The organism is Rhizobium sp. CC1099 (assembly GCF_029714385.1).
Classification (GTDB): domain Bacteria; phylum Pseudomonadota; class Alphaproteobacteria; order Rhizobiales; family Rhizobiaceae; genus Rhizobium.
In genome coordinates, this window is the sequence record NZ_CP121641.1 from 1,576,256 (window position 1) to 1,690,100 (window position 113,845).

109 protein-coding genes and 3 pseudogenes (1 of these 112 only partly in view) are annotated in these 113,845 nt (G+C 59.0%); 67 read left to right on the top strand and 45 right to left on the bottom strand.

Features of this window, described 5'->3' with window-relative positions; translation table 11 throughout:
• A protein-coding gene (locus tag QA644_RS08125; RefSeq protein ID WP_283071870.1) for a tail fiber domain-containing protein crosses the window boundary here: on the top strand, window positions 1-390 show its end. It extends 1,737 nt beyond the left edge of the window; the window shows 390 of its 2,127 coding nt (coding positions 1,738-2,127); the start codon falls outside the window, past its left edge; it ends in the stop codon at window positions 388-390.
• A 50-nt stretch (window positions 391-440) separates the two neighbouring features.
• Here QA644_RS08125 and QA644_RS08130 read toward each other — a convergent pair whose 3' ends face one another.
• On the bottom strand, window positions 441-1,322 hold the full coding sequence (locus QA644_RS08130) for a hypothetical protein (protein WP_283071871.1): 882 nt from the start codon (window positions 1,320-1,322) through the stop codon (window positions 441-443).
• 136 nt (window positions 1,323-1,458) lie between these two features.
• On the opposite strand from QA644_RS08130, the gene QA644_RS08135 reads away from it, so the two are divergent.
• From QA644_RS08135 to QA644_RS08170, 8 genes are all read left to right on the top strand, one after another.
• Window positions 1,459-2,361, top strand: a complete 903-nt coding sequence (locus tag QA644_RS08135) for a hypothetical protein (RefSeq protein ID WP_283071873.1) — start codon at window positions 1,459-1,461, stop codon at window positions 2,359-2,361.
• Window positions 2,362-2,590: 229 nt separating this feature from the next.
• A complete protein-coding gene (locus QA644_RS08140) occupies window positions 2,591-3,121 on the top strand; it encodes a peptidoglycan recognition family protein (RefSeq protein WP_283071874.1) in 531 nt (176 codons plus the stop codon).
• A complete protein-coding gene (locus QA644_RS08145) occupies window positions 3,118-3,414 on the top strand; it encodes a hypothetical protein (protein WP_283071876.1) in 297 nt (98 codons plus the stop codon). Before QA644_RS08140 ends, QA644_RS08145 begins: the two co-directional genes overlap by 4 nt.
• Entirely contained in the window at window positions 3,411-3,794 is a 384-nt protein-coding gene (locus tag QA644_RS08150) for a hypothetical protein (protein ID WP_283071877.1), read from the top strand. The genes QA644_RS08145 and QA644_RS08150 overlap by 4 nt, the downstream gene beginning before the upstream one ends.
• Window positions 3,795-3,840: 46 nt before the next feature.
• Window positions 3,841-4,029, top strand: a complete 189-nt coding sequence (locus QA644_RS08155) for an anaerobic dehydrogenase (RefSeq protein WP_283071879.1) — start codon at window positions 3,841-3,843, stop codon at window positions 4,027-4,029.
• A complete protein-coding gene (locus QA644_RS08160; RefSeq protein WP_283071881.1) occupies window positions 4,026-4,334 on the top strand; it encodes a hypothetical protein in 309 nt (102 codons plus the stop codon). Before QA644_RS08155 ends, QA644_RS08160 begins: the two co-directional genes overlap by 4 nt.
• A gap of 418 nt (window positions 4,335-4,752) precedes the next feature.
• The gene (locus tag QA644_RS08165; RefSeq protein ID WP_283071882.1) at window positions 4,753-5,256 is read left to right on the top strand and encodes a hypothetical protein; all 504 of its coding nucleotides are present in this window, start codon (window positions 4,753-4,755) and stop codon (window positions 5,254-5,256) included.
• 393 nt (window positions 5,257-5,649) lie between these two features.
• A complete protein-coding gene (locus QA644_RS08170) occupies window positions 5,650-7,620 on the top strand; it encodes a hypothetical protein (protein ID WP_283071884.1) in 1,971 nt (656 codons plus the stop codon).
• Between the two features lie 180 nt (window positions 7,621-7,800).
• Here the strand turns inward: QA644_RS08170 and QA644_RS08175 are convergent, their stop codons facing one another.
• Window positions 7,801-8,568: a metalloprotease gene (locus QA644_RS08175; protein ID WP_283071886.1), complete on the bottom strand. Its 768-nt coding sequence runs from the start codon at window positions 8,566-8,568 to the stop codon at window positions 7,801-7,803.
• Between the two features lie 10 nt (window positions 8,569-8,578).
• A complete protein-coding gene (locus QA644_RS08180) occupies window positions 8,579-9,079 on the bottom strand; it encodes a hypothetical protein (protein ID WP_283071887.1) in 501 nt (166 codons plus the stop codon).
• A 321-nt stretch (window positions 9,080-9,400) separates the two neighbouring features.
• Between QA644_RS08180 and QA644_RS08185 the strand changes: the two are divergent.
• The 3 genes and pseudogenes from QA644_RS08185 to QA644_RS08195 all read left to right on the top strand — a co-directional run.
• A pseudogene (locus QA644_RS08185) lies at window positions 9,401-9,598 on the top strand (ATP-dependent DNA ligase); the annotation flags it as partial.
• A 176-nt stretch (window positions 9,599-9,774) separates the two neighbouring features.
• Window positions 9,775-10,044 carry a hypothetical protein gene (locus QA644_RS08190; RefSeq protein ID WP_283071888.1) on the top strand — a complete coding sequence of 90 codons (270 nt, stop codon included), beginning with the start codon at window positions 9,775-9,777 and terminating at the stop codon, window positions 10,042-10,044.
• Between the two features lie 135 nt (window positions 10,045-10,179).
• Complete coding sequence (locus QA644_RS08195) at window positions 10,180-10,992, top strand: toll/interleukin-1 receptor domain-containing protein (RefSeq protein WP_283071890.1); 813 nt, start codon at window positions 10,180-10,182, stop codon at window positions 10,990-10,992.
• 214 nt (window positions 10,993-11,206) lie between these two features.
• On the opposite strand, the gene QA644_RS08200 is transcribed toward QA644_RS08195, so the two are convergent.
• The 5 genes from QA644_RS08200 to QA644_RS08220 all read right to left on the bottom strand — a co-directional run bounded on the left by QA644_RS08200 (window position 11,207) and on the right by QA644_RS08220 (window position 13,682).
• Window positions 11,207-11,557 carry an AlpA family phage regulatory protein gene (locus tag QA644_RS08200; protein WP_283071892.1) on the bottom strand — a complete coding sequence of 117 codons (351 nt, stop codon included), beginning with the start codon at window positions 11,555-11,557 and terminating at the stop codon, window positions 11,207-11,209.
• 62 nt (window positions 11,558-11,619) lie between these two features.
• Entirely contained in the window at window positions 11,620-11,838 is a 219-nt protein-coding gene (locus QA644_RS08205; protein WP_283071894.1) for an AlpA family phage regulatory protein, read from the bottom strand.
• Window positions 11,835-12,374, bottom strand: coding sequence for a helix-turn-helix domain-containing protein (locus QA644_RS08210; RefSeq protein ID WP_283071896.1), 540 nt, complete (start codon window positions 12,372-12,374; stop codon window positions 11,835-11,837). Before QA644_RS08210 ends, QA644_RS08205 begins: the two co-directional genes overlap by 4 nt.
• A 436-nt stretch (window positions 12,375-12,810) precedes the next feature.
• Complete coding sequence (locus QA644_RS08215; RefSeq protein ID WP_283071897.1) at window positions 12,811-13,203, bottom strand: hypothetical protein; 393 nt, start codon at window positions 13,201-13,203, stop codon at window positions 12,811-12,813.
• Window positions 13,204-13,451: 248 nt separating this feature from the next.
• A complete protein-coding gene (locus tag QA644_RS08220) occupies window positions 13,452-13,682 on the bottom strand; it encodes a helix-turn-helix transcriptional regulator (protein ID WP_283071899.1) in 231 nt (76 codons plus the stop codon).
• A gap of 130 nt (window positions 13,683-13,812) precedes the next feature.
• Here QA644_RS08220 and QA644_RS08225 point away from each other — a divergent pair, with 130 nt between their 5' ends.
• From QA644_RS08225 to QA644_RS08235, 3 genes are all read left to right on the top strand, one after another.
• The gene (locus QA644_RS08225) at window positions 13,813-14,115 is read left to right on the top strand and encodes a hypothetical protein (RefSeq protein ID WP_283071901.1); all 303 of its coding nucleotides are present in this window, start codon (window positions 13,813-13,815) and stop codon (window positions 14,113-14,115) included.
• Window positions 14,081-14,383, top strand: coding sequence for an HNH endonuclease (locus QA644_RS08230; protein WP_283071903.1), 303 nt, complete (start codon window positions 14,081-14,083; stop codon window positions 14,381-14,383). The genes QA644_RS08225 and QA644_RS08230 overlap by 35 nt, the downstream gene beginning before the upstream one ends.
• Window positions 14,384-14,617: 234 nt before the next feature.
• Window positions 14,618-14,956, top strand: coding sequence for a hypothetical protein (locus QA644_RS08235; protein WP_283071905.1), 339 nt, complete (start codon window positions 14,618-14,620; stop codon window positions 14,954-14,956).
• Window positions 14,957-16,086: 1,130 nt separating this feature from the next.
• Here QA644_RS08235 and QA644_RS08240 read toward each other — a convergent pair.
• From QA644_RS08240 to QA644_RS08255, 4 genes are all read right to left on the bottom strand, one after another.
• On the bottom strand, window positions 16,087-16,461 hold the full coding sequence (locus QA644_RS08240) for a hypothetical protein (protein ID WP_283071907.1): 375 nt from the start codon (window positions 16,459-16,461) through the stop codon (window positions 16,087-16,089).
• A complete protein-coding gene (locus QA644_RS08245) occupies window positions 16,439-17,734 on the bottom strand; it encodes a site-specific integrase (protein WP_283071909.1) in 1,296 nt (431 codons plus the stop codon). The genes QA644_RS08240 and QA644_RS08245 overlap by 23 nt, the downstream gene beginning before the upstream one ends.
• A gap of 1,400 nt (window positions 17,735-19,134) precedes the next feature.
• Entirely contained in the window at window positions 19,135-19,320 is a 186-nt protein-coding gene (locus QA644_RS08250; protein ID WP_074068045.1) for a hypothetical protein, read from the bottom strand.
• A gap of 192 nt (window positions 19,321-19,512) precedes the next feature.
• Complete coding sequence (locus tag QA644_RS08255; protein ID WP_074068047.1) at window positions 19,513-19,695, bottom strand: DUF3606 domain-containing protein; 183 nt, start codon at window positions 19,693-19,695, stop codon at window positions 19,513-19,515.
• A gap of 178 nt (window positions 19,696-19,873) precedes the next feature.
• Here QA644_RS08255 and QA644_RS08260 point away from each other — a divergent pair, with 178 nt between their 5' ends.
• Window positions 19,874-20,056, top strand: coding sequence for an HNH endonuclease signature motif containing protein (locus tag QA644_RS08260; protein ID WP_283071911.1), 183 nt, complete (start codon window positions 19,874-19,876; stop codon window positions 20,054-20,056).
• Between the two features lie 406 nt (window positions 20,057-20,462).
• On the opposite strand, the gene QA644_RS08265 is transcribed toward QA644_RS08260, so the two are convergent.
• The 4 genes and pseudogenes from QA644_RS08265 to tnpA all read right to left on the bottom strand — a co-directional run.
• Window positions 20,463-21,317 (bottom strand): AraC family transcriptional regulator, encoded by an 855-nt coding sequence (locus QA644_RS08265; protein WP_074068052.1) that lies wholly within the window; start codon window positions 21,315-21,317, stop codon window positions 20,463-20,465.
• A gap of 175 nt (window positions 21,318-21,492) precedes the next feature.
• The gene (locus tag QA644_RS08270) at window positions 21,493-22,206 is read right to left on the bottom strand and encodes a formylglycine-generating enzyme family protein (protein ID WP_283071913.1); all 714 of its coding nucleotides are present in this window, start codon (window positions 22,204-22,206) and stop codon (window positions 21,493-21,495) included.
• On the bottom strand, window positions 22,173-23,231 hold the full coding sequence (locus QA644_RS08275; RefSeq protein WP_283071914.1) for an aldo/keto reductase: 1,059 nt from the start codon (window positions 23,229-23,231) through the stop codon (window positions 22,173-22,175). Before QA644_RS08275 ends, QA644_RS08270 begins: the two co-directional genes overlap by 34 nt.
• A 276-nt stretch (window positions 23,232-23,507) precedes the next feature.
• Window positions 23,508-23,864: pseudogene (gene tnpA, locus QA644_RS08280) on the bottom strand (IS200/IS605 family transposase); the annotation flags it as partial.
• A 65-nt stretch (window positions 23,865-23,929) separates the two neighbouring features.
• On the opposite strand from tnpA, the gene QA644_RS08285 reads away from it, so the two are divergent.
• The gene (locus tag QA644_RS08285) at window positions 23,930-25,177 is read left to right on the top strand and encodes a transposase (RefSeq protein ID WP_283071916.1); all 1,248 of its coding nucleotides are present in this window, start codon (window positions 23,930-23,932) and stop codon (window positions 25,175-25,177) included.
• 488 nt (window positions 25,178-25,665) lie between these two features.
• Here QA644_RS08285 and QA644_RS08290 read toward each other — a convergent pair whose 3' ends face one another.
• Together QA644_RS08290 and QA644_RS08295 are read right to left on the bottom strand one after the other, a co-directional pair.
• Complete coding sequence (locus tag QA644_RS08290) at window positions 25,666-25,869, bottom strand: hypothetical protein (RefSeq protein WP_074068058.1); 204 nt, start codon at window positions 25,867-25,869, stop codon at window positions 25,666-25,668.
• A gap of 233 nt (window positions 25,870-26,102) precedes the next feature.
• Window positions 26,103-26,288 (bottom strand): hypothetical protein, encoded by a 186-nt coding sequence (locus QA644_RS08295; protein ID WP_039844841.1) that lies wholly within the window; start codon window positions 26,286-26,288, stop codon window positions 26,103-26,105.
• 383 nt (window positions 26,289-26,671) lie between these two features.
• Between QA644_RS08295 and QA644_RS08300 the strand changes: the two genes are divergently transcribed.
• The 7 genes from QA644_RS08300 (at window position 26,672) to QA644_RS08330 (ending at window position 33,411) form a co-directional block, all read left to right on the top strand.
• Complete coding sequence (locus QA644_RS08300; RefSeq protein WP_283071918.1) at window positions 26,672-27,040, top strand: hypothetical protein; 369 nt, start codon at window positions 26,672-26,674, stop codon at window positions 27,038-27,040.
• Window positions 27,041-28,069: 1,029 nt separating this feature from the next.
• Entirely contained in the window at window positions 28,070-29,269 is a 1,200-nt protein-coding gene (locus QA644_RS08305) for an IS256 family transposase (RefSeq protein ID WP_283070916.1), read from the top strand.
• 191 nt (window positions 29,270-29,460) lie between these two features.
• Window positions 29,461-29,670: a hypothetical protein gene (locus tag QA644_RS08310; protein WP_074068060.1), complete on the top strand. Its 210-nt coding sequence runs from the start codon at window positions 29,461-29,463 to the stop codon at window positions 29,668-29,670.
• Complete coding sequence (locus QA644_RS08315; RefSeq protein WP_283071919.1) at window positions 29,670-30,044, top strand: GFA family protein; 375 nt, start codon at window positions 29,670-29,672, stop codon at window positions 30,042-30,044. Before QA644_RS08310 ends, QA644_RS08315 begins: the two co-directional genes overlap by 1 nt.
• 145 nt (window positions 30,045-30,189) lie before the next feature.
• Window positions 30,190-31,485, top strand: coding sequence for an efflux RND transporter periplasmic adaptor subunit (locus QA644_RS08320; protein WP_283071920.1), 1,296 nt, complete (start codon window positions 30,190-30,192; stop codon window positions 31,483-31,485).
• An 11-nt stretch (window positions 31,486-31,496) separates the two neighbouring features.
• Window positions 31,497-32,213 (top strand): ABC transporter ATP-binding protein, encoded by a 717-nt coding sequence (locus QA644_RS08325; RefSeq protein ID WP_194729674.1) that lies wholly within the window; start codon window positions 31,497-31,499, stop codon window positions 32,211-32,213.
• Window positions 32,203-33,411, top strand: a complete 1,209-nt coding sequence (locus QA644_RS08330) for an ABC transporter permease (RefSeq protein ID WP_283071921.1) — start codon at window positions 32,203-32,205, stop codon at window positions 33,409-33,411. Before QA644_RS08325 ends, QA644_RS08330 begins: the two co-directional genes overlap by 11 nt.
• Window positions 33,412-33,459: 48 nt before the next feature.
• Here QA644_RS08330 and QA644_RS08335 read toward each other — a convergent pair whose 3' ends face one another.
• A complete protein-coding gene (locus tag QA644_RS08335) occupies window positions 33,460-34,353 on the bottom strand; it encodes a dihydrodipicolinate synthase family protein (RefSeq protein ID WP_194729676.1) in 894 nt (297 codons plus the stop codon).
• Between the two features lie 95 nt (window positions 34,354-34,448).
• Here QA644_RS08335 and QA644_RS08340 point away from each other — a divergent pair, with 95 nt between their 5' ends.
• Complete coding sequence (locus QA644_RS08340; protein ID WP_239598854.1) at window positions 34,449-35,063, top strand: GntR family transcriptional regulator; 615 nt, start codon at window positions 34,449-34,451, stop codon at window positions 35,061-35,063.
• A gap of 46 nt (window positions 35,064-35,109) precedes the next feature.
• Here the strand turns inward: QA644_RS08340 and QA644_RS08345 are convergent, their stop codons facing one another.
• Window positions 35,110-35,922 carry a ferredoxin--NADP reductase gene (locus QA644_RS08345; RefSeq protein ID WP_283071922.1) on the bottom strand — a complete coding sequence of 271 codons (813 nt, stop codon included), beginning with the start codon at window positions 35,920-35,922 and terminating at the stop codon, window positions 35,110-35,112.
• Between the two features lie 243 nt (window positions 35,923-36,165).
• Between QA644_RS08345 and pcsA the strand changes: the two genes are divergently transcribed.
• The 14 genes from pcsA to QA644_RS08415 all read left to right on the top strand — a co-directional run bounded on the left by pcsA (window position 36,166) and on the right by QA644_RS08415 (window position 52,326).
• Window positions 36,166-36,894 carry a phosphatidylcholine synthase gene (gene pcsA / locus QA644_RS08350; RefSeq protein ID WP_239598852.1) on the top strand — a complete coding sequence of 243 codons (729 nt, stop codon included), beginning with the start codon at window positions 36,166-36,168 and terminating at the stop codon, window positions 36,892-36,894.
• A 9-nt stretch (window positions 36,895-36,903) separates the two neighbouring features.
• On the top strand, window positions 36,904-37,884 hold the full coding sequence (locus QA644_RS08355) for a quinone oxidoreductase (RefSeq protein ID WP_239598851.1): 981 nt from the start codon (window positions 36,904-36,906) through the stop codon (window positions 37,882-37,884).
• Window positions 37,885-37,936: 52 nt separating this feature from the next.
• A complete protein-coding gene (locus tag QA644_RS08360) occupies window positions 37,937-39,502 on the top strand; it encodes an ABC transporter ATP-binding protein (RefSeq protein ID WP_283072348.1) in 1,566 nt (521 codons plus the stop codon).
• The gene (locus QA644_RS08365; RefSeq protein ID WP_239598849.1) at window positions 39,492-40,589 is read left to right on the top strand and encodes an ABC transporter permease; all 1,098 of its coding nucleotides are present in this window, start codon (window positions 39,492-39,494) and stop codon (window positions 40,587-40,589) included. Before QA644_RS08360 ends, QA644_RS08365 begins: the two co-directional genes overlap by 11 nt.
• A complete protein-coding gene (locus tag QA644_RS08370; protein WP_283071925.1) occupies window positions 40,586-41,503 on the top strand; it encodes an ABC transporter permease in 918 nt (305 codons plus the stop codon). The genes QA644_RS08365 and QA644_RS08370 overlap by 4 nt, the downstream gene beginning before the upstream one ends.
• Window positions 41,504-41,550: 47 nt before the next feature.
• Window positions 41,551-42,624 carry a BMP family ABC transporter substrate-binding protein gene (locus QA644_RS08375; protein ID WP_039844855.1) on the top strand — a complete coding sequence of 358 codons (1,074 nt, stop codon included), beginning with the start codon at window positions 41,551-41,553 and terminating at the stop codon, window positions 42,622-42,624.
• A 144-nt stretch (window positions 42,625-42,768) separates the two neighbouring features.
• Entirely contained in the window at window positions 42,769-43,731 is a 963-nt protein-coding gene (ytfQ, locus tag QA644_RS08380; protein ID WP_022715566.1) for a galactofuranose ABC transporter, galactofuranose-binding protein YtfQ, read from the top strand.
• A 117-nt stretch (window positions 43,732-43,848) separates the two neighbouring features.
• Complete coding sequence (gene ytfR / locus QA644_RS08385) at window positions 43,849-45,372, top strand: galactofuranose ABC transporter, ATP-binding protein YtfR (protein ID WP_239598844.1); 1,524 nt, start codon at window positions 43,849-43,851, stop codon at window positions 45,370-45,372.
• Window positions 45,369-46,385, top strand: coding sequence for an ABC transporter permease (locus QA644_RS08390; RefSeq protein ID WP_239598843.1), 1,017 nt, complete (start codon window positions 45,369-45,371; stop codon window positions 46,383-46,385). Before ytfR ends, QA644_RS08390 begins: the two co-directional genes overlap by 4 nt.
• On the top strand, window positions 46,382-47,350 hold the full coding sequence (gene yjfF / locus QA644_RS08395; RefSeq protein ID WP_283071929.1) for a galactofuranose ABC transporter, permease protein YjfF: 969 nt from the start codon (window positions 46,382-46,384) through the stop codon (window positions 47,348-47,350). The genes QA644_RS08390 and yjfF overlap by 4 nt, the downstream gene beginning before the upstream one ends.
• An 11-nt stretch (window positions 47,351-47,361) precedes the next feature.
• A complete protein-coding gene (locus tag QA644_RS08400; protein WP_074068082.1) occupies window positions 47,362-48,114 on the top strand; it encodes a FadR/GntR family transcriptional regulator in 753 nt (250 codons plus the stop codon).
• A 77-nt stretch (window positions 48,115-48,191) separates the two neighbouring features.
• A complete protein-coding gene (glmU, locus tag QA644_RS08405) occupies window positions 48,192-49,556 on the top strand; it encodes a bifunctional UDP-N-acetylglucosamine diphosphorylase/glucosamine-1-phosphate N-acetyltransferase GlmU (RefSeq protein WP_283071931.1) in 1,365 nt (454 codons plus the stop codon).
• A 95-nt stretch (window positions 49,557-49,651) separates the two neighbouring features.
• Window positions 49,652-51,478 carry a glutamine--fructose-6-phosphate transaminase (isomerizing) gene (gene glmS / locus QA644_RS08410; protein ID WP_074068085.1) on the top strand — a complete coding sequence of 609 codons (1,827 nt, stop codon included), beginning with the start codon at window positions 49,652-49,654 and terminating at the stop codon, window positions 51,476-51,478.
• Between the two features lie 116 nt (window positions 51,479-51,594).
• Window positions 51,595-52,326, top strand: coding sequence for a DUF502 domain-containing protein (locus QA644_RS08415; protein WP_283071933.1), 732 nt, complete (start codon window positions 51,595-51,597; stop codon window positions 52,324-52,326).
• Here QA644_RS08415 and recG read toward each other — a convergent pair.
• On the bottom strand, window positions 52,282-54,387 hold the full coding sequence (recG, locus tag QA644_RS08420; protein ID WP_283071935.1) for an ATP-dependent DNA helicase RecG: 2,106 nt from the start codon (window positions 54,385-54,387) through the stop codon (window positions 52,282-52,284). The genes QA644_RS08415 and recG overlap by 45 nt on opposite strands.
• Before the next feature lie 91 nt (window positions 54,388-54,478).
• Here recG and QA644_RS08425 point away from each other — a divergent pair, with 91 nt between their 5' ends.
• Both QA644_RS08425 and mfd read left to right on the top strand, forming a co-directional pair.
• Complete coding sequence (locus QA644_RS08425; RefSeq protein WP_283072349.1) at window positions 54,479-54,796, top strand: succinate dehydrogenase assembly factor 2; 318 nt, start codon at window positions 54,479-54,481, stop codon at window positions 54,794-54,796.
• Window positions 54,793-58,299 (top strand): transcription-repair coupling factor, encoded by a 3,507-nt coding sequence (gene mfd / locus QA644_RS08430; RefSeq protein ID WP_283071937.1) that lies wholly within the window; start codon window positions 54,793-54,795, stop codon window positions 58,297-58,299. The genes QA644_RS08425 and mfd overlap by 4 nt, the downstream gene beginning before the upstream one ends.
• Window positions 58,300-58,305: 6 nt before the next feature.
• Here the strand turns inward: mfd and QA644_RS08435 are convergent, their stop codons facing one another.
• Window positions 58,306-58,977, bottom strand: a complete 672-nt coding sequence (locus QA644_RS08435) for a DsbA family oxidoreductase (RefSeq protein ID WP_074070260.1) — start codon at window positions 58,975-58,977, stop codon at window positions 58,306-58,308.
• Window positions 58,978-59,074: 97 nt separating this feature from the next.
• Window positions 59,075-60,877, bottom strand: a complete 1,803-nt coding sequence (locus QA644_RS08440) for an extracellular solute-binding protein (RefSeq protein ID WP_283071939.1) — start codon at window positions 60,875-60,877, stop codon at window positions 59,075-59,077.
• Between the two features lie 271 nt (window positions 60,878-61,148).
• Here QA644_RS08440 and QA644_RS08445 point away from each other — a divergent pair, with 271 nt between their 5' ends.
• Complete coding sequence (locus QA644_RS08445) at window positions 61,149-61,790, top strand: invasion associated locus B family protein (RefSeq protein WP_239598837.1); 642 nt, start codon at window positions 61,149-61,151, stop codon at window positions 61,788-61,790.
• Window positions 61,791-61,906: 116 nt separating this feature from the next.
• Here the strand turns inward: QA644_RS08445 and hspQ are convergent, their stop codons facing one another.
• The 3 genes from hspQ to QA644_RS08460 all read right to left on the bottom strand — a co-directional run bounded on the left by hspQ (window position 61,907) and on the right by QA644_RS08460 (window position 64,194).
• Window positions 61,907-62,236 carry a heat shock protein HspQ gene (gene hspQ, locus QA644_RS08450; protein WP_022715579.1) on the bottom strand — a complete coding sequence of 110 codons (330 nt, stop codon included), beginning with the start codon at window positions 62,234-62,236 and terminating at the stop codon, window positions 61,907-61,909.
• Between the two features lie 150 nt (window positions 62,237-62,386).
• A complete protein-coding gene (glnA, locus tag QA644_RS08455) occupies window positions 62,387-63,796 on the bottom strand; it encodes a type I glutamate--ammonia ligase (protein ID WP_022715580.1) in 1,410 nt (469 codons plus the stop codon).
• Between the two features lie 59 nt (window positions 63,797-63,855).
• Window positions 63,856-64,194, bottom strand: coding sequence for a P-II family nitrogen regulator (locus tag QA644_RS08460; protein ID WP_015339877.1), 339 nt, complete (start codon window positions 64,192-64,194; stop codon window positions 63,856-63,858).
• Window positions 64,195-64,539: 345 nt separating this feature from the next.
• On the opposite strand from QA644_RS08460, the gene QA644_RS08465 reads away from it, so the two are divergent.
• Entirely contained in the window at window positions 64,540-66,015 is a 1,476-nt protein-coding gene (locus QA644_RS08465; protein WP_283071944.1) for an NAD(P)H-hydrate dehydratase, read from the top strand.
• An 8-nt stretch (window positions 66,016-66,023) separates the two neighbouring features.
• Here the strand turns inward: QA644_RS08465 and QA644_RS08470 are convergent, their stop codons facing one another.
• Both QA644_RS08470 and uvrA read right to left on the bottom strand, forming a co-directional pair.
• Window positions 66,024-66,830, bottom strand: coding sequence for a DUF72 domain-containing protein (locus QA644_RS08470; RefSeq protein WP_194729695.1), 807 nt, complete (start codon window positions 66,828-66,830; stop codon window positions 66,024-66,026).
• A gap of 47 nt (window positions 66,831-66,877) precedes the next feature.
• The gene (gene uvrA, locus QA644_RS08475) at window positions 66,878-69,802 is read right to left on the bottom strand and encodes an excinuclease ABC subunit UvrA (protein WP_283071946.1); all 2,925 of its coding nucleotides are present in this window, start codon (window positions 69,800-69,802) and stop codon (window positions 66,878-66,880) included.
• Window positions 69,803-70,052: 250 nt separating this feature from the next.
• Between uvrA and QA644_RS08480 the strand changes: the two genes are divergently transcribed.
• From QA644_RS08480 to QA644_RS08525, 10 genes are all read left to right on the top strand, one after another.
• Window positions 70,053-70,571, top strand: coding sequence for a single-stranded DNA-binding protein (locus QA644_RS08480; RefSeq protein ID WP_283071947.1), 519 nt, complete (start codon window positions 70,053-70,055; stop codon window positions 70,569-70,571).
• A gap of 434 nt (window positions 70,572-71,005) precedes the next feature.
• Window positions 71,006-72,163, top strand: coding sequence for a site-specific integrase (locus QA644_RS08485; protein ID WP_283071948.1), 1,158 nt, complete (start codon window positions 71,006-71,008; stop codon window positions 72,161-72,163).
• Window positions 72,150-73,670, top strand: coding sequence for a site-specific integrase (locus QA644_RS08490; RefSeq protein WP_283071949.1), 1,521 nt, complete (start codon window positions 72,150-72,152; stop codon window positions 73,668-73,670). The genes QA644_RS08485 and QA644_RS08490 overlap by 14 nt, the downstream gene beginning before the upstream one ends.
• Complete coding sequence (locus QA644_RS08495) at window positions 73,667-75,781, top strand: hypothetical protein (RefSeq protein ID WP_283071951.1); 2,115 nt, start codon at window positions 73,667-73,669, stop codon at window positions 75,779-75,781. Before QA644_RS08490 ends, QA644_RS08495 begins: the two co-directional genes overlap by 4 nt.
• Before the next feature lie 3 nt (window positions 75,782-75,784).
• Window positions 75,785-76,204 carry a hypothetical protein gene (locus QA644_RS08500; RefSeq protein WP_283071953.1) on the top strand — a complete coding sequence of 140 codons (420 nt, stop codon included), beginning with the start codon at window positions 75,785-75,787 and terminating at the stop codon, window positions 76,202-76,204.
• Entirely contained in the window at window positions 76,201-76,587 is a 387-nt protein-coding gene (locus QA644_RS08505; protein ID WP_283071955.1) for a hypothetical protein, read from the top strand. Before QA644_RS08500 ends, QA644_RS08505 begins: the two co-directional genes overlap by 4 nt.
• Window positions 76,584-78,470 (top strand): AAA family ATPase, encoded by a 1,887-nt coding sequence (locus tag QA644_RS08510; protein WP_283071957.1) that lies wholly within the window; start codon window positions 76,584-76,586, stop codon window positions 78,468-78,470. Before QA644_RS08505 ends, QA644_RS08510 begins: the two co-directional genes overlap by 4 nt.
• A 79-nt stretch (window positions 78,471-78,549) precedes the next feature.
• Entirely contained in the window at window positions 78,550-78,861 is a 312-nt protein-coding gene (locus QA644_RS08515) for a hypothetical protein (RefSeq protein WP_283071959.1), read from the top strand.
• Window positions 78,862-79,529: 668 nt separating this feature from the next.
• Window positions 79,530-79,829 (top strand): DUF6634 family protein, encoded by a 300-nt coding sequence (locus QA644_RS08520; protein ID WP_283071961.1) that lies wholly within the window; start codon window positions 79,530-79,532, stop codon window positions 79,827-79,829.
• A gap of 1 nt (window position 79,830) precedes the next feature.
• Window positions 79,831-81,693, top strand: a complete 1,863-nt coding sequence (locus QA644_RS08525; protein WP_283071963.1) for an AAA family ATPase — start codon at window positions 79,831-79,833, stop codon at window positions 81,691-81,693.
• Window positions 81,694-82,274: 581 nt separating this feature from the next.
• Here the strand turns inward: QA644_RS08525 and QA644_RS08530 are convergent.
• Window positions 82,275-84,998 (bottom strand): TrlF family AAA-like ATPase, encoded by a 2,724-nt coding sequence (locus QA644_RS08530; protein ID WP_283071965.1) that lies wholly within the window; start codon window positions 84,996-84,998, stop codon window positions 82,275-82,277.
• Window positions 84,999-85,129: 131 nt separating this feature from the next.
• Complete coding sequence (locus tag QA644_RS08535; protein WP_283071967.1) at window positions 85,130-85,465, bottom strand: hypothetical protein; 336 nt, start codon at window positions 85,463-85,465, stop codon at window positions 85,130-85,132.
• A 101-nt stretch (window positions 85,466-85,566) separates the two neighbouring features.
• On the opposite strand from QA644_RS08535, the gene QA644_RS08540 reads away from it, so the two are divergent.
• From QA644_RS08540 to QA644_RS08560, 5 genes are all read left to right on the top strand, one after another.
• Complete coding sequence (locus tag QA644_RS08540; protein ID WP_283071969.1) at window positions 85,567-86,124, top strand: hypothetical protein; 558 nt, start codon at window positions 85,567-85,569, stop codon at window positions 86,122-86,124.
• A 235-nt stretch (window positions 86,125-86,359) separates the two neighbouring features.
• Window positions 86,360-87,007 carry a DNA methyltransferase gene (locus QA644_RS08545; protein WP_283071970.1) on the top strand — a complete coding sequence of 216 codons (648 nt, stop codon included), beginning with the start codon at window positions 86,360-86,362 and terminating at the stop codon, window positions 87,005-87,007.
• Window positions 87,004-88,650: an Eco57I restriction-modification methylase domain-containing protein gene (locus QA644_RS08550; RefSeq protein ID WP_283071972.1), complete on the top strand. Its 1,647-nt coding sequence runs from the start codon at window positions 87,004-87,006 to the stop codon at window positions 88,648-88,650. The genes QA644_RS08545 and QA644_RS08550 overlap by 4 nt, the downstream gene beginning before the upstream one ends.
• A complete protein-coding gene (locus tag QA644_RS08555; RefSeq protein WP_283071973.1) occupies window positions 88,640-91,597 on the top strand; it encodes a GIY-YIG nuclease family protein in 2,958 nt (985 codons plus the stop codon). Before QA644_RS08550 ends, QA644_RS08555 begins: the two co-directional genes overlap by 11 nt.
• Complete coding sequence (locus QA644_RS08560; protein WP_283071974.1) at window positions 91,590-92,210, top strand: hypothetical protein; 621 nt, start codon at window positions 91,590-91,592, stop codon at window positions 92,208-92,210. The genes QA644_RS08555 and QA644_RS08560 overlap by 8 nt, the downstream gene beginning before the upstream one ends.
• A gap of 295 nt (window positions 92,211-92,505) precedes the next feature.
• Here the strand turns inward: QA644_RS08560 and chrA are convergent, their stop codons facing one another.
• The 3 genes from chrA to QA644_RS08575 all read right to left on the bottom strand — a co-directional run bounded on the left by chrA (window position 92,506) and on the right by QA644_RS08575 (window position 95,514).
• Complete coding sequence (gene chrA / locus QA644_RS08565) at window positions 92,506-93,903, bottom strand: chromate efflux transporter (protein WP_283071975.1); 1,398 nt, start codon at window positions 93,901-93,903, stop codon at window positions 92,506-92,508.
• Window positions 93,904-93,923: 20 nt separating this feature from the next.
• The gene (locus QA644_RS08570) at window positions 93,924-94,739 is read right to left on the bottom strand and encodes a sulfurtransferase/chromate resistance protein (RefSeq protein WP_074068102.1); all 816 of its coding nucleotides are present in this window, start codon (window positions 94,737-94,739) and stop codon (window positions 93,924-93,926) included.
• Between the two features lie 142 nt (window positions 94,740-94,881).
• Entirely contained in the window at window positions 94,882-95,514 is a 633-nt protein-coding gene (locus QA644_RS08575) for a MarC family protein (RefSeq protein ID WP_283071977.1), read from the bottom strand.
• A gap of 225 nt (window positions 95,515-95,739) precedes the next feature.
• Between QA644_RS08575 and gyrA the strand changes: the two genes are divergently transcribed.
• Window positions 95,740-98,523, top strand: a complete 2,784-nt coding sequence (gyrA, locus tag QA644_RS08580; protein ID WP_283071979.1) for a DNA gyrase subunit A — start codon at window positions 95,740-95,742, stop codon at window positions 98,521-98,523.
• A 365-nt stretch (window positions 98,524-98,888) separates the two neighbouring features.
• Entirely contained in the window at window positions 98,889-99,089 is a 201-nt protein-coding gene (locus tag QA644_RS08585) for a hypothetical protein (RefSeq protein WP_283071981.1), read from the top strand.
• 200 nt (window positions 99,090-99,289) lie between these two features.
• Here QA644_RS08585 and QA644_RS08590 read toward each other — a convergent pair whose 3' ends face one another.
• The 3 genes from QA644_RS08590 to QA644_RS35145 form a co-directional block, all read right to left on the bottom strand.
• Window positions 99,290-99,427 carry a hypothetical protein gene (locus QA644_RS08590; protein WP_239598829.1) on the bottom strand — a complete coding sequence of 46 codons (138 nt, stop codon included), beginning with the start codon at window positions 99,425-99,427 and terminating at the stop codon, window positions 99,290-99,292.
• 33 nt (window positions 99,428-99,460) lie between these two features.
• Window positions 99,461-99,616, bottom strand: a complete 156-nt coding sequence (locus QA644_RS08595) for a hypothetical protein (RefSeq protein WP_022715592.1) — start codon at window positions 99,614-99,616, stop codon at window positions 99,461-99,463.
• A gap of 161 nt (window positions 99,617-99,777) precedes the next feature.
• The gene (locus tag QA644_RS35145; RefSeq protein ID WP_246763310.1) at window positions 99,778-99,930 is read right to left on the bottom strand and encodes a hypothetical protein; all 153 of its coding nucleotides are present in this window, start codon (window positions 99,928-99,930) and stop codon (window positions 99,778-99,780) included.
• A 182-nt stretch (window positions 99,931-100,112) separates the two neighbouring features.
• On the opposite strand from QA644_RS35145, the gene coaD reads away from it, so the two are divergent.
• The 5 genes from coaD (at window position 100,113) to tgt (ending at window position 104,019) form a co-directional block, all read left to right on the top strand.
• Window positions 100,113-100,607 (top strand): pantetheine-phosphate adenylyltransferase, encoded by a 495-nt coding sequence (gene coaD / locus QA644_RS08605; protein ID WP_074068109.1) that lies wholly within the window; start codon window positions 100,113-100,115, stop codon window positions 100,605-100,607.
• A gap of 27 nt (window positions 100,608-100,634) precedes the next feature.
• Window positions 100,635-101,201 carry a peptidylprolyl isomerase gene (locus tag QA644_RS08610; RefSeq protein ID WP_074068111.1) on the top strand — a complete coding sequence of 189 codons (567 nt, stop codon included), beginning with the start codon at window positions 100,635-100,637 and terminating at the stop codon, window positions 101,199-101,201.
• 24 nt (window positions 101,202-101,225) lie between these two features.
• Window positions 101,226-101,735 (top strand): peptidylprolyl isomerase, encoded by a 510-nt coding sequence (locus QA644_RS08615; protein ID WP_039844879.1) that lies wholly within the window; start codon window positions 101,226-101,228, stop codon window positions 101,733-101,735.
• A gap of 71 nt (window positions 101,736-101,806) precedes the next feature.
• Window positions 101,807-102,892: a tRNA preQ1(34) S-adenosylmethionine ribosyltransferase-isomerase QueA gene (gene queA, locus QA644_RS08620; RefSeq protein ID WP_239598825.1), complete on the top strand. Its 1,086-nt coding sequence runs from the start codon at window positions 101,807-101,809 to the stop codon at window positions 102,890-102,892.
• Window positions 102,889-104,019 carry a tRNA guanosine(34) transglycosylase Tgt gene (tgt, locus tag QA644_RS08625; protein WP_283071985.1) on the top strand — a complete coding sequence of 377 codons (1,131 nt, stop codon included), beginning with the start codon at window positions 102,889-102,891 and terminating at the stop codon, window positions 104,017-104,019. Before queA ends, tgt begins: the two co-directional genes overlap by 4 nt.
• Window positions 104,020-104,267: 248 nt before the next feature.
• Here tgt and QA644_RS08630 read toward each other — a convergent pair whose 3' ends face one another.
• The 3 genes from QA644_RS08630 to QA644_RS08640 form a co-directional block, all read right to left on the bottom strand.
• Window positions 104,268-104,696, bottom strand: coding sequence for a DUF4864 domain-containing protein (locus QA644_RS08630; protein ID WP_283071988.1), 429 nt, complete (start codon window positions 104,694-104,696; stop codon window positions 104,268-104,270).
• Between the two features lie 333 nt (window positions 104,697-105,029).
• Window positions 105,030-106,238 (bottom strand): MFS transporter, encoded by a 1,209-nt coding sequence (locus QA644_RS08635; protein WP_283071990.1) that lies wholly within the window; start codon window positions 106,236-106,238, stop codon window positions 105,030-105,032.
• Window positions 106,239-106,251: 13 nt separating this feature from the next.
• On the bottom strand, window positions 106,252-106,467 hold the full coding sequence (locus QA644_RS08640; RefSeq protein ID WP_283071992.1) for a DUF1127 domain-containing protein: 216 nt from the start codon (window positions 106,465-106,467) through the stop codon (window positions 106,252-106,254).
• Window positions 106,468-106,602: 135 nt separating this feature from the next.
• On the opposite strand from QA644_RS08640, the gene QA644_RS08645 reads away from it, so the two are divergent.
• Window positions 106,603-108,111, top strand: a complete 1,509-nt coding sequence (locus QA644_RS08645) for a winged helix-turn-helix domain-containing tetratricopeptide repeat protein (RefSeq protein WP_239599551.1) — start codon at window positions 106,603-106,605, stop codon at window positions 108,109-108,111.
• A gap of 64 nt (window positions 108,112-108,175) precedes the next feature.
• Here QA644_RS08645 and QA644_RS08650 read toward each other — a convergent pair whose 3' ends face one another.
• The 5 genes and pseudogenes from QA644_RS08650 to QA644_RS08670 all read right to left on the bottom strand — a co-directional run.
• Window positions 108,176-108,568, bottom strand: a complete 393-nt coding sequence (locus tag QA644_RS08650) for a GFA family protein (RefSeq protein ID WP_283071994.1) — start codon at window positions 108,566-108,568, stop codon at window positions 108,176-108,178.
• 491 nt (window positions 108,569-109,059) lie between these two features.
• Window positions 109,060-109,476: a GFA family protein gene (locus QA644_RS08655; RefSeq protein WP_283071995.1), complete on the bottom strand. Its 417-nt coding sequence runs from the start codon at window positions 109,474-109,476 to the stop codon at window positions 109,060-109,062.
• Between the two features lie 45 nt (window positions 109,477-109,521).
• Window positions 109,522-109,986 (bottom strand): SRPBCC family protein, encoded by a 465-nt coding sequence (locus QA644_RS08660; RefSeq protein WP_239598815.1) that lies wholly within the window; start codon window positions 109,984-109,986, stop codon window positions 109,522-109,524.
• Window positions 109,983-110,303: a helix-turn-helix domain-containing protein gene (locus tag QA644_RS08665; protein ID WP_239598813.1), complete on the bottom strand. Its 321-nt coding sequence runs from the start codon at window positions 110,301-110,303 to the stop codon at window positions 109,983-109,985. The genes QA644_RS08660 and QA644_RS08665 overlap by 4 nt, the downstream gene beginning before the upstream one ends.
• 92 nt (window positions 110,304-110,395) lie before the next feature.
• Window positions 110,396-111,114: pseudogene (locus tag QA644_RS08670) on the bottom strand (IS30 family transposase); the annotation flags it as partial.
• 313 nt (window positions 111,115-111,427) lie between these two features.
• Here QA644_RS08670 and QA644_RS08675 point away from each other — a divergent pair.
• Window positions 111,428-112,165 (top strand): hypothetical protein, encoded by a 738-nt coding sequence (locus tag QA644_RS08675; protein WP_283072350.1) that lies wholly within the window; start codon window positions 111,428-111,430, stop codon window positions 112,163-112,165.
• Between the two features lie 15 nt (window positions 112,166-112,180).
• On the opposite strand, the gene QA644_RS08680 is transcribed toward QA644_RS08675, so the two are convergent.
• Window positions 112,181-113,554: an ISNCY family transposase gene (locus QA644_RS08680; RefSeq protein ID WP_283071997.1), complete on the bottom strand. Its 1,374-nt coding sequence runs from the start codon at window positions 113,552-113,554 to the stop codon at window positions 112,181-112,183.
• Window positions 113,555-113,845: the final 291 nt, after the last annotated feature.

The following is a 113,845-nucleotide window of genomic DNA, read 5'->3' on the forward strand; positions in this document are numbered from 1 at the left end:
AGCTACAACGGCACGAACATAATTTCGCTGCCAATCTATAGCGACACGACTGCCAATGCCGCCAACGTCAACATCGAGTCGGATGGTCGCGCTCGCCGCTCCACATCGGCCCTAAAATACAAGACGAACGTCCAGCCTATCCCAGACGAAATGCTGGACGCGCTCCTAAAGCTGCGCGGCGTTCTCTACACCAGTCTCTGCTCAGGTGATGATCAAGATCAGTTGCATATGGGCTCGATCGCGGATGAAGCAGCCGAGCTGGGTCTTGAGCCGCTGGTAGTGCGCGGCGAGGATGGAGAAGTCGAGGATTTCAAATACGGACGAGCTTTCTCGGCACTGCTCGAGGTCGTCAAGCGACAGGAGGCACGTCTCAAAGTGTTGGAGACCTGATCCGCCACGATAGACGGCTGGGCGCGAGATTCTCGCCTAGCCCAACTCTACTAAACGGGAGGATAGGGGTTTCTCCCGCGACGCGGGGTCGTACCGATCTCTTTCAAATGATAGGCTGGCCAGAATCTGCCGAGGTTTAGCCGGTCCAGATTTTCATCACCGTAGGACCCAGAATAGACCCCAGCGAACTCGAGCACGGGTAAACTGTCCGCCATTCGTTCCGATGGTATGCTGAGATAAGTTCCGATCATTCTGTCGAGATCACCTGAATGTAGGGCGGCTCCTTCTTCTGGGGTAACTCGAAAACCTGGCCCTACGAAGTATACAGGCGATCCAGACATTCCCGGTCGGCCAGGCATATCCAGAAATACACACCGACGCCCTTCAAGCGGCAATGACGGTTCTGAGCTGACCATCGCGCGTTTCCAAACGGGGAATGGATTTGATGGCGTCAAACCAAACGGGTAGCCTATCAGGCAGACTTCTACGCCCGGAGAAAGTGCCTTGTCGATGTAAGGCGCGAACCGTTCTACCCACGTGTAAACGTTCTGTTCTCGAACAGGGGCCATGGGGATCGCTATCAAATCGACTTGCTCGAACCCCTCCGGGCTTTCGCGCCAAATCGGTTCTCCCTCAATATAAAGTGGCACCAGCGGCAATTCTATGGGGGTCCGGTCCGACGCAACAAGCGCATACGACAAATGGGTGGGTGACATCGGGATGCCGGGCAATGTCTGACGAGGCCTTTCTGGATGCCGCCCGGTGACCACGTGCCAGTTTGTAATCAAAAAGATGGTGTCGTCGAGCCGTGAGAAAAAGCCACTAGCGGTCGCGATTTGCTTCTTGTCCCCGTCGCCGCCGCAAAAATAGGTTCGAATTAGCACTGAACAATGCGCCGCCTCGCTTGGCGGTCGGATTCTTTGATCGACCAAGTCTCGTCCTCCTTGCCTCTCAACCCATCGTTTCAGTAATATCCTCGCTAGAGGCTGTCGAGTCTGCTTTCAATCAGTACTTGTAACATAGGTTATGAAGCAAATTGCTGATGGGCATCGAATCAAAGAGGCCAAGATGGCGAAGGTAGTGACCATCACAGCATTCGACAGCAACAGCGGTTTCGCATCGCATTGGATAATTGACGGTGGTATTGCCAAGTACGTTTTCGACCCAACGATCACTGTTGCGGCGACGAACCTAAGAGAACTAGCGGTCATACTTTCAAAGGGTTTAGTTCCCAGCCTGGAATTTTATAAGGATAAGGATCCGTCGAAGTTCTGCTTTGAAGCCTCTGAAACGGATATCGGACATTATTTCCCGCGCCTGTACAGGCCGTTTGTGGGCACCGGGTCTGCAGACACCGATGAGCCTCCATCTGACCAAGCCCATAGGAAGGATGCGATCAGGCAGTTTCGAATCCTCTGGCGCGATCTGCAAATTTTATTCGAACATGTGCATCCAGATTCACGCAATCTCAGCGCTTTCGGCGATCGGATTCGAAACCTCATACTCCTCTGTGCAATGGAAGTGGAAAATCAGCTAAGAGGCATATTGCGCGCGAACGCCTATCCGGAGAAGACAGTAAAACGGCTCAACTTTGGTGACTATCAGAAAATAGAGCCATATGCCGGCTTGTCTCACTATTGCCTAGAATACTCTCAATACGAAAATCTCGGGTTCTTCAGGCCTTTTGATGTTTTTGAGAAGAGGGCTCCCGATTGGTGGGACGCCTATAATCAGATCAAGCATGATCGTTATAAGAACCAACATATCGCCAACTTGGGGAATGCTCTAGCAGCATTCACGGCATTCGGGATAACCATAATCGCCCAGCACGGTTACGGGGTGATGTACCAGGGGCACGACGGCACCATAATGGCGGATGTGCTGAAGATGACGCATCAGCCATCGCTTCGCCCGGTATTCCGCAACGGTAGTGAGGCATGGACCGCACAGCCTGTCTTTCAAAGGCGATAGCCGATTCCATCAATGATGATTGACGCATGGCCTCGTGGTTCGGCCACCCCGCACTGGGCAGCGAGAAATTCAAGTTTCGTGAATAGCAGTCGTAATCTCAGCGCCCAGTTTCAAAGGCTCGCTTCGGCGGGCCATTTTCTTTTTCAAAGGAAACGCACGGTGAACCGAAGCGAGTTGGCGACGAGGTTCGCCGTGCCTTCGGATAGTTAACAGACCAATAGGAAATCAAATGACCACCACAACTACGCTGCCCGCGGAGTGGCTTCCGCGCGTCAAGATGGATCGCGTGATTTGCCATTGGACGGCCGGCGGTCACAAGGCCACCGACTTCGACAAGGAGCATTACCACATTCTGATTGAAGCCGACGGCAATGTCGTCCGCGGTCGCCCATCAATTGCATTGAACGAATCCCCGGCGAAGAAGGGCTATGCTGCTCATGCACTCAACGCAAACAGCGGCAGCATCGGTGTTTCGCTGTGCTGCATGGCCCTGGCGACCGAAGCGCCGTTCAATCCCGGCAAGTCGCCGATGACGAAGGCGCAGTGGGACAAGTTGGCCGATGTGGTTGCTGATCTGTGCCGCGCTTATGGCATCCCGGTCAGCCCTAAGACGGTTTTGAGCCACGCCGAAGTGCAGACCAATCTCGGCATCAAGCAGCGCGGCAAGTGGGACTTCACGAGGCTAGCGTTCGCACCGGAGGTTAAGGGAGCCAAGGCATGCGGCGACTTGCTGCGGGCTGCCGTGGCGGGCCGGCTATGACTGGGCAGGTCGGAAAGACCAGCAGCCGCCGATTCTCCAAATGGCTTGTCGCCTTCAACGTCGCGCTGGCATGGGGCGCGATCTATCTGGCCATCATCTATCTGCAAGCCGCTTACGTGGCGGCTAGCGGATTTGCCTTCGTGCTCGGCGTTGCTGGTGCGTACATGGGGGTAGGGCACCTCGACCTACGCGCTTACGTCAAGTCGTTCACGGCGGCGAACAACGCGGGCGGCGCCTACTATCCCGTCGAGCCAGTCACAAAGCCATCCACTCCGGAGGATCAACTGACATGACTTGGATCACAAAGGCGCTCGGCCTCAACAGCCTGGCCGCCTATCTAATCGTTGCCGCTCTCGCGGCGGCGCTGGCGGGCGGTGCGTACTTGTATGTCGACCATCGCGGGTATGAACGCGCCGAGGCTTACTACAAGAGCCAGATCGCCGAACTCAAGGCCGCTGCGGCCGACGCGCGCAACAAGGAAGTCGAGCGCCAGGACGCGGCAAACAACGCCGCCAAGGCACGCGAGGCCGCTCGAATTTCCGAGATGCAGGCCGCTAACCAATCCCTACAAGAACGAATTGAGGAGCTCCAGCGTGAAGCTGATCAAGATCCTGATGCTGGCAAGCCTGTGCTTGGTGCTCCAAGCGTGCGCCGTATCAACAAGATACGATAAACTAGTCGTCGTCCCTCCGCCTCCCGTATTGCGCAAACCGGATAGCGTGCTGCTCGAGCGGTGCGTTGGTCCGGTCGACCTCGGCGACAAGCCGCTGGTGCAGGCGCAGCTTGAGAAGTTGTGGATCAAGGATCGCGAGCGACTGCTGTCCTGCGCTCGGGGCCACTTGGCACTCCGCGACTATTACGCCGATCGCGATGCTGTTTTGGCGGGCGGCAAGGCGGTGAAGAAATGACGCCTGAAGAAATAATGAAGGCTGTGCTCTTCTTCCTTACGGTCGCCGGCGCTGGATGGGGCATCTGGTGGAGAATCGATAACAAAGTCGCGGAAAGCCGCAAGGAGACTGAGCGTGTCGCCGAGGCGTTAGCCGGCCACAAGCTCTACGTGGCTGAGAATTATGTCTCCAAGCAGGGACTTCGCGAGACGACAGATCAAATCATGGAAGCGATCAGCGGCGTCAAGGCAGCGGTCGACAACATGACATTGCGCGTCGATCGCATTGTCGAAAATCAAGCGAAGCCGAGAACCTCGCGTGGGTAGAAAAAACCTTCAGAACCATTTTCCTCGAGAGATTTTTCCAGTTCCGCGTGCTAGATGATTCTCATCTAGTTGCATTCGTTGAACTGTGCCTTGGCAAAAAATTAACCATGCGGGGCCTATATGGAACAATATGGTGTTGACATTTGTTAACAGTGATATCATGTTGAGGCCATCGACTTGAGCGGCAGACCTCAGCACCCGAACAAGGAAATTGAGGCTGCATTGGCTTACCTTGAAGACCTGAAATGGACTTATAAGCAACCTGGCAAAAGTGCTCATTGCTGGGGTCGGATGCTATGCCCTCATAATGATAGAAATGGCTGCCAAGTATCGGTGTGGTCAACACCAAAAAATCCAGAGGAACACGCCAAAGCGCTGATTCGCTGTGGAAAAAGATGTTCCCACTGAGGAGCGAGTGATGGGAAATTTTAAATTCACGATCATAGCCTCTGGCTTGGATCCACAGGCGGAAGACTTCGAAGACCGCTTCTACGAGGCTGGTTGCGATGACGCAACGATCACGTTTGCGCGCGGCGCAATCCTATTGGAGTTCAGCCGGGAGGCGCGCAACTTCGCGCATGCCGTTACATCAGCGATACGGGACGTAAAGGTAGCTGGCGCCGATATTGAGCGCGTAGAGCCGGATTATCTCGTCAGCCTATCAGAGATCGCCGAACGGGCATGCCTCACACGCGCGGCCGTAAGTCAGTATGCCAAAGGGGAGCGCGGCCAGGGGTTCCCACTCCCTGTTGCGCGCGTTAGCTCTGAAAGCCCGCTATGGGACTGGGTCGATGTGGCTCGCTGGCTGCACAAAAAATCGCGCGTCAGTCTTGGCGATGTCGTGAGGGCGAAGTTTGTACGGCGCTGCAACGATTCTATCGATCGTGACCATCACAAGAGAAAATTTCGGCAAGTAGCCTGACGCCCTTGGGCGCACGACGCGCTAACAATCCAGCCGCCTCTCCTTAGCCGGGGAGGCGGCTTTTATTGTTTTGTGGTCACGCCCAGAGCGTGAGATGTTCGTAAATTGTCGTGATTTTTGATAGGATCATGTCAATGGGGGACGTGATCATGACTTGGGATATCGCATTGCTTATATGCCTCGCGGCCGCACCCGTTGCTGTTGGCTTTGCTCTCCGACTGGCGAAAAGGAGCGACAGGCTTCAGACCTTAGCTCTCGCCGCGCTTCCGTTCGCAGTCTTGCTGTTCGTGTTCCTACGCGGCCCGGTCTAGCATCTCACCGCCCCAGGCCAGGCGTGCCGTGATCTACTCTGTATGGAGGGCGAGCACTTAGGCTTCTTGCAGGAGAACCGAGATGGCCGCACCGTCAAAATCAATGCTGGGCGACGAACCAGCAGATTTCGCAGAGGCCCTTCGATATCAGATAAGGAACCACGACGAGACGACGTGGTCTCTCTTGCACGCGATGTCGGACGCCGGGCATAGAATTGCCTTTGTCACGCTTAGAAGGTGGGTGCTAGGCAAGGGACAGCCGGGAAAGGCCCACACTTTCAAGGCACTGGAATTCGTTGAAGACCGATACGAGCTGCCGAGAGGATATTTTCTTCGGAGAATAGGCAAGCCAACTGCCCCGTATGGCGCACGCCAAGGGCAGGCTTATCAGGGTAACCTGCACGAAATCGCGTGGCACCTTCCGTCCGATTTCTTCTTTCTTCCAGCAGAGAAACGCGAAGAGATTGTCGACTGGGTGCGTCGATCGATATTGCGGGGATCAACAGATTTTAACGCTTATCAAAGAACGCGCTCCAAGACCCCATACTCGATCAAATTTGAAAATCCGTTCGTGACCGAGCATGAAGGCCGTAGCCTTGTGCATTGGCGCTGGATGGGCAAGCGCCGCTTTGCTGCGACTCTCACTCGAACGCATGGTGTTATCGCCGCTCCGCCGCGTCTAGCAGAAGAGATCAAGGATCTGGCGCTTTTCAAGACATCAACTTTTACCAGAACGGGATTTCGGCGTTCGGGGGTATGGACGGAGTTTTCCATGCTCATGTCCATACAGCGGCTGGGGAGGATCTTTGGGGCGCTGGCCGCGTCACCGGGCGGTGAGCTGAATGGCCACGGGGTTCCGCTGCCCCAGTTGACGATGGGGATACTGGCGTTTTCGAGTGTGTGGGACTGGTATCTCTGGTGGTGCCAGGAACGCCGGGGAGGGCTCCTAACCTTAGGGGAGGTGACCCTTATGGGCACTGCTGTTTGTCTCCTGCAACCAAAAACTGGCTGGCTGACGCAGCGTCCGGATTTAGGTGCGTTTTTGACGCCGATACCCGGCTTGATTTCCGTCGAGGACGTCGAACGGGCCAAGGGCGATTGGCCAGCCACCTGCGAACGCTCTTTCACCGAGATCGTGAAAAGACGCGCTGACGTCAACCGCGTGGCTCGGCGGCATCGAAATCCGTTTGAAGCCGTGCTCCCCGTTCTAAATGCGGATAGTCCGCTGAAAGAATACTTGAAAATAGCAGACGAGATTGAGCGCAGAGTTCCCGATTTGAATGATCGGCCACGTTCAGCTGCGGTTGCGGTCCGCTCCCTGCTCATGATCCGTTTGGCGCTGGTTCTCGGTTTCCGATCGAAGAACCTTCGGGAGCTATTGGTCCGTATGCCTGGCCAAAATCCACGCGGCGAAACCGAGCTCGAAGAGGGGCAACGGGGAGAATTGCGATGGAATGAGAGCAAGAGGGCCTGGGAAGTTTTCGTCCCGACCGTTGCCTTTAAGAATTACAAATCAAAGTTCTTTGAGGGCAGTCCTTTTGAGATGACGCTTGCAGACAGAGGCAATCTTTATCTTTACATCAACGAGTACGTTCGCAAGCATAGACCATATCTCCTAGGCGGACAGAACGACCCCGGCACCTTTTTTGTGCGATGGCTGGACAGGCGTCCAGGCAACGCGGAATTCACCCAATCGACGTTCTATGATGCGTGGAGATTAATTGTCCAACGGTACGGCATCTACAATCCATACACTGATCGCGGGGCTATCAAAGGTCTGCTACCTCACGGACCGCACTGCGCGCGGCACGTGCTTGCCGTTCATATTCTCAAGACGACGGGCTCCGTTGAGTATGCGAGCTACGTGATCCACGACGTTCCGAGGACGATCCTGGCGTACTACGCGCGGTTCTTGCCCAAGGACAAAAGTGCCATCGCCTCAAAAATTTTGGATCAAGTCTGGGAAGACAAGCCGGAATTTGATTTTCGAGCTGCTTCCGAGGGTGTTGTAAAGGCAACGACTTTTGATGGACGGTATCACCGGAGACGATAGGTGAGGCGACCACTCAGGCTCCCAGGCTAACGCACTGAGGCCGCGCGGTTAAGCCAGACACAATACGCCTGCCGAACGTCAATCTTAGGGAGTTTCAGGAGATATTGCGGGCGCTGTCTCAGTGACGGCTAGCGTCCATGCATTCCTTTGATCTGTTCGTATAGGCGGTATCGACGACAGCTAGGCGCCGACATAAGCTAATCCAGCCGCGATCGCGCCGTTAAGGTCGAGTTTCTGCGTGAAAGCCGCTTCGAAACCTGCTTGAACCGCAGCTCCGCGTTCCTGACCAGTTCCGTGGTGGCCCTTACTGTTTACATTATTGTCTCCGAAAGATTGCTGAGTAGTCGCGAAAATCACAGCTGGGAAATTAGCATTTGCGAGCTTGCGCTTTCCTGCAAAATAACCGGCTAGGTAATCCGCATTTAATTCCGCGCGCCGGACCGTGGGTTGTCCGGCCATCAATCTATCTTGTAGACCATATTTGTATTGAGCGATGTGCCCATATTCATGGGCGCATACTGCCAAAACGGCTGCATCTGGAGCTTCGGTACGTGTGAGAAGATCCTGGAGCATGCTTTTACCAAATAGTACTGTTCCGTCGTCGTTATTCATCCGCTTCGCGCGTGTTGCATATGCGTTGTTTGAGCCGGTATCATCGTAGTAGCCAAATCCTGGAAGGACATTGAAAACGGCAGTAAGCCGGGCAAGAGAGTTTGCTAGCGCTCTATCAAAGCCGGGTATTCCGGATTGCGGAATTATGGGCTCGTTCCCTGTTGCGTAGGAAATGATGTCTTCGTCTTGCATGAGGGGCGCAGCTTCCCAATCTTCGAGCATACATCCGGCCGAGGAACTGTAAGTTGAGGCCGACTGAGCCTTTGCGTAGCGCCCGCAGAAAGAACAACCCGCAACGCTCATCGAACCTTTCATAAAATTGCGACGGGTCAGCATGGCTTTTTCCTCAGCTGCAGAGGGTTGGGTAAAGTCGGCAACCTTCAGATGGATCATTAGGAACCGGGTCGGTCGATGTTGGCCGGTTGATGGGGGGCGGTGTTGTTCCACCAGTGGGCCTAGTGGGGGTCGGCCCTGCCTGAACTGTGTTGAAGTTGATGCCCTGAATCTGATTAAAAGCCTCGGCAATCTGCCAGACCATTTGCGCACCAGACACAAATTGGACTTGGAAGCCACAGACCAGACCGTAGGGAAGCGGTTGTCGGCCAATTGGAACAACGTTCGCGATTGGCCCTAATTGTGCGAGCTGTGGGAAAAATCCAGAGCCATTACTTTGCGCCATGAGTGTCTGATATACAAATGGGCTTACAAACTGGTATTTAACAGTGCCGTTTTGCATATCGGTTATCAGATTCACCGCTGGCTGCGGGTTGCAGGGCATTTGAGCCAGAGTTGTACTTGTGAAACCTGCGAACATCGTCGTGAATGCGAAGCACAGTCTGAACAGCATTTTCCCCTCCTGCTGTATATCATTCTAGATTATCATCCAAAGTTCAATAATGCGACTCGTGGGAGAAGAAATTGTCAGTCGCAGGATGTTCTGCCCCTGCCAAGGGATGGTACCATCGCCCATCGCCACTGGCCGACGCGCGATCCGCTGGTTAGATCGAGGTAAATACGCCCGAACTGCAAATCGCCATCCCAGCAGGCATAGTCTTTGTGCCCTTCACCCGGCCACGTTTCCTGCCACTTATATTTCGGCTGATATTCTTCCGTCGTCATTGTCTCAAATTTCGTTTTCTTTTTAAGTATTCCCTGATGTAATCATCAGATGGCAAAGTCTCCACCTTCCAAGCCTCTCCTCGCCACCGACGCGCCAGTTCGATCCCGGCCGCGCAAGCCGCGAGATCCGGCGCAGCCGAACCTTCCCCTCGATCCGATGCCAGACCGCGTAGAGCCGTGCCTGGCACTGCTGAAACCCAGACCGCCCAAAGGGCCGGAATGGGCCTTCGAAATCAAATGGGACGGCGCGCCTGGACGCGTGACGGAAAGCTGCGGCAGTCGTCATATAAGGGGCTGCGGGATCCGGATGAGAATGCGGGGATCTATGAGATTGATTGAACGTCTTCCCGACATTCGCTGGTGATAGACAATTCAGGTGGCGAGTTGCTAATCTTTGACAGTTTTAGCGCGCAGGATTGCAGTATGTCGAATATCGAATCCAATGAAGTAATCGCTCTTGCCGATGAATTCGTCGAGCTCATGCGCGCAGATGACGAAAGACCATTCGGGCTCCGGGAATTTTCGGTCTTTGTCAGCGTCCGTCTGGGCCATGAGGCCACAATCTGGGATCCGGATGTTGAAGGTGCTCTCATCAAGAGATTCAACGACCACTACGACTTGGTCAGGCAGGACCTCGGCATGAGATGGGACTTTGTGAACGGATACGTCGAGGGGTATCTCTCAGAGGAGTAGGTCGGTGCCGTTCCAGCCTTACCACGAAGACGCGATCTGGACGCGGAGTGGGTAAACCAAAAAGTTGTGATCGGAGGTGGCGTACTCACGTCGACATCCGTTAAGATGCACCAAATGACTCGCCGGAGCAGAACGATGCCTCACCGAATTTTCCTCAGCCACAAACACGAGGATAAGCCCGTCGTCGAACCAGTAGCTCTCAAGCTTCGAGACATATTCGGAGAGGAGGCAATTTTCTATGACTCTTGGTCAATCAAACCAGGAGACGGCATCATCGAAAAAATGAACGAAGGCCTGAGTGCTCCTGAATTTGTCTTCTTCTTCGTTTCAAAGCTAGCGCTCGAAAGTGGCCTCGTCAAAATCGAGTGGCAGAATGCACTTCTGCGCGCGACCAAGGGCGAAACAAGGCTGATCCCCGTGCGGCTCGGAAACGTTGTTCTGCCTGAGGTTCTGAGGCAAAATCTTTACATTGACCTCTATTCTGTTGGTTTGGACGTCGCCATCCATCAGATTGTCAATGTCGTACAGGGCAATAGTTCCTTTACGCCCCAGCATCAGGACTTTTCTAATTTGACGTGGTCCATCAAGGACGGCGCCGAGAACGAAATAGCTCTACAGATTGAGGCATCTCATTATATGGAGCCCAATCCTAATTTTATTCTATTGGTCGCAAATGCACAGGATGAAGTACAAATCGAGGTCAACAACGGCCAGCCGATGTTGACCAAATTCTATGAAAAACCATTTCCAGGCGTAGACGCCAACGGCATTACATTTGCTCCCATGGGCGGAGCGATCACGCCAGAGCGTCCTCTGCAGCTGAAGGTGAAAAAGATAAAAACTGCAGACGTGGGAATAAAGGGGATTGTCCACGGCTGGAGTGAGCCATTCAGAGATGTGCCCCCGAGCCCCTCAATGCAACGGTTGATCTCAAACGCCAAGTTGTAGCTACCTATCTGCCCCCATCCTCATCCACCGCTCGCAGAGATCTTTCGGATCCGCAGGCGTGAGTCCTATTTATCGATCGCCTTACGATCCCACTTTCGCGTGCTGGGGATTGCCGGCGGCATCTTGTGGGTGGCAACCCACATCGAAAAACCTGAAGGCGTTAAACCGCAGTAAGCGGCGGCTTCTTTGCGGCCGATAAGGCGAGGCTGGTCAGTCACGTCCGCTCCTTCTTCGGCCTGGCACTCGGATGAGCGAACGGCAAAAATCGCGCGTTATAACCAGCGCACCGGAAATATTCGAGTGCTCGCTTGCCTTCGGGCATCGCTACGTCGAGCGACTTGCCTTCTCCCAGCAGCAAGATTGCGATGACTTCGTATGCCTGGGCGACCTTCGCGCGCAGTTGATCTGGGCCAACGGGCTTTGGCGGGGGCACTCGTGCCGCAATTTTGGCATTGATCCAATCGACCACCTCTGCTTTTACGAATCCTATGCGTCGGTCGCCGAGATCCACATGTTGTGGGAAGCGCCCCTGCTGGCGATACTTGTTCACCATCGTCCGTGACATGCTTGTCATCCTGGCGACTTCGTTGAGCGAGACGAGAATTGCGACTTCGTCAGGTATGCGTCTCATGCAAGCTTTCTGTGATTTGCAACTCGATCTTCGATCCAGGCGATGACTTCGGCTTTCACAAAGGCTATTCGCTTGCATCCAAGCACCACCGGAACAGGGAATCGCCCGTCCATCCGGTAGCGATCGATTTGGGTTCGGCTGAGACTTGTGAGGCGTGAGACTTCTTTGGGCGCGATGAGGATGACGCTTTCTTCTGGTGAAATTTTCTGTGTCATTTCTTCTTCGCCTTGGCCGCCGCGCGCCGAGCTTCGTATTGAGCCGTAAAGTCGCCGCTGCCAGCCAATGCTCGCTCGAGAGCAAGATCCGCCTTTGATTTGCGAGTGGTGACATGGAATGTCGGCGCCGGGTTATGGTACTCGCGCGTGGTATGCCGCTTTATGAAGCTCTCAATTTGATCAGGGGCAAACGTGAGGTGACGTCGCTCCGTGCCGCGGCCAGCGCTGACATACGCAAGCTCGCCGCGGTGAACCAAGTCTTTGATAGTTGAGACGGACACGGCGAGAAGTTCGGCAACTTCTTTGAGGCTCAGTAGCCGACGGATGGACCGCTCCTTCATACCGAAAGCGAACGCGAGTTGGACGTCCTCTCGTTGCCATCCTTTATCGGGGTCGAGAGGCTCGGCGAAGCGGGCGTAGTAGTGTGCTGAAGTTTGAATACGGGAATCGACCACAAGCCACCAAACAAGAGAGACATAAAAATGCCGCCGGCACGAATGCCAAGGCTTTGGTTGTCCGGTGGTGACGGATCGCATGCGGATTGGTGGGCCGCGGTCGGAAGCTAGGTGAGTCGGGTGAGGGCGGTCAAGTTTGGAGCGCTGCAGCCTCCCGGTTAAGTCGTGTGAGTTGCAAACTTTTTCCGTATCTCGCGGAGTGTGCGACTTCCTCTTCTGCCCGCAATCCAAGCGATAACGAAGCCGACAACCGAAGAAAGGGCGCAAATTGGAGCTATTCGCCACGTCAGCAAATATGCATTAGCCGTTAACTGCTCCTGAAAGGCGGCGTTCACAAAGACACCAGCTGCAAAAGACACGAGGCCGGCAGCGCCCGAATACCAGATAGACGAGGAAAAAGAGCTGCTAGCAAGCGTATCGAGTTCGTACTCGAACACAGGAGCAACTTTCACGCTTCTCGAGATGTAGATGTTCTCGATCGAAGAGCCGATCGAAGGCTGTTGAGGAGGTTGGCCGCTCACGCTAGCCTCGCTTCGGCGAGTGTGAATGTCACCAAGCGGGTAGGTCGGTTGGATTCGCCGATGTTCTGAACAACGAGATTGTAGCGCAATTGCCACGTACCACTACGGCCTATCGCACTTCCCGCGAATGCTGCGCTTATCTTGCCTGAAGCGGCCATTCCAAGTGGATCGCCGAAGTTGACGAGTACTACTAGGTATGAATTGCCATCATTCTCGGTCCGCACGCGCGGTACGGCATCAGGCCTAAAATCAAACCAAAACTCGATCTGGATACCTTCTTCGCCAGTGTATCTGAATTTCTCCTGATCAGGGCTGAGAACGATCTGCCCGGTAAACAGCACCTTCGCGTCGATAAGCTGATTTGGCAAACCGTTGCTAACTTCAAGCATTAGGATCTCCTATCGTCGCCCGAGCGAGCCTTCGGGGCGTCGTTGTAGACGTTCATGCCGTTGAACATCAGTGGAACGTCGCGCATGCTGGGCTGGCACGTGTCGGTCATGGCTGAGAGCTCTCCCTATTGCACTTAGCCTTCTTGAGACGATCTTTCCACACCGTCATTTGCTTCTCATTGGGGGGCGCAACCGAGATCCTGCGGACATCCCGACGCACGCTCTGATTATCGCGGTGGGCGGTCATGCTAACGATCCCGGAGGCGGACGCCTGGCCCGTTGCCGTTTGCATCGATAAAGATGATACCGGCTGCTTCAAGCGCGGACTTTACCGCCTGAAGTGTGCTGATACGAGAATCCGTGACTCCGCGCTCGATGTTCTTGACGCTCATTTCTGATAGCTTGGCCGCCGATGCAAGCTCGGTCTGCTTCCACCCCAACAAAGCGCGCGCCGCCCGAATTTGTCCGTTCGTAATCATAACTTTAGATACCTTATGGCGTCTCTAAAGGCAATTAAAATAGACGTAGCGGTCATTTTTGTGCTTGACGGTAATATAGATAACCGCTAGGGTTATTTTCGTTAACCCAAAGTCAACGAGGAGCCCCGCAATGTATGCAACGAAAGCTGAAGTCGATAGAATCGCGTTGCCGCGCAGTCTGGTCGGAAGAAGACGACGCACCTATCGCGTCAATTCGCCATACCGCTTCCAGATCGGCGATCGCGTCATGTTTCATGACAGTGAAGCAATCATTTTGTCTCGCTCGCGGTCAATGATGGGCCGAGAGCTATTCTACATTCAACTCATTTCGGGTGAGATTGCTGGTCGCCCGTTTCGCACGGTCTATGGCTTCGGTCTCATCCCATCCGGGAATCCAAATGAAGACAGGCGTCAAGCACACACTGATACGTGAGCTATTCGAGAAACAAGGCGGTCACTGCTGCTATTGCGATCAGCCAATGGTCATCATGTCTCGCGGCGCCGACCACAATCGACCTGACGCCGCCACGCTCGAACACTTGATGACTGGCCGCCGCAAGGGATGGACGAATCGCGACAACCTCGCCGTCGCATGCCGGGAGTGCAACGGGATGCGCGGATCAGCGATGGACTGGCTGATCTTCAAATCATACCGGCTCGGAGAGTTGTGGGAACTCATCACCCCACAAAAAAAGTTTTAGGCGCGGCATTCGCGCCGGCCCGCCGAAAGGCGCGGCTCCCAGTTACCAATGGCCGGCGCGGTCACCATCTGCGCCAACACAAGCAGCGCGCCGGCCGGTTGACTCTGCTACGCTGCCAATCGGCATGCCGGAAAACATGCAGAACTCCGCAAAAGCGCAAGTCGCGGCACACGCAACGTTCATTGGCGGTTCAGGCTCGATGGTTCTATGATGGTCGGCGAGGAGGAGTTCACGATGAAAAAGCTCTTATCCGCCCTCGCAGCCGTAGGCATGGCTGCATTCTTCGCCTTACCGGTAAACGCCGTGCCGGTTTTTGTGCCGAAAGCAGAACAAGTGCAAACCGGCGATGTGGTGCAGGTCAAACACCGGCGCCATGGTCATTGGCGTTCGGATCGCTATTGGAACCGGCGATACGCCTACCGTTCCTGCCGTTACTACGGCAATTGCTACTATCGCCCATACGCGTACCGCGGTTATCCGAGGTACTATGGCTACCCTCGGTACTATGGCGGCTATCCTGACTATTACGGCTATCATCGGCGGTCGGGAGTGACCCTCTATTTTGATTTTTAGCCGGTAGCACAGGTAGGTGGAAAAACGAGTCGGCGTCGGCGCGAATGCCGGCCGTTCATCTGCATCGCAGCGGTCAAGCAAGAGTGAGTCGTCGGAGGAGCACGCACTACCTAGGAATGGGGCAAACCCAGTCCTTTCCCCAGTATCCAACGACGCAATCGCAAACTTCATAGGCGATTTCCTGCGACGTCTTCGGCGTCAAGTCGTCGAGTACCTTAGTTGGAGACCAAACATAGCCGCGCTTGATCGCTGAGGAACCGAGACACTTCATTGCGTTATACTGAATATCTGCCTTGTCTCGATTCTTCCATAGGAAGTAAGCGAAGCTAGTGACCCTCTGAATGCAGCTCGGATCAATTTCGCATGCTTTGGTCATCGTGGTTTTTAATAAGTCAACGAATGACTCGTAAGATGGGTAGTCCATAGCTCGTGCCGATGGACTGAATAAAAAAGTAATCAACAATGCAATTGCTGTTGTCTTCAAGTTTCCACCCATAAGCGAGATAGAAACGTAGGTTTCATCCGAAATCAATCCATCCATCTACAGCAGCGGCCCACGGATGGATCTTTTTGGTACCACTAAGAGCAGGGCCAGTGGCTATGTATGGATGGTGAGCAGCGCAACAACAACATAAAGAGAGAGGCGACCGAAGCCGCCCCTCAAAAATGTGCATCGTCTACTTGCGCGGTCCTTTAGTTTCATCCTGGCGGAGAACCGATCCGGCCAGTGTTCTGATCTCGGCCTTGGTCGGTGTCTTCCCGCCAAGAACCTTGCCAGCGATCGACGATGCCTTATTTCCAGTCTGTGCCTTAGCCATAGCTAAGTTCCTTATCGGCCACTTGCTTGAAAAGCCTTCGGGAGCTATCACGAGATTGCTAGGTCTGCGTTGCGGCTCACGGCTTGCTTAACGGCGCGCCTCAAAACCGCAAAGCCAACACACGAAGGCACCTTGAGAGATCAAAGTGCCTTTAGATTCAGTACTTTGCTGGCAAGGTCAATTGCAATGGCGGGCTAAAAACGCTAGATACGCCGCAATTCCACAGGTTTCACAGCATGGCCGAAACTGTTTTTTCGGTTTTCCACAGCGAAGGATATCGGGGATAACCAGTGATGGGACTTGACGTAAGCCTCAGCTTTCGCCGTCGCGCTCCTCGTTCCGCACTGCATCCATGCTCGCCTCAAACTTCGCAACCGCTGTCTCAATCTGCGTCTTCGCCAGCATGTAGCGGCCGCCGAGCCTGTCCATCCGCTCGTCATAAGCGATGCCAGCCGCACGCATTTCATCGTTATCGATGCCAATCTCGTACCAAAGATAGGTCGCACCGAACGGCTGTCGGCCGCGTTTCGCATTGGCCAAATAGTCCGCCAGCGCAATTGTCTCAGGGCCGGCCTTTCCGCTGTCGATCGCAGCATTCAATCGCGCCAACGCCTCTGGCCGTTTTCCGCGATGTAGAAGGTTGCGAACCCAATATGCATGGACGTCAATCGGCGGCAGCTTTGCCATCGGTGGCTCCCATGGCTCGATTGATATGATCGCCGATGAATCCGGCCACGCGTCTCATTGGGTCGGTATCCAGATGCGCATAACGTTGGGTAGTCGTCATGTTCTTGTGGCCGAGAAGCTTTCCGATGATCGGCAAGCCTTGACCGCCGCCAGCGCCAATGCTCGCATACGTGTGCCGCAAATCATGCAGGCGAAGTTTTGCCAAGCCAGCGCGCTCAGTCACCGCCTTCCATGGCCGATCGAGATCGGAGCGAGGCTTTTCATCCTTGGTGCCTGCGTCCGCTCCTGCAATCACATATTTTCCGATCCTTGTGAGATTGGACAGGATGGCATGAGCCTGCGGTGACAATATCACGGGCTTCTTGCCCGTTTTCGAGTCCGGCAGAAAGAGGATTCCTCGCTCAAGATCGACGTCTTTCCACATCAGATTGAGGATCTCGCTTCGGCGGCAGCCAGTGAATAGATACAGTCTGACCGCCGCAACGGCATGCTCGCCATAGATCGTGCGTCTCTTCTCGGGCCTGGCTGCGTGTTTAGCCTTCGCCTTCTTCGCGTCGACCTCATACGGGATTCCGGTCGTTTCCGCCTCGATCAGCGCTGCAGCAAGGGAACCAATTTCTTCCGAGGTGAGGAACCGCTCGATCTGGTTTTCCTTGAAGCGCTCTATCCGTTTCACCGGATTGAAACCGTCGGCAACGAGCTCCTGGTCCTGAGCCCATCCATAGATCGACGAAAGTGTGGCTAGCGCACGGTTCGCCATGGTGCGCCCGCCATTTCCCTTGTCCGCTTTGCCGCGAACTATGTACGCCTGCATTCTGCTAACGTCCGAGGGGGTGACCAGTGCAAACTTCGTAGAGCCCAGGACGGGCTTGATGTACCGCTCAACGGCCAGCTTGTATTCGTCGTACGTCTTGGGCTTCCGCTTCACCAGCACGTGAACGGCGAGCCAGGCATCGGCCACCTCCGCAACGGTCTGACCCTTGCGCTCATCCGACCTTGATGCGGCAGGATCCGAACCGAGCGTGACGCGGGCGAGGGAAGCTTCCTCGCGGGCCGCTTCTGGCGAGTGCGACACGAGCGTTCCGATCTTGATGCGCTTCTTCGCAACACCGCGGCCGCCGGCGCCTGGGCGGTATTCAATGATCCACGACTTCGCGCCGGTGGGCATGACTTTCAGTCCGAAGCCCTTCAAAGTCGCATCATAATAGACGACTGGCTTGTCACCAGGGGTGATATCCGCCAGCGCCTTGCGGCTAATCTTGATTGTCGGCAAGTTGTCCCTCTCTTCTTCGCAGTCGCCACCGAGTCGCCACCGAACGCGGAAACAAGGTGAAACATCGTAAGGCTTCATTCCCTAATATAAGGGAAAAACGGCGTAAAAACAAGCTGTTGCGAAACTCAAGGAAACTCGGTGAAACACAGCAGGACTGACTTTTAATCAGTAGGTCATGGGTTCGAGCCCCATCGCTCTCACCAAAATTTTACCAGCGAAATCAGATATTTACCGACATCCCTAGATGGTTTGCTGGCGAAATCCAGAGCCGAAATTACCTATTTTCACGGCGTTTACGGCACATGTGGCAGGATTACCGGCACATGATCTGGCACGGCACACGTTTATGCGAGCTCCTCTGAGGTTCTGTCGAATGCATCTTTGTGATTCTCGCTGGGGAAGAGGTGCCCGTCGCGGTCCATCGTGATAGCGTAGGATGCGTGCCCCGCGAGGGCCTGTACTGCCTTAGGCCGTAAGCCGGCCTCAATCCAAGTGGAAACAGCGAAGTGTCGGAGCGCGTGCCAACCGAGGGCGTCGACTTCGGCCCTCTTGATAAGAGGCTTCCACTTGGCTTCATTAAATTAGTGTGGCGCGTAAAGTTGCCTCTGGCATCTGGAAAGACGAATCCATCGTTATCCGTCTGCCTATTACGATCGCGCCAAACTTTGAGGGCAGCGATGGTCGCCTTCCCGAGAGGAACTGTTTTGCGTCCAGCAGCGCTCTTTGTCGTGTCTATGCTGCCGTGTGCGTCAATTCTCCGTGAGACAGTTACGCTCCCCTCATCAAGATCGAGATCGCTCTACTTCAGTGCCCATTGCTCAGATGCTCGCAGTCCAGATGCTGCGGCAAAGCGGATGCGAACAGCAAAATTTTCGTCGGCTGCTTTCAGTAAGGCTGCCAATGTCGCTTTCGACGGCGGCGTGATCTTTTCTCGGTCCTCGTCGCGGGAGCCGATAACGCGGATGCCCTTCTGCCTGTCGGCGCAATGAAGTGTGAGGATGCGGTAGCTAAGGGCGCAGTTTTCCTGGGCGGCATGTCAAACCCCAAGGGAAACACGTCCAGCGGCGCTCCAGCTTGGGAGACGCCCGAGGTCAAACAAGGCGAAGCGGCAGCCGTGATCGAAGAAGTTGCCGGTCGAGGCACACTCAAATCAATCGGCATCCGGCTTGGATACGCCGAAGAATACGCTGACCGGGCTGGTAAGGCTGCGCTAGGTGAAGCTGCCAGAACTCTGACAGCGGCGAACAATAACGAGAAAGTTGCAGCCCATGTACCCAAACGTGGCGCATTGTGACGTATAGGAAATGAAAGAGGCCGCCATTGCGCGGCCTTCTCCATTTGGGGCGCTGCCGATCCGCGGACGTATTAACTCGCGTTGATCGCCGGGACTGTCCCGAACCCTACCGCCACCGCGGCTCTCGTGTTGCGTTGTGCAGCAATTCGCTGGCGGACGCGAATGGTCCAAACAATTGTAGCAGTCGAGCCTCTTCCTCCTCCTTAAGTCGGCGCCGTTTCGAAAAATCCTTGACCGACCAAACACGGGTCGTGGCTCCGGTGCCGATGTTATTCGGTTCCACTCGCTGCATACGTTACTCCTCCCATACAGTTGGGGAGACCTATACCAAAGTATAATTTAGAAAGAAATAAAATAAGTCGTGTTGGCGCCTTTTTTGCGTCGTTCAGCCACTACCTGGCGCGCCTCCTCCGCGAACGAAAGGTGATCGTGCGGCAGGCTGACGTCCGGAACTGATAAACCGGGCGCCTCCCTGCCGCTTTTGCTATTTGATCTTTTCTGCCGCCTTATTCGCGGCCTCACGATCAGATCCGTGCTTCTTGATAATTGCCTCAGCCTTATCCCGGCTGATGCCGTGCTTCTTGGCGAAGTAGCTAACCTCGTAAGGTTCGCCGCCAGCGACCTTGTTGCGGTCTGCGGCTCCACGCTTGCTCTTGTCGTCTGCCATAGCTGGCCTCCTTCCACTGCAGGTGCTGAACGTATGACGGAATCCAAGGTTCCGGATCGGCGCTCAGCGGAGGCCAAAGTCTGGCATCGTCTTTACGATACAGCAGAGTGGAAACGACTGCGCCAATACCAGTTGGCAATGGAACCTCTTTGTCGTTTCTGCCTGATCACGGGAAGAGGTGACCGAGGCGACGATCGTCGACCACATCAAAGCTCACAAGGGCAGCGGCGAATTTTTCTTCGATCCGTCGAACCTGCAGTCATTGTGCAAACATCATCACGATAGTGCGAAGAAGATGATTGATCACGGCAAGATGGTCGTGACCTATGGCCTCGATGGTTATCCAATTGAGATGGGGTAGCGGCTTCGCCTTCGTCCTCGGTATCGCAGGCGCGTACATGGGGGTACGGCGAGACGGGCGTTCGGGCACGGTGAGGCCGCAGAGGGCTGCCGACGCTTCAGTTGGATGATGCGGAGCGCAGGAGCGGAGTAGCTCTTGTGGAGTTACTGGTCCGTGCTGGATTGACCTCCTCGAAGGGGGAGGCGAAGGGCGATCTCGGGGCGCGGTGTGCGGGTCAACGAACGTCCGAGAAAGACCTTGCTTTATCAGACCCCAGCGGAGAGGTTTGCAGAGTGTGTTGCAGCGACCAGTTGAACTCACCGCTCAAAGCGGACACCATGATCGATATATCAAAGGAAATAAGACGATGGGCGGAGCCGCGCCACAGAGTTCGCCCGCGGTCGATATTGGAACGGGGTCAGTTAATTTATTTGTTTCGCCAGCGTGAGGGCGAATGGCCTTTGTGAGCGCGGAACAACCGCGCAAAATGGCTCGGACTCTCGATCCCGCAGAGCGCGGCGACCTCGATGATAGGCAGGTCCGTTTCCCTCAAAAGACGAGCTGCACGGTCCATGCGGCGGCGGGATATCACTTCCAAAGGCGTTTGGCCTGTTGCTCCGCGAAAAGTCCGGAAGAAGTGCCCCTCCGAGATGCCAAGTGGGAGTGACAGGTCAGAGATCGAAATCGGTTCTGCCAGCCTTGCATCAATTCTCTCGTAGGTGTCACGAAGTTGTCGTCTCGTTAGAGCGTTCTTTACCGACGTCCCGCGCTGACCGCGTCCTGCAACTCTGTTCGAGAGGTACTCGGAAAGAGCAAGAGCCATCGTCGAGCAGTAGGTCACATCCAGGTTGCCTTCACGATGATAGAGGCCGCACATCTGCGCCGTCATGCCATAAATGAAGTCGTCGCGATCAACGAGGAACGACTTGGCGTTACGGAGCTTTGGGCTTCCCACAACCGGATCGATGGCAATCGCACCCCATTCCCATGCGACGTCGCGGAGCACAAGCTCGCGATTGCAGCCTGCAGGCAGAAAGGAAACCATGCCCTTCACGTCGCGGCCCTCATAGCGAAATCCGTCGTCGGTTCGAAATGCATGATGCGCTGCGCCGCCATTCAGCGTCACCATGACCAGATGGAAGTCTGGTGCTATCTTGCCTTCGACTTCTCCTGTTTGCCCCCGCCGCGCGGTTTCGAAACGACCGCCGGGCCACTCTATTCGCAGATGATCCTGAGGCGGTTGGGTCAATTGCCAGCCTTCGATCCTGGTCTTCTGTTGCATCGACGCCCCGCTCCAGCCATACGCCTGCAAGGCACATCTTGCAGGTGAGATGCTGAACGATACGACTGGTTGCGGGCGTATGCATTTAGGAAATCGTAGGTCTTCAACCCTCGCTGTTCAAAAGTGCGTGAGGGTTGAGTGCTTGAAAGGTTTTCGTGGCTCGCGGCAGGTGAAGCTACGATTTCAGGTCGTAGGCGCACCGGAAGCCGATGTAGGCGACATAGAAGTCGGCAGACTTCCACTGCATGGCTTCTTCCCGCATCTTGTCTGGGCCGTACCACCACGAGCCGCCAGCTGTGATCGCGTTGTTACCGTTGCGGTCGGCGAGCCATTCCCACACGTTGCCACCCATGTCGTAAAGGCCGTTCACGCCCTGGCGAGTGGTTCCCGTCGAGGCATGCTGAAGCCAAGGATCGCTACCGTTCGTATTCGCCCCTTCAGGAGTATCTCCCGTCGGATAGGAATACGTTTTCCCGACTACGAAGCCCGCCGCCGATCCACTACCATATTCACGATAGGCGGCACGCTGCCACTCGGCGCGAGTCGGCAGTCGGCCGCCGACTGATGCGCAATAGTCACGTGCCTCATACCAACTCACATGTACGGCAGGTTCGGCCACTTCTTGCGGTGCTTTGCCGAACGGCCTGCGAAACGACCAGCCTGGACGACGTTCCCATCCGCTTCCCCATTCGTGACCGCCACCATTGCGTTCAGCAGCCGTCCTCAGCTTAGTCGCGTTAGCGAAGACGGCGAAATCGGCGATAGTGACTTCGCTCCTGTCGATAGCGAAACCTTCAATCGTGACACGGTCGCTCCCGGCCATTGCGGCGGCCGGAAGCGCAATAAGGATGAGTGTCAGGTACGTTGGGGCGGTTGCGGGAAAGGCCATGTGACGACGCCACCATATTTTTTTCCAGGATAAGGAGGCTGTTCAAGCGCGTCCGCGACGCCTGTCAGCCCGGCATAATAATCCACCATGCGTTCACGCATCGCCCGGTCGGGCAGGTCGCCGTAGAGCGCGCCCATGTTGTCGATGACGTGCTGTGGCTGGCTGGTCGCGGGGATAACATTTGTGACGGCCGGATGGGAGATGATCCATTTCAGGAAATACTGCGCCCAGGTCTCGATACCCATCTCCTGGGCAAAGTCTGGAACTGGTTGTCCCGCCACAGGCGTAAAGAGCCGCGCCTTTTCGAACGGGATGTTGACCTGGACGGCTACACCGTTGGCGGCGCAGGCATCGAGCAACCGTTGTTCGGCGGCACGCGTCAGGATCGTATAGGCGACCTGGACGAAATCCAACGTGCCCGTGTTCACCAGACGCTCCATGGTGTCATAGTATTCCGGGCTCCACTGCGTGATCCCGATATAGCGTACAGACCCCTCGGCCTTTTTCTGCGCCAGCCAGTGACGGACCTGGTCGTGATTTTCGAGACTGTGAACCTGCAGCACATCGATCCGATCCCGCCACAGCCTTTCCCGCGACTGCCTGAGCTGCCGTTCCGAATGGCTGTTGTCGGAAAGATAGTCGCCGGTGGTCCAGGTCTTATTGGTGATGAAGATGTCGTCGGCGATGTCAAGATCGATGATGAAATCGCCGACGCACACTTCAGACATTCCATAAAGTGGCGATGTATCGATGACCCTTCCACCATGTTCATGGAACAGCCGGATTACCTCGCCCACATGGTCGCGCGGTTCGCCTGGGCGGATGTCGAAGGTCTCGAATGTGCCGAGGCCGACCGCCGGGATCATCTCCCCCGTTTTCGGGATCGGCCGCATGATCGGCGCACGGCCCGATTGTTGAGCGACGGCCTGTCGCATAGAGATGGCCGAAGCGAACATCGATGTTGCGGCAACTGCCGCCACGCCGGTCAAAAACGTCCGGCGTTTCGTTGCGAGTCCTGAGGTCATTCCAAAAAAATCCCTGTTGTGACGACAGGGACGTTAACCGGCAGAATGCCGCCGCGCGCGCTCGATCCTCACCATTTGCTCGATTCTGATCATTTTCTGCGCTTCGTGGCGTTCAAATACCATGCACATCTGAATTTGCCTCAATGACCGCTGCTGGCGGGCGCGAAGCGGAAGCGGCTCCTTGGCAGCTTCCGGCCCGTTGCAGTCATCGTGAACCTCGCGGGATACCCCGGCGTTCAGGCCGGGGAGGAACGCGAGAGCGGCGTTGGCCGCTTCGCGCTGGGATTTGAGATATTCGGCGATCACCGAGAGCGGTGCGCCGCCACAGCTTGCCGCAAAGGAGGACGGCGACCACAAAGCGCCGTTGTGGTAGCGCCCGGTGATTTCCGGGCGGCTCTCGCGCAGACGTCGGCTGGATACGCCTTTGCGGCTGTTGACCAGCTTCGACAGGGCGATCTTCGGAGGGTAATGCACCCGCAGGTGAACATGATCGTCCTCGCCGTCGCATTCGATCAATTCGGCCTCGAAGTCGCGAGACAGCTTGGCGAAGATGCGCCGCAGGTGGCGGATTGCCGGGTCTGACAGAACGTCACGGCGGTATTTCGTGACAAAGACCAAATGACCATGGAGCATGTAGACGACATGCTGCCGGTGCGATCCACGGTTGCGCTCCTTGGAGCAATTGATAGAATCGTAACATGATCCACCGCGCTTTCCGCTACCAGCTCGCTCCGACCGCCGAACAGGAAGTCCTGTTGCGGCAGTTCGCGGGTGTTGTGCGGCTGGTCTATAATCTGGCGCTGGAGCAGCGCAGGGACTGGTGGCGGCATTACCGGCGGCAGACCGGGAACCGCTTGAACGACATCGCCCAGGCGCGGGAATTGACCGCACTGCGGGCCGCGTTCGACTGGATTGCCGCCGTGCATGTGACGCCCCAGCAGCAGGCCCTGCGCGATCTGGATAAGGCGTATGCTAACTTCTTCGCCGGGCGCGCAGGATATCCCTCGCGCCGCAAGAAGGGCGTGAACGGCGCCTTCCGCTTTCAGGGGCGGGAGATCGAGGTCAAGCGCCTGAACGGCAAGTGGTCCGCCGCGCGCCTTCCCAAGATCGGCTGGGTGAAGTTCCGCGACACGCGGCGCCTGCGTGGCAAGACCATGAATGTGACGGTGAGCCTGGCGGCGAACGGCTGGCACATCGCCTTCGCCTGCGAAATCGACCATGCCGTCCCGCAAAACGATTTGCCCGCCGTGGGGATCGACCGGGGCGTGGCGAACACGCTGACGCTTTCGACCGGGGAGCATTGGTGGATGCCTGCCGGCCTTGCGGAGATCGAGCCCAGGAAGCGCCGGGCCCAGCGCGTTCTGGCGCGGCGCAAGCGCGGGTCGCGCCGCCACGCCAAGGCCCGCCGCCGCGTTGCAGCCTTGCAGGCCGGTGCTGCCCGCATCCGGCAGGATTGGCGGCACAAGGCCAGTCTTGATATCGCCCGTCGCTTCGCAACGGTCGTGCTGGAAGACCTCGCCACGCGCAACATGACGCGCAGCGCCAGGGGAACCGTGGACGCGCCCGGAACCAACGTCTGCCAGAAGGCGGGCCTGAACCGGGCGATCCTCGAACAAGGCTGGCACGGCTTTGAAACCGTGTTGGCCGACAAGCTCGAAGAACGGGGCGGATACCTGTGCAAGGTCGATCCCCGCCACACCTCGCAGCCCTGTTCGGCCTGCGCAGCCGTGGACAGGGAAAGCCGCGAAAGCCAAGCGTCTTTCCGCTGTTGCCAATGCGGCTTGCGCGCCCATGCCGACCACAATGCTGCAATCAACATCCTGCGTCGGAACACGGCGTCTATGATCGTGGAGGAAGGGCAGCGGCTCTCCGTTGAAGCGATAACGATCGGCGGAGCTTCGCGCCCCCTCGGAAATCCCTCGCTTTCAAGCGGGGGAAGATGTTAACGCCACAACCAACGGTTAATACACCGGGTGTAATGTCCTTCGGCCGGAGAGATGGTTTTGGCAATGAGGTCATGTCCAGAAATTTAGTCGGGCTGATCGCAGGTCCACTTGCATTGATAGTCCTCGTCTGGGCTTCTTGTTCTTCGGGACTTGGGGTGCAGTAATCGGCTTTTTCGTTCTCGCTGCCGCAGTGGTGTTTGGGTGTTTGTGCCGTTATTCGCGCTAGGAACATCTATCGCACCCGCACGTTGGTCGGCTGATCAATGAGAGTTATGAACCTGGAACCCGTAGCCGCTCCAGGCGGCGGGGTGTGAACCCTTGCTCTATTCGATCTTGCGCTGAGCGCGGACGCGCGGCTTTACGGACTGCGGCTGATGGAAACATCCGACGGAAGGCGCTTCACATACGCTGCGGGCCGGGAAGGTGCATGACACGCTCTACGAAAGGGCAAAGTAGCGCCGGGAAGCGCCGTAGGCAGCGAACGAAAATCACTCCGCAGCGAAAGTTGCTGCATAGCGGCTCGAATCTCGTTCGATAGCATCCAGAGAGTTCATCAAGTCGACAAAGTCACAGGCCTCGGCCCAAGACATGCCACTCACCTTCACGTCACCAAGCGTGGCAGGCTCCATCGTGAGCCCATCCACAACAAGCCACTTGTCATCGACTTCATGTCGAAGATTGAAACGTCGCATCGCAAAGTCTCCAAACGGTGAACCGCGGTACCATATTTTAGGAGGGATGAATATGAGAAAGTTAACAGCTATTAACGATAACATTGCGACCAGCAATGTCACCGGCGTAGCACGGTGCGCACCAATTCCGGGAAAAATCCGGTTACAAATACAAAACGAATTCAGAGGCCGCTATCGAGCGGCCCTCTCCAAGGGAAACGAAGGAGGACGCGCCCGTACCCATGTCGCACGGATTACCGCCACTTCGGTGCCCGTTTGGCGTTGTGCATGAGTTCGCATGCAGTCGCGAATGGACCAAACAGCTGAAGTAGTCTCGTTTCTTCTTCCTCGTCCAATCGATGTCGCGCGCAGAACTCGGTCACCGACCAGACCTTCGTTGCCATATTGGAATCTGCATTTTCCGGCTCAACGCGTTCCATGGAAATCCTCCCGCTCCTAATGCGAGAACACTACTAAAGTCTAATTTAGAATCAAATGAAATAACAATGCAGGCGGGATATTTGTTGCGCTCCAATGCCATCCCCTCGCGCGCCTCAATCCAAGGCCCGCATGCAGGAGCACACCGCTCAATTGCTTCGCGCGATCGAAGGCGTGGGTAACCCCGCATCGGCGGCCTGCATGAGTGGCTTGACAGGGCGTTAGAGCGGATAACAAGAACGACGCGCAGTTGACGGCGCGTTCTCGGGCGTCCAGTCGGTGATGACACCCTGCTATACTGGCCGTCTCATGGCATCGTTGGTTAATGCCGACCGCCGCTTGAAGTTAGCCCAGAACCAGGGTTGCCAGGACGCTTTCGTTTTCCTTGGCATCAACGATCGGAACCACCCTGACGCAAATGCAGGGCTTCCATACGACGCTTGCCGCCAAGGCTAACGCGAGGACATCACCCGCACTTCGCGATCCTTCGCCCAACCAGAATTTTACGGGCGCGGAAGTGGCGATCTACACCGCCCTGAACCCGTGGCCGCGTTCCCAGTCCGGCATTGGCGACTTCGGCACGGTCTTCGAACTAGCCGACATCGTCTCGACCGCCCGCGACAGCAATGTATCCAAGGCTGACTACGGCATCGGCGACGGTCTGCATATCAATTGGGCGAACGACACGGCTAAGGTGGCAATCTTGACCGCGTTCAAGACATTCGTTCAGGCGATGGGATATCCAACGATATGACCGAATAGGCGTCGTGCCGACCTAAAAATTAGATCACTTAGCGAAGGTTGAGGGCCGTGAAGGAACTCTACACCAGCGCGGGTCAATGAGAAATGCATGCAGGGGTCGAAGCCGGAACTGTTTTCCTCAACTAGATCCATCTCCCAGGCCTCACTGAGACCCGGCAAGTTGGCGTCCAGTTCCTCAGAGTCGGACACAGGATATCGCGCCCATGCCTCAACGGTCAGAAGTGCATTTCGGATTTGTGTCATGCAAGTATCGCAAGTCCCAGAAAGTTGATTAGCCAAGCAAGAAATACTCAACATACTTGACCTTTATTGTCGAGTGACTTGGAAGTGACACATGGATTATTTTTGGGGGGCGGGGGTAGCAAGGCGATGAAAAAAATGACCAGCCAGCAAATCATGTACACAGTGCTGTTCTTCTTTTGCGTGTTCGGCTTGCTCTTCGGTGCCTGGAAAAGTACTTGAACAGCAAGCTAACGGCGGAACGAAAAGAGACTGAGAAGGTTGCGGAAGCCCTTGCGGCACATAGGTCGGCTTAGCACTATGTCTCCAAGCGGGGACGTCGACAAACCACAGATCAAATCATGGACGCGATGCGGATCGGCTAAGAAACAGCAGAATTGCTGACAGTCGGGCCTGCCGTCGAGTGGACCTTTTACATTTCCGGATCCGAGAACTGTAATGGCGGAGACCCAGCCGCGGGCCTCCTGTAGCCCGATTGCCAGGTCTCCTGCCGTAGCGGGGAGGGGTGTTCTACGGCCCGATAACGTTGATCGGCTTTCGTTGAGTCGGTCCATTTCAATGAACCGGTAAGGATAATAGCCGGTTAATATCCACCGTATGCGTTTCGATCCGAGGCATCATTCAAAGGAGTCTCCCACACCAACTGACGGCGAGTGTTTCGCTATGCGCCGCGGAGGGATCGTGTCCCGGCACGTGGTGTAGGTTTTGAGGAGTAAGGTGGCCATCAGTGTTTTCCGGTAGGGTCGGGTTGTTCAAGACCAACCTGACGGAAAGACCACCGATGACCAATGACATGATGAACGTGCGCTCGCTTGTTGAGAAGAGCGCCGATGCCGATTTATTGCGCGAGATGATTGGCTTTGCAGCCGAGCGGCTGATGGAGCTGGAGGTTGGCGGAGCCACCGGCGCTGACTTCGGCGAGAAGAACCCGATGCGGCTCGCTCAACGCAATGGCTACCGTGATCGGGATTGGGAGACGCGAGCCGGAACGGTCGAGCTTCGCATTCCCAAGCTGCGCAAGGGCAGCTACTTTCCGAGCTTCCTCGAACCACGTCGGATGGCGGAGAAGGCTCTGACGGCTGTTATCCAGGAGGCTTATATCCAAGGCATCTCGACGCGCTCAGTCGATGATCTCGTCAAGGCGATGGGTATGAGCGGCATCTCCAAGAGCCAGGTGAGCCGCCTGTGCGAAGAGATCGACGTCAAGGTGAAGGCGTTCCTCGATCGTCCCATCGAAGGCGATTGGCCATACCTTTGGATCGACGCGACTTACCTCAAAGTCCGGCGTGGTGGTCGCATCGTCTCCGTCGCCGTCATCATCGCCGTCGGTGTCAACAGCGACGGGCGGCGTGAGGTTCTGGGTATGGAAGTCGGCACGTCCGAAGCTGAGCCGATCTGGACGGAATTCCTGCGCAGGCTGACACGCCGGGGTCTGCGTGGCGTCAAGCTCGTCGTCTCCGATGCGCATGAAGGGCTCAAGGCCGCGGTCACCAAGGTTCTCAGCGCCACCTGGCAGAGGTGCCGGGTTCACTTCATGAGAAACGTCCTGGCACATGCCGGAAAGAGCGGCAGGCGGGTCGTATCCGCTTTCATCGCAACGGCCTTTGCCCAGGAGACCCCGGAGGCAGCAAGCGCTCAATGGCGCAGCGTCGCCGATCAGATCAGGCCGAAAGTGCCGAAGCTCGCCACCATCATGGACGATGCCGAAGAGGACGTGCTCGCCTACATGACCTTCCCGAAAGAGCACCGGGCAAAGCTGCATTCGACGAATCCAATCGAGCGTCTCAATGGCGAGATCAAGCGACGCACCGAGGTCGTCGGCATCTTTCCGAACGACGAAGCCATCGTCCGTCTCGTCGGCGCACTGCTGCTCGAACAGAATGATGAATGGGCCGTCCAACGCGCCAGATACCTGACACTTGAGACCATGGCGCAAATGAGCGATGATCCCCAAATCAGTCTGCCCGCTGTGGCACGCTGATATCCCTCCGGCCCTATGTCGGAAAGCACGGCCATCAGCCGCGAGCTACACCACTTCCATGGACACGATCCGCGGAGGGCATGGCACCTCTCTCGACGATTCGAGCCTTTAGTCTGTCGCTTTTCGGGCTTCAGCAAGCTTCCCAACGGCCCTGAGCGCCCTAACTTCCGGGTTGTATAAAGGAGGTTGCCATGGCCGACTCTGCCAATCAGACGGTGCCGACGCGCAGAGTGTTGCGCGGCCGGCCTTACAGCATAAGCGAATTCGCCCGGAAATACCGTTTGGATGAAAAGGAGGCCAAGCGGCTCTATGAAAAATTCGGACCGTCGGCGACCGAACTCGATCTCCTGATGGCCGCCAAGCGCAAGCCGCCGAGGCTGCCCCTGGATTTCGACGCCTGATGAGAATACGCACTGGGGGCTGCCTTTGCGGCGCCGTCAGATATGAAGTGAAGGGCGAGCCGCTTCGTGCCGGGCTATGCCACTGTGCGGACTGCCGGAAAGAGAGCGGCTCGGCATTCGTCACGTACGCCGTATGGCCCCTCGCGGCATTCGAGCATTCCGGTTCGGTCGCGATATATGAAGGCCGCAGCTTCTGTCCCGCATGCGGCGGTCGGCTGTTCTGTCTTACCGAGAAGGAGGCGGAGCTCCGGCTTGGATCTCTCGATGATGCGCCGATGGAAATCGAGCCGCTCTACGAGGTGTGGATCAAACGCCGCGAAAGCTGGCTGCATCCGCTGCAGGGGACCGACCAGTATCAGGAAGATGCCGGCTAAAGCGGACTTTCATTACCAAGATTTAATTGCAATTTTTCGTCATTCCGTGCGAATGCGCCTCCAACGCTAATTTCCGGTTCATCTTCGCTATGACTATCTAGATGGTAAACGGAGCAGGCGCTTCTTTTTTTGACTTGAGGGTTTTATGGACGATTCCGGAACCGGCAGGAAGGCTGCAGCAGCCAATACCGATCTTGCTGCCGTCCTGGCGGCCCCCGCCAAGCGCGGCAAGGGCCGCCGCTGGCGCGGCCGCCTTATCGCCGCTGCAGCATTGATCGCGGTCGCTGGGACCGGTGCCTTTTTTTACAACGGCCGCAGCGGCAACGGATACAGCTATGCGACGCAGCCGGCAAAGCGCGGCGACCTGACGGTTCTCGTCACGGCGACCGGCTCGGTGCAGCCGACGGAGCAGGTCGACATATCGAGTGAACTTTCCGGCACCGTGCGCGACGTCAATGTCGACTACAACAGCGAGGTCAAATCCGGCGAGGTGCTGGCGGTTCTCGATACGAACAAACTGGAGGCCGATGTGAAGAGCTCGCGCGCGAAGCTCGATTCGGCCAAGGCGAATGTGCTGAAGGCGAATGCCGATCTGCTGTCGGCGCAGGTTTCGCTGGAGCGCTTGAGGAGCCTCGTCAGAGGCAGCGTCTCGACGCAGCAGAGCCTTGACGATGCGACCTACAAATACGAGTCCGCCGCAGCCACGAAGCAGATCAACGAGGCGGAAGTGCTCTCTGCCGAGGCCGACCTGCGGCTCGCCGAGGTCAACCTTGCCAAGGCCAGGATCGTTTCGCCGGTTGACGGCGTTATCCTGACCCGCTCTGTCGATCCGGGTGCCACCGTCGCCGCGTCGCTTTCGGCGCCGGTTCTCTTCACCATCGCCGGCGATCTCAGGAAGATGGAACTGCAGGTCGATGTGGACGAGGCCGATGTCGGCCAGATTGGCGTCGGGCAGAAGGCGACCTTCACGGTCGACGCCTATCCGAACAAGTCCTTTCCCGCCGAGATCGAGCAGATCCGCTTCGCCTCCGAGACGACCAACAATGTCGTCACCTACAAGGCCGTGCTTTCGGTCGACAACGCTGATCTGCTGCTGCGCCCGGGTATGACGGCAACGGCGGATATCACCGTCGAGGCCGTCAAGGATACCCTGATGGTGCCGAACGCTGCGTTGCGCTATGCGCCGCCAGAAGCCGAAGCGCGCGGCAGCCGCGGCATCTTCGGTCTTTTCCGCCCGCCGCGTATGGGGCCTCGCTCCGGCGGCAACCGCAGTGAAGCGCTCACCGGCGCCAAACGGCGCGTCTGGGTGTTGCGCGAAGGCCGCCAGATGCCTCTCGTCATCCAGGTTGGTTCCTCGGACGGTCAGTTCACACAGGTCTCGGCCGGTGAACTCAAGGAAGGCGATGCGCTTGTGACCGACGCGACGACACGGACGCAATAGGCGGGCGAACGATGACCAGTCCGCCGCTTCTCGAATTCAGGCAGGTATCGAAGATCTACGGTCACGGCGAGGCGGCGATCCGCGCGCTCGACCATGTCGATCTACGGATCGGCACCCATGAATTCGTCGCGATCATGGGGCCGTCGGGTTCAGGCAAGTCGACGGCAATGAATATCCTCGGCTGCCTCGATGTTCCGAGCGCCGGCGACTACGTCTTCCAGGGCATTTCCACGACCGGTTTCGATCGCAGTCAGCTGACGCTGCTGAGACGCCATATGCTGGGCTTCGTTTTCCAGGGGTTCAATCTTCTCGCGCGGACATCGGCGGTCGAGAATGTAGAGTTGCCGCTGATCTACCGCGGTGTCGCAGCGGGCGAGCGCCACCGGCGCGCCAAGGAAGCGCTTGGCTTGGTCGGACTGAAGGGGCGCGAGCACCATAAGACGCAGGAGCTTTCCGGCGGCCAGCAGCAGCGCGTGGCAATCGCGCGCGCGATCGTCACCGAACCAGCCCTGCTGCTTGCCGACGAGCCGACCGGCAATCTCGACACGAAAACCAGCGCCGAGATCATGGATCTGATGACGAGGCTGAACCGGGAGCAGGGCATCACCATCGTCATGGTCACGCATGAACCCGACATTGCGGCCTATGCAGAGCGCATCCTCCGTTTCGTCGATGGAAAGCTCGAAGCCGAGGTCGCGCATCAGGGCGAGGCGGATCATGTTTCTTGAAACACTGAAACTCGCGCTGCGCGCCATTAGCCGCAACATCCTGCGTTCCTTCCTCACCGTGCTCGGCGTCGTCATCGGCGTTGCCGCCGTCATCGCCTTGGTGACGATCGGCAACGGCACCACAGAGCAGGTCTCCACGGAGCTCTCGCGGCTCGGGACCAACATGCTCTTCGTGCGTCCGGGCCAGTTCGGTCCGGGGCGCGCGAGCTCCGAGGCGAGACGGTTTACCGTTAAGGACGTCGATGCGATCCGCGATCAGCTAACTGGCCTACGTGCAGTCGCGCCGCTCAACCAGACGACGGCGACGGCGATCTACGGTGGCCAGAGTCATTCGACTACCGTCATGGGCACGACCAACGACTATTTTATCGCGCAGGACTGGGACATTGCCCTCGGCCGCACCTTCGAGGCGGCCGAAGAGCGCGGCCGCGCCCGTTGCATCCTCGGCGAGACGGTCCGATCGCAGCTTTTCGGCGCGGCCAATCCGACAGGGCAGCAGATTCGCGTGGGCAAGGTGTCCTGCCGCGTCATCGGCGTGCTGGCGAAGCGCGGGCAATCGGGCATGGGCACTGACCAGGACGATGTCGTGATCATGCCCGTGAAGATCTATCAGCGCCGGATCGGCGGCAGGGCCAACGCCAATGTCCAGATGATCGTCATTTCGGCCCGCGATGGCGTTTCGACCTCCAAGGTTCAGACGGAGACCGAGAACCTGCTGCGCGAGCGCCGCAAGATCGTTCCGGGCCGCGAAGACGATTTCAACGTCAACGACATGACGCAGATCGCCGAAGCCATGACGGGTACGACGACATTGCTCACGGGATTGCTTGGCGCTGTCGCCGCAATCAGCCTTCTGGTCGGCGGGATCGGCATCATGAACATCATGCTAGTGTCGGTCACTGAACGCACGCGGGAGATCGGCATCCGGCTTGCGATCGGCGCATTGGAGATGCAGGTACTGTTGCAGTTTCTGGTCGAGGCGGTTGCGCTGTCGCTCTTCGGCGGCATCACGGGCATCGTATTCGGATTAGGCATCGGCTTCACTGCCGTGACGCTCTTGAAGGTTCCCTTCGTCGTCAGCCCGCTGATGATCGCCGTCGCCTTCGTCTTCTCGGCCGCAATCGGCATGATCTTCGGCTATTTCCCGGCGCGAAGGGCAGCGCAGCTGAATCCGATCGAGGCCTTACGGCACGAATGAACCAGGCCGGGTGATGCCCGGCCTTGGAACACTCCGTGTGCCGATTGATCAGAACTTCGGCAGTTCCGGGCGGTTTGAAAGCGCCTTTTCAATCACGTCAACGACGCGCAGGCGCTGTTCGCCGGAAAGCGGCAGGCGAGGCGCGCGGACGCGGTCGTTCGACTGGATGGCGTAGACTTCCGCAAGCTTGATGTTCTGGACGAGGAAGGTCGAGACGTCCAGGTCGAGCAGCGGCCGGAACCAGCGGTAGATGGCGCGCGCTTCATCGAGGCGGCCCGCCTGAACGAGCTTATAGATCGCGACCGTTTCCTTCGGGAAGGCGACGACGAGACCGGCGACCCAGCCGTGCGCCCCCATCAAGAGGCTTTCGAGCGCCAGGTTGTCGACGCCGGTAAACACATCGAAGCGTTCGCCGAAGGCGTTGAAGACGTCCGTCACGCGGCGGACATCGTCGGTCGATTCCTTCATGGCGACGACGAGATCGTTCTTCGCCAGCACTTCGAACATCGGGATCGTGACGTCTACGCCATAGGCGACTGGATTGTTGTAGACCATGATCGGCAGGCCACCGGCTGCGGCAATCGTCTGGACATGCGTCAGCGTCTCTTCCGGAGCGGATTTGTAAGGCACGCCTGGCAAGACCATGAAGCCGCTCGCACCGGCCTTTGCTGCGGCCTTGGCGGCAGCGGCGCCGCGCTTTGTCGAGCTTTCGCAGACCGTCATCAGTACTGGCCTCGAACCCGCAGCCGAGCGCGCGACATTCAGGATTTCCAACTTTTCTTCCGGCTCGAGCGTCATGTTCTCGCCGAGCGAGCCGCAGACGATGATGCCATCGACACCTGCATCGGCCTGGAGCCCGAAGCAGCGTTCCATTTCGGCAAGATCTAGCTCGCCGCTCTCAGTGAATTTCGTCGTTACTGCAGGAAATACGCCGCGCCACATGTTCGTCTCCTTGACTCTGATATATCACGGCAGCTTGCCATCTGATTTGCGTCGTGTCAATATCTGATATATCAGAATGAAGTATGGACTATCGAATGCAGAGTTCACAAAGCCATCTGGCCTATCTCGCACTTGAACACGCGATTGTGACGCTGGTGTTGAAGCCGGGCGCGCTGGTGACCGAAAAGCAGCTGATCGATATTGCCGGTCACGGCCGTACGCCGGTGCGCGAAGCGATACAGAAGCTTGCCTGGCAGGGCCTCATCATCGTCAGGCCGCGGGTCGGGCTGCAGGTGGCAGAGATCAAACCGGACGATCATGCCAATGTCATGCAGGTACGCAGGGAACTGGAGCCTATTGCTGCGTCGCTGGTCGCGAAGCATGCGACGGACGAGCAGCGAGGGGCGCTGATAGACTGCGCCCGCACAATGACCAATTGCGCGGTCAATGGCGATCTTGCCGCCTTCTTCGCTGCCGACAAGGCATTCGACGAGCTTCTCGAAGAGGCTTGCCCGAATACGTTCATCACCGCGGCGCTCGGGCCCGTGCAGACACATTCACGCCGTCTTTGGTATTCGACTGCCACTCCGGAGCGGATGGACCGCTCGATCACGCTGCACGTCACGGTTATTCGCGCGATCCAGCAGGGCAAGGTGGAAGAATCACGGCAGGCAATGGCGGCCTTGATCGACTATCTCAGCCACAAATGAAAACGGCCCCGTCTCCGGAGCCGTTCAATCAACAATCCAAAAACCGTCAGCCGACGAAGGCGCGTTCGATGACGAACTCGGCCGGCTTGCTGTTGGCGCCTTCTTCAAAGCCTACCTTTTCGAGCAGTTCCTTAGTGTCCTTCAACATGGCGGAAGAGCCGCAGATCATGCCGCGGTCGATTGCCGGGTCGAGCGGCGGAACGCCAACATCGGTAAAGAGCTTACCGGAGGAGATCAGGTCGGTGATGCGACCGCGATATTCGAAATCCTCGCGGGTGACCGTCGCATAGTGACGCAGTTTGTCGCCGACGATCTCGCTCAGCAGTTCGTCGTTCCGGATCTCTTCTATCAGATCAAAGCCGTATTTCAGTTCCGCGACCTCGCGCGTCGTGTGGGTGAGGATCACTTCCTCGTACTTCTCGTAGGTATCGGGGTCGCGGATAAGGCTTGCGAAGGGCGCGATGCCCGTTCCGGTCGAGAACATGTAAAGCCGCTTGCCGGGCGTCAACGCGTCGAGCACCAGCGTACCCGTCGGCTTCTTGCGCATCAGAACCTGATCGCCCGGCTTGATGCCCTGGAGATGCGATGTGAGCGGGCCGTCCGGCACCTTGATCGAGAAGAATTCGAGTTCTTCGGCCCAGGCTGGGCTTGCAATGGAGTAGGCACGAAAAATCGGCTTGCCATCGACCATGAGGCCGATCATCGCGAACTCGCCGGAACGGAAACGGAAACCCTGCGGCCGGGTCATCGTGAAGCGGAAGAGCCGGTCCGTATAGTGCGTGACGCTCAGCACCGTTTCGGCATAGACATTTGCCGGAACGGCGGAGGCGAAATCTTCGGTCTTTGCTGGAGCGTTCATTCGGTATCGGATCCCGTATTCGTCGCATGATCGGTCTGATGCGAGGCAGATATTACAAATACGCTGGAAATTAAAGGCATTCCATTCTCTGCGACGCTATCAGTAGGAAATATGCGTATCATTGTCATGAATCAATGCCTGCGTGATCTTGTTGCTTTTGCGCTGGCGAAGCGGGGCAAAGGATGCATATTAGGCCAAAACGCTGCCCACAGGTTTAAGCGGCGGCAGGCGGTACGGCGAAACATGAAGATTTTCAACTACAAGCGCGTTCCTTATGCAGAGATACGCGCCTTTTCCGTCCATATTTTGACGGCGTCCGGCTCTTTCCTCGCATTTCTGGGCGTGGTCGCCGCCGCCGAACACCGCTTCATCGACATGTTCTGGTGGTTGGGCCTTGCTCTGCTCGTCGACGGCATCGACGGTCCCATCGCCCGTAAGGTGCGGGTGAAGGAGGTGCTGCCCAACTGGTCGGGCGACACGCTCGACAATATCATCGATTATGTCACCTACGTGCTTTTGCCGGCTTTCGCACTATACCAGAGCGGCATGATCGGTGAACCGTGGTCTTTTGCCGCCGCCGGCATGATTGTCGTGTCGAGCGCCATCTACTATGCCGATATGGGCATGAAGACCGAGGAGTATTTCTTCTCCGGTTTCCCTGTCGTCTGGAATATGATCGTCTTTACGCTCTTCGTCATCGACGCAAGCGCTGCGACCGCCCTGACGGTGGTGATCGTCTCGGTGATCCTTACCTTCTTGCCAATCAATTTCCTGCATCCGGTGCGCGTCCAGCGTCTGCGGTTCATCAATCTCGGCGTTTTCTTCTTCTGGTCGGCGCTCGGCATGTATTCACTGCTCATGCACTTCAGCATGCCGCAATGGGCCATTATTCTCTTCGTGATCAGCGGTGTCTATCTTTATTGCATCGGCGCCGTACTGCAGTACTTCCCGGCGCTGGGACGTAGCGAATAGGAGGCGGTTATGACAAAGACGCAGGCGATTGCTTTCAGCCGCACTGGCGGTCCTGAAGTTCTTGAGTATGTCGATGTCGATTTGCCGCCGCCATCCGCCGACGAGGTCCAGATCAGGCACGCTGCAATCGGGCTCAATTTCATCGACGTGTATTTCCGCGATGGAACTTATAAGGCGGCGCATCTGCCGTTCATCGCCGGGAAGGAAGCGGCAGGCACCGTGACGGCGATCGGACCTGGCGTCAACGATTTCGCAGTCGGTGACCGGGTTGCCTATGCCGGTGCCGACGGCGCCTACAGCGTCGAGCGGAATGTCGAGACCAAGCACCTCGTCAAGGTGCCCGACGCGATCAGCCTGGAAACAGCAGCCGCGATGATGCTGAAGGGCATGACCGCCGAATATCTGCTGAACCGGACATTCAAGGTCGGTCCTGAGACGGTTCTGCTTTTCCATGCTGCCGCCGGCGGCGTCGGCCTCATCGCAGGGCAATGGGCAAAGGCGCTGGGCGCAACCGTGATCGGTACCGCCGGCTCGGAAGACAAGGTGAAGCTCGCGCTTGAGCATGGCTACGATCACGTCATCAACTACAGGACGGAAAACTTCCTCGACCGCGTTCGTGAGGTCACCGGCGGCAAGGGCGTGGACGTCGTCTATGACTCGATCGGCCGTGATACATTCCCGCAATCGCTCGACTGCCTGAAGCCGCGCGGCATGTTTGTATCCTTCGGTCAATCCTCTGGCGCTATTGAGAATTTCACGATGGCGATGCTGGCGCAGCGGGGCTCGCTTTATGCAACGAGGCCGACGCTTTTCACCTACATTGCCACGCGCGATGAACTGACCGCCTGTGCAAACGCGCTATTTGATATTGTGCTAAGCAGCAAAGTGCGTATCAATATCAACCAAACCTATCCGTTGCGTGAGGTGGGACGGGCTCACACGGATCTAGAAACAAGAAGAACTACGGGAACTACGCTGCTGATCCCATAAACGATCCGGAACGGACAGGTCGGCAGAGGGAAATGAGGGGAACGTGTCGTCATTGAATGCGCTGCCGTCCGGTGCGTTACTGTCGGTCCAGAAACTGACGAAGCTCTTCGGTAGCTTTACCGCCTGCAACGAAATCGATCTCGATATCGCTCCGGGCGAAATCCACGCGCTTCTCGGAGAGAACGGCGCAGGCAAGTCCACGCTGGTGAAGATGCTGTTCGGCGTTTTGGAGCCGTCGGCCGGCGATATTATCTGGGAGGGAAAGCCGGTTGCGGTTGGCGCGCCTGGAGAAGCCCGCAAGCTCGGCATCGGCATGGTCTTCCAGCATTTTTCGCTCTTCGAAGCCCTGACGGTCGCCGAAAACATCGCGCTCTCCCTCGATGACAAGATTCCGATCGGCCGGATCGCCGAAGAGGCGAGGGCATTGTCGCGCGCTTACGGGTTGCCGCTCGATCCGCACGCCCATGTGGCCGACCTTTCCGTCGGGGAGCGTCAGCGCATCGAAATCGTCCGCGCGTTGCTGCAAAATCCGAAGCTGATCATCCTCGACGAGCCGACCTCGGTTCTGACGCCGCAGGAGGCCGACAAACTCTTCGAAACGCTCTTCAAGCTGAAGGCGGAGGGCCGCTCTGTGCTCTATATCAGCCATCGCCTCGAGGAGGTGCAGCGCATTTGCGATCGCGCAACCGTGCTTCGCCACGGCAGGGTTACCGGCGCCTGCGATCCGAAGCGGGAGACTCCCGGTTCCCTCGCCAGAATGATGGTCGGCTCCCACGTGCCGAGCGTGAGCCATCCCGATCGCGGCAATGTGGGGGACGTTCAACTTGCAGTAACGAGCCTTTCGATCGCTCCGCGCACGCCCTTTGCCACACCGCTCAGAGATGTGTCGCTTGCGGTCCGCTCCGGCGAGATCCTGGCGATTGCCGGTGTCGCCGGAAACGGGCAGGGTGAGCTTTTCGACGCATTGTCCGGCGAATATCCGGTGGCGCAGCCTGAGGCGATCATGATCCGCAGGAAGCCTGTCGGCACGCAGGGCATCACCGCCCGCCGTCTGCTCGGTGCAGGCTTCGTTCCAGAAGAACGCCACGGCCACGCCGCAGTTTCGGCCATGCAGCTTTCGGATAATGTGGTGCTCGCGCGCAGCCAGTCGGACCGCAAGGCGTTCCTTGGCGGTGGCTTTCTCAAGGTCATCCGGCGCGGAGCGGTGAGGAGTGCGGCAAAACGCATTTCGGAAAACATGGACGTCCGCAAGAGCGGTGAGGATCCCGACGCAGGGGCGTTGTCGGGCGGCAATCTCCAGAAGTTCATCGTCGGCCGGGAGCTCGACCGCCAGCCGGCGGTCCTCGTCGTCAATCAGCCGACCTGGGGCGTCGACGCGGGGGCTGCGAGCCACATTCGTCAGGCGCTCGTCGATCTCGCACGCGCCGGCTCTGCCGTCGTCGTCATCAGTCAGGACCTCGATGAGATATTCGAAGTCGCAACCGATATCGCCGTCATCTCGGAAGGGCGTCTTTCGCCGCCGTTCCCGGCCGGTGAACTGACCCGCGAGCAGATCGGCATACTGATGGGCGGTCTGCATGAAAGCGGGCCTGCCGCGGAGACCGCCGATGCGCATTGAACTCGAAAAACGGCCACAGGTCTCGAAACTCTTCGGGTTCGTTTCGCCGCTCCTGGCACTGGTGCTGACGCTGGTTGCAGGTAGCATCATGTTCGCTCTGCTCGGCAAGGATCCGGTCGGGGCGCTGAACGCCTTCTTCGTCGAACCCTTGCTTGAAGTCTGGTCGCTGCACGAACTGGCGATCAAGGCCGCGCCGCTCATCCTGATCGCAGTCGGCCTTTCGGTTTGCTACCGCTCGAACAACTGGAATATTGGTGCCGAGGGCCAGTTCACCATCGGCGCGATCGCAGGCTCGATCCTGCCGATCGTCTTCTACGATTGGCATTCGCCGCTCGTGCTGCCGCTGATGCTCATCATGGGCGCCATCGGCGGCGCGCTCTTCGCCGCCATCCCGGCACTCTTGAAGGCGCACTTCAATACCAATGAAATCCTGACCTCGCTGATGCTGGTCTATATCGCCCAGCTTTTCCTCGATTGGCTGATCCGTGGTGCCTGGCGCGATCCGAAGGGCTTCAATTTTCCCGTTTCGCGCGACTTTGCTCCGGAGGCGGTCCTTCCGGCTATCTGGGAAGAGTCGGGACGCGCGCACTGGGCCTTCGTCTTCGCGATCCTCGCGGCGATCCTCGTCTGGTTTATGATGCGCTATACGCTGAAGGGTTTCGAGATCGTCGTGCTCGGCCAGTCCGAGCGGGCAGGGCGCTTTGCGGGCTTCTCCTCGAGGCGGATGATCTGGTTCAGCTTTCTGTTGTCCGGCGCGCTTGCCGGTCTCGCCGGTATTTCCGAAGTGTCTGGTTCGATCGGCCACCTGCAGCCGGCCATTTCGCCGGGATACGGCTTCACGGCGATCATCGTCGCCTTTCTCGGACGCCTCAATCCGCTCGGCATCATCGCCTCCGGCCTAGTGCTGGCGCTTACCTATCTCGGCGGCGAGGCGGCACAGCTCTCGATCGGGGTGTCCGACAAGGTGACGCGCGTCTTCCAGGGGCTCCTGCTGTTTTTCGTGCTCTCGTGCGACACGCTGATCTTCTACAGGATCAGGATCGTCTGGTCGCGGGTGCAGGCAGTCACCGGAAAGGTGGCGCAATGATCTTCGAAGCCATCTTGCTGACCGTCATCACGGCCGCCACGCCCCTCGTGATCGCTGCATTCGGCGAACTTGTGACGGAGCGCGCCGGAGTGTTGAACCTGGGCGTTGAGGGTATGATGATCATGGGCGCTGTCGGCGCCTTTGCGGCTGCCCAGGCCACCGGATCGCCTTATATCGGCCTGCTGGCCGGTATCGCGACCGGCGGAGTGTTCTCGCTTCTCTTCGGCTTCCTGACGCTGACGCTGGTAACCAATCAGGTCGCGACCGGCCTTGCGCTGACGATCCTCGGGCTTGGGGCCTCCGGGATGCTCGGCGAGAGCTATGTCGGCATCCCCGGTATCAAGGTTCCGCAGGTCTACATTCCGTATCTTTCCGACATTCCCTTCATCGGACCGGTGCTCTTTCATCAGGATCTGGTTTTCTACCTGTCGATCGCGCTCGTCATCGGCATCAATTGGTTCCTCTTCAAAAGCCGCAGGGGCCTGAAGTTGCGGGCGATCGGCGACAATCACAGTTCGGCACACGCGCTCGGGATCGATGTCATTCGTACCCGCTACCTGGCGGTCATGTTCGGCGGCGCCTGTGCCGGGCTTGCCGGCGCCCAGCTTTCGCTCGTCTATACGCCGCAATGGGTGGAGAACATGGCGGCGGGACGCGGCTGGATCGCGCTTGCGCTCGTCGTCTTTGCGTCCTGGCGGCCGTGGCGGGTGCTTGCGGGAGGCTATCTATTCGGTGCGGTCTCGATCGGCCAGCTTCACGCGCAGACCTTTGGGATCGGCATTCCGTCGCAGTTTCTTTCGATGCTGCCTTATGCCGCGACTATTGTCGTTCTCATCATCATTTCTCATAATCGGCGCACGACGTTGATCAACACGCCGGCATCGCTTGGCAAGGCTTTCGTGCCTGACCGGTGACGCACAACAACAGACGGGTTTCAAACTCCCAACCAACAGGGGCTAAAATGAAGAAACTAGCACTCGCACTTGCGGCAACCGCTGCGCTTGTCATCAGCGTCGGCTCGGCCGCACAAGCCGCAGACAAGACTAAGGTCTGCTTCATCTATGTCGGCACCCGCACGGACGGCGGCTGGACGCAAGCCCATGAAAACGGCCGCCTGCAGGTCGAAAAGGAATTCGGCGATAAGGTCGAAACACCTTACCTCGAAAGCGTTCCGGAAGGCCCGGATGCCGAGCGCGCGATCGAGCGCATGGCCCGCTCCGGCTGCTCGCTGATCTTCACCACCTCGTTCGGCTTCATGGATGCCACCGTCAAGGTCGCCCAGAAGTTCCCGAAGGTGAAGTTTGAACACGCAACGGGCTTCAAGGCAGCGGAAAACGTCGCGACCTACAATTCGCGCTTCTATGAGGGCCGCTACATTCAGGGCCAGATCGCCGCCAAGATGTCGAAGAAGGGCCTCGCCGGCTACATCGCTTCCTTCCCGATTCCGGAAGTGGTGATGGGGATCAACGCATTCGAACTCGGCGCGAAGTCCGTCAATCCCGACTTCAAGCTGAAAGTCGTATGGGCCAATACCTGGTTCGACCCGGGCAAGGAAGCCGACGCCGCCAAGGCACTGATCGACCAGGGCGTCGACATCTTGACACAGCACACCGACACCACGGCGCCGATGCAGGTTGCTGCCGAACGCGGCATCATGGCCTTCGGTCAGGCGTCGGACATGATCAAGGCCGGTCCGAAGACCCAGTTGACGGCAATCGTCGACACATGGGGCGCTTACTATACCAAGCGCACAAAGGCCCTGCTCGACGGGACGTGGAAGTCTGAACAGATCTGGGACGGCCTAAAAGACGGCATCTTGACCATGGCGCCCTACACGAACATGCCGGACGACGTGAAGAAGATGGCCGAAGAAACCGAGGCCAAGATCAAGTCCGGCGAACTGCATCCCTTCACCGGCCCAATCAACAAGCAGGACGGTACGCCCTGGCTGAAGGATGGCGAGAAGGCCGATGATGGCACGCTGCTCGGGATGAACTTCTACATCCAAGGCGTCGACGACAAACTGCCGCAATAATCGCTGCATTTCACAGTTGCAAAAGGCGCTCCCTCTCTGAGCGCCTTTTTTTGCGAGCCATCCTAAAATAGTAATTTACAAAAGTAATACTATATGATTTTTTCTCTCGTGCGCCGCGAGGAGCGGCATTTGGGAGAGACAATCATGAAATTGAAAAATGCACTTTTGAGTGCCACGGTTCTGGCTGCCTGCATGTTCGGTTCCGCATCTGCAGCTGAGCTTGTCGTGGGCTTTTCACAGATCGGCTCGGAGTCCGGCTGGCGTGCCGCTGAGACGACGGTGACGAAGCAGGAAGCTGAGAAGCGCGGCGTTGATCTGAAATTTTCCGATGCCCAGCAGAAGCAGGAGAACCAGATTAAGGCGCTGCGCTCCTTCGTTGCACAAGGCGTCAACGCGATTTTCCTCGCTCCCGTCGTCGAAACCGGCTGGGACGATGTCCTCAAGGAAGCCAAGGAAGCCGAAATCCCGGTCATCCTGCTCGACCGTACCATCAAGGCTCCGGATGATCTCTATCTGACGGCTGTGACCTCCGACCAAGTCCATGAAGGCAAGGTTGCGGGCGAGTGGCTCGTCAAGAATGCCGGCGACAAGAAGTGCAACATCGTCGAACTGCAAGGCACCACCGGTTCCTCGCCGGCGATTGCCCGCAAGAAGGGCTTCGAGGAGGCGCTTGCCGGCCACGACAACTTCAAGATCGTCCGCAGCCAGACCGGCGACTTCACCCGCGCCAAGGGCAAGGAAGTCATGGAAAGCTTCCTGAAGGCTGAAAACGGCGGTAAGGACATCTGCGCGCTTTATGCCCACAACGACGATATGGCCGTCGGCGGCATTCAGGCGATCAAGGAAGCCGGTTTGAAGCCCGGCAAGGATATCCTCGTCGTCTCGATCGACGCCGTTCCGGACATCTTCCAGGCGATGGCGGCAGGCGAAGCCAACGCGACGGTCGAGCTCACGCCGAACATGGCCGGCCCGGCATTCGATGTGCTTGACGCCTATCTGAAGGACAAGAAGGAGCCGCCGAAGTGGATCCAGACGGAATCGAAGCTCTACACGCCGGCTGATGATCCGATGAAGGTCTACGAAGCCAAAAAGGGCCTCGGTTACTAATTGACACTGTTGCCGCACCGGTCCCTCATGGACCGGTGCGGCGCTGCCCGTGCGAGCGGGACATCATGTCCGGCAAGTGCAAGGGCATGAGCGGTCATATCTGGAAAATATCGAGCCATGATTCACGATTTCGAGAACGTTCTCGTCGCGTCCGGAATATCGAAATTCTTCCCCGGCGCCGTCGCGTTGGACAAGGTCGATTTCACGCTTCGCAAGGGCGAAGTCCATGCGCTGCTCGGCGAAAACGGAGCCGGCAAATCCACACTCATAAAATGCCTGACCGGCGCCTATCGCCGCGACGAGGGAAGACTTGCGCTCGAGGGCAGCGAGATCGATCCCGCCGATACGCTGGCGGCACAGAGGCTCGGCATCGGGACCGTCTATCAGGAGGTGAACCTCCTGCCGAATCTCAGCGTCGCCGAGAACCTTTTCCTTGGCCGTCAGCCGCGCCGTTTCGGCATGGTCGATACGCGCGCGATGAACCGGATGGCGCGCGAGCTGCTGGCGCAATATGGCTTGGACATCGATGTCACGGCACAGCTCGAGCGCTTCTCCGTCGCCGTCCAGCAGGTGATCGCCATTGCCCGTGCAGTCGATCTTTCCGGCAAGGTTCTGATCCTCGACGAGCCGACCGCGAGCCTTGATACGCACGAAGTCGCGATGCTCTTCAATGTCATCAATGACTTGAAGAAGCGTGGATTAGGCATTGTCTTTATTACACACTTTCTTGAACAGGTTTACGAGATCAGCAACCGTATCACGGTGCTTCGCAACGGCAGGCTTGTCGGCACCCGGGAAGTGGCGGAACTGCCACGGCAGGCGCTGATCCCGATGATGCTCGGCCGCGAACTGGCGCAGACGGAAGAGGCCGCAAAGGAACGCACGGCCGCTGCGGGCAGCGTCAAATATCGCTTCGAGGGCTATGGCAAGCGCGGCAAGGTAAAGCCTTTCGATCTCGACATTCGCGTGGGTGAAGTCGTCGGCATAGCCGGCCTGCTCGGTTCCGGACGTACCGAGACGGCAGAACTTTTCTTCGGCATAGAGCATGCCGACAGCGGCAGGGCGGTGATCGATGGAAAGGTTGTGGCGCTGTCGAGCCCGCGCGCTGCGATCAGGCACGGATTCGGTTTCTGCCCGGAGGACCGCAAGACCGACGGGATTATCGGCGATCTGTCGATCCGAGAGAATATCGCGCTGGCGCTTCAGGCCCGCCGCGGCTGGGCAAGACCGCTGTCGCGCGGCGAACAGAATGCTCTTGCGGACCAATATATCAAGGCGCTCGATATCCGCACGACCGACCGTGAGAAACCGATCCGGCTGCTTTCGGGCGGCAACCAGCAGAAAGCCATCCTCGCGCGCTGGCTTGCCACCAATCCTGATTTCCTGATCCTCGACGAGCCGACGCGCGGCATCGACGTCGGTGCCCATGCGGAGATCATCCGGCTGATCGAGGAGCTTTGTGCAAAGGGCATGTCGCTGATCGTGATTTCATCTGAATTGGAAGAGCTTGTCGCCTATAGTTCACGCGTCGTCGTCCTTCGCGACCGCGAGCACATTGCCGAGCTTGCTGGAGACCGCTTGACGGCATCCCACATCATCGACGCGATTGTCGCGGCCGAACAGAAAATGGAGGATGCATGAGTTCCTCGCTGAGGGCGCTTGCCATACGCCTGGCGCCGCAATTGATTGCGCTGGCCGTCATTCTTTTGTTGAATTTCATCATGTTTCCGCAGTTTTTTAATGTCGTCGTTCAGAATGACCGCCTCTATGGCAGTCTGATCGACGTCCTGAACCGCGGCGCCCCCGTTGCCCTGCTCGCCATCGGCATGACGCTGGTGATCGCGACGAAGGGCATCGATCTTTCCGTCGGCGCCGTCATTGCGATCTGCGGTGCGGTTGCCGCATCGTCGATCGTCTCCGGTAATTCGCTGGCCTACACTCTGATCACGACGCTCTGCGTCGGGCTGCTTTGCGGCGTTTGGAACGGCTTCTTGGTGGCGATCCTGAATATCCAGCCGATCATCGCCACGCTTGTGCTGATGGTCGCCGGACGCGGCATCGCCCAGCTGATCACCGAAGGCGTGATCATGACTTTCAATGATCCGGGTCTGATATTCTTCGGCAGCGGCTCCTTCGCCTTTTTGCCGATGCCCGTCGTGATCTGGCTGATCGCCGGCGCGATGGTGATCCTGCTCGTCAGGCGGACCGCACTCGGCATGCTGATCGAATCGGTCGGCATCAATCGCCGTGCCAGCACGCTCTCCGGGGTTCGCACGCCCGTTCTTTTGATGGCGGTCTATATGCTGAGCGCGCTCTGTGCGGCGATCGCGGGCATTATCGTGGCCGCCGACATCAAGGGTGCTGATGCCAACAATGCCGGTCTCTGGCTGGAGCTCGATGCGATCCTTGCGGTCGTCGTGGGTGGTAATTCTCTCCTCGGCGGGCGCTTCAGCATCCTCGGCTCGCTGATCGGGGCGATGATCATCCAGGCGGTCAATACCGGCATCCTGCTATCCGGTTTCCCCCCGGAATTCAACCTGATCATCAAGGCCGTGATCGTCCTGATCATTCTCATCATCCAGTCGCCTGCGCTGCAATCCGCCGCAGTCTTCTTCAGCCGCAAGCCGGAAGTCAGAGCGGAGCTGTTGAAATGAACTCGAAATACTTGCCGCTCCTGGCAACCATCGTCATCTTCGTCCTTTCCTATGCGGCCTGCGCGCTGCAGTACCCGAACATGCTCTCAACCCGCGTCGCCGGCAATCTGCTGACCGACAACGCTTTTTTGGGAATTGCCGCGGTCGGCATGACCTTCGTCATCATCTCGGGCGGTATCGACCTTTCGATCGGCTCGGTCATCGCCTTTACCGGCGTGTTCCTTGCCGTCGTGCTGCGGGACACCTCGATTCATCCGCTGGTAGCCTTTGCGTTGGTTCTCGTCATCACCACTGCCTTCGGTGGATTGATGGGCGCGGTGATCCACTATCTGAAGATGCCGGCCTTCATCGTGACGCTTGCCGGCATGTTCCTGGCGCGCGGCATGTCCTACGTGCTTTCGATCGACAGTATCCCCATCGATCACGATTACTATTCGACGCTGACCGGCATTTACTATCGTCTGCCGGGCGGCGGACGCCTGACGCTGGTCGGCGGAGTCATGCTGCTGGTTTTCATCGCCGGCGTCTTCATTGCGCATCGCACCCGCTTCGGAGCAAATGTCTACGCGCTCGGCGGCGGCGTCCAGACGGCGGAGTTGATGGGTGTGCCGGTCGGCCCGACGACCATCCGGATCTACGCGCTCTCCGGCTTTTTGGCGGGCCTATCCGGAATCGTTTTTTCGCTCTATACGTCTGCCGGATATTCCCTGGCGGCGGTCGGTGTCGAGCTTGACGCCATCGCGGCGGTGGTCATTGGGGGGACTCTTCTGACCGGGGGAGCAGGATTCGTAGCAGGAACCTTCATCGGTCTCCTGATACAGGGGCTTATTCAGACATACATCACCTTCGACGGGACGCTCTCGAGCTGGTGGACGAAAATCCTGATCGGCTTTTTGCTCTTTGCGTTTATCCTGATGCAAAAGGCCATCCTGTTCTTGTCCAGTTTGAACAAGAGGTACGCCTGACGGAGGACTTGTTGCGCAACCGTTTGCTTGAGACACGAAGGACCGGCCGGAAGACCCGCACGAGCCACGCGCAGGTCGTGGACGAGCTTGGCAAGGCCATCGTCGCCGGAACCTATCCGGTCGGCTCGATTTTGCCCGGCGACGTCGAGCTTGCCCAGCGCTTCAAGGTCTCCCGCACCGTCCTTCGCGAAACGATGAAGACGCTTGCAGCCAAGGGCATGGTTGTTGCCAAGGCCCGCGTCGGCACGCGTGTGACGGAGAAAAACCTCTGGAACATGTTCGACAGCGAGATCATTGCCTGGCACTTCGACCACGGCGTCACTGAAGAATTCCTGCTGCAACTCTACGACATCCGCCTTGCTGTAGAACCTTTTGCCGCGGGCCTTGTGGCAGAACGTGCAAACGCCGATGACATCGCGACGCTGCGTGCATTGGCGCTCGATATGGCTGCGCCCGGCCACACGACCGAGAGCCTTGCGCTCGCCGACCTGAAATTCCATCTCGCCGTCGCGGATGCTTCCCACAACCCATTCATGCGCACGCTCGGAAGTCTGATCGAGGCGGCCCTCGTCGGTATGTTCCGCCTGAGCACGCCGCCATCGCAGAACGGTTTCGCCAACATTGCCGACACGCATATGCGCATTGTCGATGCGATCGTCGCCGGCGACGTTGCCGGCGCCCGCAAGGCGATGGAAGATGTTATCGTTGAAGGCCGCAAACATGTGCGTGACGCCTATGCGGCGTTCTCCGAGGTTTCCGCCTGATCCAAATTCATCTTTGTCGCCGGTTCGCCTTGCTGCTATGAGGCAGAGCTGAACAACGGATTCCCGGAGCCTGCCCCATGGAACGCACCTGCCTTGCCATCATTCTTGCCGCCGGCGACAGCACACGCATGAAATCCTCGAAATCGAAGGTGCTGCATCCGGTCGCCAACCGGCCGATGATCGCACACGTCGTGGACGCCGTGGCGAAGGCCGGCATTTCGTCGGTCGCTCTCGTCGTCGGGCGTGATGCCGACGAAGTCTCGAAGGCCGCCAGAATCGGCGGCGTCGAGGTCGAGGCACACTTGCAGAAGGAGCGCCTCGGAACCGGACATGCAGTTCTTGCGGCACGCGAAGCGATCGCCCGCGGCTACGACGATATCCTGGTGACGTATGGCGATGTCCCGTTACAGACCGAGGGGCCGCTGAAGGCGGCGCGCCAGGGACTGGCGGAGGGCAGCGATATCGTCGTCATCGGCTTCCATACGAGCAAGCCCACAGGCTACGGCCGGTTACTCGTCAAGGACGGCGAATTGATTGCGATCCGCGAGGAGAAGGACGCGACCGATGCGGAGCGCGCCGTCAAATGGTGCAATAGCGGCCTGATGGCGATCAACGGCCGCAAGGCCCTCGATCTCCTTGCGCGCATTGAAAACAGCAACGCCAAAGGCGAATACTATCTCACGGACCTCGTCGAGATTGCCCGCTCGCTCGGCGGCCGAGTCACGGCCGTCGATGCGCCGGAAGTGGAAATGACCGGCTGCAACAACAGGGCAGAACTCGCGGCGATCGAGCGTTTCTGGCAGGAGCGCCGCCGCCACGAATTGATGATCTCCGGCGTGACGATGATCGCCCCCGAAACGGTTTTCCTGTCGCACGACACTGTCATCGGCCAGGATGCGCTGATCGAGCCGAACGTCGTCTTCGGTCCGGGCGCGGTGATCGACGGCGGCGCGGTGATCCATGCTTTCTCCCATATCGAAGGCGCGCATGTGAGCGTCGGTGCGACGGTCGGTCCCTTTGCACGCCTGCGGCCGGGCGCCGATCTCGGCGAGAGATCGAAGGTCGGAAACTTCTGCGAGGTGAAGAACGGGCAGATCGGTGAGGGCGCCAAGGTCAACCACCTGACCTATATCGGTGATGCGGTCATCGGCGCCGGGGCCAATATCGGCGCGGGCACGATCACCTGCAATTATGACGGCGTGAACAAGCACGAGACCCGTATCGGCGCCAACGCCTTCATCGGCTCCAACAGTGCGCTGGTTGCTCCGGTCAGCATTGGCGACGGTGCCTATATTGCGTCGGGCAGCGTCATCACCCACAATGTCCCTGCCGAGGCGCTCGCTTTCGGCCGGGCGCGCCAGGAAATGAAACCGGAGCGCGCCAAGGCGATCCGCGAGCGCGCGCAGGCGATCAAGGCCGCAAAGCAAGCCAAGACTGAGTAACGGCCGGAAATCGAATGTGACCGGCTGACCGATTGAGAAATAACAGAAAATCGCTAGGACTGGCTCGTTATTTTCGAAGCGTTGGGGAGATTTTCATGTGCGGTATTGTGGGCATCGTGGGCAGTCAGCCGGTCGCGGAACGTTTGGTTGATGCGCTGAAGCGGCTCGAATATCGAGGTTACGATTCGGCGGGCGTCGCGACGATCCACGAGGGCGTGATGAGCCGTCGCCGCGCCGAGGGCAAACTCTTCAATCTCGAGAAGTGCCTCGACGTCGAGCCGCTGCCTGGTACGACCGGCATCGCCCATACGCGCTGGGCAACGCACGGCGTTCCGAACCAGACCAATGCGCACCCGCATTTCGTCGAGGGCGTGGCGGTCGTCCACAACGGCATCATCGAAAACTTCTCGGACCTGCGTGACGAGCTCAACGCTGAAGGTGCGGTATTCGAAAGCCAGACCGACACCGAAGTCGTCGCCCACTTGATGGCGAAATACCTACGCGAAGGGCTTGAGCCCCGCGCTGCCATGCTGAGGATGCTGAACCGCGTGACGGGCGCCTATGCGCTCGTCGTCATGCTGCAGAGCGATCCGGGCACGTTGCTGGCAGCGCGCTCCGGCCCGCCGCTTGCTATCGGCTTCGGCAACGGCGAAATGTTCTTGGGCTCGGATGCAATCGCTCTTTCGCCCTTCACCAACGAAATCACCTATCTCGTCGACGGCGACTGCGCGGTCATCACCCGCGACGGTGCGGCCATCGTCGATTTCTCCGGCAACCCGCTAAATCGCCCGCGGCAGATATCGCAGGCGACGGCCTATGTCGTCGACAAGGGCAACCATCGTCACTTCATGGAAAAGGAAATCTATGAGCAGCCGGAGGTCATCTCCCACGCGCTCAGCCACTACATGAATTTTGCCGAGAACACGATTGGTGCTAATGCGTCGGAGATTGATTTCAAGACAGTCAGCGGCCTCGCAATCTCGGCCTGCGGCACCGCCTATCTCGCCGGTCTGATCGGCAAATACTGGTTCGAGCGCTATGCCCGCCTGCCGGTAGAGATCGATGTCGCCTCGGAATTCCGCTATCGCGAAATGCCGCTGCAGCCGTCGCAGGCTGCACTCTTCATCTCGCAGTCCGGCGAAACCGCAGACACGCTGGCCTCGCTCCGCTACTGCAAGGACAACGGCCTGAAGATCGGCGCCGTGGTCAATGTGCAGGAGTCGACGATCGCGCGCGAATCCGATGCCGTCTTCCCGATCATGGCCGGTCCTGAAATCGGAGTTGCTTCGACGAAGGCCTTCACCTGCCAGCTGGCCGTCCTCGCGTCTCTGGCGATCGGTGCCGGCAAGGCGCGCGGCACCGTCAGCGCCGATGAGGAAAAGGGGCTCGTCCGGCAACTCGCCGAAATGCCGCGCGTCATGAGCCGTGTGCTGAACCTCGTCCAGCCGCAGATGGAAAGTCTCTCACGCGAACTCTCCAAGTGCCGCGACGTGCTTTATCTCGGCCGCGGCACCAGCTTCCCGCTGGCGATGGAAGGTGCGCTGAAGCTCAAGGAGATTTCCTATATCCATGCGGAAGGGTATGCGGCGGGCGAATTGAAGCACGGGCCGATCGCGCTGATCGACGAGAACATGCCGGTCATCGTGATCGCGCCTTACGACCGGTTCTTCGAAAAGACCGTTTCGAACATGCAGGAAGTCGCAGCCCGCGGCGGCCGGATCATATTCATCACCGACGAAGCAGGCGCTGCTGCCTCCAAGCTGCCGACAATGGCGACGATCGCGCTTCCGAACGTCCCTGAGATCATCGCGCCGATGATCTTCTCGCTGCCGATCCAACTGCTCGCCTACCACACCGCCGTCTTCATGGGCACGGATGTCGACCAGCCACGAAACCTTGCAAAATCGGTCACGGTGGAGTGAATCGGAATGCCGCCGGAAGGCTTGTGAAAGGGGCCGAATTCTGGCAGCTTCGTTCCAGGTGCGGGGGAGCGCCTGATCACGTCAGCCGGTAGATTCAAGGGAGTTCATCGCGAGCGATGGCGCACAAACTGCCCCGATTGCCGATAGCGACCCGCATGAGAAACAACTTCCTTGCGGGCCTTATCATCTGTGCTCCGATTGCGATCACGCTGTGGCTCACGTGGTCCGTCGTACGGTGGGCTGACAGCTGGGTGAAGCCTTACATTCCCGCGCGTTACGATCCGGACAGCTACCTGAATTTCGCCGTACCCGGCTCCGGCCTGGTGATCGCGATGATCTTCATCACCATCATCGGTTTTCTCGGCAAGAACCTCATCGGCCGGACCATCGTCCAGTTCGGCGAGTCGGTGGTACGCCGCGTCCCGCTGGTGCGCAGCATCTACAGGAGCGTGAAGCAGATATTCGAGACGGTGCTCGAGGAACGCAGCAATTCCTTCAAGAAGGTGGGCCTCATCGAGTATCCGAGCCCCGGCCTCTGGGCGCTGGTGTTCATCGCAACCGATGCAAAAGGCGAGATCGCTTCGAAGTTCAATGCGATGGGCCAGGATATGGTGAGTGTGTTCCTGCCGCCGACGCCAATACCGACCGCGGGATTTCTGATCTTCGTGCCGCGCGAAAAGATCGTCGTGCTCGACATGAGCGCGGAAGACGGCGCCAAGCTGCTCGTCTCCGGCGGCCTCGTGGCGCCAGAATTTCCGGCCAAGCCGTCCAAGGAACCGGCGGTTCCGGGAAAACCGAGACTGCTAGCCCGCGCGAAGAAAGCGGATCGCTTCGTCGCGCCGGAATAGATAGAGCAGGGTGCGGAACGCGGAACCGCGTTCGCTCGTGAGTTCCGGGTCGCGCTCGATCAGATAGGCGGCATCTCTTCGGGCGATCTCCAGAAGGTCGGCGTGCGCTTCGAGGCTCGCGATCCGGAAGCCGGGCGTGCCGGATTGGCGGGTGCCGAGCAGTTCGCCTTCGCCGCGCAGTTTCAAGTCTTCTTCGGCAATCCGGAAGCCGTCCTCCGTCTCCCGCATGATCGAAAGCCGCGCATGGCCGGTTTCGCCGAGCGGGCCTTTGTAGAGCAGGATGCAGGTCGAAGCTTCGTCGCCACGGCCGACGCGGCCGCGAAGCTGATGGAGCTGCGCGAGACCGAAGCGTTCGGCATGTTCGATCACCATGATCGTCGCATCCGGCACGTCGACGCCCACTTCGACGACGGTCGTCGCCACCAGCAGTCTGAGTTCGCCGTTCTTGAACGCCATCATCACGGCATCTTTCTCCGGTCCGCTCATGCGGCCGTGGACAAGGCCGATGCCCGGTCCGAGCGTTGAGACCAGCGTCGCATGCCGCTCTTCGGCGGACATGAGGTCGAGCTCTTCGGATTCCTCGACCAGCGGGCAGATCCAATAGGCCTTCTTGCCTTCGGCAAGCGCGCTTTGCAGCCGCCCTATGATTTCCCCGGTCCGTTCACTCGGTATGGTGATCGTCTGGATCGGCTTGCGGCCGGCGGGTTTCTCGGTGAGTTTCGAGACATCCATGTCGCCGAAGGCGGCGAGCACCAGCGTGCGTGGAATGGGTGTTGCCGTCATCACCAGCATGTGCGGCGAGATCCCCTTCGCCGTCAGCCGCAGCCGCTGGTGTACGCCGAAGCGATGCTGCTCGTCGACGACTGCCAGCATTAGATTCTTGTAGTTGACGCTCTCCTGGAAGAGCGCATGCGTGCCGATGATGACTTGGGCCTCGCCGGAAGCGATGCGTCCCAGGATATCGTCGCGCTCGCGTCCCTTGGTGCGGCCCGTCAGCACCTCGATACCGAGACTGGCAGAAGCGGCGAATTTGGAGATCGTCGCGTAGTGCTGACGCGCGAGAATCTCGGTGGGAGCCATCAGAACGGACTGTCCGCCGCACTCGATCACCGCGGCCATGGCCATCAGCGCCACCAGCGTCTTGCCGGAGCCGACATCGCCCTGCAACAGTCGCAGCATGCGGTCTTCGCCAGCCATGTCCTTCAGGACGTCGGCGATTGCTTCCGTCTGGCTGCGCGTGGGCGAGAAGGGCAGCGCCTGCAGGATCTTGCCGCTGATTTTGCCGGTGGCATGGACCGGCTGCCCGGGGACCTTGCGAAGACGCTGGCGTACCAACGCGAGCGACAACTGTCCGGCAAGGAATTCGTCATAGGCGAGCCTTCGGCGGGCAGGGGCCTGCGGATCGACGTCTGTTGGATCGCGCGGTTCATGCAGCATATGGAAGCTGTCGGCGATCGAAGGCAGCCCCTGTGCCTGCGCCAGCGAAAGATCGATCCATTCCGGCAGTTCCGGCATGCGCAGCACCGCCGCCTCAATGATCTTGTGCAGCGTTTTCGGTGAGAGCCCGGCGGTCAGCGGGTAGACGGGCTCGACGAGCGGCAGGCTCTCCGTATCGCCTGCCTTTACGATGTAGTCCGGATGCACCATCGTTGCCCGGCCGTTGAACCAGTCGATCTTGCCGCTGACGGTGACCTCCTCGTTGATCGGAAGCTGCTTTTCCAGCCACGCCGCCTGTCCGCGGAAGAAGACGAGGCTGAGTTCTCCCGTCTCGTCGTGCAAGAAGACGCGGTAGGGGATATTGCTTTTGCCCTTCGGCGGGGGCTGGTGCCGGTCGACCCGCGCCGTGATCGTCACGATCGCACCTTGCGGCGCGCGTGCAATTCCCGGCTGGTTGCGCCGATCGATCAGCGAATGCGGCGCATGGAAGAGCAGGTCGATGATCCGCGTATCGTCCGGTGTCTCGCGTCCAAGCAGCTTCACCAGCAGCTCAGCAATCTTCGGGCCGACGCCCGAAAGAGCCGAAACGGGGGAAAACAACGGATCGAGGATGGTGGGGCGCATGCTGCAAAATGCGATGAAGAATAGGGCATTGGCAAGGCTGACAAGCCGCTTTCGAGGGGCTATAGAGGCGCATCAACAGGAAGGTGATGCCATGACAGGTGTGACACTCTCGAGTGCCGGTCTCGCCCCGCGCCGCCGCCGCATATTGTTCCGCTGTTGGCATCGCGGGCTGCGCGAGATGGATCTGGTGTTCGGCCAGTTCGCCGAAGCCGAGGTGGCGACGCTGTCCGAAGCAGAGCTCGACGAGCTCGAAACCATTATGGGCGAGGAAGATAACGACCTTCTGCGCTGGGTTATGGGCACATGGCCCGTGCCGCAGCGCTTTCAAACGCCGATGTTCCAACGCCTCGCAGCCTTCAAGCCGGATTTCGAATACCCAGCCGACACCACATCCAGGAAGCCGGAATGATCCCAGGATTTGATGCAAGCAAGCTCGCAGCCGCCGCCGAGCCGCTGACGATCGGCAATGTGCCGTCCGGCCTGGAACCGCTCCTGCTCGCCGAATTGGCACGCGCTGGCGGACCGGTCGCCTACGTGCTTTCCGACGGGCAGCGCATGGCCGACCTGGAGCAAATGCTCGGCTTTGTCGCGCCCGACATCCCGGTTCTTACGCTGCCCGCCTGGGACTGCCTGCCCTACGACCGCGTTTCGCCCAGCGCCGATGCCTCGGCCCGCCGCCTGGCGGCACTGAGCGGCCTGATCGCCCATCGCAAGAAGCCACATGCGGCAATCGTGCTCGTTACCGTCAACGCAATGCTGCAGAAGGTGGCGCCGCAAGATGTGATCGAGAGCCTGGCATTCTCGGCGCGCCCCGGCAACCAGGTGCGCATGGACGACCTCGCCGGCCGTCTGGAGCGCAACGGCTTCGACCGGGTCGCGACGGTGCGCGAGGTCGGCGAATATGCGGTGCGCGGCGGCATCCTCGACGTTTTCGTTCCGGGATCCGAAGAGCCGGTCCGTCTCGATTTCTTTGGCGATACGCTGGAGAGTATCCGCAGCTTCGACCCGGCAAGCCAGCGCACGACCGGGCAGGTGCGTTCTCTCGATCTCAACCCGATGAGCGAAGTGACGCTGACGCCGGATACAATCAGCCGCTTCCGCAAGAATTATCTCTCGGCCTTTGGCGCCGCGACCCGCGACGACGCGCTTTATCTTGCCGTTTCCGAAGGGCGCCGCTATCCCGGCATGGAGCACTGGCTGCCGCTCTTCTACGAGAGGCTGGAGACTGTCTTCGATTACCTGAAGGGTTTTCGGATGGTCACGGATCATACCGTGCGTGAGGCCGCCGAGGAGCGCTCGAAGCTGGTTCTCGACTACTTCGATGCCCGCCTGAACTCAGCCCAGCAGGTCAAGGGCCAGATGGCGCAGGGAACACCCTACAAGCCTGTGACGCCCGGTCAGCTTTATCTCGACAGCGAAATCTTTGCGAAGGCTCTGGATGCGTTTAATACCATGCGGATTTCGCCCTTCAACGAGCACGAGGGCGAGGCAAGGCGCGTCGTCAATATCGGTGCGCGCCAGGGCGAGCGCTGGGCGCGGGCGAATGCCGAAGGCGGCGGCAATGCCGAGCGCGTCAACATCTTTGATGTTGTCGTCAAGCATATCGCCGAAAGGCGGGCAGGCGGCGCGAAGGTTCTCATCACCGCCTGGACGGAAGGTTCGCTTGAACGCCTGCTGCAGGTGCTGAACGAGCATGGCCTGGAACGCGTCAAGCCGGTCGAAGCGTTGAAGGCCGTCGATTCGCTGGACAGGGGCGAGGCAGCGGCAGCCGTGCTCAGCCTCGAATCGGGCTTCGAGATCGGTGACCTTATCGTCATCGGCGAGCAGGACATTCTCGGCGACCGCATGGTTCGCCGCACGAAACGCCGAAAGCGCGCTGCCGACTTCATTTCGGAGGTTGGGGGTCTCGACGAAGGTTCGATCGTCGTTCACGCCGAACACGGCATCGGCCGTTTCGTCGGCCTGAAGACAATTGAGGCGGCGGGCGCCCCGCATGCCTGTCTAGAGCTGCAATATGCCGATGACGCCAAGCTCTTCCTGCCGGTCGAAAACATCGATCTCCTGTCACGTTATGGCGGTGAGGGGACCGAAGCGCAGCTGGACAGGCTCGGCGGCGGCGCATGGCAGATGCGCAAGGCGAAACTCAAGAAGCGCCTGCTCGACATGGCGGACGCGCTGATCCGAATTGCGGCCGAGCGCTTGACCCGCCACGCGCCGGCGCTGACGACACAGGAAGGGTTTTACGACGAGTTTGCGGCCCGCTTCCCCTACGATGAGACGGAAGATCAGGACAATGCCATCGAGGCCGTGCGCGGCGACCTTGCCGCCGGGCGCCCGATGGATCGCCTCGTCTGTGGCGATGTCGGGTTCGGCAAGACGGAAGTTGCGCTGCGCGCCGCCTTCATCGCGGCGATGAATGGTATTCAGGTCGCTGTGGTCGTACCGACAACGCTGCTTGCGCGGCAGCATTTCAAGACCTTTATCGAGCGCTTCCGTGGCCTGCCAGTGCGTATCCAGCAGGCCTCGCGCCTTGTCGGTGCGAAGGAACTCGCTCTTACGAAGAAGGAGGTGGCCGAGGGCAAGACCGATATCGTCGTCGGAACGCACGCGCTGCTCGGCGCCGGCATCAAATTCGCCAATCTCGGCCTCCTCATCATCGACGAGGAGCAGCATTTCGGCGTGAAGCACAAGGAACGCTTGAAGGAGCTGAAGAGCGACGTCCACGTGCTGACACTTTCGGCAACGCCGATCCCGCGCACGCTGCAGCTGGCGATGACCGGCGTTCGCGAGCTGTCGCTGATCACAACACCGCCGGTCGACCGCATGGCGGTGCGCACCTTCATTTCGCCCTTCGACAGCCTCGTCATCCGCGAGACGCTGATGCGCGAGCATTATCGCGGCGGCCAGAGCTTCTACGTCTGTCCGCGCTTGGCGGACCTCGAGGACGTGCATGCCTTCCTGCGGTCGGATGTTCCCGAGCTGAAGGTTGCCGTCGCCCATGGTCAGATGCCGGCGGGCGAACTCGAAGACGTCATGAATGCCTTTTACGACGGCCGTTACGACGTGCTGCTTTCGACGACCATCGTCGAATCCGGCCTCGATGTCCCGACAGCCAACACGCTGATCGTCCACCGCGCCGACATGTTCGGTCTGGCGCAACTCTATCAGCTCCGCGGCCGCGTCGGCCGCTCGAAGGTCCGCGCTTTCGCGCTCTTCACGCTGCCGGTCAACAAGGTGCTGACGGCAACCGCCGAGCGTCGCCTCAAGGTGCTGCAGTCGTTGGATACGCTCGGCGCCGGCTTCCAGCTCGCCAGCCACGACCTCGATATCCGCGGGGCGGGTAACCTTCTGGGCGAGGAGCAGTCGGGCCATATCAAGGAAGTCGGCTTCGAGCTTTACCAGCAGATGCTGGAAGAGGCGGTCGCCGAGGTGAAGGGCGTGGACGAAATTCAGGATACCGGCTGGTCGCCGCAGATTTCGGTCGGGACGCCGGTGATGATCCCGGACGGCTACGTGCCGGACCTGCATCTGCGCATGGCGCTCTATCGTCGCCTCGGCGAGATCACTGAGCTCAAGGAGATCGATGCCTTCGGCGCCGAAATGATCGACCGCTTCGGTCCGATGCCGATCGAGGTGCAGCATCTTTTGAAGATCGTCTACATCAAATCGCTTTGCCGCATCGCCAATGTCGAAAAGCTGGACGCCGGCCCGAAGGGTGTGGTCGTCCAATTCCGCAACAAGGAATTCCCGAACCCGGCAAACCTGGTCGGGTATATCGCCAAGCAGGGCACGATGGCGAAGATCCGTCCGGACCACAGCGTGTTTTTGACCCGCGACCTACCGACGCCGGAAAAGCGGCTGCAGGGCGCGGCCGTCGTCATGACGCAGCTGGCCGAAATGGCAAAGCCGTAGGGCCGGTCAGTTCAGCCCGGCGCGCGCTTCCGCCTTCGCCTTGGCGATGTCGCGAAGCGCGCCTGCCAGCACGTCCGGCGTCTGAGCGCCGCTGACAGCGTATTGCTGGTCGAAGATGAAGAAGGGGACGCCGTTGACACCCATCTTCTGGGCCGCCTCGATCTCGGCAATCACCAGGTCGCGGTCGGCATCCGAAGCAAGCAGGGAGGCGATGACAGCGCGGTCGAGCCCGACTTGCTCGGCGATGTCGAGCAATACGGCGTGGTCTCCGACATTGCTGCCTTCCTCGAAGTTCGCCTTGAAGAGTGCGTTGACGACGCGGTCCTGCTTCTCGCGGTCCTCCACCATGGCCCAATGGATCAGGCGGTGCGCATCGAGTGTATTCGGCCCGATCTTGATCGCTTCGAAGTCGAAATTGATGCCGACCTCGCGGCCGAAGTCGGTCAGCATCTTGTGGGCCTGCGCGACGCGTTCGGCGCCGCCGAGCTTCTGCTCCAGCGCTTCCTTCTGATCGACGCCCTCGGGCGGATAGTCGGGATTGAGGCGGTAGGGCCTCCAGTTGATGTCGACGCCCACCTCGTCCTGCACTTCCGCGATAGCAAGCTCAAGCCGCGCCTTGCCGAGATAGCACCAGGGGCAGACGACATCCGATACGACGTCGATGGTGATGCGTTGCATGGTGGTTCCTTTCATCGGTCCGAGGCTTTCCACGCCATCTATGCCCTGACGCGTCCGACTTCAACCAGGCAGGAAAAAGGAACCGGCTCCGGCAGGCTTATTGCACGCTCTGATCCCACCAGGCCGGAAGCTGGTAGCCGTAAAGCGGCACAGCGTCGGGACGGCCGAGCCGCTTGTTGCGTGCGACCCATTGCTGGTCGATATGGTAGAGAGGCAATACATAATGGCCGGAAAGCAGCAATCGGTCATACGACCTGACGGCGGCGGTGAAATCCTCGTCGGAGCGCGCGGTAAGAATATGCTTGATCGACGTATCGACATTTGGGTCGGCAACGCCCGCGAAACTTGAACTGCCCTCGCGGTCGCGCGCAGCCGAGGACCAATAGGAAAGCTGCTCGTTGCCGGGCGAGAGCGACGACACATAAGATTTTAGGATAACATCATAGTCGAAACTATTGGTCCGGCTCTGATATTGCGAATCGTCCACTGTGCGGACCGAAGCGGCAATGCCCAGTGTTTGGAGCGAACGCTGAAAGGCAATCGCAAGTTTCTCTTGATCGGCATTCTGCGTCATGATCTCGAAGGCGAGCGGCTTGCCGCTGGCATCCGCCATCTTGCCGCCCTGGATCGAATAGCCGCCTTCCTTCAGCACCTGCACTGCCTTTTTCAGCACAGTGCGGTCGCGTCCGGAAGCATCGGTCACAGGCAGCTTGTAGGTGCCGTCGAGGATGGCAGGGTCGATCTTGTCTTTGATCGGGCCTAGCATGTCGAGTTCGCGGGCATCGGCCGGAACGCCGAAGCTCGAAAGCTTCGAATTCTGCCAGAAGCTCTGCGTACGCTTGTAGGCACCGGAATAGAGCGTCTTGTTCGCCCATTCGAAGTCGAAGATCAGCGAGAGTCCCTCCCGAACCTTGATGTTTGCGAATAGCGGCCGTCGCGTGTTGAAGACAAAGCCGAACATGCCGCTCGGCAGCTTCGACTGGAATGTATCCTTGATCACGGCACCGGAAGAAACCGCCGGAAAATTATAGGCCGTCGCCCAGTGCCCGGGGCTGCCGTCGGGATAGACGTCGATATCGCCCTTCTTGAAGGCCTCGAAGAGCGTCGTGTCCTGAAGAAAATACTGAACGGTGATCTGGTCGTAATTGTCCATGCCGACCTTGGAGGGGATATCCTTGCCCCAATAGTTCGGGTCGCGCTCATAGGTGATACTCTCGCCGGGCTTCACCGTCTTGATCTTGTAAGGGCCGGAGCCGAGCGACGGCACGAGAGACGTCCGGTCGAAGGTTTCGGGATCGATGGCGTGCTTGGGCAGGACTGGAAAAAGTCCAAAGATCATCGGCGTTTCGCGGTCTGCCTTGTCGTTGAAGGTGAAGCGCACGCTGCGCTCGCCGACCTTCTCCATCTTAGAGACAAGGCTGAGACGATTCGCGAAGGGCACGCGTCCTTTGTCGCGCAGCAACTCGAAGGAGAACATGACGTCGTCGGCCGTCACCGGCTGGCCGTCGGACCACTTGGCTTTCGGATTGAGATTGAACTGGATGAACGTGCGGTCCTCGTCCCATTCGACGGTTTCCGCAAGCAGTCCATAGAGAGTGAAAGGTTCGTCCCGGGAGCGCAGCAGCAACGATTCGTAGACGAGGTTGCCATAGTCCGGATCCCACATGCCGCGCGCTGTCGTCCGCATGCTTTTCAGGATGAAAGGGTTGAGATTATCGAAGGTGCCGACGACGCCGTAGGTGATCTTGCCGCCTTTTTTCACGTCCGGGTTGACGTAGGAGAAATGCTTGTAATCCGGGGGCAGTGCGGGTTCTCCGTACATGGCGATACCATGCAGCGGGCTGGCAGCAACGGCGCCGCAAAACAGCGTAAAGGCAAGAGGGAAAACAACCCGGAGCATGCTCAAATCCTTTCCGGCAAAAGGCACGATTCGGCCAAAGACTATCATGCACGGCAGGAAATCGAACATTCACATGCCGAAATCTTTCGGCCCATCCAGAAATTGCCAAAGAAATACTGGATATCTGGATCACCTCAATGTAACAGGTGGTCCCGGGTTTTGGGGGACATGCATTTGCCTTAATGTTTTTAGAGGTGGAATGCCGAATGACCCCGGTTGGAGAGGACGGCAGATCGCGGTCCCGAATGGGTATCAGGAGACAGAATCCGTTATGATGTTCAAGTCTGATAAGAAATTGCGGGCAGCTCTGTCCGTTCTGGCAGTAGCTTTCGGCGCCGCTTCGGCCCCGGTATCCTCCTTCGCGCAGGATGCACCCGCACAGGCTGCCGGCGCGCCGCGCCTTGGCTGGTACAAGACCTGCAGCAAGCAGCAAGACAACGATATCTGCGTCGTTCAGAACCTGATCCTCGCCAACGGCGGCCAGCTCGTCACGGCTGTCGGCCTTATCAGTATCTCCGGCAAGGTCAACCGCAAGATTCTGCAGGTATCCGTACCGACCGCTCGCCTGATTCCGCCGGGCATCATGATGCAGGTCGATAACAACAAGGGGCAGAAGCTCGATTACGCCGTCTGCCTGCCGGACAAGTGCACCGCCGAAATCCCGCTGACAGATGCGATGATCGCCGGCCTCAAGAAGGGCAGCGACGTGATCTTCACGTCGATCAACTTCCGCCGCGCGCCGAACCCGATCAAGATTTCGCTCGAAGGCTTTACCGGCGCCTATGATGGCGAAGCCGTTTCGCCGAACAAGCTCGCCGAAAGCCAGAAGAGCCTTCAGGACAGCATGCAGAAGAAGGCTGAAGAAGCCCGCAAGAAGCTCGAAGACGCGCAGAACGCAGCTAAGGCGCAGTAATCCTGCCAGGTGGCAAGAGAATGAACAAGGACCCGGCCGCCGCGCCGGGTTTTTGTTGTTACGGCAAACAAAAACCCCGCCGGAGCGGGGTTTAAAATCATAATCGATTGCGCGTCTTAGTGGGCGAAGCTCATCTTGGGTTTGAGCTGGCCAGACGGCGCTTGATCGAAAATCTGGTAAACCTGCTGATTGCGAAGCGGAATGCCGCTTTCGTCATTCACCAGGTTCTGCTCGGAGACGTAAGCGACATATTCGTTTTCGTCATTTTCCGCGAGCAGGTGGTAGAAGGGCTGGTCCTTGTCAGGGCGGACGTCGGGAGGGATCGAATTCCACCATTCTTCCGTATTCGCGAATTCCGGATCGACATCGAAGATGACGCCGCGAAACGGAAAAACCTTGTGCCGGACCACTTCACCGATACTGAACTTTGCTACTCTTTCTTTCATGGTACGACTTCCTTTCATCACCTGATCTGGTGATTGGGCCCGCTCAAATCAAGATTTTTGCGGGTCTTTGTCACATGAGTGTCATGTCGCCATCAGCCTCAGTGACAAGGAAGGAAGGCCCCGGCGGAACCGGAGCCTTCCGCTGAGCGATCAAGCCGAATAGTACATATCGTATTCGACCGGATGTGGGGTCATCTCGAAGCGCATCACCTCTGCCATCTTCAGCTCGATGAAGGCGTCGATCTGATCGTCGTCGAAGACACCGCCGGCCGTCAGGAACTTGCGGTCCTTGTCGAGGCTTTCGAGGGCCTCACGTAGCGAACCGCAAACCGTCGGGATCTTCTTCAATTCCTTCGGCGGCAGATCGTACAGATCCTTGTCCATGGCCTTGCCGGGATGGATCTTGTTTTTGATGCCGTCGAGACCGGCCATCAGCATGGCGGCGAAAGCGAGATACGGGTTGGCGGTCGGGTCGGGGAAGCGGACCTCGACGCGCTTAGCCTTCGGGTTGGAGCCGAACGGAATGCGGCAGGAGGCCGAGCGGTTGCGGGCCGAATAGGCAAGGAGCACCGGTGCTTCGTAGCCCGGAACGAGACGCTTGTAGGAATTGGTCGACGGATTGGTGAAGGCGTTGATCGCCTTGGCATGCTTGATGATGCCGCCGATATAATAGAGGCAGGTTTCGGAAAGGCCGGCATATTCGTCACCGGCAAAGGTCGGCTTGCCGCCCTTCCAGATCGACTGGTGCACGTGCATGCCCGAGCCGTTGTCGCCGAAGATCGGCTTCGGCATGAAGGTTGCCGTCTTGCCGTAGGCGTTGGCGACCTGGTGCACGACGTACTTGTAGATCTGCATCTTGTCGGCGTTGCGGACGAGCGTGTCGAACTTGATGCCCAGTTCGTGCTGGGCAGCGGCGACTTCATGGTGGTGCTTCTCGACGACGACGCCCATTTCGGCAAGCACCGTCAGCATTTCCGAGCGCATGTCCTGGGCGCTGTCGACCGGCGGAACCGGGAAGTAACCGCCCTTGACGCGCGGACGGTGGCCGAGGTTGCCGGTCTCGTAGTCGGTGTCGTCGTTCGACGGCAGTTCGCTGCTGTCGAGCTTGAAGCCGGTATTGTAGGGATCGGCCTTGTATTTCACATCGTCGAAGACAAAGAATTCAGCTTCCGGACCCACGAAGATCGTGTCGCCGATGCCGGATGCCTTGAGGTAGGCCTCAGCCTTCTTTGCCGTGCCGCGCGGATCGCGGTTATATGCTTCGCCCGAAACTGGGTCGAGAATATCGCAGACAATGACCATGGTGGATTGGGCGAAGAACGGGTCCATGTGAACCGTTTCCGTGTCCGGCATCAGCACCATGTCGGACTCGTTGATGGCCTTCCAGCCGCCGATCGAAGAACCGTCGAACATGACGCCGTCCGCGAACATATCCTCATCGACGCAGGAAACGTCCATCGTGACATGCTGCAGTTTGCCCTTGGGGTCGGTAAAGCGCAGATCGACGAACTTGACGTCGTTTTCTTTGATCTGCTTAAGAATTTCGTTCGCGGTCGCCATGAAATCTCCCTTTCATTTGCAATGACGATGAATAAATTCGCCGCGTCGGGCGAGCCGCCTTAAATAGCGTCGATGCCGGTCTCGCCGGTACGGATTCGAATAACTTCTTCGACGTTGGATACGAAGATCTTCCCGTCTCCGATTCGGCCGGTCTGCGCGGCCTTGCGGATCGCCTCGATGACGGCTTCCGCATTCTCGTCGGCGAGCACGACCTCGACCTTCACCTTGGGCAGAAAGTCGACGACATATTCAGCGCCGCGGTAAAGTTCCGTATGGCCTTTCTGGCGACCGAAGCCCTTTGCTTCCGTGACAGTGATGCCCTGCAGGCCGACTTCCTGAAGGGCTTCCTTCACCTCGTCCAGCTTGAAAGGCTTAATGATCGCTTCGATCTTTTTCATGAGAAAATGACTCTCCGCTTCTCCCGTTAAAGCGGGCAAATTGCCGCTCGCGAGACATGATGCAGGTATCGTGCCAGTTCGCAACGCTGGAGAGCGAAAAAATATGTCAATTCCCCCCGAATTCGCGGCTTCGCGGCGCTTTTTGAGGCATTTTTTCCAGCAAAACCGGTTGGGATTGCTATCGGAAATTCAAAAATCGCGCAAAAGCGGGAAAAATGCGGAGTGGCTCTTCTTGCATCCGCCGCACGTCAGATGCCCTAAAATTAGGCAAATGACTTAATTTTAAGCTGCAGAAGTGATCGTAAATCAGGTTGTTTTTTAGGCGTTTTTTGAATTGAATGGCGCATGGCAGAAAAACTGGGTGACCTACTCCTTACGCCTGCAGAAATGGCTGCCGTCGATGCCGCCACGGCCGAATCGGGCATCGCCTCTTTCGGGCTGATGTGGAGCGCGGGGGCGGCCGTCGCGGGTGCCGCGCTTCGGCAGTATCCCGGCGCACTGCGCTTCGCCGTTCTCTGCGGCCCTGGCAACAATGGCGGCGACGGATATGTCGCGGCCCGTCGGCTTGCGGAAAGCGGCGCCGGGGTTGCCGTCTTCCATCTCGGCGACCCGGCCAGGCTTCACGGCGATGCCGCGCGGGCAAAGGCCGAATGCGCGCTCGCCTCGCAGCCGCTCGCTGTCTATATCCCGGGGCCGGGCGATGTTGTTGTTGATGCGATCTTCGGGGCGGGGCTCGGACGGGATGTGCCGCCGCAGGTGCGTTCCGTCATCGAGCAGGTGACCGGCGCTGCGGTCCCCGTGATTTCCGTCGACTTGCCATCCGGGCTCGACGGCCGCAGCGGCGAGGTGCTGGGTGCGGCATTCAAGGCGGCCCACACGGTCACGTTCATGACCCGCAAACCCGGCCACTTGCTGATGCCGGGCAGGGAGCTTTGCGGCAGCGTCGAGGTTGCCGACATCGGCATTCCGGCGCGCATCATCAAGGCTCATTCGTCCGGAATGATTTCGGAAAACACGCCGGTAAAATGGGCGCACCTGCTGTCCTCTGCGAAACTGGAGACGCATAAATATAAGCGCGGACATCTTGCTGTTTTTTCAGGCGGCGCGGGTAAAACAGGTGCTGCGCGGATGTCTGCGATGGCCGGGCTGAAAGCCGGGGCCGGTCTCGTAACCATCGCCGCGCCGAGGGATGCGATGGCTGAAAACAGCGCCCATCTGACGGCTGTCATGCTGCATGTTGTCGATGACGCGATGGCCTTGCGCGACTGGCTGGCCGACGAGCGCTTGCAGACTTTCGTCCTCGGACCAGGCTTCGGGATCGGTGCAAAGACAAGAGACTTCACCGCCGCGCTCAGCGGTCGCCATCTCGTGCTCGACGCAGACGGCATTACGTCGTTCAAGGACGACCCGCGAGAGCTTTTCAACCTCTTTGCGGAAGGCGAGCCGCATCTCGTGCTGACGCCGCATGAAGGCGAGTTCGCACGGCTCTTTCCGGATATCGCGGCAGACAAGAGGCTCAGCAAGGTCGACAAAGCGCAGGCGGCTGCACAGCGCGCCAATGCGGCGATCGTCTACAAGGGCGCCGATACCGTTATCGCATCGCCGGATGGCCGGGCTCTGATCAACACGAACGCACCGGTCTGGCTTGCGACGGCTGGCTCAGGCGATGTCCTTTCCGGCATGATCGGGGCGCTTCTGGCGCAGGGTTTGCCCGCATTCGAGGCTGCTGCATTCGGCGTCTACCTCCATGGCGAAGCCGGGCAGCGCGCCGGCAAGGGCCTGACGGCCGAAGATCTCGTGGCCCATGTGCAGCCGTTCTAGGCCGGCTGCTATCTCCCGACCTCTTCCTGAAGAGCGATCGCGCCGAACGGTGCATTGACCTTGCCTTCGTGGATCATGAAGGCAAAAACGTCGCGGGGCTCGCTCTTGACCTTCCGCTCCTTGTCGATCAGCGGCAGATCATCCGGCACCTTGCCTTCAGCCCATGTCTCAAGGCGCTTGGCCCAGGCCTTCAGGTCCTTGGGAGCGTAGCAGGTCTTGATGTCGTCCGAACCTTTCTGCAGCCGGGCATAGACGAAATCCGCCGTGACGTCGGCGATCATCGGATAGTCGAAGTGCTCGGCGCAGACCGGCGCCACGCCGTATTTCGCCAGCAGCGCGATGAATTCCGGCACCTTGAAGGAATCGTGGCGCACCTCGACCACATGCCGCAAAGGCAGGCCGTCCTGCTTGTCCGGCAAGAGCTTCAGGAAGGCTTCGAAATCCTCGGCATCGAACTTCTTGGTCGGCGCGAGCTGCCAGAGGATCGGACCGAGCTTGCCGCCGAGCTCCGTCAGCCCCTGCGTCAGGAAACGCTCCATGGATTCGCCCGCCTCGCCGAGCACGCGCCGGTTCGTCACGAAGCGGCTGGCCTTTAGCGAAAAGATGAAACCCTCCGGCACGTCGGATGCCCATTTGGCGAAGGTCTCCGGCTTCTGCGAACTGTAATAGGTGCCGTTAACCTCGATGACCTTCAACTGCCGGCTGGCATAATGCAGCTCGTCCTTCTGCTTGAGATCGGATGGGTAGAAGTGGTCGCGCCAGGGCTCGAAAGTCCAGCCGCCGACGCCGACGCGGATGCTGCCGGATTTGCTCATGTGTTCCTCCCGTTGTTCCGCCGTCGCCAGAGCTCTTCGCGACACGCCTATTCCGCCGCGACAAACGTCTTCTTCACCGGCCGGCGCTCCAGCAGTTCCTTCAGGAAGTGGCCGGTATAGGACCGGGTTTCCTTGACGATCGCTTCCGGCGTGCCGGCCGCAACGATCTCGCCGCCGCCGTCGCCGCCTTCCGGGCCGAAATCGAGCACCCAGTCGGCCGTCTTGATGACTTCGAGATTGTGCTCGATCACCACGACGGAATTGCCCTGGTTCACCAGCTCGTGCAGCATTTCGAGCAGCTTGGCGACGTCATGGAAGTGCAGGCCGGTCGTCGGTTCGTCGAGGATGTAGAGTGTCCGGCCCGTCGAGCGCTTCGACAGTTCCTTGGCTAGCTTGACGCGCTGGGCCTCGCCACCCGAAAGCGTGTTTGCCTGCTGGCCGACCTTGATGTAGCCGAGGCCGACATCGAATAGCGACTGCAGCTTGTCGCGTACCGCCGGCACGGCGCTGAAGAACTCCACGCCTTCCTCGACCGTCATGTCGAGCACGTCCGAAATCGACTTGCCCTTGAAGGTCACGTCCAGCGTCTCGCGATTGTAGCGCTTGCCATGGCAGACATCGCAGGTGACGTAGACGTCCGGCAGGAAGTGCATTTCAATCTTGATGACGCCGTCCCCCTGGCAGGCTTCGCAGCGCCCGCCTTTGACGTTGAAGGAGAACCGCCCCGGCTGGTAGCCGCGGGCTTTCGCCTCCGGCAGGCCCGCGAACCAGTCGCGGATTGGCGTAAATGCGCCGGTGTAGGTTGCCGGGTTCGAACGCGGCGTGCGGCCGATCGGCGATTGGTCGATATCGATTACCTTGTCGATGTGCTCGAAGCCGTCGATGCGATCATGATCGGCCGGAATTTCGCGCGCGCCCATCACGCGACGTGCGGCCGATTTGTAGAGCGTCTCCACCAGGAAGGTGGATTTGCCGCCCCCCGAAACGCCCGTCACAGCCGTGAAGACACCCAGCGGGATGGAGGCGGTGATGTTCTTCAGATTGTTGCCGCGCGCGCCGACCACCTTGATCTCGCGGCCTTTTTTCGGCTTGCGCCGTTCGTCGGGCACCGGCACGCCGAGTTCACCGGAAAGATACTTGCCGGTCAGCGATCTCGGGTTCGCCATGATGTCCTGCGGCGTGCCGTGCGCCACGATCTGGCCGCCGTGCACGCCGGCTGCCGGACCGATGTCGACCACGTCGTCGGCCGTCAAGATCGCATCCTCGTCATGCTCGACGACGATCACCGTATTGCCGATATCGCGCAGGTGCTTCAGCGTGTCGAGCAACCGCGCATTGTCGCGTTGGTGCAGGCCGATCGACGGCTCGTCGAGAACGTAGAGCACGCCTGTCAGGCCCGAGCCGATCTGCGAGGCAAGACGGATGCGCTGGCTTTCGCCGCCCGACAATGTGCCGGAATTCCGCGACAGGCTGAGATATTCGAGGCCGACGTCGTTCAGGAAGCGCAGGCGGTCGCGGATTTCCTTCAGGATGCGGACTGCGATCTCATTCTGCTTGGCCGAGAAAGTCGCGGGTAGCGCCTCGAACCAGTCGCGTGCCACACGGATCGACATATCGGTGACCTGGCCGATATGCAGCTTGTTGATCTTCACTGCCAGCGTTTCCGGCTTCAGGCGAAAGCCGTTGCAGGCCGGGCAGGGGGCTGCGGACATGAAGCGCTCGATCTCTTCGCGCGCCCAGGCGGAATCGGTTTCCTTCCAGCGGCGCTCGAGATTGGTGATGATGCCTTCGAAGCTCTTATGCGTGGTGTAGGAGCGCGCGCCGTCGGCATAGTGGAACTCGATCTTCTCGTCCGTGCCGTTCAGGATGACGTCCTGCGCTTTTTCGGGCAGATCGCTCCAGCGGTTGCCGAGCTTGAAGCCGTAATGTTTACCGAGCGCTTCCAGCGTCTGATTATAGTAAGGGGAACTCGACTTTGCCCACGGCGCGATGGCGCCGTCGCGCAGCGTTCGCTCCGGTTCGGGGATGATCAGCGCCGCGTCGATCTTCTGCTGCGAGCCAAGGCCGTCACAGGTCGGGCAGGCACCGGCCGGATTGTTGAACGAGAAAAGCCGCGGCTCGATCTCCGGAATGGTGAAGCCGGAAACGGGGCAGGCGAATTTTTCCGAGAACAGCACGCGCTCATGCGTCTCGTTGAGCGATTTGTTGGCGGACCCACCCGCAGACGTTTCCTCCGGGGGCAACGGCTTGTCGGCAAATTCGGCGATGGCAAGCCCTTCGGCGAGCTTCAGAGAGGTCTCGAAGCTGTCGGCAAGCCTAGACGCCATGTCGGGACGCACGACAATGCGGTCCACGACGACGTCGATGTCATGCTTGTATTTCTTGTCGAGCGCCGGAACATCGGCGATCTCGTAGAACTGGCCGTCAACCTTGACGCGCTGGAAGCCTTTTTTCATGAGCTCCGCCAGTTCCTTCTTGTATTCGCCCTTACGGCTGCGAACGATCGGCGCCAGAATATAAAGACGCGTGCCTTCCTCGAACTCGAGCACACGGTCGACCATCTGGCTGACGGTCTGGCTCTCGATCGGCAGACCGGTTGCCGGCGAATAGGGAACGCCGACGCGCGCAAAGAGCAGGCGCATGTAGTCATAGATTTCGGTGACCGTGCCGACCGTCGAGCGAGGATTGCGCGAGGTCGTCTTCTGCTCGATCGAGATGGCCGGCGACAGGCCGTCGATCTGGTCGACATCCGGCTTCTGCATCATCTCCAGGAACTGGCGGGCATAGGCCGAAAGGCTTTCGACATAGCGGCGCTGGCCTTCGGCATAGATCGTGTCGAAGGCGAGCGACGACTTGCCGGACCCGGAAAGGCCGGTCATGACGATGAGTTTGTTGCGCGGCAGGTCGAGGTCGATGCCCTTGAGGTTGTGCTCGCGCGCGCCGCGGATGGAAATCGTCTTAAGTTCACTCATCGTAATTTTGCTTCTGTGCTGGAGTAAGCCCCTTATTTAGTGATGCCGCCGGGCGAGTCGAGGCTGAATATCCATCTGTTGCGAGGTTTTCGATTCTGTTGACAGGATCATAAGCATAAACTAGAACAAATAAAGAACAAAATTCCTTGTGGATGAACCGGCGATGGACGCGCATGGCCGGGGCTCTATAGTTTAAGGTACAGCGATTGTTTCAAGCGCCGCCGGGCAGGGCGGCAGTAAGGTGAGAAGTATGGCTGGCAGCGTGAACAAGGTAATTCTGATCGGAAACGTGGGCGCAGACCCCGAAATCCGCAGGACGCAGGACGGCCGCCCGATTGCCAATCTTCGCATCGCGACGTCCGAGACGTGGCGTGACCGCAATTCCGGCGAGCGCCGCGAAAAAACCGAGTGGCACACCGTCGTCGTTTTCAACGAAGGTCTTTGCAAGGTTGTCGAGCAATATGTGAAGAAGGGCGCCAAGCTCTATATCGAAGGCCAGCTCCAGACCCGCAAATGGCAGGACCAGAACGGCAACGACCGCTATTCGACGGAAGTCGTGCTACAGGGGTTCAATTCGACGCTGACGATGCTCGACGGCCGCGGCGAAGGCGGCGGTGCGAGCGCCGGCGGCGGACGCGGCAGCAGCAACGATTTCGGTGGCGGGGGCAATTACGGAGACAATTACGGCGCCCCGGCGCAGCCGTCCGGTCGCAGCAGCGGTGGCGGCGGGAATTTCTCGCGCGATCTCGATGACGACATCCCGTTCTAGGGAGGAACGTTTCAGCTTTTGTAAACTACCCCATCTATCATGTTGAGGCAGCGAGGGAATTTCGAAAGTTTACAGATTGGGGAAGCGTTCCACGTGTTGTTTGGTAGAGGAGCGCTGAAAAACTGTAAACTAACGCCTCGCTGCAATGGTGTTTTCGAAGATAGATCTGGAAAAAGTAAACACTGTTCACGAAATAAGTTGAACAGTGTTTAGAAAAAAGATATAGATCAGCTATTGCATTGCCTTGATTCGTAGGTGATGGTCCCGAGCTATGTTTGATAGCTGGGGTTTTTTGCTTGCGTAAAAATCCATACTTCGTTCGATGGTGTCGCTTTTCATCTGGCGAGCGGATGCCCTTGCTTATTTCTGTGACCAGCGGCCTTCCGCTGGAATCCCCCACATATTGGATCACTGCCCACCGAAGGGCGCTCGGCATGCAGCCGAATACCCTGTTCAACGAACTCCGTTCGCTGATGCACCTCTACCTCTGGGCTGACCTCCGGGGGATCGATGTCAGCGAGCGCCTCAGGGACGGCGTCTTCCTGTCCCTGAGTGAGATCATCGATCTGGTCGGGTTCTGTGGCCGATACCTCGCGGACATACTTCCCGAACTAGAGCAGCGTCGCTCGAACGTCGTCGCGCTGGTGAACCGGAGGACGCCGCCGAAAGAGGACGCCGTCCAGTCCGGCGAGAAGCGGAACCGACTGACCGTGATCCGCGGGTTCCTTGACTTCACGAGCGCTGACCACCTTTCCGAACTTCAGAAATGGCCTGCTCGCTGGTCGGTATATGACAAGATGCGTCGGGAATGCCTCGACCGGATGGGCGAGTACATTGGAGCGATCCGGGCGCCGAACCGCGACGATGTCGGACAAAAGGAGGGCCTCGACCCCGAGGTGGTGAAGAGGCTGCTGGCCATCGTCGAGCCCGACCACCCCGACAATCCCTTCCGACCGGAAGTTCGCTTCCGGAACTATCTCATTGTCAGGCTGCTCATCGAGCTTGGCATACGGCGCGGCGAGCTTCTCGGTCTCTATGTGGTCGACATGGCGCTCAGCGGCGCGAAGGGCACCGTCACCATTCACCGACGGCCAGATGACAAACATGACGGCCGCCGGGAAAAGCCCGCCGCCAAGACTGCCGCGCGCGTTCTGCCGTTGAGCGGTCGCGCGACGGAACTGGTTCACGAATGGGTTGTCGAGTACCGGTCCAAGCTACCGCTCGCAAGGCGGAATCCCTTCCTGATCGTCACCATCCCCGACGGCAAGCCGATGTCGCTGTCCAACATCAATAAGATCTTCCAGGCGATACGGAAGCGTGTGCCGGGGTTGCCCGACGAGCTCGGGCCGCATCTGCTGCGCCACTCGTGGAATGATGCCTTCTCGGAACAGATTGACCGCAAGGGCAACGTCTCGCCGGAAAACGAGATCAAGTGGAGGAAGCGGCTCATGGGATGGCGGAGCGATGCGACAGCACAGCACTATCTGCGCCGCACGACACGGCGGAGGTCGAACGAGTTTCTCGCAGAAATACAGGAAGGCTTGGACATCAGGATGGGCGACGAGGGGGGGATGATGCATGAGACCGATTGACGGCGCCGCCAGTTCTGGAGATTTGCCACCGCTTCCGGACAGCGTAACGACCCGCGATGGAATAGTGTTCGACCCGCGGCTCGCTCATTGGCCGGTGGGCGGCCTGATGTTCCGCCGCACGTTGAGGTTTGATGAGTTCGACCGCCTCTCAAGCGGCGTGGTGCATCGGCTGAAATGGTTGATGATCGTGCAGCTACGGGAGATGTCATTCGCCCATGCGTCCAACCTCTTCAGTAACTTCCTCTGGTTCTATCGCTCGGTCCTTTCGCTGCTGAACTCGTCTTGCGAGCGCATCGAACTCTCGCACATCCTAAACTACAAGGCGCTGCTCAACGGCTCCACTGAATGGAAATTAGGGGTACTGCGTATTGTGCTCGCCGACATGAGCAAGCTCGGCTTTGGAGTCGCGTCGGACGAGGTGATCGAGTACCTCGATAGTTCCACCATACGCGGCAACATCAAGGGAACGTCCATCCGCACACGGAATCCCAACCAGGGAGCGTTCAGCGACACCGAACTCTTGGCGATTCAGTCTTCTCTCAACAATGCTTACGCCCGTGGTGAGATCAGCATTGATGGTTTTGCCATTGTGTGGCTGTTCCTCGCCTACGGCTGTCGCCCGATCCAGATCGCTTCGATGAAGGAAATGGACCTGGTTGTCTCAGAGAACAGCGAGGGCAAGGCATATGCGCTTCGAATTCCTCGCGGAAAGCAGAGAGGGCGTGGTCACCGCGACCTCTTCAACGCGCGGTACTGCAGCAAGCAGATCGGCGTTCTGCTCGAGAGGGTGATCGAGCGTAATGCACATAGGCGGGCGGAGAGCAATCTCGCGCAAGGTGACGCTCCGATGTTTTGGGCGCGGGAACAGGGAGAGTTGCCTGAACTACCCTACCACCGAACTTCGCGTAGTATCGGACAGACCGTACTACAGGCAACACGTCGACTGAGCGGTCTGAAGGGCAACTCCAAGCGATTCAGGATAACCCTCGCGCAACGAGCCGTTGACGATGGCAAGGACAAGTGGACGGTCGCCGAGCTACTCGACCACTCGGATACCCAGAATGTCGAGGTGTACTTCGAGGCCAGCCCTGCAATGGTCCTGCGTCTCGACCGCCACCTTGCGATGGAACTGGCGCCTATCGCCCAAGCTTTTGCTGGCGTCGTCGTCGAGACTGAGGAGGAGGCGCGGCGCGGCGGGGATCGGACCAGCCGTATCTACGACCGGACGCTTGTCGACAACATCACTGATCCCCTTGGGACATGCGGGCAGATGAGCTTCTGTGGTCTGGCCGCGCCGTTCGCATGCTACACCTGCCGTCACTTTCAGCCATGGATCGACGGGCCGCACGAGGAGTTCATGGCCGCGATGATCGCCGATCGCAAGCGTCAGGAGGACGATGGAATATCGCCCAAGATCTTCACCATCAGGGATCGGGCGATTTTGGCAGCGGCGGAAGTGATCCAGCTCTGTTCCGCCGAGAGGGAAACTCGAGAGGTGCTGGCATGAGCGGCACTATTCTCAAGTTTACCAGCAGCGAGACGGAATACCCCTCCGACCGCGTTGCCGAGTTTGTTGCTCTGGCTCGTGAAATCGAGGCTCTGGTATCGAACGATCAATGGGACCTGGACGTCTGGTCTGTTGGCGAATCGTTTATCACAAAGGGTCAGAACCGGGACAACCGAGTTCTTGCGTTCTACAATCGCGACACGACGCTGACCAACAGGCAGGAACTGATCGGTGGGGCTCCGCTCGCTGCTCCGTTCAAGGAGTTCGCTAAGGCTTACATCAGGTATCTGCATTCGGCGTCGCCTGTCCTCTTTGAGCCAACCGCCAAGCGGCTCGGCGCGCTACAGTTTATCGAGGCCAGCTTCCGGTCACTCAACCTCAAGCCGCTTATCGAGAACCTGAACGTTACAGTGCTCAATACGGCCGTTTCCATCGCCAAGGAGGGCGTGGGGGCAGGACGTCACTATCAATTCGCGATCTCTATCCAGCAGATTCATCGCTTCTGTCTCGACCGCAAGTTCCTCATCGCGCCGTTCCAGTGGAAGCACGGGATCAGGAAGCCCAAGGACAAGACCGAGCAGATCGGCAAGGAAGCGAGAAAGTGGCGAGACGAGAAGCTTCCCAGCCCGCGGGCCTACCACGCGCTGGCCCATATCTATCGGCATTCGAAGACCTTTGTGGATCGTCTCTATTCCGCGATGACCGCCATATTCGTGGCGATCCCCATCCGGATCCATGAGGTGCTGCAGCTTCGCAACGACTGCGAGGTCTACGGAACGGTGAATAATCCTGAAACAGGGGAGGCGGTGGACGGGTACGGCATCCGGGTCTTTCCCGGAAAAGGAAATCCGCCGCAGGTCAAATGGGTGGCCACCGAAATGGTGTCATTCCTGCAGAACGCCGTGGCCCGGATCCGCGAGATGTGTGCCCCGGCACGCGCCCTCGCGGCTTGGTACGAGGCCAATCCCGGTCAATTGTGGCTGCCCGAGCATCTCGAGCGCTTTCGCGACGGCGACTGGATACCCATCGAACACGTTCCCTCCTTGCTTACCGGACGGGACTTGCCCGCGACCGCGTCCTGGATTCGCCTGAATGGTGTCGAATGCCGCTGCGAGGGGACGCGCAACAGCGTGAAAGAGGTGCGCCTCTCATCGCTGGCCGACCGCCTCCTCCAGGATCTTCCCAAACGCTTTCCGAAGTTCAATGGGAGGGACGATCAGACCTATTCGCAGACTTTGGCACTGCTGTATGTCAATCAGGCCCATGCCCAGAGAGGGACGTATAGCACGTTGGTCGAGCAGGTGACTATCCAGTCCTACGATCACTGGCTGTCAGGCCATGATGGTGGAAAGAAGCGGAGCGTCTTCGAGGAATGGGGCTACGCGGAAGGCGATGGCAGTCGGATTGAACTCAGCAGTCACAACTTCCGCCACTGGCTTAGCACGGTCGCCCAGTTGAAGGGCATGAGCGAACTCGATATCGCGATTTGGAGCGGACGCGAGATCCAGCAGAACAAGGCCTACGACCACGTCACACCTGAAGAGACGCTCAGCCAGATCAGGGCCGCGTTTGACGACGGCACCGGAATCGGCCCCATGTTCGAGGTGGGCAGGATGGTCGGCATCAACCGACCCGTAGATCGCAAGGAGTTTGCCGACGCCCAGGTTGGCGCTGCCCTGACGACGGAACTCGGAATCTGCGTTCACGACTACTCGCTGCTTCCGTGCCAGACGCACGGAGACTGCCTCGGCTGTTCCGAGAACGTCTTCATCAAGGGCGACGCGAAGCATCGCGAGAGGATCGAGAAGCGCCTTGTCCTCACTCAGAAGCAGCTCGACGATGCGCTCTGGGCAATGGGTGCCGATTACTTCGGCGCCGATAGATGGGTCCAATCCCACGATGCCAGCATCGCAAAGATGCGGGAGATGATCGCAATCCATGACGATCCGACGGTACCCGATGGCACCGTGGTCAGCCTCCGGGGCGCATCGCGCGACAGCGAGGTGGCGATGGCACTCCGCGACAGGGACGAGCGCGGCGGCGGCGCTGCGACCGATCAGGCAGACGACGACGCGGCGGATGAGCTTCTCGCTGACATCTGGCAGGACTGACCGATGGCCAAGGCCCGTCTCACGAGCGATGAAATCGAGCGGATCGTCGAGCTGCTGACATCATGGCGCGGAACGCTGAGCTGGGAGCTGTTGCTCGAGCGCGTCGAGACACTTCTTCGCCGCCCGTTTACACGGCAGGGGCTGGCGAAGCAGGACAACATCCAGATCGCATATCAGCAGGCCAAGGATCGCATCCGCAAACAGAAGCCGACGTATTCGGAGGCGCTGCCCGAGATCGAACTGATGAAGAACACCATCGACAGCCTACGGGCGAAGATAGCTATGATGGAGGCCGAACGAGGCCGCTACGAGGAGAAGTTCGCCACCTGGCTCTACAATGCGCGAAGCCGCGGAATCTCGGAGCTTGACCTGAACAGACATCTGCCAGAAGTGGACCGGGACTGGAGCACGAAGGAGCGATGAGCCTCAACTCATTCCAGCAGATCAGCGAGGAAAACTTCCTTCGTCTCGAGGCGTACATCGAGAAGATGCAGAGCGCTGGCCTGAAGCTTCCGAGCAGAGGCGGCAAGGTCAACAAGACGGCCGTCGCTACGGCGTGCGGGTTTAATCGGGAGACGTTCACCCAGAACAAGCGCTTCGACCAGCGGCTGGACGAGGCTGTCACCGTGCTGGGCTTGGAAGGTCCGACCGCCCCTGAGCCGCCACGCCGAGATGGCGCGGACAAGGCGCGCATCACCATGCTCGAGCAGCAGCTCGCAGCGCTGAGGGGCGAGAACTACGAACTGCGGCGAAAGCTCGCAAGGTACGAGCATGCGACGCTGACTGGGAGGCGGGTGATCCTATGACGGCAATCCCGCGCGGCCGCCACATCGTCGAATTCCTCGCCTCGCGACCGGAGTTCGTCGGCGTAGGCAAGGCGACGGCCGCACGCCTGTGGGAGCGGTTCGGATCCGACCTCTACGCCATCCTCGGCGATGGCGACATCGACCGCCTCTCGGAGCTGCTCGACCGCAATCAGGCTGCGATCGTCATCGAGGCTTGGCGGAACCAGCAGGCGCTCGCCGACTGCGTTGTGTTCTTCGACGAGCACGGGATTGAGATCGGCATCTCCCGGAAGGCGGTCGACTTCTGGGGCGATGAAGCTGTCCTGAAGATGAGGGACAATCCGTATCGGCTGCTGACCGTATGCACATGGCCGAAGGTCGACCGGGTCGCGACTGCTCTCGGCATCCGTAAGGACGATCCCCGTAGGCTTGTTGCTGCTGTCGAAAGCGTTCTCTACGACCGCCTCGACCGCAAACATACCTGGTGTGGCGGGCCCGCTCTCGTCGGCCTCGTGGCAAAGCGGCTCGCCACGACGACCGAGCACGCCGCAGCGGCGGTGGAGCTGGCGGTCGAGGACGGCGCGGCAATACCGATCGAAGGCGGCTTCCAGCCTGCGGGCGCGGCCTACATGGAACGGTTCATCGAAGCTCGGATCGACGGGTATCTCCGGAGGACGTCTGGCCGGGACTTGTACCTCGATGGCATCCGGTCAGAGGACATCGCCAGTTTCCTTTCCGGGTTCGATCCGTCCCGAGCCCTGACTGACGAGCAGCGCAATGCGGTCGGGATGGCGATGCAGGACACCTTCTCACTGCTGATCGGCGGCGCTGGCGTCGGCAAGACCACCGCACTCCGAGCCATCAACGCGGGTGCCCGGCGGTTCGGCATGAACGTCTACCAGCTAGCCATCGCCGGCCGCGCCGCCGGGCGGATCGCCGAGACGACCGGACAGCCGGCCCAGACCGTTGCGTCCTGGCTGAAGGGGGTGGCGGACGGACGCATAGAACTCGGGCGGCACACGCTCGTCATTGTCGACGAGGCGTCGATGCTCGACCTTCCCACGTTCTATCGAATCCTCTTTCATCTGCCGGAAGACGCCCGCTGTCTGCTGGTCGGCGACACTGCACAGCTTCCGCCGATCGGCTTCGGCCTCACCCTGCACCGTCTCGTCCTCGAATGCCGGATACCGAAGACGGAACTCACACGGATCCTGAGAGCTTCGGCGGAATCCGGCATCCCGGAAGTATCCCTCGCTATCCGTCAGGGCACTGTCCCGCGGATCCCCGTATATCACAAGGAGTGCACCGGCTGCAGCTTCGCGGCCGCTCCTGAAAACCGGATCGTCGAGACTATCGAGGACGTACTCCATGACCTTCGGAGCGAGGAGGTGCAGGTGGTTGCGGCCGTTTATGCCGGAGCCGCCGGGATCGACAATATCAACACATATTTCCACGATCTGCGGAAACGAGCTGGCTTCGACGCGATGCATGGGTTCGCCGAGGGCGATCCCTGCATCTGGACTGTCAATGACTACGATCGACATCTCTGGAACGGATCGATGGGAATGGTCGCAGGCTTCGATGGCGACGCCGTCGTCGCGGTGTTCGATGGGAAAAGCCACCGGATTGGGCCCGGCGAAATCCTAAAACTCAGCCTTGCCTACTGCATCAGTGTCCACAAGGCTCAGGGCAGCCAGTTCAGGAACGTGGTCATGCCCGTTTTGCCGACGGCGAACATGGATCGGGCGATGATCTATACGGCAGTGACGCGGGCGATCGACCGGGTCATCCTCGTAGGTTCCGAGGTAGGGTTCAACAAGGGGGTCCGACCGCACCCCAGATCACTGGACAGGGACGTGGCTCTCACGCTCAGATCCAATGAAACTGCGCTTGTGTCGTTATGAGGATGCTCGCTGGAGCTGCGCTCGACAACAAACGCAGTTCAAGGCGAATTCCACACGACCTGATCAATGGAGAACTACCTTGCAGGAAACCACGCGCCAGATGGAAGTCTTCTCCTCCGTTGTCTTCGACGAGACGCTGCACTTCCTTACGCTCCCCGATGGCAAGACTGACGAAGCTTGGGGAGTCGCTGGGATCGAAGGCTTGCTAGACAAACACTTTGATTGTGATGCAGAGCTCGCAAAGCACTTCTTCCGCCGCGTCGATCAGTTGTATCCAGGCGGCTACGAGATGGCGGTCACGATCAGGGACGCCGAGCTTTACGACATCAGATTATCGCAGGGTGGGGAGACCGAGGTTCATCCCAATCGGTTCGTCTTCTTTGAATCCTGACCAATTGGGCCGACGCTACATTGCTCATGACCTCAAACAGAACGGACTGGCGAGAGCCAGTCCGTCATCGTTCACACGGTCATCGCCGTCCCCGGCTGTACCGTGGTCCTGAGTACCATGGAAATCGTTCACTGCAAATATCCTAGCGGGTGAATGATGCCCCTCCGGGGCATCAGAGGGGCGGCAATGAGCCCTTAGCTTCGCTGTCAGATCCGCCGAGACGCTGTCCCCGGCTAACTGCTGCCGGTCGGCTTTGATTGCTGTGAATTGTCGATTAGGCCCCAACCTTGCCCACTTGCGGGCCGGACGAACACGACACCCTGTTCCTCGTAGCAGGTCTGAAGCAGGATCGAGGCATGCGTCCGATCAAGCTCGCCCGACTCAAGACGCTGAATTGTCCGTCTCGAAATCCCTGCCGCTTGGGCAGCTTCCACTTGCTTTAGGCCAAGCAACTCTCGTGCGGCGCGCAGGACATTGGGCGGTGCGATCATTCATGTCAGATCGCATGTGTCGCGATGCTGAGCAATCTTTGATCGTATGTATTCACTCTCGAAGAAGGGAAATCCGAGGATTCAAAGAAATGAACGACGCCTTGGGCGTCGTGCGTGACGCCCAAGGATTCGCATGTTATAGAGCCCCCAGAATATCTACCATGAAGGAATGGATCTTTGACCTTTCGATTCGACAGTCCGGCCACAGCACGGCGATTGTTTGACGATCTCAGACAGCTCGACGACGGCACACTGGATGTATCCTCTGTACTTGCCGAGGCCCCGACACTGAGCGGCTACAAACTTGTCCTTGGTTGGTCCCACGCTCTCTGCGGAACGGTCCACGGACATCCTCGCCTGCAGGACGGGAACAAAGTCGTCACAAGCCAGCTCTTCTTCCTTGATGAGCAACTGGGATTGGCACGCACCATGAACCGCTGGTACCGGCTGGGCGGCTCCGGGCATCGGGGGCACTGATATGAGGGGGAGAGATACGAGAGATCGCTTCCGTACGGTGATCAAGGATCCGGCCATATATCTGGCCTATCGTGGCTTGCGTCGAGCTCTGAAAGAAAACAGCCAATCGTTGCGGCCAGGCGCCGGTGGGTTTGTTGTCTTCGTGGTGCCTGCCGGATACCGTACACACGATTACGAAGTTGCTGCCTACGACGTGATCGGTGCCGACCGAGAGGGGTGGGCGCCGCTGAATAAAGAAATACGCCTTGCCAATCCCCCCAAGAAGAAGAGTAAGCTCCATGAACCGGTAACGGTCTTCGATCTTCCTGGATTGGCGGTCTTGATTGCCAGGAACCTCAGTGAGGTTCCAAAGGAAGTACGGTTCGCTGCCCTGTCGGTTTTGTTTGTCGAGCCTCCCTCAGCACAACATATTCATGCAGCGCGTCGCCTTTCGGGAAGACCTCCCATCTCCGAAGAGCATGCTCTTCTACTCGGTCAGAAGCCGCAAAACATCATGGTTGCGGCAATCTTCAAAAGGGACATCGGAGCTCGGGAGATTGCCGCGCTCGACGAGCTAGACCGTCCGGACGCAGAAGGGCCAAGCCTGTTCGAGTTGCCGGGTTACGAGGAAGCGAAGCTCTGGGCTAGAAGACTTCAGTCCGATGTGGCGCGGTGGCGGGGACGCGGGCTGCCATGGAAAGAGGTCGGCGGTTGTGCGTTGATTTCCGGTCCCCCGGGGACAGGCAAGACGTTCTTTGCAGCCGCCCTTGCGAACGCACTCGGACTGAGACTGATCTCCACGACCATCGGAGAATGGCAGTCGGCGGGAACGCTGGATGAGACCCTGATGGCGATGAGGAACTGTTTCGAGGCAGCGAACGACGGGCGAGGAGCTGTCCTCTTCATAGATGAAATTGACAGCATCGGCTCCCGGTCGAGCAAGCCCACCGGTCATCGCAACAACCACTATTGGCAGATCGTTCTCAACGAGTTCCTGAGCCTGTTATCAAGTTTGGGAGATGGCGTCGTTGTGATTGGCGCCACGAACTTCCCGGACTGGATCGACCCCGCAGTTCTGCGAGCCGGCCGGTTGGAGCACCATTTCACGCTGCCTCTCCCGGACAAGGTCACACGAGCCGAGATTCTGGACTACCATGTCGAGGGAAATCTGCCGCAAGAATCCTTGTCGGAGATCGCCGAGACGCTGGATGGCAAGTCTGGCGCCGCCCTCGAGCAATTGGTGCGCGAAGCGCGGAGAAGAGCGAGGGGCGAGGATCGAGAGCTGGAACTCCAGGATCTTAGGGCTCAGCTTCCGGAAAGGATCCACTACAGTCCGGACGTGCTGCTCCGGCTCGCTGTCCACGAGGCCGGTCATGCGTTGCTCGCGCTCGCGACCGGATACGCGACGAGCGCCACGATCGAAGTCAAGGACTCCTTTGATGCATCGGCTCCGGCATACCTGGGGGGACTAACTTGTTACGATCTGACGGAAGACCATCTTCCCACGGAAACGAGCCTCCTCAACCGCATCGCCGTGGCTATGGCCGGAATGGCAGCAGAGGCAGTCGTCTTCGGCGATCGTTCAGCCGGATCAGGCGGCGTGATTGGCAGCGATGTTGAGCGGGCTTCGTCCATTGCTCGGCGAATGGTCGGCAGCTACGGCCTCGGCTCGAAACCGGTCTTTATCGCCCCCGTCGAAGAACTAGCCGAGAGAGGATTGCCAGAATCCTTGGAGAAGGAAGCGATGGAAATCGTGTGGGCGCAGTATGACCGGGTCCTTGCAATGCTCACCGCGGAGCGGGATCGTCTGCTCTGCCTGGCGACGGATGCGGTTAATCATCGCATTGTCAGGATCGAACGCGGGGGAACAGCGGATGCGGCGTAGCAGTTTGCGCCGAGTTCGATGCGACATGTGAGCTGATGGCCTGCTGGCGTCGGAACCACGTCTATCTTCATAAAGAGGATCGCTGCGCCAGCCAAGGATTCGGCGCTGGCGTTGCCGATAGCTAGGTGTGGCCTGATGAAAGAAGAACCTACGAAGAGCCTCCTCGATGAGCTCAAGGAGTTCGGTTTTCGCGCATTCCGTAGAGCGCGGTTGATAGTGGGGCAGGGTCGCCCCAGGGAGAAGCTCCGAAGGTATCCGGCCAGCCGAGACCGTTCGCGCGAAGAGCTTCGGGATGACGAAAAGAAAGGGAAATAAGCACCTTTTCGACGAGCTCGCGCCGTTTGGCCGGCCTTAAGGTTTTGAGAACGGCGGTGGAAAAACCGGCCACGCAGCGGCGGGATAGTCCTGCTGCGGACGGAGTCAGAACCGGCCACCCATTTCCCTTCTACAATGAACGCTGGAGGGACACGCGCTACGCGGTGGAATTACATCTGAAGGTTCGCTTGGCCGTCTCGGAAGGGATGAGCCATACGATCGCACTCGAAAGCGACCCTCCGAACAGCCACCACTGCAAGCATTTATCAGAAGCCGTATTTCGCACGCCTCGTCGTGAAAGCTCGTTGCCCGCCTTCCAACAGATTCTTCACGAGATCCTTTATCTTCGGCACATCGATCGATCCACACAGCTCCTCCGAGATGACGGTGCGTTCGACTCCGCCGTCGATAACCGGTTGAAGGCCTACTATCTGTTCGGCGTCGCCAAGAACGGGAATGTTCGCGTTGTGGCTGGAGAAGATGAACTGTCGACGGCGTTTCTCAAGCCTCATTGCCGGTACGATGCTGTCGGCGATGAAGCGGTTGTCGAGGTCATCTTCGGGCTGGTCGACGATGAGGGGGGCATTGGACTCGAGGAGTAGAAGCAGGAGGACTGCCGTGGCCTTCTGGCCGGTCGATAGCTCATCAAGCTCCTTCCATGTCGGCAAACCTTCGGGCCCGACGTTTAGTTCGACAACCGCTTCCGCCGGCAGCTCGCATTCTTCGACCTCGAGCGCGAGCGAATCGCCTTGCTGCGCGATGCGATCGGCGCTGGCGAGCGAGAACCCGTAGGTCCTTTGAAGAGTCTGTGACCCGGTTCGAATGGCGTTCGCTAGGTTAGTTAGTCCGAGAGCTTCGTGCAATCGAAGCTTTTCCAGGGGTTGGGCTAGATTGCCTCCCACTCTTTGTTTCAGGATGTTTTCCAGAGGGACAAGGTCCGAATTCTGACGCACACGGACACGGACGCGGTTTTCCAGCCGCTGGGACACCCGCCGGGCGGCTCGCTCTAGCGAACGGTAGTCTTTCGCCTTGAACTGCTCCCATTCGACAAGAAGGTCCTGTCTTTCCGTTGTCATGGACGCGAGCTCGTCGATGATGCTCTGTTTCAAAGTTTCCTTCGGTTTGAGCATCTCCACCTGATTTTTGATCGAAACGAAACGCCGGGGCTCGTGCCCTTCAGATTCGAGCTCTCGAACTAGGCTGGCGTACCGACGCTCCGCAGCCTCGTTAAGGGGCGCCCACTCGGCCCTAATGGTCTCGATGGCGGATTTCGCGGAGGCCGAGGCTGCCTCAAGGTCCGAAACGGCTTTCCGCCTTGCGTCGTCGAGCCGAGCGGCTACCTGATCCAATCTTTCGAGAAGATCCCTGTCCGGAAGAGGGACTTCTTCGCCAGGAGTCAGTTTCGTTCCTTCCTCCGTCGGCGCGAGCTTTTCTGCTGCCGTGACCACATCCGACGCGATGTCGAAAGCTGTGTCGAAAACTCTCGCCTCGGCGTCGAAGCCGGTCTTCTCGCTCAGTCGCTCTTCCAGCCCTGCGGTTGCAAAGCGTGCGAGGTTAGTCTTCAAGCCGGGCAGGGCGGCCAGTTGCTCTTCTATCTGACCGAGGTTGAATTTCGTGGAGGTAATGTCGTTTCTCGATTTCTGCAACTTCTCGCGTAAGATCCGACGCTCCTCCCCAACATCCGTTTCGCCCGAGGTGAATCGGCGAAGGATTTGCGCAAGCTTGTCCGGATGTCGGGTCAGTTCCGATATCTCGTGCTGGCCGAAGATTTCGACGTCTCCGATAAGATCGGCAGGTGAAAGGTCCGGCAACCGATTTCCATTCTGATCGAGGACGACCGGCGACTGGCCCATGATGCGCGAGATGAGATAGTACTGTGGCGAAGGTCTCGGCAGCCTGATCAGGACGGACACGACCGAACTAGGCTTGAGGACTTGCTTCAGGATTGCGCCGTGGCTCCGCTTTGCTTCGTCTCCTTTAGGATCGACGCCGAGCACATATCTGAGGCTTTCAATAAGTGTCGACTTGCCAGCGCCTCGTCCGCCGACCAGCACATTCAACCCGTTGTTGAGCCGGAGGGCCTGACCATCGAGAAGGCCACCGGCCCAGCCGACGGCAACAATCTCCGTATGCTCGTCGTCTTCTGGGTCTGAGTTCAGCTTGATGCGAGATTCCCAATCGAGGAACCCTTGCCGTAGTCCCTCGATCGAGACGGAACTCATCTTCACGAGCGTTGTGCTGCTCTTGTCGGCAAATCCCGTCGGCGAACTCACGTCGTTCGCGTTAACGACACATATGGGACGGTCGCGCTTTGCGGTCGGGTCGGTATTCTTCAGGATATCCAGGCAGTTCTGCGGAGCATCTTCTCTCGGCCCTGCGATCGCCGCAGCGAGCAGATGTTCGCTCTTCCATGCCTGCGCCCGAGCATGTCCTCTTAACGTTGTAAGAAGACCGCTCGCGCTGCAGACATGCGCTGCGATGCAAACGCCTTCGGACTCGGCGACCATCTGAAGTATCTGTTCGCACGTTTTCCGCGCGATCGGCGACGTGGCGGAATGGTCGACAATCTCGCAGGCCCCGATATGTCGCTCGATCTTTGATAGCGGCGTCCCTGGTGCGAAAAGGCACAAGAGATGAATGCCTTCGCTGGAATTGGCTTCGAATCCTGGGAAGACGACAATGCCCGCGGCTTCCAGAGTTTCGAGCAACGACGCTGTCGACGAGACACGGAAGTGGTCGGTAAGCCCGACGACCTTGACGTCGGCGGCGACGCAGGCGCGTACCATGGCTTCATTGTATTCCGCTTCGGTTGCAAATGTGTTCGCGACGGCAGAATGTCGAGCACCGTATTCGAACGGGTTGACCTGGAACGCGCACTTATAGAAGCGTGCCCCCTCGGATCGCCTTAACGCCATCTTGATTTCGTCGCCAACTCCGTCGTGACCGAGCAGCGTGAGCAGTTCCGTAGAAACTTCCAAAGATCCGGCCATCGTAAACCTCATTGAACGGCCAAATGATCTAACCGAGTGCGATCATGCAATCAATGGGCGAGCCTGTGCTCTACGTTGGATGTCACTCAGGATTGTCCAGCGATGGATGCAGTTGTCGTCCAACCTTTGCATCACAGCATTGCGAGCGGCGATCCGGCATAAGAAATTGGGGTTACTTCCGCCACTTCAAACATCGACGGTGCGCCGGTGGGTTTCGGTTTTGAAAGTCGACGCCTGTCAGCGGCTGAATGAGTGATGGGGCTGAGTGGCTGCGGGATCATTTTGGCCAGCAAGAGATCAGCAACAGAGAAGGAATTGACTACCGGCCTCTCACCGGCGATCAATTTACTGTGTTTCGCTGACAACTTTTGCGATCGGCTCCCAAGTTGCTCTTCGTATTTCTTAATAGGTATCATAGCTGGCCCGGTGAACGCGCCCGCGACTACTCCGAGCGTTGAGCCGGACACGCCGGCCGATTCCCAAGCGGCCGGGATCGAGATCGAGGCTGACGGCGCTATAAAGATACCGACCGTAAGAGCGACTATCACCAATAAGGTGGAGGCAGGACGTGATGCGTTCGAACTCCGAGGGAGGAAATATGCATTCTGAGGAAAATGAATGTGCCGAAAGAAATATGGATGTAATCATCGACGACGTAGGCTCGATCCCCTACATCATCATCGAGTTTTTTGCGCTTTTCTCGCGTCTGGAGTTCGCTCTTCTCTCCTCCGGCTATTCCGGGGGAGAGGTTGGAACAAATGCATGGGTCACGTGGGACCGGGTGGCGACCGATCTGCACAAGTCGTTCTTTGCGGATTGCATCGCCGACCAGGAGGTCGATATTCTTTTTCGCGAACCCGCGCGGATTTTGGTGAAAAACGAAGCCGGTGCGTGCAAATTCGTAGACGGCCAGATTCCCCAAACGTCGGTACAACTGCTTCTTCAGGTTAGAACGATCCGCAACAATTTGTTCCATGGTTCTAAGGTGCACTTCACTGACAGGGACAGGCTTCTCGTCGTGGCTGGAATAAGAGTAGTTCGCCATTTGTTGGACGTCCTCGACAAATGCGAATTCACTCGCAAAATTCGATCTGCGTGGGCATATGCCGATATTGGCTTCCAATAGCTCGGGTAGCCTGTCCGCTGGGCCTTACGCAGATGCGTTAATGGAACTTCGTTGCCGAGCAAGGTGCGGGCCGATGAACGACCGGACTAACGTTCTCGTATCTAATCACCCGCTTGAGCCGGGGTTGCCAAGGACTCTCCGCAGTTGCTTCTAGGTGTGATGGAGGCATGTCGCGTTATCTATCGCCGGAGGCCGCAAATGAGTCTAAAAGGCTGTTTCTATCGGGGGTATTGCAGTGAGTCTTATCAAATCCAAAAAGCGCGTTGCCGATCACGGGGAGGTATTCACGCCGCCCTGGCTGGTTGAAGAGATGCTCGACCTCGTCAAGGGCGAGAGCGAGCGGATCGACTCCCGCTTTCTGGAGCCTGCCTGCGGCAGTGGGAATTTTCTCGTTCCCATTTTGCAACGCAAGCTCGCGGCCGTGGAGTTGAAATTCGGCAAGTCCGATTTCGAGAAACGCCACTATGCCCTGCTGGCCTTGATGTGCGCCTACGGGATCGAACTGCTGGATGACAACATCGCCGAATGCCGCGCGAACATGCTGGAAGTGTTCGCCGACTACCTGAATCTTGATGAGTCGGACGAACTCTATCACGCAGCGTCCTTCGTGCTGTCGCTCAATCTCGTTCATGGCGATGCCATGACCATGCGCGACACGGAAGGCGCGCCCATCCGCGTGGTGGAATGGGGCTATCTCGGCAAGGGAAAATTCCAGCGGCGGGATTTCCGGCTCGATGTGCTGACAGGGATGGCGAGCTTCAGCGCGGAAGACTCGCTGTTCGCCCATCTCGGCAAGCACGAAATATTTACGCCAGCCAGAGTATATCCTCCCGTGACGGTGCGCGATCTGGCGGGCGGAGATGTTTCGGGGGAAGCCGCATGAACGAGCAGGCAGGATTTACGCTGCGGGGCCGCAACCCCGATGTTCTGACCTGCATCGCCAACCTTTCTAACGACGAGGTGTTCACGCCGCCCGCGTTCGCCAACCAAATGCTGGACACGCTGGCCAAGTCGTGGGCCGCGCAAAACAATGGCGCGAATATGTGGGCCGATAGTTCGGTTCGCTTCCTTGATCCGTTCACCAAGTCCGGTGTGTTCCTGCGGGAAATCACCACGCGGCTGATCACCGGGCTGGCGGAGGAAATCCCCGATCTGCAAACACGGGTGGATCATATCCTGACCCGGCAGGTATTCGGCATAGGCATCACTCGGCTTACCAGCCTGCTTGCGCGCCGAAGCTTGTATTGCTCTAAGCACGCGGACGGCGAGCATTCTGTCGCCAGGAGCTTTTCCAACGACGCAGGCAATATCTGGTTCGAGCGGATCGAGCACTCGTGGAGCAACGGGAATTGCGAATTTTGCGGCGCAAGCAAGGAGACGCTTGGCCGTGGCGGGGGATTGGAAACCCACGCCTATGCGTTCATTCACACCAACGACATCAAGACTCGCATGGGCGAGCTTTTCGGAGGCGACATGCAATTTGACGTCATCATCGGCAATCCGCCGTATCAGCTTGACGATGGCGGATTTGGTACGAGCGCCGCGCCTATTTATCAGTTGTTCGTAGAGCAGGCGAAGAAGCTCGAACCGCGCTATTTGTCCATGATTATTCCTTCCCGTTGGTTTGCTGGTGGCAAAGGGTTGGACGAGTTCCGCGAGGCGATGCTCAAAGATAACCGACTTCGCGAAATCAATGATTACCTCAGCGCAGCGGACGTTTTCCCCGGTGTCGGCCTCAAGGGCGGCGTGTGCTACTTACTCTGGGAACGCGACAACCCCGGCCAGTGTCGTGTGACCACCCGTTTCAAAGATTGGCCCGTTTCCTCGGCTACGCGCCCGCTGCTGGAAGAAGGTGCGGATGTCTTCATCCGCTTCAACGAAGGGCTCTCGATTCTCAGGAAGGTCATCGCCGTCGAGACTGGTCAAACCCAATCGCTCTCACTCCCCGAAAGCAAACGTTTCGACCGATTGGTTAGTTCTCGAAAGCCGTTCGGTCTTGAAACAAAGTTCAAGGGCAAAGCAACCAAGCGTGCTGGCGACGTGTTAGTCTATCAAAACGGTGGAATAGGGTACGCTGCGAGAAACTCTATTACCAGTGGTACTGACCTCATAGATCAGTGGAAGATTTTCGTTAGCTACGCGGCCCCTGGCACTGGCAACAAGGACACCTACCCGCATCGGATCATCAGCACGCCGTTTGTCGGCGAGCCAGGCAGCATCTCGTCTGAGACCTACCTCTGCATTGGCCCGCTCGAATCCAAGAGCGAAGCCCAGAGCGTCTTGTCCTATCTTTCCTGTCGCTTGACCCGCCTGCTGGTGCTTCTGCGCAAGCCCTCTCAGCATGTCACAAGCAAGGTGTATGCTTCCGTGCCAAAGCAAGATTGGACGAAGCAGTGGACGGATGCCGCCCTATACACGAAGTACGGCCTCACCAACGAGGAAATTGCGTTCGTCGAGAAAATCGTCCGCCCAATGGATTTAACGAACAATTTGTTTGATCAAGTCGGCGTGGACGATGACGAATAAGACCATCGAGGAAATCCTCACTCCTAAGCCGGAAGCGCGTCCGCGCATCTATGCCTATGCCATCGCCGACGCAGCGCATGCCGGGTTACTCAAGGTCGGCCAGACGACGCGCGACGTGAAGCAACGTGTAGCTGAACAGCTCAAGACCGCCGCGATCACCAATTACACCATCGAGCTCGACGAAGCCGCCGAGCGCGACGACAGCGGCATCATCACCGATCATGACGTGCGCGATGCGCTCAGGCGCAAGGGTTTCGCCAACCCGATGCTGGAATGGGTGAAATGCACGGTCGCCGATGTGAAAACCGTGCTGACCGAACTGCGCACGGGGCAGATATTCACAGGCACGCACCACGAAACCTTTCCGCCGCGCGATGAACAGGCGGCGGCGGTGGAACAGACCTATGCCTATTTTCAATCCCGCTGGCAGCAGGACGCAAACGCCGTTCCGCGTTTCCTCTGGAACGCCAAGATGCGTTTCGGCAAGACCTTCACGACTTATCAGCTTGCCAAGAAGCTGAATGCGAAGCGGGTGCTGGTGCTGACCTTCAAGCCCGCCGTGGAAGATGCCTGGCAGACCGACCTTGAATCGCACGTCGATTTCGACGGCTGGCGATACATGTCGCAGAACGCGGCTGGCGACCCGCGCGGTGTCGCGGCAGCAACGCCGCTGGTCTATTTCGCCTCGTTCCAGGACCTTCTTGGACGGGATAAGGCGGGCAATATCAAGCCGCGCAACGAATGGATTCACTCGATCAACTGGGACCTCGTGGCGTTCGATGAATACCATTTCGGAGCATGGCGCGACACGGCCAAGGAACTGTTCGAGGGCGAAGATGCAGCGGTCGCTAGGAAAGAAACCAGTCTCGAATATGCTGCCGATCTGGATGAGATGAACGAAGAGCTTGGCGTGCTTTCAGAGAGTGAAGTGGAGTTTCTACCCATCACCACGCGCGCCTATCTATATCTCTCCGGCACACCGTTCAAGGCGCTGGCAACGGGCGAGTTCATTGAGGAACAGATATTCAACTGGACCTATACGGACGAACAGCGCGCCAAGGCAGAGTTTGCCGAGAAGAATCCCGGAAAGCGCAACCCCTATGGTGCACTGCCACAAATGCGGCTGCTAACCTATCAGATGCCCGATGAGTTGCTTGCGATCGCCAGTGCCGGGGAGTTCGATGAATTTGACCTCAACGCCTTCTTTGCCGCCCGCGGCACAGGCGAAACGGCGACATTCAGGCACAAGACCGATGTGCAGAAATGGCTCGACATCATTCGGGGCGGTCATGCACCGCAAGCGGTAGACAGCCTGAAATCTGGCACGCGGCCACCATTTCCCTATTCGGACGTCCGGCTGCTTCCCTACCTGCAACATTCATTCTGGTTCCTGCCCAACGTCGCCGCCTGCCACGCGATGGCGAACCTGCTGGCGGAACGGCAGAATGCCTTCTGGCACGATTACAGGGTGATCGTCGCGGCGGGAACATCGGCGGGGATCGGACTCGAAGCCTTGCCGCCCGTCCGGCAGGCTGTCGGCAGCGGTTTCGATACGAAGACCATCATACTTTCCTGTGGCAAGCTGACCACTGGCGTAACGGTGGCGCAGTGGTCCTCGATCCTGATGCTGCGCAATCTGAAATCTCCGGAGACTTACTTTCAGGCGGCGTTCCGGGTGCAATCGCCCTGGTCGATCAAGAATCCCAACGGCGACAACCCGAATGAGGAAGAAATCCTCAAGCCCGTTTGCTTCGTGTTCGACTTCGCGCCGACACGCGCGCTGCGGCAGTTGTCGGAATATGGCATCGGTCTTTCTCCGGGCGAACCGAATCCGGAAAATGCCGTGCGGGAGCTTGTCTCATTCCTGCCAGTGCTGGCCTATGACGGCGCGAACATGACGCAGATCGACGCGGGCGGCATTCTGGACATTGCGATGGCAGGCACTTCGGCGACGTTGCTTGCCCGCAAGTGGGAATCGGCGCTACTGGTGAACGTGGACAACGCCACGCTCGCCCGAGTTCTCAATCATCCCGATGCGATGGCAGCCGTCGAGCGTATCGAGGGCTGGCGGGCACTTGGCGACAACATCATCGAAACGATCATCAACAAGAGCGATAAGGTCAAGGAGCTCAAGAACAAGGCGAAGGAAGGCGAGCTTACCGCAAAAGAGAAGAAAGAGCTAAGCGACGAGGAAAAGGAATATAAATCCAAGCGCAAGCTCGTCCAGGAAAAGCTCATCAAATTCGCCACCCGCATCCCGGCCTTCATGTATCTCACGGACTTCCGCGAAAACACGCTTCAGGATGTTATCACCAAGATCGAGCCGGACCTTTTCCGGACTGTGACTGGTTTGACCGTCGCCGATTTCCACCTCCTAGTGAGATTGAAGGTGTTCAATACCGAGCGGATGAACGAAGCCGTCTTCGCTTTCCGCCGATATGAAGATGCTTCGCTACGCTACACGGGTATCGAGAGCCATGAAGGGTTGAGGCACTACGGTCTCTACGACACCGTTGTGGCGATTGAGCCGGACGTGACTCTTGACGAGATCAGGGAGGTATATCGAAGCAACTGGGGCGGACTCCCGGTTGGCTCGGTGTGCCTTGATATCATCGACTTCCTAGCATCCAGGCCGCTCGATCAACTTAAGTTCCTCACCTTCACGACGCTCTCTCAGGCGGCGGGCAGGGAAGCTATCGACACGGATGTCCTTGCTGCTGTGAACCTGCTGACTGGATCCAGGACCGCGGTGTTGCAGGTGCATGCCATGCTCGTCGACGAAGACAATACCGAGTATGAGCTCTCGCTCGAGGACTTCGCGGAGGCGCGACGGACTGGAATGCTGAGACATCCGGAAACCGGGGCGTTAGTTCCAGATTTCGAATCCCGTGTCATACCGTTCTTCGCGCCGACCGAAGAGTTGCAACGTGAGCTCACAGATGCCTGATCTGAAGGATTCTATCGCGTTTATCAAGGCTTCGCTAAGCCACTCGACCCCTGCTCAGATAATGCTCGACATGATTATGGCGACTGCACATGAGCAGCGCCTGACACTGGTCGAGCGGGCAGTGGATTGGGTGGCTCAGGAGTTCGTGAAGACAAGTCACGTCCGGCAGGCGATGGGCGAGGACACCCTGACTGTAGAGATCGTCACGTCGCTGAAGGCGATGGGCTTCCAGGCCGCGCACGACACGCAGTATGGCGGCCACTGCGACATCGTCGTCGAGGCCCGAGACGATTTCCTTTGGATCGCCGAGGCCAAGAAACACAAGGACTACGACTGGCTGCTAGCAGGGTTCGAACAGCTCGACCGCAGATACAGCACAGGAATTGCGGGTCAGGATGCCGGGGAGATGATCATCTACTGCTTCGGAGCGAGGGCGGATCTCGTTCTTTCAGAATACCAGTCAAGGCTCTCTGTCGCACGGAAGGATGTCAGGTTTGACGGCGCCATAACACAAGGACTGTTCCGGCGATCGGTCCACACGCACGTTAATACGGGACGGGACTTCCAGGTCCGGCATTTGATCGTGCCCCTCTACTTCAACCCTACCAGGTAGCAGGGCGCAGGTCAGGGATCGGCTGTATGCACAGCCTTCACGCCCGGTCTTAGCCGTTTGTAAACTACAGGCCCGTTTTGGCCTAGAATCGGATCATATATTTACATTTTATCGGAACATCGTGATGATTGTTCCTTTAGAAAACTGATATTGTTGGTATTCTCTCTCTCAGTTTACAGTTTCATTCCCTATTACCGTTCTGAGAAGAAGCACCTCTTGTTAAGAACCGCTGCTTGTCAGCGGTTTTTTTGGTGTTTTTCCGCATAAGCATTCGGCGCGAACGATGTTCCGGCGGTTACGGCGCGATTGCGCCGAAACCTGTCAGAATGGTCCATGCGACGCCGATTGCAGCGCAAATCGCCAGCGTCGTAATCACCGAAAGCTTCAGGTGAAAAATCGCTAAGGCGGCAAGCACCGTTAGTACCAGCGACGGCCAGATGAGCGAGGCTGGAACTGGGACATCGATTGAAACTTGTCCCCATGAGGCAGTGCGCACGTCGGCAAAAAGCACATGGACGCCGAACCAGATCGCAAGGTTCAGGATCACGCCAACGACCGCTGCCGTGATGGCTGACATCGCTCCGGTCAGCGCAGGGTCGCCGCGCAGCCTTTCGATGAACGGCGCTCCGAGGAAGATCCAGAGGAAGCTCGGAATGAAGGTCACCCATGTCGTCAGGACGGCGGCAAGTGTGGCAGCGAGCATTGGATCGAGCGGCCCGGGGTTCCTATAGGCGGCCATGAAGCCGACGAACTGGACGACGCTGATCAACGGTCCCGGGGTTGTCTCGGCCATGCCGAGACCATCCAGCATTTCCCCCGGTTTCAGCCATCCGAAATGCTGGACCGCTTCCTGAGCGACATAGGCAAGGACCGCGTAAGCGCCGCCGAATGTCACGACAGCCATTTGGCTGAAGAACAGCCCGACCTGCGAGAAGACACTGCCGGATCCCACCGTCACCAGTAACAACGCGACTGGTAGAAGCCAGGCAGCCGCAAGGCTGCCGGACACCCGCAGCGACCAGGCGAGGTTCGGCCGGGCATGGAGTGGTGTATCTTCGCCGAGGAGGGAATCGCGATCTTCGAGGATATCGCCCGAACCGCCTTTGTGTCCGCCGCCCACCTCGAACAAGGGCGATCCCGCGCGGCCGCCGAGGAAGCCAACGATGCCAGCTGTGATGATGATCAGCGGGAACGGGACGTGGAGGCAGAAGATCGCGATGAAAGCGGCGGCAGCGATGCCTATCATCACGTTGTTTTTAAGCGCTCTGCTTCCGATCCGGAACACCGCGTGCAGCACGACCGCCAGCACCGCGGCCTTCAGGCCGAAGAACAGACCGGCGATATAGCTTACGTTTCCATAGGCGGCATAGACGTAGCTCAGCCCAAGGATGGAGATGAACCCCGGAAGCACGAACAGAGCTCCGGCGATCAGGCCGCCAATCGTCCTGTTGAGCAGCCAGCCGATATAGATCGCCAACTGATGGGCCTCTGGCCCCGGAAGCAGCATGCAGTAGTTGAGCGCATGCAGGAAGCGATGTTCGCCGATCCATCGTTTTTCGTCGACGACGATGCGGTGCATGACGGCGATCTGTCCCGCCGGTCCGCCGAAACTGAGCGCCGCAACTCTTGCCCACACTTTCGCCGCCTCACCAAGAGGGACTATGTCGCGGCTCGCCGGGGCGTCCCGTTCCATATCCATTTACTTCGGCCACATCACGGCGCCCGCCTCGGGTTGGGCCAATTATGGGTCTCGTCGGTGGCGTCGCGGCACCAGCGGTAAAACGCGTCATAGAGCGTCAGACCGGCGTCGAGCTGCTGCAGGTCATCTGTGAACATCCGCGAAAGTCCGAGCGAAGCGGCGAGCAGGCCGGCTGCTTCCGGCGCGAGATCGAGCCTGGCAGTATCAGCGCCGCGAATAATGGTGGCGAGATGCAGCAGTGGTTTGGAAGTGAGATTGAATTCCTCGATCATCACGTCAAAGGTGCAGCGCTCGCCGCGATGGCTCCAGAAAACGTCCTCGATATCGAAAGGCGTCGCGCCAAAACGGTCGGCGACGGCCGGCACTTCCGATGCCGGAACGAACAGGAAGACGGCATTGGGATCGACGAAACGCTTGATCAGCCAGGGGCAGGCGATCCGGTCGATCTTGGGACGGGCCCGCGTCACCCAGACCGTACGGCCCTGCGGGTCACGCGCCGGCAGCTTGACATAGGGCACCACCTGGCCACCGGCCTGCAGCCACGCCTCGAATCCTCCTTCGAGAACTTCCGCGTCCGTTCCGAAATGGCGAAGATAGGCGGCCACGCCATGACTGAGCTTTTGCCCCCTCTGGCACACGATGACAGCCGTGCCGGCAACCTCGTGGCTCCATTCACTGACATCGGTGTGGCTGCGCCGGATCGACCCCGGGACGAGCCGTGGGTCGGCGGCAAAATCCTCGGCCGTGCGGACGTCGATAATGACGGGCACATTCGGCGTTCCGATGATGCGGTTGAGCTTGTCGGATGAAATTTCCAGAAATGACGGCATGACGCGTCCTCCGTTGTACGGGTTATCGGACGCGATACTTCAGCTGTCGCCTCGTGGGGTGATCGCGACCCCAGACCCAATCATGTGCTGCAGGCCCGCGGGAAGTCAAGCGCTGTTGGTGTGCCTTGCGGCGGCGCACTTTTCAACTGATAGCCATCGCGGCCTTCACGCCGTCCACGACGAACTGTGCTGCAAGTGCCGCCAGGATGACGCCGAGCAGGCGGGTGAGGATCGCCCGGCCGGTCACGCCGAGGAAGCGGTCGAGGCGGTCGGCGATCAGCAGCGCAGCCAGCATCAAGAGAAGATTGCCGGCAATGACGATGAGAAGCTGCGCGCGCTCGACGGAGGTCGGCAGCGAGCCCGCAAGCAGGATTGTCGCCGAGATCGCGCCCGGACCGGCAATGAGAGGAAGGGCGAGCGGAAAGACCGCGATATTCTGGATGTGATCCTTGGTGATCGCCACTTCGCTGGTCTTTTCCTTGCGGTCCTGCCGTCTCTCGAACACCATTTCGAAGGCGATCCAGAAGAGCAGCAGCCCGCCGGCGATGCGGAAGGCGCCGATGGAAATGCCGAGCACCCCGAGCACGCTTGCGCCGAACAGCGCAAAGATGGCGAGGATGATGAAAGCGATGACGGAGCTGCGCAGCGCCACCTGCTTGCGCTGGCTGCGGCTCATGCCGCTGGTCAGTCCCAGAAAGATCGGCACAAGTCCGGGAGGATCGATCGTGACGAGCAGCGTCGTGAAAGCGTTGATCAATTGGTCGGCGCTTGCCATCGTCTCTCCGGAACGCCATATGAAGGCTCGATTATTCGCGATTGTGAAGCGAGGTTTTCCATTTGGCAAATGACGGGCGGCGGGCCGGCGCTAAAAGCGGTCGAAATCGCTTGATTGCCGCCCTTCCGCCGCAAAGTCTGTTCAAAACCGCGGCTCAAATTGGCGCCGGGCAAGCCTTTCCGCTATAAATCTTTCAGTGATTCTACAAAGAGATCGTGATCTGTTTTGACTGAACAAACACCCCCAGGTGGCGGGAAGCTCCCGCCGGGCATCGAGCCCATCTCCATCATGGAGGAAATGCAGCGGTCCTATCTCGATTACGCGATGAGCGTCATCGTCAGCCGCGCGCTTCCGGACGTGCGCGACGGCCTCAAGCCTGTGCACCGGCGCATCCTCTATGGGATGTCAGAGCTCGGCATCGACTGGAACAAAAAATACGTCAAATGCGCCCGCGTCACCGGTGACGTGATGGGTAAATACCATCCGCACGGCAATGCCGCGATCTACGACGCGCTCGCCCGTATGGCGCAGGATTGGTCGCTCCGCCTGCCGCTGATCGACGGCCAGGGCAATTTCGGCTCCGTCGACGGAGACCCGCCGGCGGCCGAACGTTACACGGAATGCCGTCTGCAAAGGGCGGCCCATTCTCTGCTCGACGACCTCGACAAGGAAACGGTCGACTTCCGCGACAATTACGACGGCACGCTCTCAGAGCCCGTCGTGGTGCCCGCGAAATTCCCGAACCTTCTGGTCAACGGGGCAGGCGGCATTGCCGTCGGTATGGCGACCAATATTCCGCCGCACAACCTGACCGAAGTCATCAACGGCTGCATCGCGCTGATCGATGATCCAGCGATCGAACTGCCGGAGCTCATGCAGATCATTCCCGGTCCGGATTTTCCGACTGGTGCGAAAATCCTTGGCCGCGCCGGCATCCGCTCGGCTTATGAAACCGGCCGTGGTTCCGTGATCATGCGCGGCGTTGCCGCGATCGAGCCGATGCGTGGCGACCGCGAGCAGATCATCATCACCGAGATCCCGTATCAGGTGAACAAGGCTACGATGATCGAGAAAATGGCCGAGCTGGTGCGCGAAAAGCGCATCGAGGGCATCTCCGATCTCCGCGACGAATCCGACCGCCAGGGCTATCGCGTCGTCATCGAGCTGAAACGCGATGCCAATGCCGAAGTCATCCTGAACCAGCTTTACCGCTACACGCCGCTGCAGACCTCCTTCGGCTGCAACATGGTGGCGCTGAACGGCGGCAAGCCCGAACAGATGAACCTGCTCGATATGCTCCGCGCATTCATCTTCTTCCGCGAGGAGGTCGTTAGCCGGAGAACGAAATTCCTTCTTCGCAAGGCGCGCGAACGTGCGCATGTCTTGGTGGGTCTCGCGATTGCGGTCGCCAATATCGATGAAGTGATCCGCGTCATCCGCCAGGCGCCCGATCCGCAGTCCGCGCGCGAAGAGCTGATGACGCGCCGCTGGCCCGCGGAAGATGTTGAAAGCCTGATCCGCCTCATCGACGATCCGCGCCATCGTATCAACGAGGATATGACCTATAATCTCTCGGAAGAGCAGGCGCGGGCAATCCTCGAGCTCCGCCTTGCCCGCCTGACAGCGCTCGGCCGCGATGAAATCGGCGACGAACTCAACAAGATCGGCGACGAGATCAAGGATTATCTCGACATCCTGTCGTCCCGCGTCCGCATCCAGACGATCGTCAAAGACGAGCTGACATCGGTTCGCGACGAATTCGGCACGCCGCGCCGCACCGAGATCGTCGACGGCGGCCTCGAAATGGACGACGAGGACCTTATTGCCCGCGAGGACATGGTCGTTACCGTTTCGCACCTCGGCTATATCAAGCGCGTGCCGCTGACGACCTATCGCGCCCAGCGCCGCGGCGGCAAGGGCCGCTCCGGCATGACGACGCGCGACGAGGATTTCGTTAGCCGGCTATTCGTGGTCAATACCCACACGCCAGTCCTTTTCTTCTCCTCGCGCGGCATCGTCTACAAGGAAAAGGTCTGGCGCCTACCGATCGGCACCCCGACGTCTCGGGGCAAGGCGCTGATCAACATGCTGCCGCTGGCACCTGGCGAACGCATCACCACGATCCTGCCTTTGCCGGAGGACGAGGAGAGCTGGGAAAGCCTCGACGTCATGTTCTCGACGACACGCGGCACGGTTCGCCGCAACAAGCTGTCAGATTTTGTCCAGGTAAACCGTAACGGCAAGATCGCCATGAAGCTCGAGGAGGAGGGCGATGAAATCCTCTCCGTCGAGACCTGCACCGAACATGACGACGTTCTGTTGACGACGGCGCTCGGCCAGTGCATCCGCTTCCAGGTCGATGATGTCCGTGTCTTTGCGGGCCGCAATTCGATTGGCGTGCGCGGCATCAACCTTGGCAATGGCGACCGCATCATCTCGATGACTATCGTCGGCCATGTCGATGCCGAACCTTGGGAGCGTGCTGCTTACCTCAAGCGTTCCGCTGTCGAACGCCGCGCCACGGGCGTCGACGAGGAGGATATCGCCCTGGTCGGCGAGGAAGTCACCGAAGAGGGACTGCTGACAGACGAGCGCTACGAGGAACTGAAGGCACGCGAACAGTTCGTGCTGACAGTATCACAGAAGGGCTTCGGCAAGCGGTCGTCTTCCTACGACTTCCGCATCTCCGGCCGCGGCGGCAAGGGCATTCGCGCCACCGATACCTCCAAGACGAGCGAGATCGGCGAACTCGTCGCCGCATTCCCGGTCGACGAGGGCGACCAGATCATGTTGGTCTCGGATGGCGGGCAGCTGATCCGCGTCCCGGTCGGCGGTATCCGCATCGCCAGCCGCGCCACCAAGGGCGTGACGATCTTCTCGACCGCCAAGGATGAAAAGGTCGTCTCCGTCGAGCGCATCAGCGAGCCGGAAGATGACGGCGAGGAGGTTGGCGAGATCGTCAACGAAACGCCGATCGAGAGCGGTGAGGCGCCACCTGCAACGGAATAATAATTCAACTAGGCTTTGGTTGAGAACTGGGCGGCCCCTGCCGCCCGGTTTTTTATGCGCAAATCCGATGTTCGCACCGCCGCGCTAAGATCGTTTCACCCACATTCTTTCGGATATTGCCAAAGCACGAGGCACGATCCCGCGAAATTGTCGGCATTGACGACATCGTGGCGTCGTTCACGGTGCGGCAGGCCGATCAGAGGCCACCGCCCGGCGAGCTGATCGCGGTTCCCGCGTACTGGGTTTGAAAGCGACAGGCTGCTTGTCTCGGTGAAGATTGCCGCTCTCGCACAAATTGCTGCGCGACAGCCGATTGCTGATCCCTGCGTCGAGTATATATTCGCCTTCCAACAAGGAAGGCGCCCATGGCAGTGGCTTCGCGGATCGCGAAAACGGGGGCATTTGCAGGAATCAATCGTCGCAACGGTCGTCCTGCTGTCTGCAGCCGTCTTCATCGCGATCGGCGATGCCCCGGCGCCATGGTCTTCCGTCCGCCGGGTGAGGGACCGGTCGCGCTGCCGGAGAGCGTGAAGATCCTGGGCTGGGGCACTGCATTCGCGTCGTGACCGGCGGCAGTCCTGATTGTGTGCGCAGGCCCTACGCTTCCGGTGTCTTGATGGTGCTGCGTTTCCGCAAAAGCGGCTGCCTAGCCTGGCGGTCGGCCTGAAACCATCCAAAGAAAAAGCCGGACGCGGGGACGGCGTCCGGCTTTTTGAATGGCCCCGAGCGCTGGAGGGGAAGGCGCTCAAGGGCAGGGGAACTCAACTCAGAAAGTGCTGTGCTTCTTCTCGCTGAACGCCTTCACTTCTTCGCTTTCGCGGCGAAGCGCGGAAACGGTTGACGCCACAGACACGATGAACATGACGCTGATGAGAGCGGTAAGAACAGTCAAGATCGTGAACATGGGCAGTCCTTTCCGAAGTTGCGTTCACGTTCCTCAGTACTGGCTTATGATGGCCGTGCGGGCCGAAGCATAAGGACCATATACCTTGGACGTATCGGTCTTCTGGTCATAGAGTGCGACAGTTGCGGTAAGCATTCCCGTGATCATTGCCATCCAGAATACATTGATGATGGTAATCTTATCGGGCATCTTGTTTTCCCTTCGTGCAGCGTATCGCATCTACGCTTCGGTTAAGTGAACGTATCCGTCTGAAAATGGTTCCGGCGGATGTTGGCGTGTCGTTTAGCAAGCCCGGTCTGAAGCGACCTTGAATGCCTTGTTCATCTGGCGTTCAGATTCGGGAGCAGGTCTCAACGCGCCCTTCCGAGCTGCCGCATGATGGCGTGATGCTCGCTGACTTCGGCGCGCACCCAGCGCATCGTATAGCGGTCCTGCAGGTAGCCATATGCCAGCTCCGCAAGCAGGGAGAGAACGACGGCAAGGGCGAGAAGCAGGATCAGCATGTCGATATCTTTCGGAAGTGTCCGATGCGGGTGGCATCGGCTGCGTTGCTGTTTCCGATTATGCGTACCGCATCTGAAACCGCGTTGAACGCGGCATTCATCGACCGTTCAGCAGGGCGGCAAATGACTTGCGGGATGCGGGTATCCATGACAAAAGGCATCGAACAAAACGGCCGGGTCCTATGACGACTGCTTTTTATCCGGGGTCCTTCGACCCGCTCACCAACGGACACCTGGACGTGCTCGTCCAGGCGCTGAACATCGCCGAAAGAGTGATCGTTGCGATCGGCATCCACCCCGGCAAGGCGCCGCTGTTTTCATTCGAGGAGAGGGCGGAGCTGATCCGAAACGCGCTTGCCGATGCCATGCCGCAGAAAAGCGGCAGCATCTCTGTCGTCTCCTTCGACAATCTGGTCGTAGATGCCGCGCGCATGCATGGCGCGGCGCTGCTCATCCGCGGCCTTCGTGATGGCACCGACCTCGACTACGAAATGCAGATGGCGGGCATGAATCGGCAGATGGCACCGGATGTGCAGACCATCTTTCTGCCGGCAGGGACGGCCTCACGGCCCATTACCGCCACATTGGTCCGTCAAATCGCGGCCATGGGCGGCGACGTCAGCGCCTTTGTGCCGGCCGCCGTTTTGAAGGCCCTTCGATCCAAGCGCAAATCTTGAGGCGTTTTCCGCCGCAACGGAGCTCACATGAAACTTTTCTATATTGCATTTGCCGGCGTGCTTTACCTCGCCTCCTTCGTTGGCGACGTGTTTGCCCAGGCCGACCACACGTTGACGATCCAACTCAAGGATGGTCCCGTCGTGATCCAGCTGATGCCGGACGCGGCTCCCAAGCACGTAGCGCAGATCGAGGCGCTGGCGAAGAAGGGGGCCTATGACAACGTGGCCTTCCACCGCGTCATCGACGGCTTCATGGCGCAGACCGGCGACGTGCAGTACGGCAATATGTCGAAGGGCTACGATCCGAGCCTTGCGGGCACCGGCGGCTCCGATCTGCCGAACATTCCGGCCGAATTCTCCAAGAAGCCGTTCGTTCGCGGCACGGTGGGCATGGCGCGTGCCCAGGATCCGAATTCGGCAAACTCGCAGTTCTTCATCATGTTCGCGGACGGCTCCTTCCTGAACGGCCAGTACACGGTGGTCGGCAAGGTCGTCTCCGGCATGGAAAACGTCGACAAGATCAAGCGCGGCGCCGGCCAAAACGGCGAAGTGACCGATCCCGACCGCATGGTCAAAGTTACCGCCGGCAAGTGATTTAGTGAAAAGAGGAGAATGAAAATGGCCGAGATCAAGGATCCGGAAAACACCGTTATCCTGGAAACCACCAAGGGCAAGGTTGTCATCCAGCTGCTGCCGCAGGTGGCCCCCGAGCATGTCGCCCGGATTAAGGAGCTTTCTCGCGAAAAGGCCTATGACGGTGTCGTCTTCCACCGGGTCATCCCTGACTTCATGGCACAGACCGGCGACGTCCAGTTCGGCAAGAAGGGCGGCGAGAACTTCAACCCGGGCCGCGCCGGCATGGGCGGCTCGTCGAAGCCTGACCTGAAGGCAGAATTCTCCGCGACGCCGCATGTCCGCGGCACCTGCTCGATGGCGCGCTCGCAAAGTCCGAACTCGGCAAACAGCCAGTTCTTCATCTGCTTCACCGATGCGCCGTGGCTGAACAAGCAATACTCCGTCTGGGGCCAGGTCATCGAAGGCATGGATGTGGTCGACACGATCAAGAAGGGCGAACCGGTCAGCGATCCGGACTCCATCGTCTCGATGCGGGTTGCCGCCGACGCCTGATTGTGATTTCTGCTGAAACCCGCCCTTGCGCGAAGGCGCCGGGCGGGTTTCGCTTTGCCTGAAAGTGCCCGATGCGCGTAGACCTTTTCGATTTCGACCTTCCGGCTGAACGGATCGCCTTGCGGCCCGCCGAGCCACGCGATAGCGCGCGCCTGCTCGTCATCGATCCGCATGCTGAACCGGCTCTCGGCGACCATGCCGTCAGCGAGCTGCCGTCGTTCCTGCGGGCAGGGGATGCGCTTGTCTTCAATGACACCAAGGTCATTCCCGCGCAGCTCGAGGGCGTCCGCCATCGTGAAGGGGCAGGCGGCCAGCAGGTCTCGGCGACATTGCATATGCGCGTCGGCGCCAGCCGCTGGAAGGCTTTTTCCAAGCCCGGCAAACGCATTAAGGTCGGCGATCGTATCGCCTTCGGCCACGGCGGTGAAAGCTGCTTCCTCGGCCAGCTCGATTGCACCGTCGAGGAGAAAGGCGAGGGCGGTGAAGTCACCCTTGCCTTCGATCTTTCCGGCCCGGCGCTGGACGAGGCAATCGCCTCCGTCGGCCATATCCCGCTGCCGCCCTACATCGCCGCCAAGCGTCCGGACGACGAACGCGACCGCACCGATTACCAGACGATCTATGCCCGCGAGGAAGGTGCCGTCGCAGCGCCCACCGCCGGCCTGCATTTCACGCCACGACTTTTTGAGGCAATCGACAAGGCCGGCGTCGAGCGCCATTTCGTGACGCTGCATGTCGGCGCCGGTACCTTCCTGCCGGTCAAGGCCGATGATACTGACGATCACAAGATGCATCTCGAAAGCGGCTATGTCAGCGCCGAGACGGCGGCAAAGCTGAATGCCGTCAAGGCGAGGGGCGGGCGCATCATTTGTGTCGGCACGACATCGCTACGGCTGATCGAAAGCGCGACCGCGGACGATGGAGGAATCCGCGCCTGGGCGGGCGCCACCGGCATCTTCATCACGCCCGGCTACCGTTTCAAGGCAGTCGATATCCTGATGACCAATTTCCACCTGCCGCGCTCGACGCTCTTCATGTTGGTTTCGGCCTTTGCGGGTTTCGAAACCATGCAGGCGGCATACAAACACGCCATTTCGACAGGTTACCGTTTCTATTCATACGGGGATGCGAGCCTTCTTTTCCGGAAAGACAGATGACCGAGAATTTCCAGTTCACGCTCAGAAGGACCGATGCAGGCGCCCGCCTCGGCGAAATCTCAATGCCGCGCGGCACCATCCGCACGCCCGCCTTCATGCCGGTCGGCACGGTCGGTACCGTCAAGGCCATGTATCTCGACCAGGTTCGCGAAACGGGCGCCGACATCATTCTCGGCAACACCTACCACCTGATGCTGCGCCCGACGGCAGAGCGCGTGGCGCGCCTCGGCGGCCTACACAGCCTCATCCGCTGGGAACATCCGATCCTGACGGATTCCGGCGGCTTCCAGGTCATGTCACTTTCAGGTCTTCGCAAGCTCGACGAGCAAGGCGTCACCTTCAAGTCGCATGTCGACGGCAGCCTGCATCACATGTCGCCGGAGCGCTCGATCGAAATCCAGGGGCTGCTCGACTCCGATATCCAGATGCAGCTTGACGAATGCGTGGCGCTTCCGGCTGAACCGCGCGAGATTGAACGCGCAATGGAGCTTTCGCTGCGCTGGGCTGAACGCTGCAAGGTCGCCTTCGGCAACCAGCTGGGCAAGGCGATGTTCGGCATCGTGCAGGGCGGTGACATTCCCGCACTCCGCATCCGCTCGGCCGAAGAGCTGGCACAGCTTGACCTCAAGGGTTATGCGGTCGGCGGTCTTGCGGTTGGCGAACCGCAGGACGTCATGCTGAAGATGCTCGAGGAAACTTTGCCGGTGCTGCCCGGCGAAAAGCCGCGCTACCTCATGGGCGTAGGCACGCCCGACGATATCCTGAGATCGGTTGCCCGCGGCATCGACATGTTCGACTGCGTGATGCCGACCCGCTCCGGCCGCCATGGCCTGGCCTTTACCCGCCGCGGCAGGGTCAATATCCGCAACGCTCGCCACGCGGAGGATCTGCGTCCGCTCGACGAGCAGTCGAATTGCCCGGCCTCGCGCGATTATTCGCGCGCTTATCTCCACCATCTCGTCCGCGCCAACGAGGCGCTCGGCGGCATGCTGCTCTCGTGGCACAATCTCAGCTACTATCAAGAACTGATGCAGGGCATCCGCACGGCGATTGCCGAGGGTCGCTTCGCCGATTTCATGGCGGAAACCCAGGAGGAATGGGCAAAGGGCGATCTCGAGCGCGCTTGAGGCCGATGGTCTGCCGGTTGTCGGCGCGAGCCAGGGCGCGCCGTGCCTGACGATCTTCAGGCAGGTCCAGATCACCGTCGGGACGCTGGTTCTGTTGTCGGTGCTGTGCGAATTTCTCCTTCATCCGGCTGCTTTTGCTTTCGCCGGCCTTCTCGGCGCCGCGCTCGCATTTTCAGGCATAAGCGGCTAGTGCGGCCTGGCGATCCTTCTTTCCTGCATGCATTGGAAAAGGATTGGCTGCACCGCCGTCAAATGCCTTTGCTGTCGGTGTTCGGCACGATCTGCACGCCGTTGATCTTGTAGCCGCCGTCGGGCTGCCGCATCATCTGGTAGATCGCCGTCCAGTCCTTGCCGTCCCGGCCGGATATCAGGACCTCGTGATAGATCATCGCGCCGTTATCGATGGAGCGGCTGCGGCCGAAAGCATAGTTCCCGGGATGATAGACGGGTTCGTAGCTCTTCTTCACCATCGCAAAGAAGACGCCCTTGTCCGGATACATCGCCTTAATGCCGGGCGCTGCAAAGGAATAGGCCGTCTCCGCATCATCCTTCAGGAAGGCCGTAATCTGATCCTCGATGATATGCCGCGTCGTCTCGACCGGATCTTCGGCCCGCGCCAGTATCGATACAAAGATCAAAGCAGCACACAGCGCAGACACAGAGGATAAAGCGCGCATGGATTTCTCTCCGGCGATATAAAGCGGAGTGTAGAGTACTTTGCAGATTTGGAAAGTGGGGCAGTTGCTGCGTTCATGCAGACTGTCACGTCGCACGGCGTCCTCCACCGTCGCGGAAGTCCTTGCGCTTTCACCTTGCATCTGTGTCGAAGACCGAAAGCGACATCCGTCCTCCGTCTGCAGCGGCGAGTTGGTGTGCCGCCAGCAACGGCGGTCCCGATGGAAGCAAGCGCGGCCGCACGCCCTTTTGAATTGGGAGATCTTCGGCAGTCATGCTGGCTCCCTTGGCAAAATCCGGCATACCATCGATGCGGCGCGAGGCAAGTGCCTCGATCAGCCCCGCCGTCTCTCCGCCATCAGAAACACCGCCAGTACAAAACACATAAGGCCAAGGAACGATGGCAGCCCTTGATGTCCGATCAGTTGCATCGCTAGTCCTGTCGCGGGCGAGCCCACGATGCCGCCGATACCCCATACGAACGCGAAGGCCGCGTTTCCGGCGATCAAGGCTTGACCGATGAAACGCTCGCCGAGTTGGATCAGCGACATGGTGTAAATCCCAAATGAGACCCCGCCCCAGACGAAAACGAGCGGCCAGATGAGCCACGCGTTGAAGAGCGACGGCAGCAGCAGGCAGCCGGCCAGCGAAGCCAAGGCACAGAATATCATGGTCCGCGTCGAGCCGAATCGTTCGGCCACGCGCCCGAGCAATATCTGCAGGACGGCATTGCCTGCGGTGAAACAGGCGATGAGCGAAGCGATACGTGCTTCGGCACTGCCAAGCGCGGCACCATAAACCGTGAACAAGGAAATCACGACCTGCTCGAAGGCGGCAGCAGTGAAAACCGCGAACAACAGAAGGGGTGCCCGTGCGAAGAAGCCGCCGACCGATGTTGCCTCACCTTCATGCGGCATCTTCGGCAGGCGCGGCACGACCGCAAGTACGATCAAGCCGCAGAGAGGGAAGGCCACGATGCCGATCATGAAGGGCGGCCAGCCCTGCGTGCCGACAAGGCCGAGCGACAGCGGGCCGATGGCGAAGCCACTCGAAACGATCGATGAATAGAGGCCCATGATGCGGCCCCGGCGTGGCGCGGGCGTGATCGCGATCAGCCAGGTTTCGCTGATCACGTAAAGCGGATTGGCGAAGAAGCCGAGGAGGAAGCGCAGAGGCATCCAGGCCCAGACCTCCTGCTTCCAGGCAATCGCGATCAGGATGAGCCCGGCGAGGGTGGAACAAAGGATCGCAAGCCGCGCCGCGCCCACCCGCCGCGCCAGCGTCGGAATGAAGGGCGCGGATACAATGAAACCCAGCGGCGTCATCGCCGCCGACAAGCCGATCAGGCCGGGCGCCGTCCCCTGCCGCTCCAGGATGAAGCTGAGCAGCGGATAAGTCAGCCCCTGTGCCACGGCGAACACCGTGACGGTCGCGATGATGCCCGCCATCGCGGCCCAAGGGATCCGATCCTCTCGCGGGGATGTCGTGCTGTGCAAGTGCCGGCAAACCGTTGCGGCACGCGGAAACTGGCGCTCCGGTGTCATTGCAGCATTCGCCTTATCGCTGCCAGAAGGGCTTGGCGATCTCTGCCTCGACCTGCCGCCTCGTCAGACCGATATCGTCGATCAAATGGGGATCATCCTTTGACTTTTGCTCAAGTTGCCAGCGAAGGCGTTTGCGCTCGTCCCAGGTCGCGATAACGCTTCGCAGGGTCGCCAGGCTGTAAGTCCGACGCGACACTTTCGCCAGCTCCACGCGGGGAACATCGTTCATGGCAACCTCCATATGGTTTGAGGGTCCAGAGCCCTCGACCTGAAAGAGGATGAATTCTGCAGGATACGAACGGCGCCGTAATTAAGCTCCCCCAAATAGTTCCAAAAACTTGCAAACAGGCTATAGATGCGCCGTATGCAGGGATCGCGCTTTGCCTTTGGTCCGTTCGTGCTTGATCCGGGTGCGGGAACGCTCCTTCGGAACGATGATCCCGTTGCCGTCGGCTACCGCGGACTAAAGCTGCTTGCGGCGCTTGTCGGACGGCCTGGCGAAATCCTGGGCAAGGCCGAGTTGATGGACGCGGCGTGGCCGGGCACAGCCGTCGAGGAAGGTAACCTCACCGTCCAGATCGCGCAGCTCAGGAAGCTGCTTGGTCCGGCCACCGATGGCGGTGAATGGATCGCCACGGTTCCGCGCGTCGGCTACCGCTTCACGGGGGCCATCGAATACCTCGGTGGCGCGAAGCAAAAACCTTTGCCACTGCCCGACAAGCCATCGATAGCCGTGCTGCCCTTCGTGAATGTCAGCAACGATCCCGAGCAGGAATCCTTCGCGGATGGGTTGACTGAAGACCTGATTACCGACCTGTCCAGGATCTCCGGCCTGTTCGTCATCGCGCGCAACTCAGCCTTTGCCTACAAGGGAAAGGCGATGGATGTGCGCGGGATCGCTGAGGACCTCGGCGTGCGCTACCTCCTGGAGGGGAGCGCAAGACGTGCCGCGGGGCGCGTACGCATCAACGCCCAGCTCGTCGACGCGGTGAGTGGCGATCATCTATGGGCGGAACGCTTCGATCGCAGCCTGGACGATATCTTTGCCGTTCAGGACGAGGTCACTGGCAAAATCGTGGAGGCGCTGCTCGGCCGGCTGCGTGCACCGCCGCCGCGCAATCGGCCCAAAAATCTCGAGGCTTACGATCTCTGCGTGCGGGCGCGCAAGCTGATGGATGACTCGCCGCAGACGGCGCGGGAAGCGCATCTGATGCTGACGCGCGCGGTTTCGCTCGATCCGGAATATGCCGAGGCCTATCGCTGGCTTGCCGTGAACCACTGGATGGGATGGGTACATAGCGGCGGACCAACGGAAGCTGCCCGCAGCGACGCTTTGAAGCTTGCGCGCAAAGCTGTAGCACTCGATCCCAACGATGCTGGCTGTCGCTGGAGCCTTGCTTACTTGCTTGCCTATGAGCGCAGCTTCGCCGAGGCGGACGCGGAATTCGCCAAGGCGATCGAGCTCGACCCGAACGAAGCCGACACCTGGGCGGCGCTATCCGACATTACGGTCCTGGCCGGGCGGGTCGAGGAGGGCCTTGAGCACATCCGCAAGGCGTTCCGGCTGAATCCGCTTCCGGCAAGCTGGTACTATCTGACGCTCGGCCAGGCGCTATATGCGGCCGGTGAATACGAAGCCGCTATCGAGACACTGCGTCGGGAGGAGACTTATCGTACAAGCTCACGCCGTTTCCTGGCGGCAAGCCTTGCCCAACTTGGCCGGCTCGACGAGGCGCGCGCAGAGGTCGAACTGTTCCTCGTCGGCAACCCGCATTTCACAACCCGCCACTGGGCCACGACGGAGCCGTTCCGCGACGCCGCGACGCTCGAGCATTTCGTTGATGGCTACCGCAAGGCCGGTCTTCCGGAGTGACCCTCCCAAACGGCCATTCAATCCGAAGGCTGCTGTATCGGCGCCTTCGCACCGTTCGTGCGACCTATTCCTCAAAGCGGCTCGTGGCGTCACGATCGCGGTCGTATCGTCTCGTGAGCGGAAACGGCGGCAACCAGGACTCGCGACGGACGATCCAGCTTTCGTAGGTTGGCATCAGCTGGTCAGGGGCATCCAGGGATCCCAGGTTCACTTCAATTTCGTTTGCGGTGCGTGCGAAAACGGGTGAGCCGCAGCGGGGACAGAAACACCGCCCCGCGTAGTCGCGTGCTTCGCCATCGATCGTCACCGCATCCTGAGGGAAGATCGCGGAAGCGTGAAAAAGAGCCCCATGATGCTTCCGGCAGTCGAGACAATGACAAAGGCCGACCCGGTATGGGAGTCCCGACGCCACAATTCGGACGTTGCCGCACAGGCAACCGCCGGTGAATCTGTCCATGTTGCGTCTCCTCTAAGGTCAAACGGTCGGACCAGCCTCGATCTGACCGGCCTGGTCCGGGTTGCAAGGCAGATAGGGGCGGGTGCATCACCCAGCCATGGGCTTTAGATCCCATGAGCAGTGAACAGCGGCCGGCGCTCTGTGAGGGGGGCTGCATCAAAGCACTCGCTCGGAAGGAATAGATCATGGGAACCACACCCGTTCAATCAGAAGTACAGGCCGCTGTCTGCACTGCTCTTGGCAATTTTGTGTCACCGAGGGTTGCCATTGAAGGGGTTGTGATGAAGACCGCATGACGGCGGCACACCAACCAACACAGAAATCCTTCAGGACTGATCGATCTTGGCGGATCCGGGTGAGCGAACCGGCTCAAAGTCTGGTTTCAGATGCCGAGCTTCAGAATGGTCCCCCAACAACCGCGACAAACGGCTTAAATCAAGCCCTAGCACCAGCAAACATTGCCGGCAGTTTCGTATTGCTCTCAACCGAATTTATCCGGGTGGCATTCGCTCGAATTTCTGCAACGAGGAATTAATCGTGTCCCACCCATGGCCGCGAATGGTGTATGTGACCACCTGCGGGTTGAATTGGCCAGGGTCGTCAAGGCTGGTGGCGGGGACCGCAATCAGCTCCGGCATTGCGACGGATGTCAGATAGACCGGTGTTCCACAGGTGGGGCAGAAGGCGTGGACCTTTTCGTTCCCGCTGTCGCCCGCTACCCGCCAGGTGTTCGGTTCGCCCGTAATTGTCACATCGGCTCGCCGGGGGAAGGTCAGATAGGATCCATGCCCCGTGCCACTTCGTTTCTGGCAATCCCGACATTGGCAGTGGTTCTCGAAGATGGGTTCGCTCCTCGTTTCATAGCGGATCGCGCCGCACGCGCATCCGCCGGCATAAGTCTTGGTCATTATCATTCTCCCGCTGGCAGACTTGTTGATTGGCACCGCAAGGGATCAGGCCGATTTTGGCTTGGCGAAAAGGTCAATGCCGCTGCCGGTTTCCAGGAAAGATTTCAGGCTGGACAGGACGGCCGGCCAACCTTGTTTGATGCCTTTCGCCATCCCGCTGTCGGCTTCGAGTTCGTCATGGGTGACGGTCAGCCGGACCATGTTGTCGTATTCCTCGATCGCGAACGTCACCCGACTGTAGCTTGCCGGGTCGGAGGCCTGCGAAGCATTCGCCCAGGTGATGACGAGACGGGTCGGCGGCGAGACCTCAATGACCTTGCCAACGAGTTCGACAGTCCGCTCATCGTTGGCACGGATATGTTCCCATTTCGATCCGGGCTTCCAGTCGGAGACGTTCTCGTGGCCCCAGTAGCGCCTTGCGACGTCCGGTTTCGTTATGGCCTCGAACACCTTTTCCGGTGTCGAGAGAATATAGGTCACGTATACAAAGCTGGTCATCTCTTTGGTCATTGTTGCTCTCCTTCGAGTTCCTTCTTCAGATCATGCAGCAGGCTAAGCCGCTGATGTTCGAATTTCCGCACCCACCGTTCGTAGACCTCGTGGAGCGGCACGGGGTTGATGAAATGCAGCTTTTCCCGACCGCGCCTAACCGTGCTCACTAGATTGGCCGCCTCCAATATCCCGATGTGCTGCGTGACGGATTGCCGGGCCATGTCCAGGTTGTCGCAAAGCTGGCCGAGCGTCTGCCCGTTCTTTTCACAAAGAAGGTCAAGCAGCTTTCTGCGTGTCGGGTCGCCCAGCGCTTTGAAAACCTTGTCAACGTCCATTGGTCTCACTCGAATGTGAAACCACAATATGCAGGTATCCACCTGCATGTCAAGCACAGGTATTTACCTGCATTTCAAGTGACAGCGGTCGAGGTGATCGAGCGTCGAGCGGCGTGGGGTAGGGGCTGGAGCACCTCAATCAGCCCGTCCATGATCGGCTTCGATTGCCGGTCGTTGTTGCGCAGGAAGACAGCAAAGCGGCTGACCCGCTCCACCAGTGACGTCACGTTGGCCTTGCCGAACTTCTTGCGAAACTGAATGAGATCGCACTCCCAATGCCCGAACTGCTTGCGTTCGGCGACCGTGTCAGGACGGTGAAGAATGTTGAGTTCCGGGCTGAAGCGGCGACCGTGACGGCGTCGGGCATGCCGCGGTCTCCGTCTCGCGCGACGCTCCGGCAGGTGCCGCCACAGCTTGATGGCCTGACCGTCTGCGGAATAGGCGAACTTGTAGATCGTCTCGTAACTGACGCAAATCGGATGGCGCTCCAGCCGCATGCGGCCGGCGATCTGCTGTGGCGACCAGCCATGCATGATCCGCTCGATCACCGCTTGGCGCACATGGACGAAGCGGGCGAGCTTGCGCAGCTTGGCTCTGCGTTCACGTGCCATCTCGTTGGCGGTCACGCAATAGTAGCCGCTCAGATCCGGCATCTGCGGATCCTCAAACGCATTCCGCTTGAGCTCGCGGAAAATCGTCGAACGATGCCGTCCAAGCTTCTCGGCAATGACCGTGGCGCTCAGGCCGGCCGCTCGCCAGCGAGCGATCTTACACGTTCATCCATATCGATCTGGGAGTAGGTGCGTCTCATGAGCATTCCTTGCGAGTGATAACCCATTGGTATCTATCGCAAGTCGCACTTCATCCTTGAACCCACCCCGCTACACACACAATGTGGCAGCCAAGTTGAACTGTCCGCTTTAGCGCAAAGTAAAAATGTCAATTTGAGCTGCCCTAAGGCACGCCGACCAGCCCCGATCTAACCGGCTGGTCCGGGTTGCAAGGGAAGATCGGGGCGGGTGAGGGCCATCCCTTCGGCTTTAGCTTTCTCAGTAGCAATTGTTCTGTCGCCGGTTGATACTTGTCGGTACCTGCATGGTGCAGGGTTGAAGTCAGGACCGCGCATGCTTCCAGAAATCAGGCTGCTGGGTGACGTCGATGTCGCCGCTCTCTCGCCGCTGATGCGCGGCATGATCCTGGCTCTGTCCTATGCCGACACGCAAGCGGGTATCGGCTTGACAGCAACAGGGGCCATGAACCGGAAATTCGTTCATTGGGCCGCCGTTCACTTCAAGTGGCCCGGCTTCACCGTCGATGATCTATATAGCATCAACAAAGTTCTCAACGAATCCGACATGCCACCGCTTTGGGTGGTGCGCGACATGGCTTACCACCTCAAACTTCTTCGTCGAAGGAAAGACCTACTACTGCCGACCAAACGTGGCTGGGACTTCCTCGCAAGGCCGAGAGCCTACTTTGATCTGGTCGCGACGGATTATCTTTATGCTTATATCCATCATGGGCAGACGCAGGAGGCCGTCCGCAATCGGATGCGTTGGTGGCACGTCTTTCTCAATCTTATCAATATGAAAGCAGGAACGCATTGTTCTCTCGACGACCTGGCGAACGAGCTATACCCGAGCGAAACGTACCCAGCGCCGGCAGAGATGACGGTCGAAACCTGGACGGAACGGTCGTCGCTCCGCTACGACATCATCCAGCCGCTGTGCTGGCTGGGATTGCTACACGAAGAGCGCGAGGGACTGACCATTTGGCAGGACGGAACCTATCGCAAGACACCGTTGTGGGACGCCTGCTTAAAGCTGGAAGCCGATAAGCAAGCCCCGATCAGCGTCCATTGACCTTATCTCGAAAGTTCACTCGGCCAATGCCTGCCGTGCTAACGCCTTCTCCCGCCGCACAATCACCACCGGATCGCCCATGAAATCCTTCCGCCGTCCCGGGCCGCGAGCACGTTTGACGTAGCCGTTTTTGTCACTGTTGGTCTTCACAACTGGCTTCGTCTGCTGATCCTGTCGCTCCTTGATATAGGCCAGCACATCACCGAGCCGCTTGTTCTCGGTGATCGCCGCATGCGTCACCCGCTGGTCCTTGTCGAACACCCGGTAGGGCAGGGAATGCCCCTTCCAGCGCACATCCAGCCGGCCATCGGCATAGGCATAGGTCTCGACATAGCGACCGACCAGTCCGCGCGTCACCTCCGTCTCTTCCAGCATGATCCGCTTGCGCTCGAACGAAAACGTCAGCTGCGCCCCGACGTAACGCTGCTCACGCTTGCACAGAATGTCCCTGAGCCGGTCCAACGCGAGATTCACCGGCCGATGCAGATTGTCGGAACGGGTAGGGGCGATGGCAAACCGCTGGTTATACCGCGCCATGAACTGCGGCAGGAAAGCGTTGCCGTCGTCCATGCCGCAGATGCCCTCCAGGCGCAGATCCTTGATCAAACGATCCTGTAGCGTCCGATTCATCCGCTCGACCCGACCCTTGGCCTGGCTCGAGTTTGCACAAAGAATCTCGATGTTTAGCTCGCAAAGCGCACGCCCGAACTGGGTCATGCCCTGGCCGCCCTTGGCGTCTTTTTTGGGAACCCGGAACACCGTATGCTTGTCGGAATAAAAGGCAATCGGCGCACCATGCTCCTTCAGATAGAGCTCAAGCGCCTCGAAATAGCTGAAGGTGCTCTCCGATCGTACGAACCGCAACTGCATCAACTTGCCGGTCGCATCGTCGATGAACACCAGCAGCGAACAGGCCGGTCCGCGATCCTCGAACCAACGATGCTCGCTGCCATCGATCTGCACCAGCTCGCCATAGGCTTCGCGACGCAGCCGCGGCTGATGAAACGTCCGCCGCTGCTTGCGCGACAGCCACAGACCGGCCGCCGACATCCATTGGCGCAAGGTCTCGCGCGACACACGCAATCCATCGCGTTCGGCAAGCTTCTCGGCCGCCAATGTCGGACCGAAGTCGGCATAACGTTCGCGAACCAGCGCCAGCGCATAATCGCGAATGCCGTCGCTGATCCGGTTGTTCGAGGCTCGGCCGATCGCCTTGTGCCGGATCGATGCCGCGCCGCTCGTGCTGATCCGCTCCAGCAGACGACGCACCTGGCGCGTGCTCAGATCAAGCACATGCGCCGCCGACACCAGCGTCATGCGGCCGGCGATCACCTTCGACAAAATCTCGATCCGCTGCAGATCACGCTCGCTCATCGCAATCAGTCCCATCCGCAATCTCCGCCGTCATCAAAACCGGGGAGAATGTGACATTCCAACTTTGCAGAATCAGGACACTTTAACTTTGCGGCTACACACAAACATCACATAAGATAGATTATGGAACTAACAAACGCTTCGCTGGTGAGGAAGGAGCCTGTAAGAACGGAGCAGAACTGGCACAAACAGGCGAATTCCGTACATCATCAGGAACCTAGAACGACACAAACCGTCGAGCCAGAATAATCTTCCGCGTGCTTGGCTCCCACCAACGAGCTCCGCTCCCGCATTGCATTTTGGTGG

Excerpts from the sequence above, each read along its gene's own strand:
- QA644_RS08135 (WP_283071873.1), top strand. The coding sequence starts at position 1,459 with ATGGCGAAGGTAGTGACCATCACAGCATTCGACAGCAACAGCGGTTTC.
- QA644_RS08140 (WP_283071874.1), top strand. The coding sequence starts at position 2,591 with ATGACCACCACAACTACGCTGCCCGCGGAGTGGCTTCCGCGCGTCAAG.
- QA644_RS08145 (WP_283071876.1), top strand. The coding sequence starts at position 3,118 with ATGACTGGGCAGGTCGGAAAGACCAGCAGCCGCCGATTCTCCAAATGG.
- QA644_RS08150 (WP_283071877.1), top strand. The coding sequence starts at position 3,411 with ATGACTTGGATCACAAAGGCGCTCGGCCTCAACAGCCTGGCCGCCTAT.
- QA644_RS08160 (WP_283071881.1), top strand. The coding sequence starts at position 4,026 with ATGACGCCTGAAGAAATAATGAAGGCTGTGCTCTTCTTCCTTACGGTC.
- QA644_RS08165 (WP_283071882.1), top strand. The coding sequence starts at position 4,753 with ATGGGAAATTTTAAATTCACGATCATAGCCTCTGGCTTGGATCCACAG.
- QA644_RS08170 (WP_283071884.1), top strand. The coding sequence starts at position 5,650 with ATGGCCGCACCGTCAAAATCAATGCTGGGCGACGAACCAGCAGATTTC.
- QA644_RS08175 (WP_283071886.1), bottom strand. The coding sequence starts at position 8,568 with ATGCTGACCCGTCGCAATTTTATGAAAGGTTCGATGAGCGTTGCGGGT.
- QA644_RS08180 (WP_283071887.1), bottom strand. The coding sequence starts at position 9,079 with ATGCTGTTCAGACTGTGCTTCGCATTCACGACGATGTTCGCAGGTTTC.
- QA644_RS08190 (WP_283071888.1), top strand. The coding sequence starts at position 9,775 with ATGTCGAATATCGAATCCAATGAAGTAATCGCTCTTGCCGATGAATTC.
- QA644_RS08195 (WP_283071890.1), top strand. The coding sequence starts at position 10,180 with ATGCCTCACCGAATTTTCCTCAGCCACAAACACGAGGATAAGCCCGTC.
- QA644_RS08200 (WP_283071892.1), bottom strand. The coding sequence starts at position 11,557 with ATGTCACGGACGATGGTGAACAAGTATCGCCAGCAGGGGCGCTTCCCA.
- QA644_RS08205 (WP_283071894.1), bottom strand. The coding sequence starts at position 11,838 with ATGACACAGAAAATTTCACCAGAAGAAAGCGTCATCCTCATCGCGCCC.
- QA644_RS08210 (WP_283071896.1), bottom strand. The coding sequence starts at position 12,374 with ATGCGATCCGTCACCACCGGACAACCAAAGCCTTGGCATTCGTGCCGG.
- QA644_RS08215 (WP_283071897.1), bottom strand. The coding sequence starts at position 13,203 with ATGCTTGAAGTTAGCAACGGTTTGCCAAATCAGCTTATCGACGCGAAG.
- QA644_RS08220 (WP_283071899.1), bottom strand. The coding sequence starts at position 13,682 with ATGATTACGAACGGACAAATTCGGGCGGCGCGCGCTTTGTTGGGGTGG.
- QA644_RS08225 (WP_283071901.1), top strand. The coding sequence starts at position 13,813 with ATGTATGCAACGAAAGCTGAAGTCGATAGAATCGCGTTGCCGCGCAGT.
- QA644_RS08230 (WP_283071903.1), top strand. The coding sequence starts at position 14,081 with ATGAAGACAGGCGTCAAGCACACACTGATACGTGAGCTATTCGAGAAA.
- QA644_RS08235 (WP_283071905.1), top strand. The coding sequence starts at position 14,618 with ATGAAAAAGCTCTTATCCGCCCTCGCAGCCGTAGGCATGGCTGCATTC.
- QA644_RS08240 (WP_283071907.1), bottom strand. The coding sequence starts at position 16,461 with ATGGCAAAGCTGCCGCCGATTGACGTCCATGCATATTGGGTTCGCAAC.
- QA644_RS08250 (WP_074068045.1), bottom strand. The coding sequence starts at position 19,320 with ATGCAGCGAGTGGAACCGAATAACATCGGCACCGGAGCCACGACCCGT.
- QA644_RS08255 (WP_074068047.1), bottom strand. The coding sequence starts at position 19,695 with ATGGCAGACGACAAGAGCAAGCGTGGAGCCGCAGACCGCAACAAGGTC.
- QA644_RS08265 (WP_074068052.1), bottom strand. The coding sequence starts at position 21,317 with ATGCAACAGAAGACCAGGATCGAAGGCTGGCAATTGACCCAACCGCCT.
- QA644_RS08270 (WP_283071913.1), bottom strand. The coding sequence starts at position 22,206 with ATGGCCTTTCCCGCAACCGCCCCAACGTACCTGACACTCATCCTTATT.
- QA644_RS08275 (WP_283071914.1), bottom strand. The coding sequence starts at position 23,231 with ATGACCTCAGGACTCGCAACGAAACGCCGGACGTTTTTGACCGGCGTG.
- QA644_RS08285 (WP_283071916.1), top strand. The coding sequence starts at position 23,930 with ATGATCCACCGCGCTTTCCGCTACCAGCTCGCTCCGACCGCCGAACAG.
- QA644_RS08290 (WP_074068058.1), bottom strand. The coding sequence starts at position 25,869 with ATGCGACGTTTCAATCTTCGACATGAAGTCGATGACAAGTGGCTTGTT.
- QA644_RS08295 (WP_039844841.1), bottom strand. The coding sequence starts at position 26,288 with ATGGAACGCGTTGAGCCGGAAAATGCAGATTCCAATATGGCAACGAAG.
- QA644_RS08305 (WP_283070916.1), top strand. The coding sequence starts at position 28,070 with ATGACCAATGACATGATGAACGTGCGCTCGCTTGTTGAGAAGAGCGCC.
- QA644_RS08310 (WP_074068060.1), top strand. The coding sequence starts at position 29,461 with ATGGCCGACTCTGCCAATCAGACGGTGCCGACGCGCAGAGTGTTGCGC.
- QA644_RS08315 (WP_283071919.1), top strand. The coding sequence starts at position 29,670 with ATGAGAATACGCACTGGGGGCTGCCTTTGCGGCGCCGTCAGATATGAA.
- QA644_RS08320 (WP_283071920.1), top strand. The coding sequence starts at position 30,190 with ATGGACGATTCCGGAACCGGCAGGAAGGCTGCAGCAGCCAATACCGAT.
- QA644_RS08325 (WP_194729674.1), top strand. The coding sequence starts at position 31,497 with ATGACCAGTCCGCCGCTTCTCGAATTCAGGCAGGTATCGAAGATCTAC.
- QA644_RS08330 (WP_283071921.1), top strand. The coding sequence starts at position 32,203 with ATGTTTCTTGAAACACTGAAACTCGCGCTGCGCGCCATTAGCCGCAAC.
- QA644_RS08335 (WP_194729676.1), bottom strand. The coding sequence starts at position 34,353 with ATGTGGCGCGGCGTATTTCCTGCAGTAACGACGAAATTCACTGAGAGC.
- QA644_RS08340 (WP_239598854.1), top strand. The coding sequence starts at position 34,449 with ATGCAGAGTTCACAAAGCCATCTGGCCTATCTCGCACTTGAACACGCG.
- QA644_RS08345 (WP_283071922.1), bottom strand. The coding sequence starts at position 35,922 with ATGAACGCTCCAGCAAAGACCGAAGATTTCGCCTCCGCCGTTCCGGCA.
- pcsA (WP_239598852.1), top strand. The coding sequence starts at position 36,166 with ATGAAGATTTTCAACTACAAGCGCGTTCCTTATGCAGAGATACGCGCC.
- QA644_RS08355 (WP_239598851.1), top strand. The coding sequence starts at position 36,904 with ATGACAAAGACGCAGGCGATTGCTTTCAGCCGCACTGGCGGTCCTGAA.
- QA644_RS08365 (WP_239598849.1), top strand. The coding sequence starts at position 39,492 with ATGCGCATTGAACTCGAAAAACGGCCACAGGTCTCGAAACTCTTCGGG.
- QA644_RS08370 (WP_283071925.1), top strand. The coding sequence starts at position 40,586 with ATGATCTTCGAAGCCATCTTGCTGACCGTCATCACGGCCGCCACGCCC.
- QA644_RS08375 (WP_039844855.1), top strand. The coding sequence starts at position 41,551 with ATGAAGAAACTAGCACTCGCACTTGCGGCAACCGCTGCGCTTGTCATC.
- ytfQ (WP_022715566.1), top strand. The coding sequence starts at position 42,769 with ATGAAATTGAAAAATGCACTTTTGAGTGCCACGGTTCTGGCTGCCTGC.
- ytfR (WP_239598844.1), top strand. The coding sequence starts at position 43,849 with ATGATTCACGATTTCGAGAACGTTCTCGTCGCGTCCGGAATATCGAAA.
- QA644_RS08390 (WP_239598843.1), top strand. The coding sequence starts at position 45,369 with ATGAGTTCCTCGCTGAGGGCGCTTGCCATACGCCTGGCGCCGCAATTG.
- yjfF (WP_283071929.1), top strand. The coding sequence starts at position 46,382 with ATGAACTCGAAATACTTGCCGCTCCTGGCAACCATCGTCATCTTCGTC.
- glmU (WP_283071931.1), top strand. The coding sequence starts at position 48,192 with ATGGAACGCACCTGCCTTGCCATCATTCTTGCCGCCGGCGACAGCACA.
- glmS (WP_074068085.1), top strand. The coding sequence starts at position 49,652 with ATGTGCGGTATTGTGGGCATCGTGGGCAGTCAGCCGGTCGCGGAACGT.
- QA644_RS08415 (WP_283071933.1), top strand. The coding sequence starts at position 51,595 with ATGGCGCACAAACTGCCCCGATTGCCGATAGCGACCCGCATGAGAAAC.
- recG (WP_283071935.1), bottom strand. The coding sequence starts at position 54,387 with ATGCGCCCCACCATCCTCGATCCGTTGTTTTCCCCCGTTTCGGCTCTT.
- QA644_RS08425 (WP_283072349.1), top strand. The coding sequence starts at position 54,479 with ATGACAGGTGTGACACTCTCGAGTGCCGGTCTCGCCCCGCGCCGCCGC.
- mfd (WP_283071937.1), top strand. The coding sequence starts at position 54,793 with ATGATCCCAGGATTTGATGCAAGCAAGCTCGCAGCCGCCGCCGAGCCG.
- QA644_RS08435 (WP_074070260.1), bottom strand. The coding sequence starts at position 58,977 with ATGCAACGCATCACCATCGACGTCGTATCGGATGTCGTCTGCCCCTGG.
- QA644_RS08440 (WP_283071939.1), bottom strand. The coding sequence starts at position 60,877 with ATGCTCCGGGTTGTTTTCCCTCTTGCCTTTACGCTGTTTTGCGGCGCC.
- QA644_RS08445 (WP_239598837.1), top strand. The coding sequence starts at position 61,149 with ATGATGTTCAAGTCTGATAAGAAATTGCGGGCAGCTCTGTCCGTTCTG.
- hspQ (WP_022715579.1), bottom strand. The coding sequence starts at position 62,236 with ATGAAAGAAAGAGTAGCAAAGTTCAGTATCGGTGAAGTGGTCCGGCAC.
- glnA (WP_022715580.1), bottom strand. The coding sequence starts at position 63,796 with ATGGCGACCGCGAACGAAATTCTTAAGCAGATCAAAGAAAACGACGTC.
- QA644_RS08460 (WP_015339877.1), bottom strand. The coding sequence starts at position 64,194 with ATGAAAAAGATCGAAGCGATCATTAAGCCTTTCAAGCTGGACGAGGTG.
- QA644_RS08465 (WP_283071944.1), top strand. The coding sequence starts at position 64,540 with ATGGCAGAAAAACTGGGTGACCTACTCCTTACGCCTGCAGAAATGGCT.
- QA644_RS08470 (WP_194729695.1), bottom strand. The coding sequence starts at position 66,830 with ATGAGCAAATCCGGCAGCATCCGCGTCGGCGTCGGCGGCTGGACTTTC.
- uvrA (WP_283071946.1), bottom strand. The coding sequence starts at position 69,802 with ATGAGTGAACTTAAGACGATTTCCATCCGCGGCGCGCGCGAGCACAAC.
- QA644_RS08480 (WP_283071947.1), top strand. The coding sequence starts at position 70,053 with ATGGCTGGCAGCGTGAACAAGGTAATTCTGATCGGAAACGTGGGCGCA.
- QA644_RS08485 (WP_283071948.1), top strand. The coding sequence starts at position 71,006 with ATGCAGCCGAATACCCTGTTCAACGAACTCCGTTCGCTGATGCACCTC.
- QA644_RS08490 (WP_283071949.1), top strand. The coding sequence starts at position 72,150 with ATGAGACCGATTGACGGCGCCGCCAGTTCTGGAGATTTGCCACCGCTT.
- QA644_RS08495 (WP_283071951.1), top strand. The coding sequence starts at position 73,667 with ATGAGCGGCACTATTCTCAAGTTTACCAGCAGCGAGACGGAATACCCC.
- QA644_RS08500 (WP_283071953.1), top strand. The coding sequence starts at position 75,785 with ATGGCCAAGGCCCGTCTCACGAGCGATGAAATCGAGCGGATCGTCGAG.
- QA644_RS08505 (WP_283071955.1), top strand. The coding sequence starts at position 76,201 with ATGAGCCTCAACTCATTCCAGCAGATCAGCGAGGAAAACTTCCTTCGT.
- QA644_RS08510 (WP_283071957.1), top strand. The coding sequence starts at position 76,584 with ATGACGGCAATCCCGCGCGGCCGCCACATCGTCGAATTCCTCGCCTCG.
- QA644_RS08525 (WP_283071963.1), top strand. The coding sequence starts at position 79,831 with ATGAGGGGGAGAGATACGAGAGATCGCTTCCGTACGGTGATCAAGGAT.
- QA644_RS08530 (WP_283071965.1), bottom strand. The coding sequence starts at position 84,998 with ATGGCCGGATCTTTGGAAGTTTCTACGGAACTGCTCACGCTGCTCGGT.
- QA644_RS08550 (WP_283071972.1), top strand. The coding sequence starts at position 87,004 with ATGAACGAGCAGGCAGGATTTACGCTGCGGGGCCGCAACCCCGATGTT.
- QA644_RS08555 (WP_283071973.1), top strand. The coding sequence starts at position 88,640 with ATGACGAATAAGACCATCGAGGAAATCCTCACTCCTAAGCCGGAAGCG.
- QA644_RS08560 (WP_283071974.1), top strand. The coding sequence starts at position 91,590 with ATGCCTGATCTGAAGGATTCTATCGCGTTTATCAAGGCTTCGCTAAGC.
- chrA (WP_283071975.1), bottom strand. The coding sequence starts at position 93,903 with ATGGAACGGGACGCCCCGGCGAGCCGCGACATAGTCCCTCTTGGTGAG.
- QA644_RS08570 (WP_074068102.1), bottom strand. The coding sequence starts at position 94,739 with ATGCCGTCATTTCTGGAAATTTCATCCGACAAGCTCAACCGCATCATC.
- QA644_RS08575 (WP_283071977.1), bottom strand. The coding sequence starts at position 95,514 with ATGGCAAGCGCCGACCAATTGATCAACGCTTTCACGACGCTGCTCGTC.
- QA644_RS08585 (WP_283071981.1), top strand. The coding sequence starts at position 98,889 with ATGGCAGTGGCTTCGCGGATCGCGAAAACGGGGGCATTTGCAGGAATC.
- QA644_RS08590 (WP_239598829.1), bottom strand. The coding sequence starts at position 99,427 with ATGTTCACGATCTTGACTGTTCTTACCGCTCTCATCAGCGTCATGTTC.
- QA644_RS08595 (WP_022715592.1), bottom strand. The coding sequence starts at position 99,616 with ATGCCCGATAAGATTACCATCATCAATGTATTCTGGATGGCAATGATC.
- QA644_RS35145 (WP_246763310.1), bottom strand. The coding sequence starts at position 99,930 with ATGCTGATCCTGCTTCTCGCCCTTGCCGTCGTTCTCTCCCTGCTTGCG.
- coaD (WP_074068109.1), top strand. The coding sequence starts at position 100,113 with ATGACGACTGCTTTTTATCCGGGGTCCTTCGACCCGCTCACCAACGGA.
- QA644_RS08610 (WP_074068111.1), top strand. The coding sequence starts at position 100,635 with ATGAAACTTTTCTATATTGCATTTGCCGGCGTGCTTTACCTCGCCTCC.
- QA644_RS08615 (WP_039844879.1), top strand. The coding sequence starts at position 101,226 with ATGGCCGAGATCAAGGATCCGGAAAACACCGTTATCCTGGAAACCACC.
- queA (WP_239598825.1), top strand. The coding sequence starts at position 101,807 with ATGCGCGTAGACCTTTTCGATTTCGACCTTCCGGCTGAACGGATCGCC.
- tgt (WP_283071985.1), top strand. The coding sequence starts at position 102,889 with ATGACCGAGAATTTCCAGTTCACGCTCAGAAGGACCGATGCAGGCGCC.
- QA644_RS08630 (WP_283071988.1), bottom strand. The coding sequence starts at position 104,696 with ATGCGCGCTTTATCCTCTGTGTCTGCGCTGTGTGCTGCTTTGATCTTT.
- QA644_RS08635 (WP_283071990.1), bottom strand. The coding sequence starts at position 106,238 with ATGACACCGGAGCGCCAGTTTCCGCGTGCCGCAACGGTTTGCCGGCAC.
- QA644_RS08640 (WP_283071992.1), bottom strand. The coding sequence starts at position 106,467 with ATGAACGATGTTCCCCGCGTGGAGCTGGCGAAAGTGTCGCGTCGGACT.
- QA644_RS08645 (WP_239599551.1), top strand. The coding sequence starts at position 106,603 with ATGCAGGGATCGCGCTTTGCCTTTGGTCCGTTCGTGCTTGATCCGGGT.
- QA644_RS08650 (WP_283071994.1), bottom strand. The coding sequence starts at position 108,568 with ATGGACAGATTCACCGGCGGTTGCCTGTGCGGCAACGTCCGAATTGTG.
- QA644_RS08655 (WP_283071995.1), bottom strand. The coding sequence starts at position 109,476 with ATGACCAAGACTTATGCCGGCGGATGCGCGTGCGGCGCGATCCGCTAT.
- QA644_RS08660 (WP_239598815.1), bottom strand. The coding sequence starts at position 109,986 with ATGACCAAAGAGATGACCAGCTTTGTATACGTGACCTATATTCTCTCG.
- QA644_RS08665 (WP_239598813.1), bottom strand. The coding sequence starts at position 110,303 with ATGGACGTTGACAAGGTTTTCAAAGCGCTGGGCGACCCGACACGCAGA.
- QA644_RS08675 (WP_283072350.1), top strand. The coding sequence starts at position 111,428 with ATGCTTCCAGAAATCAGGCTGCTGGGTGACGTCGATGTCGCCGCTCTC.
- QA644_RS08680 (WP_283071997.1), bottom strand. The coding sequence starts at position 113,554 with ATGGGACTGATTGCGATGAGCGAGCGTGATCTGCAGCGGATCGAGATT.